Source organism: Njordella calcicola (genome assembly GCF_056494125.1).
The window spans coordinates 6,459,207-6,574,549 of record NZ_CM151396.1; the positions used below are offsets into that span (position 1 = coordinate 6,459,207).

The 115,343-nt window shown below is 52.7% G+C and carries 84 protein-coding genes (3 of these 84 running past the window's edge); 53 read left to right on the top strand and 31 right to left on the bottom strand.

Annotated features, from left to right (window positions below; all coding sequences use genetic code 11):
- The 4 genes from SH302x_RS24940 to pheS all read left to right on the top strand — a co-directional run.
- Positions 1-1,623, top strand: the 3' portion of a protein-coding gene (locus SH302x_RS24940; protein WP_479365661.1) for a leucine-rich repeat domain-containing protein. It extends 615 nt beyond the left edge of the window; 1,623 of the gene's 2,238 nt are visible here — the last part of the coding sequence; its start codon lies off the left edge, out of view; its stop codon occupies positions 1,621-1,623.
- A gap of 578 nt (positions 1,624-2,201) precedes the next feature.
- Entirely contained in the window at positions 2,202-2,405 is a 204-nt protein-coding gene (gene rpmI, locus SH302x_RS24945; protein WP_479365663.1) for a 50S ribosomal protein L35, read from the top strand.
- Positions 2,406-2,538: 133 nt separating this feature from the next.
- On the top strand, positions 2,539-2,898 hold the full coding sequence (rplT, locus tag SH302x_RS24950; protein ID WP_479365664.1) for a 50S ribosomal protein L20: 360 nt from the start codon (positions 2,539-2,541) through the stop codon (positions 2,896-2,898).
- A 49-nt stretch (positions 2,899-2,947) separates the two neighbouring features.
- Positions 2,948-3,994: a phenylalanine--tRNA ligase subunit alpha gene (pheS, locus tag SH302x_RS24955; protein WP_479365666.1), complete on the top strand. Its 1,047-nt coding sequence runs from the start codon at positions 2,948-2,950 to the stop codon at positions 3,992-3,994.
- 27 nt (positions 3,995-4,021) lie between these two features.
- Here pheS and SH302x_RS24960 read toward each other — a convergent pair whose 3' ends face one another.
- The 3 genes from SH302x_RS24960 to SH302x_RS24970 form a co-directional block, all read right to left on the bottom strand.
- The gene (locus SH302x_RS24960) at positions 4,022-7,603 is read right to left on the bottom strand and encodes a hypothetical protein (protein ID WP_479365667.1); all 3,582 of its coding nucleotides are present in this window, start codon (positions 7,601-7,603) and stop codon (positions 4,022-4,024) included.
- Between the two features lie 263 nt (positions 7,604-7,866).
- Positions 7,867-8,490 (bottom strand): superoxide dismutase, encoded by a 624-nt coding sequence (locus SH302x_RS24965; protein WP_479365669.1) that lies wholly within the window; start codon positions 8,488-8,490, stop codon positions 7,867-7,869.
- A 213-nt stretch (positions 8,491-8,703) separates the two neighbouring features.
- Positions 8,704-9,474, bottom strand: coding sequence for a metallophosphoesterase family protein (locus SH302x_RS24970; RefSeq protein ID WP_479365671.1), 771 nt, complete (start codon positions 9,472-9,474; stop codon positions 8,704-8,706).
- Between the two features lie 240 nt (positions 9,475-9,714).
- On the opposite strand from SH302x_RS24970, the gene SH302x_RS24975 reads away from it, so the two are divergent.
- The 3 genes from SH302x_RS24975 to SH302x_RS24985 all read left to right on the top strand — a co-directional run bounded on the left by SH302x_RS24975 (position 9,715) and on the right by SH302x_RS24985 (position 12,685).
- Positions 9,715-10,656: a 4-hydroxybenzoate octaprenyltransferase gene (locus SH302x_RS24975; RefSeq protein WP_479365672.1), complete on the top strand. Its 942-nt coding sequence runs from the start codon at positions 9,715-9,717 to the stop codon at positions 10,654-10,656.
- 105 nt (positions 10,657-10,761) lie between these two features.
- Positions 10,762-11,922, top strand: coding sequence for an aminofutalosine synthase MqnE (mqnE, locus tag SH302x_RS24980; protein ID WP_479365673.1), 1,161 nt, complete (start codon positions 10,762-10,764; stop codon positions 11,920-11,922).
- 214 nt (positions 11,923-12,136) lie between these two features.
- On the top strand, positions 12,137-12,685 hold the full coding sequence (locus SH302x_RS24985; RefSeq protein WP_479365675.1) for a DUF3299 domain-containing protein: 549 nt from the start codon (positions 12,137-12,139) through the stop codon (positions 12,683-12,685).
- 26 nt (positions 12,686-12,711) lie between these two features.
- Here SH302x_RS24985 and nagA read toward each other — a convergent pair whose 3' ends face one another.
- Positions 12,712-13,929 carry an N-acetylglucosamine-6-phosphate deacetylase gene (nagA, locus tag SH302x_RS24990; RefSeq protein WP_479365676.1) on the bottom strand — a complete coding sequence of 406 codons (1,218 nt, stop codon included), beginning with the start codon at positions 13,927-13,929 and terminating at the stop codon, positions 12,712-12,714.
- A gap of 45 nt (positions 13,930-13,974) precedes the next feature.
- Between nagA and SH302x_RS24995 the strand changes: the two genes are divergently transcribed.
- Positions 13,975-15,171 carry a Wadjet anti-phage system protein JetD domain-containing protein gene (locus tag SH302x_RS24995; protein WP_479365678.1) on the top strand — a complete coding sequence of 399 codons (1,197 nt, stop codon included), beginning with the start codon at positions 13,975-13,977 and terminating at the stop codon, positions 15,169-15,171.
- The gene (gene trmB / locus SH302x_RS25000; protein WP_479365680.1) at positions 15,134-15,856 is read left to right on the top strand and encodes a tRNA (guanine(46)-N(7))-methyltransferase TrmB; all 723 of its coding nucleotides are present in this window, start codon (positions 15,134-15,136) and stop codon (positions 15,854-15,856) included. The genes SH302x_RS24995 and trmB overlap by 38 nt, the downstream gene beginning before the upstream one ends.
- 7 nt (positions 15,857-15,863) lie before the next feature.
- Here the strand turns inward: trmB and SH302x_RS25005 are convergent, their stop codons facing one another.
- Positions 15,864-16,688, bottom strand: a complete 825-nt coding sequence (locus SH302x_RS25005) for a peptidoglycan-binding domain-containing protein (RefSeq protein WP_479365682.1) — start codon at positions 16,686-16,688, stop codon at positions 15,864-15,866.
- Between the two features lie 190 nt (positions 16,689-16,878).
- Positions 16,879-18,066, bottom strand: coding sequence for a phosphoglycerate kinase (locus SH302x_RS25010; RefSeq protein WP_479365684.1), 1,188 nt, complete (start codon positions 18,064-18,066; stop codon positions 16,879-16,881).
- 155 nt (positions 18,067-18,221) lie between these two features.
- On the opposite strand from SH302x_RS25010, the gene panC reads away from it, so the two are divergent.
- From panC to SH302x_RS25035, 5 genes are all read left to right on the top strand, one after another.
- Positions 18,222-19,121, top strand: a complete 900-nt coding sequence (panC, locus tag SH302x_RS25015; protein WP_479365686.1) for a pantoate--beta-alanine ligase — start codon at positions 18,222-18,224, stop codon at positions 19,119-19,121.
- Positions 19,122-19,343: 222 nt separating this feature from the next.
- Positions 19,344-20,936 carry a TolC family protein gene (locus tag SH302x_RS25020; protein ID WP_479365687.1) on the top strand — a complete coding sequence of 531 codons (1,593 nt, stop codon included), beginning with the start codon at positions 19,344-19,346 and terminating at the stop codon, positions 20,934-20,936.
- Positions 20,937-21,718: 782 nt separating this feature from the next.
- The gene (locus tag SH302x_RS25025; RefSeq protein ID WP_479365689.1) at positions 21,719-23,737 is read left to right on the top strand and encodes a SulP family inorganic anion transporter; all 2,019 of its coding nucleotides are present in this window, start codon (positions 21,719-21,721) and stop codon (positions 23,735-23,737) included.
- Positions 23,738-23,888: 151 nt separating this feature from the next.
- Positions 23,889-25,214: a voltage-gated chloride channel family protein gene (locus SH302x_RS25030; protein WP_479365691.1), complete on the top strand. Its 1,326-nt coding sequence runs from the start codon at positions 23,889-23,891 to the stop codon at positions 25,212-25,214.
- Positions 25,215-25,301: 87 nt separating this feature from the next.
- Positions 25,302-25,514, top strand: a complete 213-nt coding sequence (locus SH302x_RS25035; RefSeq protein ID WP_479365693.1) for a hypothetical protein — start codon at positions 25,302-25,304, stop codon at positions 25,512-25,514.
- Positions 25,515-25,540: 26 nt separating this feature from the next.
- On the opposite strand, the gene SH302x_RS25040 is transcribed toward SH302x_RS25035, so the two are convergent.
- On the bottom strand, positions 25,541-27,232 hold the full coding sequence (locus SH302x_RS25040) for a Na/Pi cotransporter family protein (RefSeq protein ID WP_479365695.1): 1,692 nt from the start codon (positions 27,230-27,232) through the stop codon (positions 25,541-25,543).
- A gap of 526 nt (positions 27,233-27,758) precedes the next feature.
- Here SH302x_RS25040 and SH302x_RS25045 point away from each other — a divergent pair.
- The gene (locus tag SH302x_RS25045) at positions 27,759-29,579 is read left to right on the top strand and encodes an ATP-binding cassette domain-containing protein (protein ID WP_479365696.1); all 1,821 of its coding nucleotides are present in this window, start codon (positions 27,759-27,761) and stop codon (positions 29,577-29,579) included.
- Here SH302x_RS25045 and SH302x_RS25050 read toward each other — a convergent pair.
- Entirely contained in the window at positions 29,571-31,151 is a 1,581-nt protein-coding gene (locus SH302x_RS25050) for a GntP family permease (protein WP_479365698.1), read from the bottom strand. The genes SH302x_RS25045 and SH302x_RS25050 overlap by 9 nt on opposite strands.
- Before the next feature lie 264 nt (positions 31,152-31,415).
- Here SH302x_RS25050 and SH302x_RS25055 point away from each other — a divergent pair, with 264 nt between their 5' ends.
- Both SH302x_RS25055 and SH302x_RS25060 read left to right on the top strand, forming a co-directional pair.
- Complete coding sequence (locus SH302x_RS25055) at positions 31,416-32,264, top strand: MIP/aquaporin family protein (protein WP_479365699.1); 849 nt, start codon at positions 31,416-31,418, stop codon at positions 32,262-32,264.
- A gap of 47 nt (positions 32,265-32,311) precedes the next feature.
- Positions 32,312-33,418: a GTP-binding protein gene (locus SH302x_RS25060; RefSeq protein WP_479365700.1), complete on the top strand. Its 1,107-nt coding sequence runs from the start codon at positions 32,312-32,314 to the stop codon at positions 33,416-33,418.
- Positions 33,419-33,522: 104 nt separating this feature from the next.
- Here the strand turns inward: SH302x_RS25060 and SH302x_RS25065 are convergent, their stop codons facing one another.
- Positions 33,523-35,193, bottom strand: a complete 1,671-nt coding sequence (locus tag SH302x_RS25065) for an alpha-keto acid decarboxylase family protein (RefSeq protein ID WP_479365701.1) — start codon at positions 35,191-35,193, stop codon at positions 33,523-33,525.
- A gap of 164 nt (positions 35,194-35,357) precedes the next feature.
- Here SH302x_RS25065 and SH302x_RS25070 point away from each other — a divergent pair, with 164 nt between their 5' ends.
- The 4 genes from SH302x_RS25070 (at position 35,358) to SH302x_RS25085 (ending at position 40,012) form a co-directional block, all read left to right on the top strand.
- Entirely contained in the window at positions 35,358-37,040 is a 1,683-nt protein-coding gene (locus SH302x_RS25070; protein ID WP_479365702.1) for an FAD-dependent oxidoreductase, read from the top strand.
- A 237-nt stretch (positions 37,041-37,277) separates the two neighbouring features.
- Entirely contained in the window at positions 37,278-37,445 is a 168-nt protein-coding gene (locus SH302x_RS25075) for a hypothetical protein (RefSeq protein ID WP_479365704.1), read from the top strand.
- A 58-nt stretch (positions 37,446-37,503) separates the two neighbouring features.
- Complete coding sequence (locus SH302x_RS25080; RefSeq protein ID WP_479365705.1) at positions 37,504-38,565, top strand: methyl-accepting chemotaxis protein; 1,062 nt, start codon at positions 37,504-37,506, stop codon at positions 38,563-38,565.
- A 178-nt stretch (positions 38,566-38,743) separates the two neighbouring features.
- A complete protein-coding gene (locus tag SH302x_RS25085) occupies positions 38,744-40,012 on the top strand; it encodes a PQQ-binding-like beta-propeller repeat protein (RefSeq protein ID WP_479365706.1) in 1,269 nt (422 codons plus the stop codon).
- A gap of 108 nt (positions 40,013-40,120) precedes the next feature.
- Here SH302x_RS25085 and cysN read toward each other — a convergent pair whose 3' ends face one another.
- The 8 genes from cysN to SH302x_RS25125 form a co-directional block, all read right to left on the bottom strand.
- On the bottom strand, positions 40,121-42,067 hold the full coding sequence (gene cysN, locus SH302x_RS25090; protein WP_479365707.1) for a sulfate adenylyltransferase subunit CysN: 1,947 nt from the start codon (positions 42,065-42,067) through the stop codon (positions 40,121-40,123).
- A gap of 88 nt (positions 42,068-42,155) precedes the next feature.
- Positions 42,156-43,067, bottom strand: a complete 912-nt coding sequence (gene cysD / locus SH302x_RS25095) for a sulfate adenylyltransferase subunit CysD (RefSeq protein ID WP_479365708.1) — start codon at positions 43,065-43,067, stop codon at positions 42,156-42,158.
- A gap of 234 nt (positions 43,068-43,301) precedes the next feature.
- Positions 43,302-44,864: an HD-GYP domain-containing protein gene (locus tag SH302x_RS25100; protein WP_479365709.1), complete on the bottom strand. Its 1,563-nt coding sequence runs from the start codon at positions 44,862-44,864 to the stop codon at positions 43,302-43,304.
- Between the two features lie 104 nt (positions 44,865-44,968).
- Positions 44,969-49,009: a HEAT repeat domain-containing protein gene (locus SH302x_RS25105; RefSeq protein ID WP_479365710.1), complete on the bottom strand. Its 4,041-nt coding sequence runs from the start codon at positions 49,007-49,009 to the stop codon at positions 44,969-44,971.
- 113 nt (positions 49,010-49,122) lie between these two features.
- Complete coding sequence (locus SH302x_RS25110; protein WP_479365711.1) at positions 49,123-50,322, bottom strand: putative sulfate/molybdate transporter; 1,200 nt, start codon at positions 50,320-50,322, stop codon at positions 49,123-49,125.
- The gene (locus tag SH302x_RS25115) at positions 50,316-51,578 is read right to left on the bottom strand and encodes a putative sugar nucleotidyl transferase (RefSeq protein WP_479365712.1); all 1,263 of its coding nucleotides are present in this window, start codon (positions 51,576-51,578) and stop codon (positions 50,316-50,318) included. Before SH302x_RS25115 ends, SH302x_RS25110 begins: the two co-directional genes overlap by 7 nt.
- Before the next feature lie 15 nt (positions 51,579-51,593).
- On the bottom strand, positions 51,594-54,029 hold the full coding sequence (locus tag SH302x_RS25120) for a hypothetical protein (RefSeq protein ID WP_479365713.1): 2,436 nt from the start codon (positions 54,027-54,029) through the stop codon (positions 51,594-51,596).
- Between the two features lie 16 nt (positions 54,030-54,045).
- On the bottom strand, positions 54,046-56,103 hold the full coding sequence (locus SH302x_RS25125) for a multiheme c-type cytochrome (protein WP_479365714.1): 2,058 nt from the start codon (positions 56,101-56,103) through the stop codon (positions 54,046-54,048).
- Between the two features lie 282 nt (positions 56,104-56,385).
- On the opposite strand from SH302x_RS25125, the gene SH302x_RS25130 reads away from it, so the two are divergent.
- The 6 genes from SH302x_RS25130 to SH302x_RS25155 all read left to right on the top strand — a co-directional run bounded on the left by SH302x_RS25130 (position 56,386) and on the right by SH302x_RS25155 (position 63,045).
- Positions 56,386-56,901: a hypothetical protein gene (locus tag SH302x_RS25130; RefSeq protein WP_479365715.1), complete on the top strand. Its 516-nt coding sequence runs from the start codon at positions 56,386-56,388 to the stop codon at positions 56,899-56,901.
- A gap of 174 nt (positions 56,902-57,075) precedes the next feature.
- Positions 57,076-57,660 (top strand): response regulator transcription factor, encoded by a 585-nt coding sequence (locus tag SH302x_RS25135; RefSeq protein ID WP_479365716.1) that lies wholly within the window; start codon positions 57,076-57,078, stop codon positions 57,658-57,660.
- 434 nt (positions 57,661-58,094) lie between these two features.
- The gene (locus SH302x_RS25140; protein ID WP_479365717.1) at positions 58,095-60,641 is read left to right on the top strand and encodes an ATP-dependent Clp protease ATP-binding subunit; all 2,547 of its coding nucleotides are present in this window, start codon (positions 58,095-58,097) and stop codon (positions 60,639-60,641) included.
- 107 nt (positions 60,642-60,748) lie between these two features.
- A complete protein-coding gene (locus SH302x_RS25145; protein WP_479365718.1) occupies positions 60,749-61,060 on the top strand; it encodes a gamma-butyrobetaine hydroxylase-like domain-containing protein in 312 nt (103 codons plus the stop codon).
- A 115-nt stretch (positions 61,061-61,175) separates the two neighbouring features.
- On the top strand, positions 61,176-61,673 hold the full coding sequence (locus SH302x_RS25150) for an ATP-dependent zinc protease family protein (protein ID WP_479365719.1): 498 nt from the start codon (positions 61,176-61,178) through the stop codon (positions 61,671-61,673).
- 421 nt (positions 61,674-62,094) lie between these two features.
- Positions 62,095-63,045 carry a carbon-nitrogen hydrolase family protein gene (locus SH302x_RS25155; RefSeq protein ID WP_479365720.1) on the top strand — a complete coding sequence of 317 codons (951 nt, stop codon included), beginning with the start codon at positions 62,095-62,097 and terminating at the stop codon, positions 63,043-63,045.
- A 13-nt stretch (positions 63,046-63,058) separates the two neighbouring features.
- Here SH302x_RS25155 and SH302x_RS25160 read toward each other — a convergent pair whose 3' ends face one another.
- Positions 63,059-63,298 carry a hypothetical protein gene (locus SH302x_RS25160; RefSeq protein WP_479365721.1) on the bottom strand — a complete coding sequence of 80 codons (240 nt, stop codon included), beginning with the start codon at positions 63,296-63,298 and terminating at the stop codon, positions 63,059-63,061.
- A 388-nt stretch (positions 63,299-63,686) separates the two neighbouring features.
- On the opposite strand from SH302x_RS25160, the gene motA reads away from it, so the two are divergent.
- The 5 genes from motA to SH302x_RS25185 all read left to right on the top strand — a co-directional run bounded on the left by motA (position 63,687) and on the right by SH302x_RS25185 (position 70,535).
- A complete protein-coding gene (gene motA / locus SH302x_RS25165; RefSeq protein WP_479365722.1) occupies positions 63,687-64,553 on the top strand; it encodes a flagellar motor stator protein MotA in 867 nt (288 codons plus the stop codon).
- Between the two features lie 39 nt (positions 64,554-64,592).
- The gene (locus SH302x_RS25170) at positions 64,593-65,351 is read left to right on the top strand and encodes an OmpA/MotB family protein (protein WP_479365723.1); all 759 of its coding nucleotides are present in this window, start codon (positions 64,593-64,595) and stop codon (positions 65,349-65,351) included.
- A gap of 82 nt (positions 65,352-65,433) precedes the next feature.
- Positions 65,434-66,873 (top strand): hypothetical protein, encoded by a 1,440-nt coding sequence (locus SH302x_RS25175; protein WP_479365724.1) that lies wholly within the window; start codon positions 65,434-65,436, stop codon positions 66,871-66,873.
- Positions 66,834-70,226, top strand: coding sequence for a hypothetical protein (locus tag SH302x_RS25180; RefSeq protein ID WP_479365725.1), 3,393 nt, complete (start codon positions 66,834-66,836; stop codon positions 70,224-70,226). The genes SH302x_RS25175 and SH302x_RS25180 overlap by 40 nt, the downstream gene beginning before the upstream one ends.
- Positions 70,227-70,238: 12 nt before the next feature.
- Complete coding sequence (locus SH302x_RS25185; RefSeq protein ID WP_479365726.1) at positions 70,239-70,535, top strand: hypothetical protein; 297 nt, start codon at positions 70,239-70,241, stop codon at positions 70,533-70,535.
- Between the two features lie 60 nt (positions 70,536-70,595).
- Here the strand turns inward: SH302x_RS25185 and SH302x_RS25190 are convergent, their stop codons facing one another.
- Positions 70,596-71,642 carry a hypothetical protein gene (locus SH302x_RS25190; RefSeq protein WP_479365727.1) on the bottom strand — a complete coding sequence of 349 codons (1,047 nt, stop codon included), beginning with the start codon at positions 71,640-71,642 and terminating at the stop codon, positions 70,596-70,598.
- Positions 71,643-71,768: 126 nt separating this feature from the next.
- Between SH302x_RS25190 and SH302x_RS25195 the strand changes: the two genes are divergently transcribed.
- Positions 71,769-72,095: a DUF6793 family protein gene (locus SH302x_RS25195; RefSeq protein ID WP_479365728.1), complete on the top strand. Its 327-nt coding sequence runs from the start codon at positions 71,769-71,771 to the stop codon at positions 72,093-72,095.
- A gap of 17 nt (positions 72,096-72,112) precedes the next feature.
- Here the strand turns inward: SH302x_RS25195 and SH302x_RS25200 are convergent, their stop codons facing one another.
- On the bottom strand, positions 72,113-73,048 hold the full coding sequence (locus tag SH302x_RS25200; protein ID WP_479365729.1) for a WecB/TagA/CpsF family glycosyltransferase: 936 nt from the start codon (positions 73,046-73,048) through the stop codon (positions 72,113-72,115).
- A gap of 165 nt (positions 73,049-73,213) precedes the next feature.
- Between SH302x_RS25200 and SH302x_RS25205 the strand changes: the two genes are divergently transcribed.
- Positions 73,214-74,614: a sulfatase-like hydrolase/transferase gene (locus tag SH302x_RS25205; RefSeq protein WP_479365730.1), complete on the top strand. Its 1,401-nt coding sequence runs from the start codon at positions 73,214-73,216 to the stop codon at positions 74,612-74,614.
- A 13-nt stretch (positions 74,615-74,627) separates the two neighbouring features.
- Here SH302x_RS25205 and SH302x_RS25210 read toward each other — a convergent pair whose 3' ends face one another.
- The gene (locus SH302x_RS25210; protein ID WP_479365731.1) at positions 74,628-76,466 is read right to left on the bottom strand and encodes an adenylate/guanylate cyclase domain-containing protein; all 1,839 of its coding nucleotides are present in this window, start codon (positions 76,464-76,466) and stop codon (positions 74,628-74,630) included.
- Positions 76,467-76,563: 97 nt separating this feature from the next.
- Between SH302x_RS25210 and SH302x_RS25215 the strand changes: the two genes are divergently transcribed.
- From SH302x_RS25215 to SH302x_RS25250, 8 genes are all read left to right on the top strand, one after another.
- Positions 76,564-76,869: an ArsR/SmtB family transcription factor gene (locus SH302x_RS25215; protein WP_479365732.1), complete on the top strand. Its 306-nt coding sequence runs from the start codon at positions 76,564-76,566 to the stop codon at positions 76,867-76,869.
- Positions 76,870-77,000: 131 nt separating this feature from the next.
- Positions 77,001-77,957, top strand: coding sequence for a sugar phosphate isomerase/epimerase family protein (locus SH302x_RS25220; protein ID WP_479365733.1), 957 nt, complete (start codon positions 77,001-77,003; stop codon positions 77,955-77,957).
- A gap of 149 nt (positions 77,958-78,106) precedes the next feature.
- Positions 78,107-80,152 carry a HEAT repeat domain-containing protein gene (locus SH302x_RS25225; protein ID WP_479365734.1) on the top strand — a complete coding sequence of 682 codons (2,046 nt, stop codon included), beginning with the start codon at positions 78,107-78,109 and terminating at the stop codon, positions 80,150-80,152.
- A gap of 61 nt (positions 80,153-80,213) precedes the next feature.
- The gene (locus SH302x_RS25230; protein ID WP_479365736.1) at positions 80,214-81,260 is read left to right on the top strand and encodes an AAA family ATPase; all 1,047 of its coding nucleotides are present in this window, start codon (positions 80,214-80,216) and stop codon (positions 81,258-81,260) included.
- Positions 81,229-82,131 carry a DUF58 domain-containing protein gene (locus SH302x_RS25235; protein ID WP_479365737.1) on the top strand — a complete coding sequence of 301 codons (903 nt, stop codon included), beginning with the start codon at positions 81,229-81,231 and terminating at the stop codon, positions 82,129-82,131. Before SH302x_RS25230 ends, SH302x_RS25235 begins: the two co-directional genes overlap by 32 nt.
- Before the next feature lie 13 nt (positions 82,132-82,144).
- Positions 82,145-84,574 carry a BatA domain-containing protein gene (locus tag SH302x_RS25240; RefSeq protein ID WP_479365738.1) on the top strand — a complete coding sequence of 810 codons (2,430 nt, stop codon included), beginning with the start codon at positions 82,145-82,147 and terminating at the stop codon, positions 84,572-84,574.
- Positions 84,571-87,507: a hypothetical protein gene (locus tag SH302x_RS25245; protein WP_479365739.1), complete on the top strand. Its 2,937-nt coding sequence runs from the start codon at positions 84,571-84,573 to the stop codon at positions 87,505-87,507. The genes SH302x_RS25240 and SH302x_RS25245 overlap by 4 nt, the downstream gene beginning before the upstream one ends.
- 83 nt (positions 87,508-87,590) lie before the next feature.
- Positions 87,591-89,933, top strand: a complete 2,343-nt coding sequence (locus SH302x_RS25250; protein ID WP_479365740.1) for a hypothetical protein — start codon at positions 87,591-87,593, stop codon at positions 89,931-89,933.
- 51 nt (positions 89,934-89,984) lie between these two features.
- Here the strand turns inward: SH302x_RS25250 and SH302x_RS25255 are convergent, their stop codons facing one another.
- Positions 89,985-91,325, bottom strand: a complete 1,341-nt coding sequence (locus SH302x_RS25255) for a Trx7/PDZ domain-containing (seleno)protein (protein ID WP_479365741.1) — start codon at positions 91,323-91,325, stop codon at positions 89,985-89,987.
- A 342-nt stretch (positions 91,326-91,667) separates the two neighbouring features.
- On the opposite strand from SH302x_RS25255, the gene SH302x_RS25260 reads away from it, so the two are divergent.
- Positions 91,668-93,458, top strand: a complete 1,791-nt coding sequence (locus tag SH302x_RS25260; RefSeq protein ID WP_479365743.1) for a Hint domain-containing protein — start codon at positions 91,668-91,670, stop codon at positions 93,456-93,458.
- Positions 93,459-93,598: 140 nt separating this feature from the next.
- Complete coding sequence (locus tag SH302x_RS25265) at positions 93,599-94,222, top strand: formaldehyde-activating enzyme (RefSeq protein ID WP_479365745.1); 624 nt, start codon at positions 93,599-93,601, stop codon at positions 94,220-94,222.
- 270 nt (positions 94,223-94,492) lie between these two features.
- On the opposite strand, the gene wecB is transcribed toward SH302x_RS25265, so the two are convergent.
- Both wecB and SH302x_RS25275 read right to left on the bottom strand, forming a co-directional pair.
- Complete coding sequence (wecB, locus tag SH302x_RS25270) at positions 94,493-95,653, bottom strand: non-hydrolyzing UDP-N-acetylglucosamine 2-epimerase (protein WP_479365747.1); 1,161 nt, start codon at positions 95,651-95,653, stop codon at positions 94,493-94,495.
- A 152-nt stretch (positions 95,654-95,805) separates the two neighbouring features.
- A complete protein-coding gene (locus SH302x_RS25275; RefSeq protein ID WP_479365749.1) occupies positions 95,806-96,987 on the bottom strand; it encodes a ribonuclease D in 1,182 nt (393 codons plus the stop codon).
- 178 nt (positions 96,988-97,165) lie between these two features.
- Between SH302x_RS25275 and SH302x_RS25280 the strand changes: the two genes are divergently transcribed.
- The 8 genes from SH302x_RS25280 to SH302x_RS25315 all read left to right on the top strand — a co-directional run bounded on the left by SH302x_RS25280 (position 97,166) and on the right by SH302x_RS25315 (position 107,518).
- Positions 97,166-97,987 (top strand): (5-formylfuran-3-yl)methyl phosphate synthase, encoded by an 822-nt coding sequence (locus tag SH302x_RS25280; protein ID WP_479365750.1) that lies wholly within the window; start codon positions 97,166-97,168, stop codon positions 97,985-97,987.
- Positions 97,988-98,011: 24 nt separating this feature from the next.
- On the top strand, positions 98,012-98,275 hold the full coding sequence (locus tag SH302x_RS25285; protein ID WP_479365752.1) for a hypothetical protein: 264 nt from the start codon (positions 98,012-98,014) through the stop codon (positions 98,273-98,275).
- Positions 98,276-98,281: 6 nt separating this feature from the next.
- A complete protein-coding gene (locus SH302x_RS25290; RefSeq protein ID WP_479365754.1) occupies positions 98,282-98,824 on the top strand; it encodes an acyl-CoA thioesterase in 543 nt (180 codons plus the stop codon).
- Positions 98,825-99,026: 202 nt separating this feature from the next.
- The gene (locus tag SH302x_RS25295; protein WP_479365756.1) at positions 99,027-101,009 is read left to right on the top strand and encodes a tetratricopeptide repeat protein; all 1,983 of its coding nucleotides are present in this window, start codon (positions 99,027-99,029) and stop codon (positions 101,007-101,009) included.
- A gap of 54 nt (positions 101,010-101,063) precedes the next feature.
- Entirely contained in the window at positions 101,064-102,428 is a 1,365-nt protein-coding gene (locus SH302x_RS25300) for a polysaccharide biosynthesis/export family protein (RefSeq protein ID WP_479365758.1), read from the top strand.
- Positions 102,429-102,712: 284 nt separating this feature from the next.
- Positions 102,713-103,786 (top strand): NAD(P)/FAD-dependent oxidoreductase, encoded by a 1,074-nt coding sequence (locus SH302x_RS25305; RefSeq protein ID WP_479365759.1) that lies wholly within the window; start codon positions 102,713-102,715, stop codon positions 103,784-103,786.
- A gap of 169 nt (positions 103,787-103,955) precedes the next feature.
- Positions 103,956-106,769, top strand: a complete 2,814-nt coding sequence (gene leuS, locus SH302x_RS25310) for a leucine--tRNA ligase (protein ID WP_479365761.1) — start codon at positions 103,956-103,958, stop codon at positions 106,767-106,769.
- Positions 106,770-106,783: 14 nt separating this feature from the next.
- Positions 106,784-107,518 carry a polyprenol monophosphomannose synthase gene (locus SH302x_RS25315; RefSeq protein WP_479365763.1) on the top strand — a complete coding sequence of 245 codons (735 nt, stop codon included), beginning with the start codon at positions 106,784-106,786 and terminating at the stop codon, positions 107,516-107,518.
- Between the two features lie 111 nt (positions 107,519-107,629).
- On the opposite strand, the gene SH302x_RS25320 is transcribed toward SH302x_RS25315, so the two are convergent.
- The 4 genes from SH302x_RS25320 to SH302x_RS25335 form a co-directional block, all read right to left on the bottom strand.
- Positions 107,630-109,162 carry a glycosyltransferase gene (locus SH302x_RS25320; RefSeq protein ID WP_479365764.1) on the bottom strand — a complete coding sequence of 511 codons (1,533 nt, stop codon included), beginning with the start codon at positions 109,160-109,162 and terminating at the stop codon, positions 107,630-107,632.
- 59 nt (positions 109,163-109,221) lie between these two features.
- Positions 109,222-110,025 carry a class I SAM-dependent methyltransferase gene (locus tag SH302x_RS25325; protein ID WP_479365765.1) on the bottom strand — a complete coding sequence of 268 codons (804 nt, stop codon included), beginning with the start codon at positions 110,023-110,025 and terminating at the stop codon, positions 109,222-109,224.
- Between the two features lie 135 nt (positions 110,026-110,160).
- Positions 110,161-111,048 carry a sulfotransferase family protein gene (locus SH302x_RS25330; RefSeq protein ID WP_479365767.1) on the bottom strand — a complete coding sequence of 296 codons (888 nt, stop codon included), beginning with the start codon at positions 111,046-111,048 and terminating at the stop codon, positions 110,161-110,163.
- A gap of 104 nt (positions 111,049-111,152) precedes the next feature.
- Positions 111,153-111,959 carry a class I SAM-dependent methyltransferase gene (locus SH302x_RS25335; protein WP_479365768.1) on the bottom strand — a complete coding sequence of 269 codons (807 nt, stop codon included), beginning with the start codon at positions 111,957-111,959 and terminating at the stop codon, positions 111,153-111,155.
- 319 nt (positions 111,960-112,278) lie between these two features.
- Between SH302x_RS25335 and SH302x_RS25340 the strand changes: the two genes are divergently transcribed.
- On the top strand, positions 112,279-113,817 hold the full coding sequence (locus SH302x_RS25340; protein ID WP_479365769.1) for a hypothetical protein: 1,539 nt from the start codon (positions 112,279-112,281) through the stop codon (positions 113,815-113,817).
- Here SH302x_RS25340 and SH302x_RS25345 read toward each other — a convergent pair.
- Positions 113,814-114,779, bottom strand: a complete 966-nt coding sequence (locus SH302x_RS25345; protein ID WP_479365770.1) for a 2-hydroxyacid dehydrogenase — start codon at positions 114,777-114,779, stop codon at positions 113,814-113,816. The two genes, SH302x_RS25340 and SH302x_RS25345, sit on opposite strands and share 4 nt — an antisense overlap.
- Positions 114,780-114,790: 11 nt before the next feature.
- On the bottom strand, positions 114,791-115,343 hold the 3' portion of the coding sequence (locus SH302x_RS25350) for an RrF2 family transcriptional regulator (RefSeq protein WP_479365771.1). It continues 50 nt past the right edge of the window; the window shows 553 of its 603 coding nt (coding positions 51-603); its start codon lies off the right edge, out of view; its stop codon occupies positions 114,791-114,793.
- Positions 115,329-115,343 carry the 3' portion of a phosphoadenylyl-sulfate reductase gene (locus SH302x_RS25355; protein ID WP_479365772.1) on the bottom strand. 795 nt of this gene lie beyond the right edge of the window, so 15 of the gene's 810 nt are visible here — the last part of the coding sequence; its start codon lies beyond the right edge, outside the window; it ends in the stop codon at positions 115,329-115,331. The genes SH302x_RS25350 and SH302x_RS25355 overlap by 65 nt, the downstream gene beginning before the upstream one ends.

Below are 115,343 nucleotides of genomic sequence, written 5' to 3' on the forward strand. Positions count from 1 at the left end.
ATGGATATACCGACGTCTCGTGTACTGGTGCCACTCGTTACTGGCAGTCTGTTTGCCGCCGTTTTCGTATTGCTGTTTCTGGTTCCAACTATCTTGATCGTATTTCGTCTGGAACCACGCTGGAAACGCTGGTTCGCATTCATGCTTCAGGCTTCCGCAACGGCTGTCGTCACGTTTGCCTTCATGCACTACACGAAAATCAGTTCCGAACCGCTCGTCGATACCGCACTAATGGTCGGAGGGATCTTGGGGATGGTCTTCGTGGCTCTGCTCTGGTTGCGCTGGCTGGGCTTTCAACTTGCAAGCTATAGCCCTCGCTCAACGCCACACCCTGCCGCTGAAAGGTTGATTCGGCAGGATCGGACGAAGCGGCGGTGGGCGGTGGTGGCTTTCACTTGCTTCGCTATGACAGGAGCTGTTGCTTCCACGCTCATCGCCCGGCAGAGGAATTCGATCGAAGCAGAGTTGGCTGCGTTGGGTCGAGCACTTGAGCTAGAAGGGGGCGAGTTGGTCGTACAGGCCCGACAGCCACAAAAACTCACCTTGGGGCCGCAGCATAACAACGCGGACTTGCAGCGATATACGCACCTGCAATCGCTGACAAGTATTTGCCTTGCAAACACAGATGTCGATGACGAGGTGATCGAGCTTCTCAAGCAGTTTCCAAAACTAAGATCGCTGGATATCAGCGACACCAAACTTTCAGGTGCCTTTCTTTACCGGCTAAAGGAGCTTTTCAATCTACAAGAATTGCGTCTGGCTGGCACTAGTTTCGGTCTTTTTGATTTGCAATCAGCCCTGAGCGACATGCGGCTTGAATTGATTGACATCAGCCGCATGCATGTCACCGACGATGATATCCGTCAATATAGCGATCTCTTCCTCTATCGAAATCTTATCCTTCGCGATAACCAGCTCACCGATGCTGGCGCCAGTGAAATAGGAATTTCAAATGGCCGACTTACCCTGTTGGACCTCAGCGGCAATCCAATCACAGGTCAAAGCCTAAACCTACAACCGTCGGTGGAAGAGCTGATCTTAGAGAATGTCCCGATCGTCAACCAAGCGATGGGGCCATTGCTGGCCAACGGTCGCATTCGCGGACTGAAGTTGGCCAACACCAATCTGACGGATGCCGTGTTGCCTATGTTGCTGACCCAAGTGTCGCTGCAATCTCTAACGCTGGGCGACGGTAACTTCACCGACCAAGGCATCGCAAAAGCGAGCCCTGTCACATCCATTTACAAGCTTACTTTTTCTGGCAAACAATTTGATGGCAGTTTTTTGAAGACATGGCAGCCATCCACTAGCGTCTTGTCTTTCTCGGGTTCTTCGGTCCGCGGAGCCCACTTGGCCAATTACCGCAAAAGTACAAACATCTTGTTTGAATTGGATCTTAGTAACTGCACAGAATTCGGCGACGACGATCTCGCGGAACTCAGTGGCATATCGATTTACCGGTTCAACATTACCAACACCAGGATTACTTGTGAGGCACTTATGCGTTGGGCCTCAAGCGTCGAATCTCCGCAAATCTATGTTGGACTAAACCAATTCACGCCCGCAGAGGTAAGTCAGATCAGCCAAAAATATTCGCTAACTATCGGCAGACCGAAGGATTAGCGTCGAACGCAAAAATTGCAGCAAGAAACGGAAGGCTCTCCCGGACAAGCCGGGAGCATTTGAAGGACAAAAGACCAACGCACATCGTTCTGAGATCGCGAGTTCTGGGCGACCGTTGGGCTTGCCCCAACGCGTCGCAATAGGATTGGTGTGCTAAGCTTTGCGATGGGCAAGAGAATGGGGGCAGGGGAATGGTCATGGAATCTATTCTACTGCCCTGATTCTCCTGCCATAAGAAATTCGGTCGCCCTTAGCGCACCAATCTAATGGCAAAGACGGGGCACAAGGCCCAGCTTCGCGTCGATGCTGGCAGTTGACTCCTGAGCCCTTAACCCAAATCCAATTCCAAAGATTGTTGGAGGCTTGACTTGCGATTGGACGATAGCTGGTGGCGGAAAGCTCGCAGATTCAGCGGTTGAAATAATTCTCGTCCAGTCAAATTTCCTCTTGGAGAGCGGGCTGTAGTTCGCTACACTTTGCCCCTTTGATGCGGGAATCTACGCGATTTGTATTGAGATTTTCGCGGATTTATTTAAAAAACTGTGAAATCCACCGCATCACGTGGGAGTTGAAGAGCAATGTCCAAGCAAAAAACGCATAAATCGACGAAGAAACGCTTTCGCTTGACCGCTACCGGCAAGGCAAAGCATCGAAAAGCAGGCACCAGTCACTTGGCGATCAGCAAGTCGGGCAACAAAATCCGACAATTGCGTGGCACAAAAGTACTGGAAGTCCAGTTTGAGCGAGCGATTCAAGACGCTTTACGCGGATACAGCTACTAAGCTACCCACGATTGGCTGACCGAGTTGAACTTAATCGGTCGCTATTTCTAACCACGAGTCTGGGCATGAACAGTCGCTTCGGTGACGGCCTGAGGTTCCCATTCGCAGCGAGAAGGGCTGCTTAAGTTTAATAATGCGTACACAAAAAGGTGCCGCCAGGCGGCAAGCGAAGCGTAAGCTATTTCAGCGCGCTGAGGGTTACGTCGGCGGTCGTCGTCGTTTATACCGAACAGCAAAAGAAAACTTGGTCCGAGCAGGCCGGTTTGCCTATCGTCATCGTCGTCTCAAGCGACGTGATTTCCGCCGTCTGTGGATCGTTCGTATCAATGCAGCGGTTCGAATGCACGGGCTTCGTTACAGCCAATTCATCGATGGTTTGGTGAAAGCGAATATCGAACTGGATCGAAAGACTTTGTCTGAGATGGCAATCCACGATCCAACTGCTTTCGAAGCCGTGGTGCAACAAGCGAAGTCGGCTCTGGCGATTTCCTAACTTCCCGATCTAGGTTCACTTTTGGAGCAGACCCCAGCGGGTTAGTTCAATGTCACTGCAGAACTTGCTTACCGCGTTAGACGATCTTGCGGCGGATGCAAGTTCTGCTCTATCTGCGGTTACTTCCGCCGAACAGCTTGAAGAGCAGCGAATCAGGCTGCTGGGTGCCAAAAATGGCCTGATGAAGTCCGTCGAAAAATTGATGGGCGTGCTCTCGCGAGAGGACCGCCCGGCTGGCGGCAAAAAGCTCAATGAAGTGCGGCAGCAAGTCAACTCTTTGTTCGAAATGGCGGCCGAAAGATTGGGTGGTGGTGCGGCGGTCAAACGATCGACCAAGCCCGGATTTGACCCTACTCTGCCGGGAATGCGGCCGCTGATTGGCCATCTGCATCCCATTACGCAGACCATTGAACACTTGAAAGAGATCATGGGTCGCTTGGGGTTTTCGGTCGTGGAAGGCCCCGAGGTGGAAGACACCTGGCACAACTTCATCGCTTTAAATATTCCAGAAGATCATCCCGCTCGCGATCCGCTGGATAATTTCTATTTACAAACGGCTAAATCGAATGCCGCGAGCGTCCTGGACGCTTCCGCTGCGGATGCTCGCCTGCTGCGCAGCCAAACTTCGACCGTCCAAATCCGTGTGATGGAGCAGCAGGAACCGCCGCTGCGAATCATTTCGATCGGTCGTGTCTATCGTCCCGACGAAGCCGACGCGACCCACTTCCCGATGTTCCATCAAATGGAAGGGCTCTGGATCGATCGCAATGTCAACATGGGACATCTCAAGACCGTGCTGCGAATGTTTGCTTCCAGTTATCTGGGGGATGACGTTCAAGTTCGTTTCCGTCCGTCCTTCTTTCCGTTCACGGAGCCCAGCGTGGAAGTGGACTATCTTTGGAAGGACCAATGGATCGAGTTTGGAGGGGCCGGAATCGTCGATCCCAACGTGCTGCAGCATGTCGGCTACGATCCTGAAGAGTGGTCAGGGTTCGCCTTTGGGCTAGGTGTCGAACGCCTGTGCATGCGACGCTATCAGATCACCGACATTCGCGATCTATTCCGCGGCGATGTGCGTTTCTTGTCGCAGTTCTAATCTAAACGCAAGCGTGGTTGGTTGGCCCTAGAGCCCCTTGAGGTACTCATGCAAGTCGGCCAATTGGCTCGCGTTCCAACCTTGCAATAGATTCTCCGGCATGATGGAAGTCGTCGACTCCGCCCGCTGGTCTATGTCGTCGGTCGCCACTTCCTTAGTCGTGCCATCGGCCAATGTCAGGATCACTTTGTCTTCACCGTCAAAGGAGACCATACCGATCAGGACTTGGCCGTCGTTGGTTAGGATTTTGGTTGCGCGGAAGCGATCGGAAACATCGCGGCTGGGTTCGTAGATGGCGCGGAAGAGGTCTTCATGCGAGAACCGACGCGTGACGCCATTCAAGCTAGGTCCAATGGAGTTCGCGCTATTATGGCATTGGTTGCATTGTCCCCGTTTGAACAGCGTACTGCCTCGTTTTGAATCTCCTTGGATCCCTTGGGAAGCTTTAGCGAGTTCCAGCCAAGGGGCCGGTGGCTTTTGCAATTCCATCCATTGCGTTTTGGCATCGCTGTTTTCTAGCAACGGCTCAAAGAACTTTTGCCAAACGGCCCAATCGGCCTGAGGGGTGGGTACGTTGTTAATTCGCATTCGCGAGGCGATGTTCTTGATGCGGCCAGCAACTTGGTTAAGGTCTACGCCGTCAATCGCCCAGACATGGTTGGCCGCGGTCAGCAAAGCGATGGCCTGCAGTTCTCGATTGGCATCTTGAATCGGGAGCTTACGCAGCCCTGCCCAGCCGTGTTTGGCGAGTAAACGATCTGGGGCCGCGGTCGCCAGTATGAACGCTTCATAGTCTGCCGTGGTCGGTGTTTTGGCAAGGAACTCTATCAACAACGATGCGTTAGCTTGATCGGTGTTCACCGTCGCTTCTGATTTGCTACGCAGTGGGCTGTCGATGGATCCGGCTGCGACTAAGCGAATCTTGTTGGCAAGTTCTGGCGGCAAGACGAAACGCCCAGCGACCTGCAGTTGGCTGGATGTCCACGAGTTGGGTGGGCTAGCGACCAGTTGCCTAGCTACCGTCGACGCTGCTTCGCGTTGCTGCGGCAACGGCAGCCAGTTGATCCATTCCAGCGATTGTGAACGCGATTTAGGAAGAGAGCTAATCAAGTTCCTGACAAAGTTGGAGTCGATTTTGGATAACGCTTCCAGCAATTGTTGTTGTCGCACGGACCAGCGGTTGTCGGTCGGCAATTGTCGTTGATAAATCTTCTCCGATACTCCCGCGTAACTCATTGCAAGTCGTCCGCCTTGCGCGGCATCGGGACGAAAAGCGCTAGCTGCGATTACGCACAACACATTGATATCGGAGGTTGGATGGGATTGGGCGGTGATTCGAGCGAGCAGTCGGTCCAGGACGTCACCGGCTTCCGGTCGAAGAAACGCTACGGTCCGTACGGCCTCTTCCGCGATGTCCGGCAACCCAATGGACAGGGCTTGGTCTGCGACGTTCAAGCAGTATTTCGCCCAACCGGCGCGCATGGGAGCGGTGATTGCTTCTGAACGCTGACTGCGGTAACCGTCCAGAATCGAAGCCGACTCGGGGTTTCGACTGCCATCAATGATCGCTCGCGGGTCTCCCAATGCTCCTTGTACGAAACCCAAAGCCGTCAGCATTTCGGCTGGATCAGTTTTATAATTGCCAGCTCGAATGGCATTGGCCAGACGATCAAATGCATCTGCATGAACACGGTTGGTTGGCAATTCGTTGGCAAGGTACATCGCTCGCGCAACATCCATGTTGAGACTGCCTTGCGCGGCAGGAGATTGTTGTCGCGAGTAGGCCCAGGCTTTGATTTGTTGCAGCGAACGAGCAGACTGATGATCGATATCTGCGGGAGCTGCCGCTTCGACACAGATCCACCGTCGCAGCCCGATCGCTTCCCAGCGTCCGCGTGTCGCGTACCCGCCCAGCAGGTTGGCCCAATTACTGCTTGCTGGTGCAGCATCCGTTAGCGACTGATTGTAGGTCGCTTGCACATCTTCTTGCTTGGCGTTGACGCGGCCTCGTCCCAGTACGTACCAAGCGGCAGCACGCACGGTGTCATCCTCTGATGCAGCCGCTCGACTCAGGACTTCCCCTGGCACCAGGGCTTGGATGTGGACCAAGATTTGCGCGGCACGTAAGCGTAAGTCGCTTGCCGAGTAAGATTTGCTGCCAGTGCCATCAATGACAAGTTCGCCCGAGAGCACCTCTAAGAGATCTTCGGTGACCACTTCGTCAATCATCGGTTGCCATTTCGCTTTGGACCAAGACTCCCAAGGGCAGCAGGCCGTCAAGATCGCTTGCAATTTCTCGGTGCGTACGCCATCTAGGGAATCGGCTTTGTTTTCCAAACGTGTGAGGCGAAACTTCGGAGCTGGCTTCGGTGCAGTTGTTTGTTCTGCTGTAACAGCCGCCGTCGTTGGCTGGCTGGTCAGTCGATACAGCGTTCCCACGGTGCCCCTTCCACCGGTTACGACTAATAGATCTCCGCTGGGAGCAATGCAGATATCGGTTGGCGCGAAGCCGGTTGTGCCATTGCCCGGCTCCATGATCACTTCCCAGCGACAGCAGCCTTGATTCTTAAGTGAGTCGAGGTCTGTTCCGGTGCTTTGGCTGCGTTCTGGATACACCGCGATAATTCGACCGAACGTCCAGTCCAAAACGAAGATCGCATCGCGATAGCGTTCGCCCAAAGCATCATGCTGGTAAACGCAGACTCCGGTGGGTGATCCACGGCCAAGACTGGCCAAATTCAGTGGCATCGTTAATCGAACATCGTCGTCGATCCAAGCGTTAGAAACCCAGCCACCGTCGCTGCCAGGGCTAACAGCGTAAACACGCGTGGGGCGATAAGCTGGCAATGACATTTCGCGTTCTTCGTCGCTGTCGTAGGTGACCAATTCTCCGTTGGGCAGAAAGTCGAAATCATAGGTGTTGCGTAGCCCGTGTGCCCAAACAGAGCGAGTCTTGAAGTCGGGGCTAATACGCCACATCGCCCCCATCTTGGGATCAGCGATAGGAGAATCCTTGTCGTTCAACAAGCTGCGCATGCCGGCTGTCGAGAAGTTTCCGTTGGTTAGATACCAATAACCGTCAGGCCCTCTGCGTATGGCGTGGGCATCATGTTCACCTCCGGTAGGCAAGCTCAATACAAGTTCAGGTCGCCCATCGCCGCGAAAGTCGCCGTTGGCATCGGTCGATCGCCAAAGTCCTTTGTCAGCGACGTAATACAGTTGGTTGCCCTCGCGCCATAAGCCTTGAGCCCCCTGATCTGTTCGCAGCCATTCGACGGCGCGATCGTAGACTCCATCCGCGTTGTCGTCAAACAAAGTGCGAATGTATCCGGGGCCCGATACCACAGGTCGGCCAGCTTCGTCCAACGTCATGCAAAAGGCATCATGAACCAATTTGTCGTCGGCGGCGACTGAGCATACCAAATCAGCGGCCGTCGCCATCCCAGCGTTGTCGGCCGCCAGCGTCAAACGGTCTGCAATCCCCAGCAGAAACAATGGCGCAACGATTAGCCCCCAGCAGTACTGTTGAATCCCCGAAGCTAGTAAGAGTCGAACTATGGCAGTCCGCGTTGGACTCGACGCCTGCCATGCCTTCGTTGAGCGATGCATTTGAGAATTTACCTACCGGATTCCATTCCGCTTTTCAGAAAGTGTTCACGCAATATCCTGTACAAAAGTGGTTTACATCATTTTCCGTAATTTCGCTAGCTCGTCTGCGCAGATTACTAACCGAAAAACAGCGACAAAAGTTATCAGCGCGAGCCGTGACCGATTGTCATAAAAAAATCCGGCCGCGATATTCGTGCCGGATTGAGATGCATACTGCTTGATGCGATCATTGCCAAACAATTCGCAAACAAGTGCTATCGGGACTATTTGGCGGCTGCGTATAGCTTGGCAACTTCGTCCCAGTTGACAACATTCCAGAAGGCTGTGACGTAGTCAGGTCGGCGGTTCTGATAGTTCAAATAGTAGGCATGCTCCCAGACATCCAAGCCCAAAATGGGCTTGCCAGCGATGCCCGCAATCTTTTCACCCATCAATGGATTGTCTTGGTTAGCGGTCGAACCGACGGCTAGTTTGCCATCTTTGACATATAACCATGCCCAGCCACTGCCAAAGCGAGTAGCGGCGGCGTTGGCGAACAGAGTCTTGAATTCGTCGAAGCTGCCGAAAGCGGAATCGATTGCCGCTGCAAGTTCTCCAGTTGGCTTGCCACCAGCGTTGGGGGCCATCGTTGTCCAAAACATGGAGTGGTTTGCGTGCCCGCCACCATTGTTGCGAATTGGCCCTAGCTTATCAGCGGGAGCTGTTTCCAACTTCGCCATGACTTCTTCGATCGACATCGATTCCCAAGGAGTACCTGCGACCGCCTCATTTAGCTTGGTTACATATGTCTGGTGATGCTTGCCATGATGGATCTCCATGGTCTTGGCATCAATGTGGGGCTGCAAAGCGTCAAAAGCGTAAGGAAGCTGTGGAAGTGTAAATGCCATTTGGATTCTCCTGATCAAATTTCGAATGCGGATGCTCGTGATTCAAGCAAAGTCGGTACTTTGATTGTAGAGTAGCAATCAAGATGCCGCTGGGACCTAACAGGATGGCAGTTTTCGTCGGAATCGCCAAGCCCCCTTGAGCTTTAGGCCCCTTATCGACCGGGTTCCAAGCGTCACGGTCGCTGGCCAGCACAACCAACCGCCAAGCGTTCGCTAAGAGGGCACTGCCAGTCGGTCTGCAGGTTGCTCGCCGCACAGATCGGCTGATTTTGGAGGCAAGCTGAACCAGGAACGCATTTTTCCAAACCAGTTTTTGCGGCCGACATCATCCCACTTTCGAATCAATCGGCCATGCAAGTCCACCTGCAACGCCGCCCTGGCATGGACATCATAAGCCGTTAATGTGCCGCCGCCAAAGCAATAGGTGTCGATGCAGACCAAGTGTCCGAAATCGGCGACGACTCCCAGTGTTTGCGGCGTGTGACCTACCACCACCGTCTTGCCGCTCATATGCGGACGCGGAAGAGGCCAGCTCAAATGGCACCACAGCAAACATTCGAGGTTTGTCTCGGATAGCACCTTGTTAGGCTGATAGCAACCGTGGACGAAAATGTGTGTTTCAGTTTCGTGGTAGTTGACGCAGGCTTTCAGAAAGTCCAAATGAGTTGCCGGGAGCAGTGCAGGATCATGAATTCCGTAGCTCTTGAGCGTGGCGGCTCCGCCAATCGTCTCCCAAAGTTCCTGCTCGATCAGCCCTTCGCAACATTGTTGCATCACCAGATCGTGATTGCCTCGCAGAAAAACGGTCGTGCAATCTTTGGAGACACGCAACAATTGGTTGATTACCCCGCAACTGTCCGGGCCGCGATCCACGTAATCGCCCATGAAAATCAGCGTGTCGTCACGCTGTGGGTTGATAGCGTCCAGAAGTCCCGACAGCGCGTCGTTGCAACCGTGTATGTCACCTATCGCAATGATTCGCACGTTAAATTTCCTTCATCCACATTGGACTGGCAGCCTACGGCGCGAGCCTGTTACCTAGAACGATTCGCCAAACGATTTTATAAATAGGAGCCCGTGTTTGCCAAGCTTACAAAGAACGGGTATAGCACCGCAACCGAAGTAAATGGCCACAAGCTAACAGTGGCAAGCGTGTAACCTAAGCATTTTTCGACTTGATTGCTACACTCTGGGAAACTGAATGAACATGGGTATCGTTAAAAAATGACCGACAATCTGGTTTTGCCTGCTCGACCTTCCTGGCGGTTGTACTTGGAGATGGTGCGTTTCAGCCATACCATCTTTGCGATGCCGTTCGCTGTGCTTGCACTCCTATGGTGTTTGGCTTTAGGGTTCCGCGAAGCGGGTTTTGCGTCGCCCGTTTTCTCTTGGCTGCGCTGGTTGGGTGTGCTCGGATGCATGGTGACCGCACGGAACTTTGCGATGACGATCAACCGTATTGCCGACAGCCGAATCGATGCTGAGAATCCGCGGACGGCCAGCCGACACTTGCCCGCTGGCTTGATCACTCGCTGGCAGGCGGTTTTATTCGCTTGGGCCAACGCGCTGGCTTTTGTGGTGTTTTGCTTGTGTTTTTTGCCTAATTGGCTGCCGTTGGCGCTATCGATTCCAGTTCTGCTGTTTTTGGCTGGCTACAGTTTCGCCAAGCGTTGGACCTCGGCGGTTCACTTTTATTTGGGCGTATCTTTGATGCTGGCGCCGATTTGCACTTGGATTGCGCTTCGCGGCGAAATTCTCCTCGGCACCCCCGGCGATTTGTTGCCTGCCTGCTTGGTGGGCGCGATGGTATTGCTGTGGGTTAGCGGGTTTGACCTGATCTACGCTTGCCAAGATGAGGCTTTTGACCGCCAGGCGGGGTTGCATTCGATCCCGGCGAGGTTGGGAGCGAGAAACGCCCTACGTTTGGCTGCGTTTCTGCATGGTGCCATGTTGCTGCCGGCCCTGGCCATTCCCTATGCTTGCCCACAATTGGGGTTGGGCTGGATTTATTGGGTTGGATTGGGGGTCATTGCGGCAATGTTGGTCTACGAACATTCGATCGTACGACCTGACGATCTCAGCAACGTAAATGCAGCGTTTTTCCAAGCGAACGCAATAATTGGTTGTTTGTTCTTGATTGCTGGCGGGTTAGACGCTTGGATATGATCCCGGGGAAGGTACACTGCAGCAATTGCCGACCGGCCGCGTAGAGAACCGCTTTTTCCGAAACCAAATGACTCCACGGTGTGTGACAACCCAGAGCGAATCAACATGAGTGATCAAGAAATTCGAGCCCGCTTCCGCGATATTCGCAGCAAGGTCGAAAGCCAGACCAGGCTGACTTTAGACGACGGCATTTTTCTCTACGACCCGCGTGTCTCGCTGCACGAAGTCGGTCAATTGGCAGATTCCGTACGCCGCCGCATGCACGGCGATGTGGCTTATTACAACATCAACACGCACTTGAATCCGACGAATGTATGCATCTACCGCTGCAGGTTTTGTGCTTTCCGGTCGGACTTGCGTGACCCCAAAGGCTACGTGTTTAGTGACGAGCAGATCTTGGCGCGAGGCCGTGAAGCAATCGAGAATGGCTGCACTGAGATGCATATCGTAGGCGGTTTGCACCACCAGCTTGGCTACGACTGGTACCGTGGGATGCTTGCGAATCTTCATGCAGCATATCCCAAGTTGCATTTGAAGGCATGGACTGCGGTGGAAATGAGTTGGTTTGAGTTTTTGACCAAACGACCGCTGCGGGACATTCTGATTGATCTTCGGGAAGCAGGACTTGGTTCGCTGCCCGGGGGCGGGGCTGAGATCTTTCACCCCGAGGTTCGAGACCAGATCTGTGAGCACAAGGCGAACTCGCACAAGTGGATCGAGGTCCATCGAACCGCCCACGAGGTGGGGCTTAAGAGCAATTGCACTATGCTATATGGGCATTTAGAAAAGCCGTATCATCGCATCGATCACTTGATTCGTTTACGCGACCTGCAGGATGAGACCGGAGGTTTTCAAACCTTTATTCCGCTCGCGTTTCATCCTGACAATACGAAACTAGACCACATCCGCAAGCCGTCATCGATGTTGGACCTGCGCACGATGGCCATCAGCCGGCTGATGTTGGACAATGTCCCTCACGTCAAGGCATACTGGATCATGCTGGGGATCGGAACCGCACAGACAGCATTGGCTTACGGCGCTGACGATATTGATGGCACCGTGCGGCATGAACTGATCTATCACAATGCGGGTGCGACCACGCCAGAATTGCTAACTGTCGAACAAATCCAAAACTTAATTCGTGAAGCGGGCTTCGAACCGGTGGAGCGCGATACGGTTTACAACAAGGTAATTCGCAATCCCGAGAACTTCCGCGATTGGAAAACGGGCGAGGCGATCGCCACCGGTTGCTTGGTAGAAGCTTAACAAATCCGGAAATCGCTGCTAAACGCGGCTGGCCTAACTGCGTTTGCTATGATTTTCGACCCGATCTCGCTAGTAGATTTCGAAGCGAACGAGATCTTCCACGCTTGTTTTCTATCGCTTTGTAACCAGCGAACCGCTAAACTTACATCGATCACTTGCGAAAGTCATCGAATGTTCCAGGTGCCCGATCCACCTCAGCGGAGTTACATAAGTTATGCGAATTGCGAACTATCTCGTGTTCGGCGTTGCCTGGATGGTCGCGTCGGTTTCACAACCCGCACGCTCTCAATCCGAAGACCTCAAGCCGACCGCTGCAGTTGCAACCGTCCCAGCGGATGCACAAGATGCTAGTCAAGTCCGCGCCAAAAATACGGTTCGAGCGAAAGGTGAAATCACGTTCGATGACATCAAGTTAGATCTTGAAAAAGATCAGCCCTATGACGAAGGCAAGATGACCGAGGCGGTCAAGAAACTGCATAATCAGAAGGTTAAGCTGCGAGGTTACATTTTGCCCACTTCGGTATTCCAGCAAAAAGGTATCAAGCAATTCGTTTTGGTCCGTGACAACAAAGAATGCTGTTTTGGCCCCGGCGCTGCCTTATACGATTGCGTGATCGTCGATATGGAAGCCGACAAAGCCGCTGACTTTACAACGCGTGTGGTAACGGTTTCGGGCAAGTTCATGATCGATACCGAAACCTATCGATATCCGGACGGCACGTACTACGCGATCTATCGTATATTGGCCACCGAAGTCAAGTAACCGCCCTCAAGGTCAGCGATTCCATTCTACCGGCAGCGACTGCCGTTGATGAACACCGCGCGGACACTCAGGTTGCGCTGCAGGATTACCAAGTCGGCTGCCTTCCCCACTTCGATACTGCCAGTGCGATGGTCAATACCCGTGCGCTGTGCGGGAGTCAGACTGGCCATGCGAATGATGTCGTGCAAGGGAGCCCGCGTGCTTTTCTTCATCTGTCGCACCATATGATCCATGCCGCGAACGGAACTCGCCAGCGATCCGTTGGAAGCCCAGCCGACTTGGCCATCGCTGTGAAACAGAGGGCCGTCGTGCTGCGAGCCGAAACGATATTCACCAGGCGGCATGTCCAGCGCGCGACTGCAGTCGGTGACTAGGCATAAACGTGAAGGGCCCTTGAGTTGATACGCGAACTGCAGTAGCTCGGGTGCTAGGTGGCAGCCATCGGCAATGACTTCGGTACTCATCTCTGCGTTGGCTAGAACGAATTCGAGCATACTGCCTTGCATGGGAACTCCCAAGCGAGCACGCACGGTATTGACCATGCTCATCGCGCACCAAAAATGATCTACATGGCGCGTGCCACAGCGGAATGCGGCTTCCATCTCTGACCAACTGGCATTGGAATGCCCGCAGGTGACTAGGCACTTGCGACGTTTCGCCGCGCGATAGAACTTGTCAGCGCCTGGCAGTTCCGCTGCGCATGTTGCAATGGCAATCTGCCCCGTTGCGAAATACGTTTGAAACTCTGCGTCAATCGGACTGCGGCATTGGTCGGTGTCGTGGCACCCACTTTTGTCTTTTGCAAAGTAGGGTCCGTACAGATGCACGCCGGCAATCTTGGCACCTTGCGATGGCTGATAATTGTTTTGATAGTCACGGCAAGCTTCGATGGTTGCTAGAATGCGTTCTTGAGGGCCCGTAGTCGTGGTCGGAAACAGGGTGGTGGTGCCATGGTTGGCATGAGCCAAGCACGCAGTGCTTACCGCTTCCAAGTTGCCATCCATAAAGTCACTGCCGGCTCCACCATGAACATGAATATCGACAAAGCCAGGGCTGATATAGCCGCCGCGAGCATCGATGACTTCATCGTCGGAAGTTGTCTTTGGAAGCTTACCCACGGAGATAATTTTTCCGCCTTGGCAAACAACGGACGTGTCTGGTAACACGCTTTGTGGCAAAATTACATTGCCGTTGGTGAGGATTAATCGTGGAGCGGTTGAGGCTGCGGCGCTGGATGATTTCATAAACGTATCAATCTAATTTCAATACACCGATAGAACAGTATTGCCATGGAAAAGCGATCGATGTCCCCCATCGCAACTCCTGAAGATATCCGCAAAGCTGCTCTTCGGCGATGGCGAGAGGTGGTGCACGCATTCATTCGCGGATTGGCTGCGGATATGTTCCCAATGGCCTTACGAGTCAAACTTAAGGTCACCAACAAGAGTCAAGTTACTCATGCTCAAATGGCAAGTGCCGTGCAGCAACTCCGCGAACAAAGCAAACCATCCAGCGGCCTGGGTTATACCGTACAATACGAACGCCAACGCACGCAAGCATGGGGTAATCAAGAATTGCCCGTGGCTGTTTCTATCGACACGCTAGATGACTACGTGGCGCTGCTGGGAAAGCGGAAAGAATTAAATCATATCCAAGCGGTCTGCGAGCAAGTTCGATCTGCCTTTGACGATAAGCTTGACTGGTGGTTGCAGGAGAACTCGGCCAAGCTGCCAGGCTTTGAGCCCTCGATTCGGTCCTTGATTGCGGTGACCATCGCAATGCAGCATCGCAAGCAGCGGCGATGTTATCTGCGAGAGCTGGACCTGCCGGTGGATACTAAATTTATCGAAAGGAATCGCACTACGCTGCGGCGTTGGTGGAATCATCTGTTACCATCATCGCACATACAAAGTCACGAGAAGAGCTTTGCATATCGATTTGGTTTGAAGGATCGCATATCGCATCATCTATGTCGCGTTTTGGACTGTGCGTTGTTGGCTGAGTTGGGATTGCCCTTTGATGAATTTTCCGCCCCCCTGGACGCGCTCGAGCAGTTGCAGGTGCAGGATTGTCGCGTGATGGTGGTGGAGAATCGAGTCAATCTGTTGACGTTGCCATCGCTGCCGCGAACCATAGCTGTCGGAGGGGTGGGGAATGCCGTTGCACGATTGTTGGATGTTTCGTGGATCGCTCGCAGCGAACTATATTATTGGGGCGATTTGGACGTCGAAGGGTTCGAGATTCTCGACCGTTTAAGAAAGTGGAACCCTCGTACGCGGTCGGTGATGATGGATTCAGCAACCCTGACAATGCATCAAGCGTTATGGGTGCCAGGCAATGGCCAAGCGGCTAAAGCATGTACTTATTTGACGGAAAGCGAGCGGCATGCCTTCGAGCAATGCGCGCAGAACAATCTACGACTTGAGCAAGAACGTATTGCTCTACCCTATGTCCAGCAGTACCTTGTCGAATATGAATTCCAATAAACCATCGCGAACTTCCAAGCCAACTGAACTCAAACCGGGTGACATCGAGTATGAAATGGGCGTCCCGATTCCAGGAGTGATTGTAGAGCCGGAGTTGTGGACCAAGACTGCGCTTCGCAAATTGCCCGAGAGCGGTTGCTTGCCACTGACCGAACTGTTCGGCAGGACTGCGCCGATCGCGATCGACATTGGCTGTGGCAATGGCCGCTTCGCGCTATCGTCGGCGATTCGTCGACCTGATTGGGATCATCTGGCGATCGATATTTTGCCTGCCGTTTTGCGGTATGCTACTCGCCGAGCCAACCAACGAGGTTTGGCCAACATCCGTTTTGCCGCCTGCGATGGCAACCGATTGGTTGGAGATTATTTGGCCGCGGAAACCATCAGCGAATTTCACATTTATCACCCTCAGCCATTTGCCAATCCACGTGATCGGCATCGTCGTTTACTGAATCAAGAGTTTCTAGAATTGCTGAAAGATCGCTTGGTCATCGGCGGCCAGGTGTTTTTTCAAACCGACAATGACGACTATTGGAATTCCGTGAAAAAGATTTTCCCGACTCTGTTTCAATGGCAAGAGTTGCGAGAACCTTGGCTGCACGACCAGCACGGTCGCTCGCGCCGCGAGATGCTATCCAAGGACCGAGGGCTGCGCATCTATCGCGGCCTTGCAACCAAGCAGTAGCTTATTGTCACGCCGGCGGGCATACGTGGAAGGTGAACTCCACGTGGTCGACGGGTTCGCCCATTTCGCCTTTGCGGATGATGCGTCGAACGCCTGAGCCACTGACGGGAACCAGTTTGGCAACGGCATCGGCAAATCGCTCACGGTTTTGAATGGGTACAACATCCATAGCTTGGTTGGACAGATGGAGGCTGGAGACTTTGCCGCGCCGCCGGTCGTGCGCTTCCCACCAATCAGCGAAAGCTTGGATGTCTCGGGTGCCCACAAATCTTTGGCAAGCTTGCAGGACGTCGTTGCCGTACCATTGCGCCACTTTGTTCGGACTAGCGACGTAGGTTTGGGTCATCGTGATTCGAGCTTGATCATGATAAGTGCGTAACGTACTAGTGAGATTTGCTGACGTAATATTCACGCTGGCCAATATGCTTTTGAGAAGGAATTCCGCATTGGGAACCAGTCGGACAGCGTTTGGTCCATAGGTCAGCGTCACGGTGTTGGCGCTGGGGTGGGAGAAGTACGTATAGCCACTGGGTGTGGGAACAATTGGGGCAGGCATCGGCGCTGGAGCGACGCCTCCACTTGGGCTGGTGAGCTTTTTCCAGGTTTGGCCATTTACGTCCACCCGCCCGTCGGGATACGGGAAGCCTGCCACTTGCTTTTGGAACAGCTTGATGGCCGACACCGTTTTGGGGCCCGCCATATTGTCGACTCGTAAGGTTTGAAAGCCCGGCAGTCGAGCCGCCTTCTGGTTGAGCAGGCTTTGCACCACGCCAACGTCTTGAGGAAGGTTTCGTCCCCCTTGTCCCACACTCGCTGAGATCACAGCAGCCATCTGAATTTGCCTCCACCAATTTAACCAAGAATGTAACGACGTCCGCGGCGTCGTTTTGGGTCATCTGGTATTGTCGCAGTCAGTCGTGGACAGTTGCGTGAAAATTTTTCAAAAACGGCCAGCCCAGAAAAAACCCCAAGCTGCCCGTTGTTGATCTCAAGGACCCCGACTCGATGGGCCGGCAACTTCCTTATGCTTCGTCCAACAAATCGACGGCTTCAAAACGTTGGCCTTCGAGCATGGCCAGCGAAGCACCGCCACCAGTAGAAACGTGGGTTACCTTGTCTGCAAACCCCAACTGCTCGACGGCCGCAGCACTGTCTCCACCGCCGATGATACTTGTGCATTCCGCCTGAGCGATCGCTTCGGCAACTGTACGCGTTCCGGCATCAAATGGTGGCATCTCGAAGACGCCCATCGGGCCGTTCCATACCACGGTCTTGGCACTTTTGATCAGTTCCGCGTATTTCTTGGCTGTCTTCGGGCCGATGTCCAAACCTTCGAAGCCATCAGGGATTTCGCCAGCCGGTACGATCTGTTTGTTGCAGTCGCTGGAAAAGCCATCGCCGCAGTGTGTGTCGACTGGCAACACCAATTTGGAGCCGCCTTTGGCTAACAAGTTTTTCGCAAGATCAACTTTGTCGCGCTCGACCCTCGAGCCACCGACTTTGCCGTCCATTGCCAGAGAGAAAGTGTACGCCATCGCGCCGCCAATCAAGACCGAATCGCAGATGTCCAGCAAGTTATCGATCACATTGATTTTGTCGCTGACTTTGGCACCACCCAAAATGGCCACAAATGGACGTTGCGGCGTGGCGAGCGTGTCGCTGAGGTACTGGATTTCTTTGGCGACTAAATGGCCAACCACTTTGGGTTTGCCCGCCATGGCACGCGGCAAAGCGACCATGGAGGCATCGGTTCGGTGGCATGTGCCAAACGCGTCATTGCAATAAACATCGGACCAGCCCGCGAGCGTACCGGCGAATTCTGCACAGCCGTCTTTCTCACCCGCATTGAATCGCAAGTTTTCTAGGACCAATACGTCCCCGTCCTGCATCGCTTGGATTTTGGCCTGAGCGTCTGGTCCAACCGTGTCGGCAGCGAAAGCGACTGGTTTGCCCAACAATTCGCCCAAGCGGTCCGCGGTCGGCTTTAAAGTGTATGCGGGCTCAACGCCCTTGCCTTTCGGGCGGCCCAGGTGGCTGATCAAGACGCAGCGACCACCTTTTTCCAGGATGGTTTGGATCGTCGGCAATGCCATCCGAATTCTGCGGTCATCGGTAATGGCTCCGCTGTCATCTTGGGGGACATTGAAATCGACTCGCGTCATGACTACCTTGCCGCTGCAGTCAACTTCATTGATACTCTTCTTGGCCATGATCTTTCCGATATGCTTTAGGGGACAGTTGAACAACCGGATATCGTGATCGATCTCGGATTTTCTTCAACCGCAAACTAAAGCCTGCGGCTTAAAAAGGTGAACGATGCCTGGATTGCTCTGCAAGGGGCTTGAGCGTCGAATTTGCTTGGAAAATGACGAGATTTCCCTCGTCGAAGTACTTATTTTTGATGGTAAAACAATTGAAGCAACCTATCTCTGTCCTCCGCACGATCGAAGAAGCGCGTCGGTACGCGCAGAAGGTGAGCCTTTCTCAACGTTTGGGGGTGGTCCCGACCATGGGGGCTCTGCATGAAGGGCACTTGTCCTTGGTCGACCAAGCGGCTGCCGACTGCGAGTGTGTCGTAGCGACCATCTATGTCAATCCAACACAGTTCGCGCCCCAAGAAGACTTTGCAAAATATCCGCGGACGCTCGAGAGCGATTTAGCGCATTTGGAAAGCCGTGGTTGCCATGCCGTCTTCGTTCCCGAAAACGAGACGATGTACCCTGCCGGTTTTTCCACCAACATTCATCCACCAGCCGTAGCTTTGGAATTGGAAGGGAAATTCCGTCCCACCCATTTTGCGGGAGTTTGTACGGTGGTCCTGAAACTGTTCAACATCGTCGGAGCGACGGACGCTTACTTTGGTCTAAAGGACTACCAGCAGTTCGCTGTACTTCGGCAAATGTGCTTGGAATTAAACCATCCCATTCAAATGCACGGTTGCCCCACGATTCGCGAGGCCGATGGATTGGCGATGAGCAGTCGCAATCGCTATCTGACAGCGGCGCAACGCCAGATTGCCTTGGGGATCTCGCAAACCTTACGCAACAATCAAGCCCGAGTGGCAGATGGATTGACTGATACGCGGCAATTGGAATCGATGATGATGAAGGATTTGGTTCAATCGGGTATCTCCGACGTGCAATATGCAACGATCCGGCATACATGGACATTAGCGCCGGTTGCATCAGCAGAAGAATCAACGATCGCCTTAATCGCTGCTCGCGTCGGCTCGACTCGCTTGATCGATAATATGCCTTGCCACTAATCGCACCTATTTCACGCAGCCACTCGATCGGTTTGTTGGAAGAAAGGCGAGGTGCGCATTTGCCTTGCAAGCCATCGGCAAAGGGTTCTAACATTATCAAACATATGCCAGCAAAGTTGGAGTTATTCATCTAGCTTTTGCTTATGGGTGGGCCATGAATTCGGGTTGCCTTGTCAACTAGGATTGTCTAACGTTCGGCGGATTCTATCTCCGTTCAATCCCATGGATCATTTCGCGACGACGTTTGTGCGACAGCCTATGTTTTTGTGTTTCTTTTCCCAGCACATACTTAAGGCGAGCTGTCGATGGTTGCTGGTTAGTCACTTTTTGCTGCTGACCTTACTGGGTTGTCACCCGACGCGCAACGCTTCCGTAAAGGACAAGACGGGATTTGTGGATCTCGCCATTAGCCCAGCAGTTGACAGCGCCAATCATTTACTGGGGATTTCCAACGATGCACTTTCACCAGACTGCGATGAGCTTGGCTTTGAATGGGTACTCGACGAAGACCCGCTGCAATCGCTGCCGCATCTGACATTGGAAGAATACGAAGCCATTGTTTTAAGCCGCCATCCGACGATCGAGTCTGTCGAGTCGGGACTGCGATTTGCGCAGGAATACCTTCCGCAAGCGACGGCTTGGTCCGATACACAAGTTAGATTTCTTAATGGTCCAACTTTGTTCGGCTCAAATAACGGCTCGCATCTATGGCGTCTCCAAGCCCAGCAACCTGTGTCGGGTTTGGGCAAAGTACCCGCACGCGCGGACATCGCAGTCCAAAAAGAAGCGCAAGCCGTACTTGATCTTGAGTTGGCACAGTTGAATCTCAAGCAAGTTACGCGTAAGGTTTTTCACGATGTTGCTTTATATGAGGCCATGACCCCGCTGGCTGAACAGGACTTCGAATTGGCTCTTGAGGATTGGCGGGATGCTCAGAGTCCATTTCAATTGACGAGCAATCACGAGTCCGCCACAGATGTCCTCCTTCATATCGAAAGACTTGAGCTCGAGAAGGACCTGGAATCGCTAAGCTGGGATAAAAAATTTGCGCTCCAGCGTCTGAACGGACTGCTTGGCCGAAAACTTGACAAGCCTTGTCCCCCGGTTTTTATTGACACGGAACCTAACCACAACTTCCAAGAGCGTTCACATGTGGTAGACCGTGTGCTGTCGAGGCATCCTGCCATTCTCAATGCGAAAGCGCGATGTCGTGAAGCGGAGGCAAATGTAAGGCTGACGCAGTCGGGCTACTATCCTGATTTGGTTTTTGTGGCTCGTTTCGACACCAATGCGGATTCATTTTGGTTACCGCAAAATGCATTTATCCGTCCGCAAGTTGGTGTCAATGCGTTTGTTCCAAATGGTACTCGCGTGTCTTCGGCGATTCGCCAAGCTCAAGCCAATTTGAGGAGATGCCGAGCTAACCAAAAAGTGATCGAACAGCAGTTGCACGAAGAACTAAGTAGATCGTTGACCGAGTTGGAGAGACTAGAGTCAACGAGAAATCTGACAACGGTGCACGCAACACAGTTGCACCAATTGGCCAGCCAAAAGCAAAGCGAGTACCATCGCTTTCTCGTTGGAAGCGAGCAGTCAAAACAACAACTCAAGGACACCCGTGCCGCTTGGCGCCAATGGATCAACTACGAAAAGAAGAGGCTTAAATCCGAATTTGAATGGCGCTCTAAATTAGCTCAACTTGCGTGTTGTATGGATTTGCCAAGTGCGTTGGATGGTGATAGCGAAGTTGCCGATTCATCCTCCGAAGTCCTGAGAATCCCACAAGCCGATCTTGATATAGATGATGCAACGTAAGTAGGTTTCAAGAGCCGGGTTCATTTATTTTTCTAGCAGTGTCTGCCGCCAAATCGAATACCGAACGCCATCGCTATTGTCGCCCTAAATAGTGAATCGCAATTCGTGAATTAAAAATGCGATAAATATTCCAGGAGGGATTGCGAAAGTAAACCGACCGTGACTATATTCAGAACGCATGGGAGTTCCATCTTCATTTATTCTGCTTTTAATTTTCTTCAGCAGCGTTTCGTGCTTGGCGAGTCGTAATGGCAGCTTGTTGGGGCCGCCGACTAGCGATCTCACTCTCGAACTACGTGATTCTTGTGATGCGCCCAGTGGAGAAGAGCAATCAGGAGCGAGCGATTGCGACGCTGATTTGATTCAACGCGCTGGCTATGCGTGGGCCCCTTCTGCCGGACAGTCCGAAGCGAAGGAGTCCAACCGAGCATTCAATCAAGGTGAAAGTTTACCGTGTCGCGGGCCGCCCACTCTCCGTTTTGCGTAGGCAACGCAGTGACTGACGTCGCTGTGCCTGCGTTTATTCTGCGGCCCTTCAAATGGGTTCATCGAGTCGTGTAGCAAGGGCTTCATCCCTACCCACTACGCGATCGAGTTGATGCATGACTCAAGTCATTGAGTCAGCGCGTCTTCATTTTGAGATTTGTCAAAGGTTCGTCGCCAGCAGTCTGCTTATCAGCCTGACAGCGTCGCTGTATCGTTGCGCAGTAGTCTTTGCCAAGTGAGCTCAAGTAGTCATTCAAATCAACCAAAAAATCAAAGCCAGCATCTCACCTGTTACTATGAACCATCACCCAACTCAAGCGCAGGAAATTCACGACCGTCAGCTCGATCCTAAAGGGGACTTCGAAGGCTTCCAGCGTTACATCAAACAAGATTTGCTGTCTGGATTTCTCGTGTTTCTTATCGCCCTGCCGTTGTGTTTAGGCATCTCATTGGCCAGCGGCTTTCCTCCCTTGGCAGGCGTTTTTACCGCCATCATCGGTTCGTTGGTCGCAACGCTTTTTAGCAATTCAGAGTTGACGATCAAAGGACCGGCGGCTGGCTTGATCGTAATCGTGTTAGGCTGTGTCACCGACTTCGGCGGCGATGGGATGGCTGGTGGTTGGGGGCAAGCCGACGTGAACGCTTACCGCGCCGCTTTGGCAGTTGGCTTAGTCGCTGCTATCCTGCAAGTAGCGTTAGGTGTCTTCCGAGTCGGAGTGATTGGCGACTTCTTCCCGACAGCCGCTGTTCATGGCATGTTAGCGGCCATCGGAGTGATTATTATTCTGAAGCAGTTTCCAGTGGCCTTGGGTGTGGCGGCCAAAGGTAGTCCTTTAGAACTGCTGCAGGGCATTCCGCAATTCATCAGTAAAGCGAATCCCGCCATCGCGTCGATCGGTATCGTCAGCTTGGCTATCATGTTTGTCTGGCCGCGGATGGGAAAGCGATTCTCATTGCTCAAACGCATACCTTCTGCCTTAATCGTATTGCTCGTAGCGATTCCTATGGGGATGGCAGCGAACTTGTTGCATCAGCATTCCTATTTGTTCGCAGGCCATGAGTATCAGATCGGTGAACAGTATCTGGTGCAAATGCCGACGAAAGTTTTGGGAATGTTCGCGGAGGTGACAACACCTGATTTCGCAGCATTGAAACAACCAAAGGCCTGGTGGTGGGTGTTTTTGTTCTTTGCAATCGGCAGCTTGGAATCGATCCTGAGTGCGAAGGCTGTTGATCGCTTAGACCCGTACAAGCGCAAAACCGATTTGGATAAAGACTTGGTGGCCGTTGGGGCTGCAAATTTTGTAGCTTCACTCGTCGGCGGATTACCTATGATCTCGGAGATCGTCCGCAGTCGATCGAATATCGACAATGGTGCCAAGACGAGGTTTGCGAACTTGTGGCACGGCGTCTTCCTGTTGCTTTGCGTCGGATTGATTCCCGCATTTCTACATCTGATTCCCTTAGCTGCTCTGGCATCGATGTTGGTCTTCACCGGCTTTCGATTAGCTCACCCGCGCGAGTTTGTGAACGTATATAAAATCGGTCGCGAGCAGTTCTTTGTCTTTATTGCAACGCTGATCGCAGTACTGGCAACCGACCTACTCATTGGTGTCATGATTGGAATCGGTGTCAAGATTGTGCTGTATATCATCGACGGAGTTCCCTTGCGCTCGCTGTTTAAACCATACTTAGAAGTCGAGCCCGGTGAAAATGATACTTGTGTGATCCGAGCGCGGCAGTCTGCGGTGTTCTCTAATTGGCTACCATTTCGGCGAGAGTTGGAAAGCGTGGGGCTAGTGAATCGGCAAAATATAACGCTTGACTTATCGGGTACGACCATCGTCGATCACAGCGTAATGGAGAAGCTGCATGAGATGCAGGAACGTTTCACCGAAGAAGGTTTAGAACTGAAGTTGATTGGCCTGGAGTCGCACTCCCAGCAGACCAGCCATGAACTCGCAACACGACGCGGGGGACCAATTCGCACTCGGCGGTTAATCGTACTGATACGACCAGAGTACCAGTCGGAATTGAATGAAGTGCTCGCAATGCACGAACTCTATGTGATTGCGACGCAGCATATTCACGGGAGCTTGATCATTGGCCACAGTGACGGTTTCCGATTGGATGAGGTTGATCCGCTGGTACCTTCGGGAAGCTATCTGCGTGTCGAAGTGATTGGAAGCGTATCTGCCTGCGACTCGATTGAAGCGCAGATTCGACGAAGTATCGGCGACCCTGACGGCGTGGTTGTATACTCAGACGTCGTGCAACTGCCACGGTCCTTTATTTTGGAGCCAGTTCGGACGTAGCTTCCCTAACGAAGTCAGTTTGAATGTCTGAATCCAGCCAAGCTGGCGTTGTTATATTCCGTAGGTAGAACTAACCTAGGACGCAATCAAAACAGGCCTGTATTTCGCTCCCCCTGATTGTTCGCCGGTTGCCGCTAGGATCTTGCTTCAAATGACATATCGCTGGGACTACCGGGAGCATATGCAGTTGTTCGCCTTCGTTGGGAAATGGTTGGCGTTGTGTATACCTCTGGGGATCTGCGTGGGGTCCGCGGTGGCCTTTTTTCTTTGGTCGTTGGATGCCGTCACGATGTTGCATTGGCAATATCCGTGGCTGCTATGGTTGCTGCCGCTGGCAGGTATCGTGTCAGGCCTGATGTACTACTTCGTCGGGCAGTCTGTCGAAGCCGGTAACAATCTGGTCCTGGAACAGATCCATGAACCCGGTGGTGGTGTTCCATTGCGCATGGCACCCTTGGTGCTGATTGGAACTTTGATCACGCACTTGTTTGGCGGTTCGGCGGGCCGCGAAGGGACCGCAGTCCAGATCGGCGGCGGCTTGGCTGGTGCTCTGGTACGTTGGCTCAAGCTGAAGCCTGGGGATGCGAGGATCTTGTTGATGTCCGGTGTGGCCGCAGGGTTTGGAGCGGTCTTTGGGACGCCACTGACCGGCGCGATTTTTGCATTGGAGGTGCTGGCGATCGGCCGCATGAGCTATCAGTCATTGATCCCCTGTCTCATCGCAGCGGTGGTGGGCGATCAAGTCAACGCTGCTTGGGGCATTGGACATACCCATTACGAAGTTGCCTTTGCCAACGGAGTGGTGCCCGACATCTCCAATTCGCAGACACTCGACTGGCTGTTGACTATCAAGGTCGCCATTGCCGCAATCCTTTTTGGGCTCGCCAGCGTCGTGTTTGCGCAACTGACTCATGGTGTTCAAGCGTTGTTCAAACGCTTTATCGCCATTAGTTGGTTGCGGCCCGCGGTTGGTGGATGCATCGTGATCCTGCTGGTGTGGATCGTGGGCAGCCGAGATTATTTGGGGTTGGGTGTATCGGCCAATCCCAGCACTCCGGATGCGGTCAGTATTCAATCCAGTTTTCATCCGGGGGGGGCGGGATGGTTCAGTTGGTGGTGGAAGATATTGTTCACGGCGGTGACGGTGGGCAGTGGTTTCAAAGGTGGTGAAGTCACGCCTCTCTTTTTCGTGGGTGCCGCCTTAGGAAACACGCTGGGAGTGGTCATGGGAGCGCCGGTCGATCTGATGGCCGCGCTGGGGTTCGTAGCGGTATTTGCGGGAGCAACGAAAACTCCGCTGGCCTGTACGATTATGGCAATCGAACTGTTTGTGCCTCACAGTTCGGGCTTGATGGGATCAGGTTTTGTTGTCTACGCCGCAGTTGCCTGTTTCCTGTCCTTCTTTCTCAGTGGTCGCATAAGCATCTATCGGGCGCAGCGGATCGATTCACCTAAGGAAAACTTAGTCCAAAATTAGAGTTGTTTGGCAAGAATTATGCGTAAGCAACGAATTGGGTAATGTTGATTCGCAATAATGGCAGAGTATCTGGAAAGGTGTACGCATATGAACCCGATGGTTGAAGTTCGACGTGGAAGCACGGGCAACGTAATTGCTGGCCTAGCGAGCTTTTTCTTTCCCGGGCTGGGGCAGTTGGTCCAAGGCAGACTTTTATCAGCTTTGTTTTTCTTCCTCTTAGGCTGTATCTTGTGGGTCGTTTGGTTGGGCTGGATCGTCCACATCTGGTCAGCAATCAGTGCTGCCCTTTATGAAGGCTAGGTAGCTGAGCATTCAAGATCTGTTGCTCAAGAGTGCTTTCGCTCCTCTGCGATCGTTTCAGCGATGTTCGTGGCATGATCGCGGACGCGCGTGTATGCGTTCAACGCTGCCAGGAATGCAACGCTGACCACTGGCGGCGTTGTGCCGGCCGAGAGTTCCTCTAGATGCTTCTTACGGAGCGATTTGATTTCGCTGCGGATACGTTTGCTCGCGGCATCGGTCTGATTGAGGACATTGCGATTTTGTTCCTTCATGGCGGTGTTAACCTGCAAGAGGTAATCCGTCAGGTGGCGGTTCAACTGCGTGAGGTCCGTTCGATGCGATTCTGAGAATCGGAAGCCATCGCGACGTAGTTTGCGATCGAAGTTATCTAGGTCGACAATGTAGTCACTGATCGATTCATATTCGTCGGCAAAATGGAATTGCTGCCTGGCTTCTTCTGCGGTTGCATGCGAGACATTCGCGGAAAGCAGTTTGGTAACGAACTCGGCAATTTCGTCATGCACGGAATCAAGCACCTTTTCGCGGTGGCGTAGGCGGTCGGCAAGCGTTTTGTCGGGTTCGTCTTGCTGGAGCAGTTCGGCAAGCCACTCAAGCATTTTGCTGCAGCCATCGCCCATCTTGAGGATCTCTTTGTGGGATTGCTCAATAGCCAGCAGCGGCGTGTCTAAGATTCGGATGTCCAAATCCGTTAGCTTCGGCTTCTCCTTGTATCCCTTGGAGGGCACCAGCCATGTAAGTAGCTTCACCAGCGAAGGAACCAGGAGGATAAACAGCATTGTGTTGGCAATGTTGAAGACGCTGTGCGTGGCGGCGATGGCGGCCACCGTACGTGGGTACGTTTGGTTGCCATCGACCATCACTACTTCTTGTACGTTGCCACCAACGATGAATTGAATCAATTGGATGTACCAAGGAAACACCAAGGTGATCCAAAACACACCGAGCAAATTGAAGATGACGTGGAAGTAGGCGGCACGGCGCGCATTGGTCGTCGTTCCCAGCGAAGCCAAGAACGCCGTTACCGTCGTGCCGATGTTTTCGCCCAGTACTAGGGCAGCGGCTGTCTGGTAGCTGATGATCCCTTGGGATGCCAATGAGATCGTGATGCCAAGCGTCGCGGATGAAGATTGGACCATGATGGTCAGCACACAGCCCACCAATGCGCATTTCAACACGCCGAAATAATTGTTCGCTTGAAAGGTCTTGAACCAAGCTTCGAAATCAGGCATATCCTTAATGACCGAGCATGCATCCTTCATGACTTCCAGGCCGAAGAACACCATGCCGATCCCCATCAATGACATCGCCCAATAACGCCAGCGATCGCCTTTGGAAAACAGATAGGCGAATGTTGCCGCTCCAAACAACGGCAGACCATACTTGCCCACTTTTAAAACCAAGATCCAACCTGTGATAGTCGTACCAACATTGGCCCCCATGATCACACCGACGGCTTGGCTCAATTCCATCACACCGCTATTCACAAATCCGACAACCATGACCGTCGTAATCGAACTGGACTGTACGACGCAGGTGACGATGACCCCCACAACGGTGGCGAAAAAGCGGTTGTTCGTAACGGCACCTATCAGGCGACGCAAGCTGGAGCCAGCGACTGCTTGCATGCCGTCGGACATATACTTCATCCCCAGCAAGAAGATGCCAAGGCCGCCGATCAGTTCGAAAATCAACTTGGATAAAGTCTCAAGATCCATAAGGCTGTCTGATTGTTAAGTTTTGGGGTATTTGTAGGATTGCAGTTTAATTTGGCACGCGATTTTTACCAGGAGCAAGAGGCATGGGCATCCGAAAGCCACGCGTAGGAGAAAAAGTGGTCTTTGCGAAAGAGAAGGCAAGCAGTTCGCCGGGGCCCCGCGCGCAGGAAATTTCAGCGGCCTCCAAGGGCGACACTTACAGTTATATCGTTGAAAAGTATTGGATTATTAGGCAAGTTAACGAGGATGGCTCGCTGGTTTTAATGACGCGACGGGGGAAGGATCGCACGGTTTCTGCGGGCGACATGAGGCTGCGGAGACCGAACTGGTATGAACGCATTTTCTTGCGGAATCGGTTCCCTTCTTTAGCTCAAAAACCGTCCCAACCGTCGGATATAGAGTGAATTGCGGCGGGCTCGCGATACGGATTCTCCGGAAAAATTGCGGTGCGGGTACCGCGTTTGCCCTTTATGCATTAGCTTTTGGGCGTGCTGAACCTGGATTTATTCTTTAATTGCCTCACGCTATGCCGCTTGTCACCATTTCTGATCTGTCGATTCGTTACCGCGGCCCTGCTTTGCTGGACGGAGTTCAATGCTTGATTGAGCCGGGGGAACGCATCGGTCTGCTGGGACGAAACGGCGCTGGCAAAACTACGCTCCTCAAAATGTTAGCTGGAACAGTGCAGCCCGATAGCGGCCGGATTGCCCTTACCGCTGGCGCGAACATCGCGCTGCTGCAGCAAGACGTCCCCCAGGACATTACCGGTTCGGTCCACGAAGTAGTCCTGGCTGGCGTGCCTGCCGCCAGTGCCTTGGACGATGAGGCCATGCAGGAGTGGCAACGCGAACATGCCGTGGATCAGATTTTGTCTCGCATGGACCTCGATCCAGAAGCTCGTTTTGAAAAGTTTTCGTCGGGCATGAAGCGACGCGTGTTGCTGGCCAAGGCGCTGGTCAATAATCCGGATCTGCTGTTGCTGGACGAACCGACGAACCACTTGGACATTCCGGCAATTGAATGGCTGGAAGGTTTTTTAGCTCGCTGGTCCAAGGCCTTCATCTTTATCACCCACGATCGTCAGTTTTTGCGTAAACTTGCCACGCGTATTTTAGAGATCGAAGGCGGCAAGTTATTCGATTGGACATGCGACTACGATACGTTCCTCAGTCGCAAAGAAGCGGCGCTCGCAGCCGAAGAAAAGCAGAATGCCCTCTTCGATAAAAAGTTAGCTCAAGAAGAAGTTTGGATTCGCCAGGGAATTAAGGCCAGGCGAACGCGTAATGAAGGTCGTGTGCGAGCCTTGAAAGCTCTGCGACTGCAACGCAGCGAGCGTCGTTCGGCTGTCGGTACCGCCAACATTCAAATCCAAGAAGGTATGCGCAGCGGGAATTTGGTACTGCACGCCGAGAAGCTCAGTTTTCGGTATGACGACCAAGTCATCCTGGATGACTTTTCTACCACGATCATGCGCAGCGATAAAGTTGGAATCATCGGGCGAAACGGCGCTGGCAAGACCACGCTGTTGCGCATCTTGCTTGGAAAGCTCGCTCCTCAATCCGGCTCCATTCGAGTGGGGACCAATGTTCAAGTCTTATACTTTGATCAATTGCGAGACCAACTGAACGAAGAGAAAACCGTACAAGAGGAAGTCGGCGATGGCTATGAGACTGTCAAGATCAACGGTCGTTCGCAGCACATCATCGGTTACTTGCAAGACTTTTTGTTTTCACCAGAACGAGCGCGTACACAGATCAAAATGCTGAGCGGCGGGGAACGCAATCGTGTTCTCTTGGCAAAACTGTTTACCAAGCCCGCGAACTTGATTGTCTTAGATGAACCAACCAACGACCTCGATGCGGAAACACTGGACTTGTTAGAAGAACGATTGGTGCAGTTCGAAGGAACTCTGCTGGTAGTGAGTCACGATCGCGAGTTCTTGAATAACGTCGTAACCAGTTCGATTGTCTTTGAGGAAGGCGGCGTACGCGAGTATGTTGGTGGCTACGATGACTGGCTGCGGCAATCCAAGCAGCGTGCGGAAGCGGAAACAACGCAAGCGGCTTTAGCGGCGAAAACGGCTAAGGATGCGAAAGAATCCGCATCCTCATCGTCAGGGCCTGTGGTGACCAAACCAAAGATGTCGTTCAAGCAGCAGAAAGAACTGGATGGGTTGCCAGCGAAAATCGAGCAAGCTGAAAAAGCAATCGCTGCGATCCATGCCACAATGGCGAATCCAGATTTCTATAAGCAAGCCGCTGACAAGATTGTCCAGCAGCAAAGCGAACTGCAAAAGTTAGAGAGTCAACTGGAATCTTTGTATGCACGTTGGGAAGAGCTAAGCTAGCGGCAGCAGCCAAGCTCCCAGCAGCGTCGCGAGAAATCCAACAATCCCCATGATGGTCAACGCAGCGGAAAACGTTTTCAGAGTCTGCGATACACTCATGCCCGTCATCGCGGAGACTTGCCAGAAACCGCTGTCGTTTAGCCACGGGAACGGCTTCGAACCACAACCGATCGCCAACGCTAGATAAACTGGATGGTAAGGCAACTCCATGGCGGACATGACCGGCGCGACGATCCCAGCGGTGGTAATCATGGCCACCGTAGCGCTGCCTTGAGCGGCGCGGATGATGGCGGTCAACGACCAGGCCCCTACTAAAAGCCCCCACGGTGTTTTGAATTGCTGGAAGTTCGCGGCAATCGCATCGGCCAATTGCAACTGTTGCAACGACGCCCCAAACGCGCCACCAGCACAGGTCAGCAGCACAATGACGCCCGCATCGGCTAGGCCTTTGGCGATCGCAGGACTCACGCGTTGCCGCTGCGCGTAGTAGCGAAGCAGCAAGATGGAGAAAACGGCAGTTCCTAAAAAGACGAGTCCTGGATTCGCTTCAGCAAACTTGGACAAACTAAAGGCGGCCACGGGGATCGCGATTGGAAGGATAGCCAATAAGAACGGAATCTTGCGCTGGCTAGCGTCATCGCTGGCGACCGTGAGCTTGGACTGCGGTGCATCGATTTGTTCTGGAGCGAGGTGCACCCATCGTCGGCACATGAGCCCATACGCAAATCCGCAACTGGAAGCAATCCCACCGACCACTACTCCTCCTAGCATCATGGCTTTGATGGAAACGCCTAATTCTCGGCATACCAGCAGCGGACCAGGCGTCGGAGGAACGAGTGAATGGGCCATCGTCGCTCCTACAATGATAGCCATCACCGCCGTGAGAAAAAACTCTGGCCGTTGTCTCCCAATCGCTTTGGCCAGCGGCAAAAGCAGGTAAAAAACGTTCTCGAAGAAAACTGGGACTCCCAACAGAAAACCGCTGACGGTGAGCGCCGGAGCGGTACCGCGTGGGCCAAAGACGCTGGCGATAACCATCACCAATTTGGTTGCCGCACCGCTTTCAATCAAGCAAACTCCGATGATCGCAGCCATGGTGACGGGGATGCCCAGTTTGCGAAAGGTCTCGGTGAAGCCATTGGTCAAATCCGTACCGACAGTCTCATACAAAGAAGCCTTCAAGCTTGCGACTTGATCGACCGCAATCACGTGATCATTTGGAGCAGGCATCGTGTTGGGCTGGGAATCAACTGTGTACCAAAGAAGATTGTCGGTGGATTTCGCGATGGGCTGCAACTGGATGACCTGATCCATTCGCAACTTTTGGTTGGAGCCCAACAGATAGTAAGCGCCCGGCGTGAGCGGCCGTTGCGAAGCGATCTGCTGGCCCTCGACTTGCTGAATAGACACCTGAAACTTGCGGCTGGCATTGTCCAGTTTGATCGGTGCAGGCGTTAACACCAAGATCAATAGAGTGCCCAGCAGCAAAGCGATCAGTGCATGCATGCGCAATATTAAGATGGACACTAAAACGACTGCGACACCGATCAGTGCGACGATCAATACATTCATGCGCAGGGCCAGGAGGGGAGGGAGAGGTTGGAGCAAGAGTCATTCTGCCCTATGACAGTGTACTTGAAGTGAGCGACGAAGAAACCCGTCTACCGGCGTCGTCACCTAGGCGTCGCTGGGCCAGCGTTGGCCAGCCACCGGTATTTCTCGTTGGTGACTCCCAATCGCCCTCCAGTCGAGTATGCTTACGTGGGAAATGCAAATCGTCGCACTTAGTGGCGTGACGTTCTAACAAAATGCAAACGTTTATACTTGGATTAGGCGATGTCGAAAATTCCATTACATGCTGCTTGTTTGGCTGAATTTATCGGTACATTTCTGTTGATCTTTTTTGGTTTGGGTTGCGTGCATGTCGCTGTCTTGCTGGATGGACTGACTGGCGGTTGGCAGGTCGGTATCGTCTGGGGGCTATCGATCATGTTCGCGATTTACGTCGTGGGCCCTATCAGCGGCGCGCATATCAACCCAGCCATCACCGTCGGGTTTGCCTTCTGGAAGTTATTTCCATGGACGCGTGTTGTCCCATACGTGTTGTCGCAGCTTGCTGGTGCGATGGTCGCCGCTGCGGTCTTGTTTTTTCTTTTTCAACCGTTCCTGGCAGCTAAGGAGCAAGCCAAAGGGGTCATTCGGGGCGGCGAAGGCAGTGAAATCACGGCGATGTGCTATGGCGAATACTTTCCCAATCCCGGTGGTATGGCCCAAGGGGAAGACGCCTACGATGTGGCTCAACATAGGGAGCTCAATGCCTTGGTCAGCGAGCCCGCTGCCTGTATTGCTGAAGTGATCGGCACCGCCATCCTCGCCTTGGTGGTGATTTCGTTGACGGATGCGAGAAATGTGAAAGGCCCTAAGGACTTGGCGCCAGTTTTCATCGGGTTAACCGTCACTGCGTTGATTTGCGTCATCGCGCCGTTGACGCAAGCGTGTTTCAATCCCGCTCGCGACTTTGGCCCCCGTTTGTTCGCTTACTTCGCCGGTTGGGGAAGTATTGCACTGCCTGGACCACGGCCGACTGGCTTTCTGAGCGTTTACATTATTTCACCCATAGTTGGCGCGATTCTTGGAATGGGTTTATTCCAAGTGGTCCTGGGACGCTATTATGAGAACGACTGAGATTTTTGTTCAACCAATCCTACCTCAATAGCTACAAGAGTGATTTCATGAGTGATTCCATTCGTTTCGTGATGGTTGGTGGCTTCTTAGGCGCGGGCAAGACCACGACGATTGCTCGGTTGGCCAAGGCCTATCAAGATCGCGGGTTGAAAGTTGGGATTGTTACCAACGATCAAGCGACCGATCTAGTCGATACCCACACTTTGCGCAGCCAAGGCTTTGACGTCGGCGAAGTTGCTGGGGCTTGCTTCTGCTGTAACTTTAATGAGCTCACCAAAACCACAAGCGAACTGGAACGAACTTCCAAACCTGATGTGATCATTGCCGAACCGGTGGGTAGCTGCACCGATCTGGTGGCTACGGTCATCCAGCCCATTTTGCGGCTGTACAACGAGCAGTTTACCGTAGCGCCTTACGGCGTCATTCTCAAGCCATCGCATGGTAAGCGGATCTTGAGCGGCGATGAGAACGGCGGCTTTTCGCCGAAAGCCGCTTACATATTCAAAAAGCAATTGGAGGAAGCTGATTTTGTCATCATCAATCGAGTGGACGAGTTAGCCGTCGAAGAAGTCGATCACTTGCAAGCTCTACTGCAACGCGAGATACCCGGTATTCCGATTATCCGTGCTTCCGCAAAATCGGGGCAAGGCTTTGATGTGATCCTCGAGACGTTAGACCAACAGGGGATCTTTGGTAAACGCATCTTGGATTTGGACTACGACATTTATGCCGAGGGAGAAGCCGAGTTGGGTTGGCTGAACAGCAGCATGCAAGTGACGGCTCCAGCGTCTTTCCAACTGGATCATATTTTGATGGGTGTCGTTCAGCGTTTGCAAACAGCCTTGGCCGCACAAAAAGTCGAAACGGCGCATCTGAAAGCGATCGGTTTATGGGAAGGCTTTCATGGCGTTGCGAATCTGATCAGCAGCGATACGCCACCGCAGTTATCATTGCCATCGGATTGCCAAACCAAAGTCGCGGATATTGTGGTCAATGCCAGGGTAGCCATCGATCCAGTCGAACTGCAAAAACTGGTTGAACAAGCAGTGCAAGCGACGTGTGCATCATTGGGGGCAACGGCGGAGTTTCGTCAAACGCAAAGCTTCCGACCAGGTCGCCCAGTTCCAACGCACCGCTATGCCGACGCGCTTTAAATGATCGCGAAAAACGACAGCGTCCTATAGCCCTCTGAAGCGAATGCTCCCCGCTTGTCCGGGAGATGTTTCCGTTTCTAGCAGGGGTGGGCGGTTACAAAAGGCTAGACGGTTTTGCTCATCCGCTCTGCCAGCCGCAGCAGCGTCTGGCTAGCATCCCCTTCGGCGAGCTTCGCTTGAATTATTTGCACGCAACTGCGATCGCTCCAGGCAGTCTCTAGCGCCACCCGAAAGGACGCTTCGTCGCTGACTAAGTACCCTCTACCGTTTCCGTAAATCTCTGGCAGGCGGTGATACAGCCATGGGTGAATCTCATTGAACTTCCAGTCGCCCGCATGCAAAAAGCGTTCGGTGCCGTAGCCGTGATTGTCCAAAATGATCAATATCGGCGCAAAGCCGTGACGAATAATCGTCGACAACTCCGTTCCAGTCATCTGAAATGCCCCATCGCCGCAGATGGTCACCACCCGCTCGTCGGGCCTAGCAACACACGCTCCCAATGTCGCTGGTACCGAGAACCCCATCGAGGTGTAGTAAGCAGGGCTAATAAAGTCGGTTCGCTCGTGGACCACGAGTTCCAGGGACGCAAACAAGCTGTCGCCAATATCGGCGATCACGATATTCTCCAAGCTCAGCTTCTCATTCAAAATCTTGATGATGCGACTGACTCGCAGGGAACTATCTTGCGAGTCGCCCAACTCCGATCCTATAGCAACGCCGCTGGAAAGCGGCTTGGCCGGCAAAGCTCGGCGACACTGCGGCAGTTCTTGCTTGAGCAATTCCTGGAGGAAACCTTGCAAGGGCACGCCTTGATAGTAGTGGTTCGATATCCGGAACTGCTCGCTGGTAGCATAAACGCAGTGGTTGGGATTTAAGTTCGCGGTATTGATCCCAAGATTGATGTCGGTCATGAAAGTGCCCAGCATCAATACACAGTCGCTCTCTTCGACAAACGAAGTCACCTCGCTGCGACCAATGGCTCCTTCATACAGCCCAACATACAGCGGATGTGTTTCGCGCAGCACGCTTTTGCCCAAGATGGTGGCCGCGATGGGTATCTGCGTACGCTCCGCCAACTCAAGCACCAAGTCTTGCAAACCAAACCGATGCAGTTCGACGCCGGCAAGAATCAGCGGTCGCTGCGCAGACTTCAAGCGCGAAAGCGTTTCATGAATCGCTTCACTCAATGCGGCCGCATCCACCTGGTCCTCAGCGCTGACGTACGGTTGCGATAGCGGCGGTATCACATGCACCATATCGCGGGGCAGTTCAATATACACAGGCCGCTTGTAACGATGCGCCGCATCCAGCACACGGTCAATCTCGGCAAACGCGGTAATAGGATCTTTCAACTCACAGGCTGCGATGCACAGTTTTTCGAAGACTTCATATTGAGTCCGAAACTCGCGAACCTTGTGATGCAATAAAGGATTATTCACACGTTCATTCAGCCCCGGTGCTCCACTGATCAAAACTACCGGAGATTTTTCAGCAAACGCTCCCGCAATGCTGTTGCAGACGCTGAGCCCTCCGACGCAGTAGGTCACACATAATGCGCCCATGCCGTTAAGTCTGGCATAAGCATCGGCGGCAAACCCTGCGTTATCTTCGCGAGTACAACCAATCACTTGAATGGAGCTCTGCTCCAACATGCCGTAGAACGACAGGACATAGTCGCCTGGGATACCAAACAGATCTTTGATTCCATAGTCTTGCAAGCGATTTATCAAGTACTGTCCAATAGAAACCCGAGACGTGTTTCGATCTTGATGCATACACTTGCTCCCATCCTGTGAGTTTCAACTATAATGTTGTGCCTCAAGCACTTTGCGGCAACCTGCTTCATTGTATGCGACAATGTCGGTACGCTGGTTCATCTGTGCTACAAATCTTTCCGATTGCTTCCCCAAGTCATTCCTCCCACCTAAGCCAACTTGCCATGAAACGCTTCCGCTCGCTTCTGATCACGCTGACTCTTATACCGCTGGTGCTTGTGCAAAATCGCGCTGAAGCTGGTCAGCATCAGTTCGACGTTGTGATCTATGGTGGCACGAGCGCCGCTGTCGCTGCTGCCGTGCAACTTCATCGCATGGACAAGTCGGTTGCCATCGTTTGCCCCGACCAACATCTTGGCGGCTTAAGCAGCGGCGGGCTAGGATTTTCCGACACAGGCAACAAAGCTGTCATCGGTGGCATCGCTCGCGAATTCTACCATCGCATTTGGCAACACTACCAAAAACCTGAAGCCTGGCGCTGGCAAAAAGCAGCCGAATATGGCAATGTGGGGCAAGGTACTCCCGCCATCGATGGCGAGCAACGAACCATGTGGATCTTTGAACCGCATGTGGCCGAAGGCGTGTTTGAGGATCTGATCAACGAACATTCTATCCCTGTCTTCCGAAATCAATGGCTGGATCGCGAAAGCGGTGTGACGCTGCGCGATGGCCAAATCGAATCGATCAAGACCTTATCCTCCGACGTGTTCAGTGCCAAAGCATTCATTGATGCCACCTACGAAGGCGACTTAATGGCGGCCAGCAAAGTGCCTTACCATGTTGGACGCGAGGCACAAAGCACTTATGGAGAGAAATGGGCTGGAGTCCAGACCGGTGTCCTGCATCATGGGCACCACTTCGGCAAGCTTCCTCCTATCAGCCCTTATCACGTCCCGGGCGACCCCAACAGTGGTGTGTTGCCTCTGATCAGTGCTGACCCGCCAGGCGAATTCGGATCGGCCGACCATCGCATTCAAGCTTACTGCTTTCGCATGTGTTTGACGAATCATCCGGCCAATCGCGTTCCATTTCCAAAGCCTGATAACTATGTCCCGCAACAATTCGAACTGCTTCGCCGCGTCTTTGAAGCTGGCTGGCGCGAAACGTTTCAGAAATTCGATCCGATACCCAATCTAAAAACAGACACCAACAATCATGGTCCCGTTAGTACCGATTACATTGGTGCCAATTATGATTATCCGGAAGCAACCTACCAGCGGCGTGCTGAGATCCTAGCCGCTCACCGCAACTACCAACTGGGCTGGCTGTACTACATCGCGAATGATCCCAACATCCCAAAGGATGTCCAGCAAGCGATGCAGCAGTGGGGGCTGGCCAAAGACGAGTTTGTCGACAATCAACATTGGCCGCATCAGATCTATGTCCGCGAAGCTCGCCGCATGCTCGGCAGCTTTGTCATGACCGAACACGAATTGCTGGGCACAAAGCCAACTCCGCAGTCGGTCGGCATGGGCTCTTACACCATCGATTCACACAACGTCCAGCGATACATCACGCCGGAGGGAATCGTACAAAACGAAGGTGACATTGGCGTCCACACGCCAGCGCCCTATGAAATCGCATTGGGAGCTCTGCTGCCCAAGAAGGAGGACTGCCGTAATCTTGTGGTACCTGTTTGCGTCAGTAGCTCGCATGTCGCGTTTGGCTCGATACGCATGGAACCAGTCTTTATGATTCTGGGCCAGAGCGCCGCGACCGTCGCCGCTATGTCACTCGACCGCCAAAGTGCCATGCAAGATGTGCCCTACGATGCTATCCAATCAAGGCTCATCAGCGATGGACAGATTCTCACTTTGGAGCAAACGAGAATTACAAGCCAATACTAATATCAAGGTAGATTGCAGTAATGTGCAGTTTCCCGAATGCTCTCCCGCAGTTTATTCCGCATAAACGTCATAATGGGTTGCCGAATCTTGCTATTTCGGGAACCCGCACCTTCTATTTCGTTCACTACCCAAATGGGGTGTAGAGTTGGGCAGCCGTTTTTAGCGGCAAAGAGGCGGAATGATTATTTAGTTGAAATCGCGTCACCAAGTCATGGGCTGGCTCGGGAAAGGTTTGAGATGATCAACCTGAAAAAAACGCAACGCTCCATCGTAAAGCTCGCTTTCGATGGACGGTTTTGTTTGATTGATTTTGAGTTTGCGAAAATCCTGACCGAAGATCCATTGCTCGATCGCATTGAAGACACGCTTCAATCGCTTGAGGACTTGGCATCGCAATTCAATTAATTATTTAGATGCGACGAACTCTACATCCTCACAGCATTTTTTAAACATACGCCGACTCATGATTGCCACAGCCAATACAATAGACAAGAGTAGCGAAAAGCACTCATCTGCCGAAACCTACGTTCAAGAATTAGCTCATACCGTCGAGCAAGCCGTCAGTGAGATTCGGCGCGTGAATGAGAACACTCGGATGCTGGCTCTGAACGCTCGCATCGAAGCGGCTCGCGCCGGTTCGCATGGCGCTGCCTTCGGGGTCGTTGCCAGCGAAATGCAAGATCTTTCGCTGCGCACGACTCATGTCGCTAACGATTTGGCGACCACGACCAAGGTCAAGATCGAAGACTTACTCGATTTGATCGGCAGCCAGATTCGAGGGACTCGTCTAAGCGATCTTGCACGCACGAACATCGACTTGATCGATCGCTGCTTGTATGAGCGAACTTGCGACGTACGCTGGTGGGCAACCGACAGTAGCTTGACCGACGCACTACGCGACGACCAACCCAGTGGTTACGATTACGCATCCCAACGATTGGGCGTCATTTTGGATGCCTATACCGTTTACCACGACCTTGTCCTGTGCAATACCGAGGGCTTTATTGTGGCCAACGGCCGTCCAAACCAGTTTCACTCCGCTGGCCGTTCAGTACAAAATGCAGGCTGGTTTCAACAAGCGATGCGAACCAGCAGCGGCAACGATTATGGATTCCAGACCGCACTCCACTGCGACTTGATCAACGGCCAGCCATCGCTGGTTTACTCTTGTACGGTTCGCAAGGACGGCCTAGCCAATGGGAAGGTCCTGGGCGTACTGGGAGTGCTCTTTAACTGGCAATCTCTGGCTGTTCCTATCCTGCAAAACGTTCCTATCGCTGACGACGAGCGAGACATTACCGACTGCTTGATCGTTGATCAGAGTGGTCAAATCTTAGCCAGTCAGCATGGTTGCGAAGACCACAACGGCTTGCGGATGCCATCATTTGACCGCGTCCTCGGCTCTGAGAAGGGCTTTTTTATGGGTGATTACCACGGTGAAAAGTGCTGCATCGCTCACGCCAAAGCTCCCGGCTTTGAAACCTACAGCACCGGCTGGTATTCGTTGATGATTCAGCGAGTGTAGGTGCTTGCGCTGGAATTTCTAAGGCAGGGTGTCTCCTTTCCAAGCAGTATTCGGTACAATTTGTTGGACAACTCTACCGAATGCATGGCGAAATGACCGCTCTGGGCGCGTCGCGATCGACAGCCTAGAGATCTTTTTTTGGTCTTCGTCAAGCTTTAACTTACCAGGAGATACCTTAATGCGTCGTCGTTTTGTTGTAGGCGCAGCAGCGTTTTTAAGCTGTTGCAGTTTGAGTTACCTTGCGCAAGCAGATTGGCCAACCTTCCGCGGCGCAGACCGCACTGCCATTGCCCCAGATACCAACTTGCTTGACAAGTGGCCGGCAGAAGGGCCTAAGCTGGTCTACGATGCCGTTGGTGCTGGTCGCGGCTATGCCAGCCCAGCGATTGCAGACGGGCGAATGTACACCTTGGGCGATGCACTTTCGACAGCCAATGACAAATCGGAATACCTATCGTGCTTCGATGTCGCGACTGGCAAACAACTTTGGAAGCTGAAGACCGGTCAGCCTTGGAACGATGGGCAGGAAAGCTGGCAGAGCTCGCGCAGCACGCCCACTGTCGATGGCGATCGCGTCTACGTCATTACCCCATTTGGCTCGCTGATTGCCGCTAGTACCGATGGCAACAAGCTTTGGGAAAAGAACCTGCGGTCAGAATTTGGTGGCGATAAGGCCGATATTTGGGGCTACAGCGAATCGGTCCTCATCGACGGAGACAAACTGATTTGCACTCCAGGCAAAGAAAAAGCCACCGTAGTCGCCTTGAACAAAATCAACGGCGAACTGATCTGGACTTGCGCTCGACCAGGCGACATCGGGGCTGGCCACGGCAGCGTAGTCATCTCTCAAGTCGGTGACACCAAAGTCTACGTCCAGACAACAGGCAAAGGTGCCATGGGCGTACGTGCCACCAATGGCGAACTGCTGTGGACCTACGACATTGACAAAACAACCGCCGTTATTCCAACCTCAATCGTCCGTGATGATTTGGTCTTCATGGTGGCTGGCTACAATCGTGGTGGAGCTTTGCTGCGTCAGAAAGCAGACGGCCAATCCATCAAGATCGAAGAGATCTATCCGCTCAATACGAAACTGAGCAACAAACATGGCGGCGTCGTACTCGTTGGCGATTACCTGTATGGCGATTCGGATGACAAGGGCATGCCTTTTTGTGCCGAACTGATGACAGGCGAAATCAAATGGCAAGAACAAGTTGTCCGCCGCAACTCGGCCAGCGTGGCCGCTGCAGATGGACATATCTATATCCGCTATGCCGATGGCACAATGACCCTGGTTGAAGCGAACCCTGAGAAGTTCAATCAGGTCGGCAAGTTTTCGATTCCACACAGCGGTGACCGCCCCAGTTGGGCTCACCCAGTCATCAGCGAAGGCAAACTGTACCTCCGCGAAGGTGACCACATCTTGTGCTACGACATCAGCAAGTAAGCCAGCGCCAGAAACGTGACTTGCTTTCAATTAAGGTCGTGAAATACAAAAGCCAGCGATGAAACAAATTCATCGCTGGCTTTTTTGCTGAACAGAACAACGAACTGCTTACTTGATGAAGCCGCGTTCACGCAGAGCGTCGTAAATCTTATCGACGCATTCGTCGACCGACAGCTTGCCAGTATCGAGTGCCAAATCGGGGTTTTCTGGGACTTCGTAGGTAGCCGTTACGCCAGGGAAGTTGGGCAGCTTGCCTGCATCGGCAGCCGCGTATTGCCCTTGCGGGTCACGCTGCCGACGAATCTGCTCGTCTGCTTTCAAGTAAACCGTCAAGATGCGATTGCTGCCGATCGTTTCCACCACTCGTTGACGAACCGCGAGGCTAGGGGCGACAAACGAAGCAATACAGAAGATCCCGTTGTCGTTGATCAAGCGAGCGGTAAATGCAGAGCGCCGCAAATTCTCACTGCGATCCTCCACCGAATAACCTAGATCGCGGTTCATACCTTGCCGCATACGCTCGCCATCGATTACCACCGATGCTCGTCCAGCATCAAACAGCTTACGTTCCAGCGCCAAAGCCACCTTCAGCTTGCCCGTACCTGTGAGTCCGGTTATCAAAACGGTAGCAGGCTTCTGTCCAAATCGAGCGGATCGCTCTTGGGCCGTCACCAAATTGACCTCACCTGCTTTGGCTAAATTGGGATCGGTATCGATCGCTTCCCAAGCCGCCAATTTGCGATCACGATTCACACCGCGATCCGAGATCATGCCAGCTCCTACCGTAATGTTGCTGATACGGTCGATGATAATGAACGAGCCCGTGGTTCGGTTCCGTCGATACGGATCAAAGAACAAAGGCTGATTCACGGAGATACCGCAACGGCCAATTTCATTCAGCCCCAACTCTGGAGCTGGCGTACGATGCAACGTGTTGACATCGACGCGATACTTCAGCGAGTCGATTTGCCCCAATGTCGACTGCGTCGTGTGCTTGAACAAATAACTCTTGCCCGGCAACATCGGTTCGCTGGACATCCACACGATCGTGGCATCAAACTGATTATCCACCTGTGGTATGTTGCCAGGGCGAACCAACATATCGCCGCGTGAGCAGTCGACTTCACTATCCAACACCAAGGTAATCGCTTGCGGCGTGTAGGCCTCGTCGATATCTCCATCGAACGTGACAATACGCTTGACCCTCGACTTCTGTCGCGAAGGCAGAACCATCACCTCGTCGCCCTTGCGAATGATGCCGGACGCAAGTGTTCCAGCAAAGCCACGGAAGTCCAAGTTTGGGCGACTGACAATTTGGACCGGCATACGGAAGTCTTCCATGTTACGATCCGAACCGATATAGACCGTCTCCAGGAAGTTCATCAGCGAACTGCCCTTGTACCAAGGCATGTGCGCGCTGGGCTCGACCACATTATCGCCATTGAGCGCTGAGATGGGAATAAAGTGCAAGTCGGGCAAATCAAGCCGCGAAGCAAAAGAACGATAGTCATCGCAAATCGATTCGAATTTCGCTTGATCAAAACCGATCAAATCCATTTTATTGATCGTGACCACGATGTGGCGAATGCCCAGCAGCGAAACAATAAAGCTGTGTCGCTTGGTTTGGACCTGAACACCATGCCGCGCATCAATCAAGATGATCGCCAAGTCCGCCGTGGATGCGCCAGTGGCCATGTTCCGCGTATACTGCTCGTGGCCAGGCGTATCGGCGATGATGAACTTTCGCTTGGCCGTCGAAAAGTAACGATAGGCCACGTCAATCGTGATCCCTTGTTCGCGTTCAGCCTTCAAGCCATCGGTGACCAAGGCCGGATCAAACTTGCCACCCACGGTGCCATGGATCTTGCTTTCGTTCTCCAACTGAGCCAGTTGGTCTTCATAAAGCATTTTGGAGTCGAACAGCAAGCGACCAATCAAGGTGCTCTTGCCATCATCGACGCTGCCGCAAGTGATGAATCGCAGCAATTCCTTACGCTCGTGTTGAGCCAAATAAGCCAGAATGTCGGTTGCAATCAGATCGCTTTGATGGGACATAGTCTAAGGAAGTCAAATCAGAAAAAGTATATTGGTAAGAATCAAATCGTGGTCGTGAGTATGGGGCGAGCCCAAGGAGAAGAAAGGACTAGAAGTAGCCTTGCTTCTTCTTCTCTTCCATACCCGCGCCACCAGCGTCTTTGTCGATCACGCGGCCTTGTCGCTCGGAAGTCTTCGTGAGCAACATCTCTTGAATGATTTCAGGCAAGGTCGTTGCCGTAGATTCAACGGCCCCCGTCAGCGGATAACATCCCAACGTTCGGAAACGCACCATCTTTTCTACGACCACCTCTCCAGGCTCGATCTTCAATCGCTCGTCATTGACGTGGATCAAGGTACCATTGCGTTCCACGACCGGACGCTTCTTGGCCAAATACAGATCCGGCAACGGAATGTTTTCTAAGTAGATGTATTGCCACACGTCCAACTCAGTCCAGTTGGATAACGGAAAGACGCGGATACTCTCACCCGGATTAACTTTGGCATTGTACAGGCTCCATAACTCCGGTCGCTGGTTTTTCGGATCCCAGCGATGAGACTTGTCGCGGAACGAGAAAACCCGCTCCTTCGCCCGCGATTTTTCTTCATCTCGACGAGCGCCACCAAACGCCGCATCGAATTTGTACTTATTCAGAGCCGCTTTCAGCGATTCTGTCTTCATCACCTCCGTATGCTTCTCGCTATTAGTCGCCGGGTCAAAGCCCAACTTTAACCCTTCATGGTTAATGTGTACCAGCAGTTCGATCCCCAAATCGTTCTTCACATAGCTATCGCGAAACGCGATCATCTCCTTGAACTTCCACGTGGTATCGACATGCAGAAACGGAAAAGGTGGCTTGGCCGGGTAAAATGCCTTCAACGCCAAATGGGTCATCACCGCGGAATCCTTGCCGACGGAATACAACATGACCGGCTTTTTGAACTCCGCCGCAACCTCTCGAATAACGTGGATGCTCTCGGCTTCTAGCTGTTTAAGATGAGTAAGCGTGTAGGATTCCATAACTCTCGTTCAATTAAATTGTCGGGAAACGATCTACAGAACACAAAGTGTCAATAGTTCGAGGCTGTTGAGTTTATTCGGTCAGTGCGTTTCGTCGATACCGCCGGTCTGGCAAAAATCGATATTCAAGGCCCGTGCTGCTCTAGGTCCGCCCGCGGCAAAGTCCCATTATCGACAAAATCGGGATGGTTTGTCTACTGCAATTTACGATCTACTATTCGTGAATCGAAATTCCTAAACAAACTGAGCGACGCGGGAATCGTGGAATTCCATTTCTTCGCCCAGCAGACCGGTCGGGTCTTCGTCGCTGCCGCCAATTGCGCGTTCTAAAATCCAGTCCGCAAAGGCTTTATAGACGTTGGCGTCCCACTGCTGGCCGGCGCCTTCGGACAAGATCGCACGTGCCTTTTCAACCAGCATGGCCGATCGGTAAGGACGCGAGCTGGTCATCGCGTCAAACGAGTCCGCCACCGCCAAGATGCGTGCCATCAACGGCGTGTCCTCGCCAACCAACTGATGCGGGTAACCTTTCCCGTCCCATCTTTCGTGATGATAAAGTACGCCAGGAAGAGCGAATTCCAGACGCTTCATGTCGCTTAAAATATGGTGTCCAATCTCTGGATGCTTTTGGATGATCGCAATTTCCTCGTCATCCAAGCGACCTGGTTTCAGCAGCACTTGGTCGGGGATACCGATTTTCCCAATGTCATGCAGCACTCCCGAAACATAGATTTCGCGGCACTTGTCGTGCGCAAGCTCCATCCGCTTGGCCAGCATATATCCCAGTCTCGCCACGCGTTCGCTGTGCCCTCGCGTGTACGGGTCTCGCGCTTCGATGGCACTGCTCATCGAGCGTAAAGTACCAATGATCAGCTTCTCCGATTCGCCCATGATCTGCCGCTGGACAGCTTCCGACTCCAGGAACGACGCCGCCTCGTTCAACATCGAAGCATCTGCCGAACTGAAGTTGATGTCCGAGACTCGGCGCAGCGGAGTTTTGCGATCCATGCGACGGTTGATTGCCGCCAAGTAGCCCAACGGAACCACGGATCCAATTTGCACGACAACGCATGAACTGCACAAACCGTTGGGCAACTGATATTGCCGTTCATTCTGAACAATGAAATCGCCGCTGCGAATTTCGCCAACGATGCGGAGCAGGGCACTGAAATCTTCTTGTTTCCAAATGGGAGACCCAAATACCGCTGGCCGCAGTGCGATCTCGCGCCGACTATCTTGATTCCCGGGCACCACGGCAATTGCATCGGCATGAATCATTTGCAGAAGCTGAGCTAGAATTCGATTGGTCATCGCGCTGGAGGAAGTCCGGCTGCGTTCATGCGAGTAAGAAGACAATTCTCGAATCCAGTTCCGCTCCTGAATAGATTGTCGAATATTCCGCTCGGCCATTTCCAGCGAAGATTGCTGTTGTTCATTTTGATAGCGACGTTTCGACGCCTCTACAGCGACGTTCACCAGCCTACGGAACGACTCACTGTCCTTCGCCCACGAGCGGCCAATCGCGAACCACTTTCGTGAACCGTTATGCTGCAGCGGCAAAGCGAACGCAATTCGATCGCCTTGCAACGGATTCAGATGGACGCTTTTTTTTTCTGCTGCTTCGACCATCGCAGCCAGCGTCGCATCAGCATCTTCTTGAAAAGCGGCTTGGTAGATAGCGGCCATCTGCTTGTTGATGGCGTCATCCACCGTATCCCACACGCATGGCAAGCACGTCTCTCCTAAGAGCGCAGTCAAGTCTTCGCATTGGCGGTTGATGTGGGCAGGAATCGACATGGATGTAAGGGCTTCATTTCTACCGTGAAATTAGCCTTCGGCAGGAGCTTTCATAGGACGTAGATCAGTACTTTCTCGTAACAGTTTTCAGTTTCAGCCCATCATTATCGCTCTATCGACTGGTCGGTCTGGCGAGCCACCTGTCCCGCGCTTTCGCCTTGCTCGGGCAGCAGTTTCATATACGCCAATAGATCACGAATCTGAGGTTGTGTCAGTTGGTCCAGCAACCCTGATGGCATCAACGAAGTCTTGGCAATCAGCGTTTCTTCAACCAAGTCTGCCTGAATTGTTTTTTCCTCGCCCGCCGCCGTAACCAGACGAATGTTTCCATCTTCATCTTCACTGGCAAGTCCCGTGTGAACAGCCCCATCCCGAGTCAACACTTTCGTGGCTGCGTACTGGTCGCTGATGATGTGCGATGGGTACAGGATCGACTCCAAAGTTTCTCGACGCGTGAACCGTGCAGCGACCGTGGTGAGGTCAGGCCCAAGCTGCGTTCCCGATCCATCGAAACGATGGCACGCAGCACACTGTGCCTTGACGTACACATCCTTACCAGCCACTGCGGAACCAGCGTTTCCTTGATCACTTGCAAAATACATTTCCAAGTCGTCGATGGACCATTTGGATTCATCAGCCTTTGGCAATATTGGATCCGGTTTGTCGGGATACTTGATCTGAAACCAGTTTTGCCAAGCAGACAGTTGCTCTTGTGGAGTCGATTCACCGGCAGCCATATCCTCGCCAACCCAATAGGTCAAAAGATCGAGTGCTGGCTTAGCCGACTGCCGCTCCATCTGCAATTTCAAGCCATGCAAAATGGTTTGCCGCAGAGCTTCTGGATCATCGGTTGCAAACGGTACCGTCGCCAGTTTACTTAGCACTTCTGCGGTCGCATACGATTCAAGCACACCTAGCGAGCGGACCACATAGTCCCAGTTCTCGCCTTCGGGATTCTGTGCCAAAGCTAACGCCACGGTGGCACGTCGGTCAGGGCTACGTCGCCAGACCTGTCGCAAATACCGCATCGATCGCTCGTCACCGCTTCGAGCCAATATGGCTGTGATACCTGTTTTCAGTCGCTTAAATATATCATCTTCAAAGCCGCCTTTATCGATGCGAATATCCAGTCGCACTAGATCTTCGAATAGCTCTACAGTCAACTGTTCTGGCAACATAGGCAATCCGGCCAATGCAGCATTCGGATAAGTCTCACCCTTCTTCAGAAAAGCGACCGCTTCCTCCTGGCTCATGTGTTGACCAAGCTCTTGGCAGGTTTGCATGATATACAGTTCGTAACTACTACCACCTTTGGCCTTAGTCGCATCTTCAAAAAACTCTAGTAACTTGGTTCGCTGAGCATCATTCCACGTTTTGTTGTACGAGCAAACGTACATCGCTACATGGACACGTTCTGGCAGCGGGGCTTTGCTGGTCACAAAGTCGATGGACCGATCAATGATACTGGCGGTCTTGGAAAAGGCCGCTAATCGCACCAACTCTCGATTCAACACCGGCTCGCCAGCGGGAAACTCACGATCGACTAAATCAGCCACGCGCTGAACCTGCTCGGCTGAAGCGGGCGCCAAATGTAAGACTACTTGATAGACTCGCAATAAATTCACAAACGCCTCGTCGCTGAGATACTGATCCAGCAGGCCATGCAATCGATTGAGAATCTTGTCCGCGTTCTCTGGACTAGGCTCGCTGATGATAGAAGCCATCGCTCCGTTAATCAGCACTTGCGGGTTTTCGTCGTTAATCAAACGTTCGGACCATTGCTCTTTGGGTAATCGCAGCAGCAAGCGCCGTGCAACGTACTGGAGTTCGCGGTCCGTGCTCTTGAGCAGCGGCAATAAATCATCCACCCCACAACTGGAGTCCGTTCGAATCAAAGCTTCCGCCGCACGCTTTTGAACCACCTTGCTGCTATCACGCAGCAATGCCTTCAACCGTTCGACAGCTCGACTCTCTTCCGCATGAAACGCTAATTGCTCCGCAACTTTCGCGCGCAATCCCTCATTGGGCGTTCGTGAAAGATCGATCAACAAATCAACACTCGGGACGGGGCCAACCAGTTGCATCAAATCAAGTGCTCGCAAGCGATAACGAGCCGGGTTGTCAGGCGAAAATGCCACTCCCGCGATAAGGTCATTCCATTGCTCACCCAACTCTCGCTTCTGCATCGCGACCGCTTGACGTCCCCACGCTGAATTGAGTTGCGGCTGACGAATGGCCTTGGATATACCTTGCCCCAACTGCGACTCGGACAACATCGGCTCACCAGTCCAGCGCACACGATAGATGCCGCCGCCAGTTCCACGTCCACCGGTGGAGAAGTACAAGGAACCATCAGGGCCAACATCGAGGTCAGTCACATTCATCGGTGTGCCCGACACAAACTCTTTGGCAGGCTTGAGCGATCCGTCCGCATTGGGCGTGACGTTGATCTGAACAATCCTGCCTTGAGCCCAATCGCCGACGAAAAGTTGCTCATGAAATTCGGCTGGATACTGGTAGTGATCGTAGAAGACCGCGCCCGTCGGCGAACCACGTCCTGTTTCAGCCAACGCGGGCAAGCGATCGATGTAGTAGTCTGGCCACGCTGCCCATCCACTTCGCCAGCCATATTCGCCACCTTCGGTCACTCGGAAAAGGTTTGTCGTACGATGCCAAGTCGTACCAATGTCCGCTTCCATGTCACTGTCTTGAACATACAACCCTTGCGTTGGATGGAATGCCAGATCGTAAGCATTGCGTAACCCACCAGCGACGAGATCGATATCTTTGGTACGCAAATCTACGCGTACGACCGTTCCACCAGGAGCTTTCATGCCTGCGGCATGGCCACTGGGATCTTCGCGGCGGGGACGAACCAAGTCACCTTCATAAGTAAATCGATAAGGACTGGTCTTGCTGATCGGTGCATCGACTTGTACGTGATTTCCCATCACGACATACAGCATGCCATCAGGACCAAGGGCCAACTGATGCGCACCGTGTTCACCAGGTGTACCTTTGACCGAGAAAATCTTCTCTGCGCTTTCTAACAAGCCGTCGCGATCTGAATCGATCAATCGATACAGTCCGCTGCCCTCAGGGCCTTCGCCTGTCACGTAGACATCGCCATTGAGTGGCAGAATCCCTTGCACGTTTTTAACCAGGTCGCAGTAAGTGCGAATACGTTGCACTTTTTTGTCAGTGCCCGATTCATAGATCAACAGCAGCGGACCATTCTCCTTCGATGCAATGATGTGACCGAACTCGTTAAAGGAAATAGCGATCACGCTGCCACAATCGATTTCATCCACCACCCGTTCGACAACAAATCCCGGCCGTGTTTTAAATCGAGACGTAAGATCTACCCCCGATTTGGTCATCGTTGGAGCGTTTGCGGTCTTGGTCGATGCAAGCTGAGCGGGGACGGCGGGGCTACGGTTGCTCGATTGAGCGGCCGGGGAGGTTGTTCCACTGGAATCCACCTCTACGCGATTTTGTTCGGGTGTGGCGACCGCGACCTCTTTGGATGGCCCAGCAGCGCCGGTCGATTTTGTCGATCGCGCCGTCGGCCATTTGCTGTCGTCAAAATTGTTAAGCTGCCAACCGGCTTCCAATCGATTCGTACATTTCCACGTTTCGGAAGTCCCCATGCCACGCCATTGCCCATCGGCTAATTGAACAAAGAACCGAGCGTACAAGCCAGCCGTTGCACCGTAGCGATTCGATGCTCGTACGGCGATGATATTGTCGCCAGCAATGACCAGCGGAGCACATTCGTGAGTGGACATGGTCTGTGTCCCCGACCCGGTCCCGACTCGCCGTCCATTTAAAAAGACCTCATACGCGTCATCGCAAGCAATTTGAATCCTCGCAACCGGGACTTTGGGCAATTGAATTGACTTGCGAAAGTATACTTCGCCCTGCGGCACACGCCCTTGCTGGACGCCTGCAAACCAAATCCAGTCCGCGGGCGGTTGCCCACCACCGTTGTTATTCACTGGACTCTGAAAGGCCACCGTCGTGACTTTCGAATTGTCATATCGCTGACCATGCAACCATTGGCCTGGTGTTGCAAGCACGACAGTCAAAACGCACAGCCAAAGATAACGACAAGCAAAATTGGCGTACTGAATCCGTTGAATCATCACGAGCTACCACACAAATACGTTGGTAAATGAACTAAGAGCACCTTCTTGGGGTGTCATTAGCAAAACCAATCGACCAAGGTCAACCTCAGTCTGCCCCGCGCATGGCGGCGTTAAGGGGCTTTCGTGGCTGATTCTTCCACTTGAAAGATCCCCCACCTCAGACACCAAGCAATCACCAGTCCAACAACAAACCCCAACGCGATGTTGCTTAAACCCATGCACACGCCCGCGGTAATCAACATGACAAAAGCGTCGCTGCGACTGCTTTGATCGCGACACACCAGAGACAATTCCATGCCCGCAAAAGCAAGCAATACTCCCAGCACGCTTACTGGGAACGCAAGGCATAGTGCCATCAAAGAAGCGCCGAAAAAGACAGCTAAGAAGATCTTTGCGCAACCCAACATTAAGATCGAACCGTTAGTGCGAGCTCCGAAACGGTATTGGCCAGCTAAACCTCCGGCTCCATGGCACATTGGCATCCCACCGAACCAACAAGCGACTAAATTCATCATCCCCACCGACACAGCGACTTTCCGTGGTTCAGCTTTGCGGTCGGGAAACAAATCGGCCGATAACGCACACACGGCTATCACGGAGTTCAAGGTAGTCAGGGGAAGTTGTGGCAAAGTCGCTTTTGGAAAGGCCGTAACAAAATCGGTCCATGCGGGCGGCGTCCACTGCGGAAAGGTAAGTCCAATTCCCAATTCCCCCAGCACTTCGGGGCGAATCCAAAGCGCCAACGCTATGCCAACCACAAAGAGCACTAAAGCAGCCGGAATCTTTCGCGAGAAGAAGAGCGATAGCACGACCAGCGCCGCAAGCCCACCGGTCAAATAGCTATCGGCCCCGATCCATTGATTCGTGCCAGCGACCATTTGCAGCCCCTTCATCAACAGCGAAAGTCCAAGGGCCAATTGCAGTCCCCGGACCACGCTTTTGGGGACACAGCGATTCAACCAATCCACCCAACCTGTGAGGCCAAGTATCAAGATAAATAGACTTACGCTCGCTCCGGCGGCCAAGATCTGGGCTGTGGTGAGACCTTCCGTTAGGGCGACAGCGGCAATCGCCTTCATGGGCTGGACGGCCATCGGAATCGTGAAAGCTAATCCCGTGACTATGTTGAACAGGCCCGCAAAGAACAACGCGGATGCAAAATTCAACCCATTTTGAACGGACATGCCGACAAGCAAGGGTAGAAAAGTCCCCAAGTCTCCTAGCGAACCGGCAACTTCATTGCGATTCCACTTCGCCTGTCGCATCGCGTTCGACAGCGCGGCCCTTAAGTTGGAAAACGTGTTTAGCATTCCACAGGGCGCTCGGCTCGCGTTAAAGCGTACATATCATTGATCAACTGGATGTCTATCGCACGCTGGGGAACGTTGCGGCGCGCGAAGACGCGTTGCTGCGTTGCAATCATCACTTCCGGGGGGATTGATTCGACTTGCCCAAAGAGCCTAGCGTAATTCACAAAGCTAGGCACGTTACTGGTAACGAAGCCATACATCATGCTGCATACACCGATGACTTTGCCGGTAAAGATGCCTGTGTTGATTGCCGTCTTGGAATAATCTCCCATGATGCAGCCCAAGAACTGCATGCCCGTGGCTGCTTTGCCCACAGGATACTCCATATTGACCAAGCCATACGTGTTTTTCAAATCGCTGTTGCAAGTTCCTGCGCCTAAGTTTATCCAACTGCCTAAATAGCTATGCCCTAAAAATCCATGGTGCTGTTTGTTGGAAAAAGGTTCGACGACAGCCGCTTCCACTTCGCCGCCAATCTTGGTCGTGTGCCCCAGCGAAACGCAGTCTTTAATCGCAGAGTGTTCCAGGATTTTGGATTTTGCACCGATGTGCAACGGCCCTCGCAACAGCGTGTAAGCTCCAACAGAAACGCCCGCCTCCAAGACAATCGGACCAGCCGAACTGTCGAACGTGAGATAGCCGCCCAGTTTTACATCCGGAGCCACAAAGACTCCATCCTGCAACTGTTCGTACGACGAGTTGGAAATGCGATAAGCCAAATTATCGTTGATGATCTTCATGTTTTGAGCGACCACCTCGTGCGGTAACTCAAAGCCCACGAGCTTTTCTGCGGCAGGCGCAAAGGTCCGCGCCTCTCGCAACTTTTCGCCGAGATCTTCGTAGCCACCACGCAGCAGTTTATCTAGTGACCATGGTGGATTGACAATCGCCATAATCGTCTCGCGGTCCATCACGACTTGGGGTGACGCTTTGCCAGCCGGGCTCGTTGAAGCAGCCGCGCTAGTCGCGGATTTCAGCAAAGCTTCAATGGCTTTACGATTCGCTTGCGAAGGAACAATTCGACCGCTGAGCATCAAAGGAACGGTCGCATCGCTCGACGATTGCTTAAGCTGCGCAACATCCGCCGTCTGCAACTCTTTTAAGTAGGGACGACAGATACCATACAGCGGCTCGGAGAGTCCGTCGAGCAAATCAAGTAATCGCAATGACCCACAAGAGATTTGCGCGGTCAATCGACCAGTGCTAATCGGGGCGAGTGCTTCGCAGGTGCTGTCTTCAAATACTAAAATAGGCATGTATGTTGTTTCTCTTTAGAATTTCCAGCGCCATTCGGCCCGCGTTCCGTAGATGTCGGAATCATTATCGCGCCAACCAACCATTGCATCCAGCCGTATCAGCGTCCAATTGTTCAAAGCCTGCTGGTATCTGCCGCCCAAACCATATTGTGGTCCGGCAGCCGTGCTCAAGCGAGGGTCCCCATAAGTATCCAACGCTGCAAATTCAACCACAAACTGCTTGCGATAGTCCGAAGCAAACGTGTTTAGCCCAAGAGCCCCGCCGTAGCTGTTGTTGCCGGTTGCGTCCAACGTAGGATAACCGGTCAGGTTATCTGTTTCAAACAAGATGCCCGTATTACGCAAGATTCCACCAGCCGCCGCCGCTCGTGCCACCGATTGCGGGCGATGGAATCCGTAAAAGAAGTTGGCGTAAGGAACGACAGTGTTGGCATTGGCCGTCAACCAGTTATTCTCAATCAACAGCAACGTTCCATCGGCACTGCGATCCAGCGGAGAATCGCTTTGCCCAACATTGTTAATTACACGCACAGAATTGGACAATCGCTCGAAGTAGCGTCGCGTGTAAGCCAAAGCTGTATTGTGGTACGAGCGATTATTATCAAACGTATCAACTAGATAAGCGTAATCCGCTTCGATGTAACCGTCGTAAGCCTCAATGAACCACGCTGTCCCGAAGGCTTGCGCAGCCCCGTTATTATTATCAAATGCGGGAGAAGTGATCTGGTCGAAAAGCGCAAAGAACGTAGCGTCGTAATTCGCCCAGTTCAACGCTCGTGAATGCCGCCAAGGTAACGAGATAGCGACACCGGCCACGATATCTTCCATCCAGATACCATTTTGATACAGTAACGGCATCAAGCCTGCCGCGATCGGCAAATCAAATGGTGCATCTTGTCCTGTGAGGCCGCCAAAAATCGCTCCTAAGTCTCCTTCAAAGAAGGCCGTTTCAAACTGAGCATCCATTTCTCGCTCAAAGCGTACGTTGCGTGAGTCCGAAAAATCCAAACGGGTAAACTGTCCATTGTTGTCCAGCGGAGCCATAAAAGCATGAATGCGTTCGGTACCCGTTAATCGCAAGTCCATGTCCAATGCTAATCGGTTGGCTACCGACCTTACTGCTTGACCATTGTCGCGATGCACTCCTACCCCAGCACGATAGTCACCATATAACAGGAACTGAGGTGTCAGCGGATTGACATCGCTGAATACGGGGATCGCAGGCGAGAAGATGCCATCGCCATAGAAAGGTCGCCAAAGTTCGACCAGCGGTCGCTGTGTAGGCACGCATTTTTTTCCATAGTAAGTCTCCAAGTCTTGCGCCGGGTTGGCGGGCGCTTGCGGGACAAACACCGGTGCGAAATCCTCCGCGTAGTAAGGTTGACCGGTCGACGTATTGCATTGATCTGCTGGCATCGGAGCGACGAATGATTGGCCCAGGGGCGATGCGACTGGCGTTTGCGGAGGATGTAAACGCTCGTGAATTCTCATGCGTAACGTGCCATTGCCTGCACGAGGCACCTCAACTCCTTGCGGTGGGCAATAGGGTGCGGGCTGGATACCAGGTTGCGAAAGTAAACTTGGAAAAGTTCCGCTATGCGCAGGCGTCATGTAAGGACTGACATCCTCGCTAAAGAACCCTTGCTCGAGCGGTGCTCCATGTAGCGGAGCAGAAGTTGGCAAGGTATTCAAACGTTGTGATAAGTTAGGCAACAGTGTCTGAAAGCCATCCCAGTCTTGCGGACGAGGTGTCGTCAGCAGCATGCTATCCAAGCCAAGAGGGTCAGCGGCATAAGGCATAACCATTGCGGCGTCCGGATTTCGCTGCGGCGCAACAGATTGTTCGAGCAATTCGTTTGGATACGATGGATTGCCGGGCAGCACGGGCGAAGGAACAACGTCCGGTCGCAAGGGTTTCAGCTCTGATGGCAACGAGGGTGAACTGCCGCGGGGTTTGGCTGGCGTTGGTTCGGGCGGCTTCCGATCGTTTCGGTTCTCCAAAGGGTAGACATCGCGTTTGGGTGGTAACCTTTCGCCGCTGTCCTTGAGCCAGTTGGCATCAAAGCGATCATTGGGCTGAACGGGCACTGGTGTCACCGATTCTACATCGTCGAAAGTCAAGGGAGTACCGCTTGCGTCCGATTCAGGCAGTAGTAGATCATCGTCGTCAGCCAGAATCGAACTCGATAATCGCATGACGGGCTTTTCGCTGGGCAACGTCTTGGGTTTTACATGACCGCGATCTTCTGAGACAGCGACCTTGGGTAAGCTCAAAGTGTTGCGAGGAGGCTTCTGATGCTTTCCTATCGACTTCGATGACTCTTGAGCCGTAGCCAGCGTGGGGACACATACAAGAGCCAGCAACCATAAGCGCAGGGAGAACCAACCTCGCATGCGTTGTAACGCATTTTTGGGTATTGGAAGTCGCTGATGGATGACAGGAAAAAACACGTTGCTTGTTATCTAATTAACGAATGATGAATTCAAAGGACTGGCCATGAGCATCCAGCATGCGTTCGCTGAGCATGCGCAGTGAATCATCTGGCAAACCTACGAGGCGTGCGAAGTAGGGTGGCTCGACGCGGCTGCGTAACCGAGCGCTCAACCGATAGCGACCTGGCATTTGAAGCAGTTCACCTGGTACGCGATATTTTTCGCGACGTGAATCCAGTGGCGCGATACTGTGGGCTTCCATGCGTGCCAGTGGTGGGTGATTGAGTACGGTGTAGGGGACGATACCTGGCCGAAAAAAGGGCAGGGGATCAATGTCGACGGGAATCGGAAAAAAGAACTCGCGTTCGGTGCCTTTTACATTGGTCACCAGAAACTTGGTCTGGTAGTTTGCGAGCTGCAGGTCTGGCTTCACCAGCCGCTGCCGTACATCCAGCGATTGAACATCGCGCAAGTCTCCGTAGCTGTCCAAGTCCCCTGATTCAAAGATTCGTGAACCATCTGGGCCAACCAGAACCACGTTCAACCAAAGCTGAGGTTGAGCACCCAAGGACCCACTGGGCATGTTATGGCCTTCGCTGGTGTTGCTTACGATGTACTCAAACTTTAGATCCTGCCCCCGCTGTAAAGCCGATTTGAAAAATGGGCCCTGCAGACTGGAACTGAGTTCAAGCGTCGCCGTTGCATTGGCGCGTTTGGCGGCAATTAGTTGTAAGTTTTCATCGATGACTTTGCGTGCATCGCGTCGCTCTTGGCTGTTTTCCCAGACCTTTGGAAAGTGGCCTTGAATCTGATTCGCAGCGATCGCTTTTTCGTACTCATCGGTTCCCCAAGGACTGCGCCAATCGAAAGCGATTAAGTCAGACGGTTTCCAGCGAAGCGATTTTTCATTGTGTGGAAAAATGCCTGGGTGTGAGATGGGATAGGACGGGCCATGAAACAAATGGTTTGCATGCTTGCGGTCGGTCCGCAACACCTTGCCGCTCATTTCCGCTGCCGCGCCGTACTCATACCCTAATGGTTTGCCAGGGACGATCCCCATGTGGCAATCTTGGCATGAGATGCCTTTGGCGCAAGCAGGCCCAGCGCGGTATTGCTGATAGACAATCTCCAAGGCAATCCCTGGTTGGACGACCACTTGATGGCAACCCGCGCAGAACGAGCTATCGCTGAGCTGCTCGAATTGGATAGCACCACGGTGGATATCTTGTGCAGGACGCTTGTCGTTGGGATCCGTTCGAACTTTATACTTATCCGAGTTCGCAATTACTTCATTGACGCCGTCGCCACCCAAATTGCCAACGGTAGGGTCATAGGGCGAGCCGGGCTCGATGCGACGCTCCCCATTAACGCGGCCGTATCTTTCGACCACTCGATGGCAAGCGACACAGGTTACTCCTTCGCGAAGCACAATCGGCCCTTCCAACAACGATGCGTGGCGAGGGACTTTTAGCTGCGTGGCGACCGGTGCATGGCAGCGCAGACAAAACGTGCCCACAGTGCCACGCACAATATCATTGACGGCTTGCTCGAATCGATGAAACATGGGCGAGATACCAGCATAGGCATGTGCTGACCCTCGCCATTCGTCATAGATCTTCTTATGGCACTTCGCACAAGTAACCGCTGATGGGTACATAGTGTTCGCAAAGGCTTCGGCGTGTGGGTCGACGCCATTTTGATCGAGATACGATTTCTCTTCCGCTTGGCGTGCGGCGCGCTGAGCTTCCAACGCGCGATCAGGCCCCATACCGCTTAATGGATCGTCTAAGGCCACATTTGCGTTTCCGGTTGGCCCCAGCAAATCACCGCTCAGAAGGCTGTCCGAATCATTGCCCTGCATTTGAAAGCCAGCGGGCTGGCCGCGGACGACGTCGATGTAGGAGCGTGAGTTCTCCCACTGGACCGCTTGTGATATGCGCTCGATCACGCGGGGATCGGTGTCCACGCAGATTCCGGGTACTTGTGCTTGGAGAGACAGCGCGTGCAGCGACACCACCAGTACAAAAACTAGTACTCGAGTGATGATTCCGTGCCCACTCATTCGTCGTTCATCAGGAAGCAAAGTTGTCATTCCATTGACTACATTCCACAAGTTCGGCTGTGCATGCGGTTGAAAGGCATGCGAGCCCTCAAGCGTTACAGTTCAATTAATGGAATCGACCCACACAGGCTGTAAATGCAGACTTCTAAGAACAACTGATTCGAACCGCCCAGTCGAACCATCCGGAAAGACCGTCAACCGCAGCCCAGTCCGCAAACTCAACTAGGAGATCTTTGAATTCAGCGATTGAACAACCGTTATTCTCCACAATCGATAGAGTTTGACTAAAGAATTGAGTCGGAGAACACCACAATGACTCAAACAACCGATCGTGCACAGCCTTACGCCATTCGTTTGCCCGCTCGGCAAGCCGCCGGTGAGCTACATATCGGCTGGCGATCTTATCCGGTAAACATTGTCGACATTAGTTGGCAAGCGATCACTGTCTCGCTGCCCAGCAGTGCTATCGGCCGCGTGCGACTTAACACCAAGGCAATTGTTTGGCATCAAGGAAACAAGTGGCAAACAGTCGTGGATAAGCCTTGCCAAAAGGAAAATGGTCTTGCGACCCTGTGCCTGAGCCTATCGGAAGGCGACGATCCGAAGATGAAGAGAATACAGCGAGCTTCGCGAAGCAGTTCCTCCAAATGCGGCGAACAACGCATGAGCTATGACCCCGTGGTGGTTGCTGTGGCCTTGATCGGTATTGTCGTCGCCCTATTGGTGATGCCCGGTTGGGGCGAACGGATGGGTACAAGCGAGACGGTCACTGACACCATTGTCAGCTTGTTGTCGGGAATTGCAGAATTCTTTACTGGACTTTTTTAGCAATCCTCGAGCTCTATGGTTGCCTACGTATGTGACGCGGCGGGCAAGTGCGTCTACAATAGTTTGATTCGCGAGCAGACTTCGTGATAGCGTCGCCTGGCAGCGGCGTTTGGACATCGAACGTGGCGAGAACTGCAACAGCGATTTTCCTGGTACAATGGCGAAATTGACAAGATGCACACGCAAGAGTTTGTAATGGACAGGACCGGCAAGACGACTGAGGCGACTCCTACCAGCATAATGCTGGTAGATGATAGCTTTATCTTACGGGATCGACTGGCGGAAGCCTTCGAGGAACGTGGTTTTCACGTCAGTGTGGCCGGCACTTGTGACGAAGCCATCTCTGTTTATCGCAATCATCCGACGGATCTAGCAGTGGTTGATTTGCGAATGCCTGGAAGATCGGGCTTGACGTTGATTCCTCAATTGAAAGCTATTCGACCGGATGTCAAGATTTTGATCCTGTCGGGCTTTGGCTCAATCGCCACTGCCATAGACGCAGTGAAGCTCGGAGCACTTAATTTTTTGCCAAAGCCAGCAGATGCGGACGACATTTTGTTGGCATTTTCGCGGAGCGATGTGGACTGCAATTTTGTGGAAGAGGAAGAATCGATTCCTGTCCCCACATTGGCTCAAGCCGAATGGGAGCATATCCACCGCGTGCTGGCCGATTGCAACAACAACATCTCAGAAGCGGCCCGCAGACTGGGTATTCACCGCCGTTCTTTGCAGCGAAAACTTCGGAAACGCGCTCCTTAGGCGTTCTCAAACAGAGACGCTGGCCGCATCAGGTTGGACGGATCGCTAGCCAGCCTTGCACGATGGACGCTGGCTAGGAGACAAAGGAAAAAATCGGGTCTGCCGTTTTCGGCCCGGGTAGTGTCCTTTGAGCTACCATTTTTTTATAGAAACAAAGAAACCAGCAAATCCCCCAAGTTCCTCGGGTTGCCGAATTTGGTATTTCAAGCTACCAATGCTTATGGACCAATTTGATCTGCCGCAAAAGTTCACGAATCGTTAGGATTGAACTATTCGGCAAAATCCAAGTGACCGAATTTAGTATAGGAAAGGACTCCGGCACCTCTGCATCGTGACGTAACGTGTCAAGATGACAGTGTGAGGAACGGAACGGGGTTTGCGACGAAGCGCATTGGCCGTTTAAGAAAATCTGTGAAAAAGGACGGGTAAGACGAATGTACGAACGATTTACCGACCGTGCTCGAAAGGTCATGCAGCTAGCTAACCAAGAAGCACAGCGTTTTAACCACGAATATATTGGGACTGAGCACATTCTATTGGGCTTGGTCAAAGAGGGCAGTGGAGTTGCCGCCAATGTGCTTCGTAATTTAGATGTAGACCTGCGAAAGATCCGTTTGGAGGTAGAAAAGCTGGTGCAAAGTGGCCCTGAAATGGTCACTATCGGCAAGCTGCCACAAACGCCTCGTGCGAAGAAGGTCATCGAGTATTCCATGGAAGAAGCTCGTAATCTTAACCATAACTATGTTGGCACCGAGCACATTTTGTTGGGCTTGCTACGCGAACAAGAAGGCGTCGCGGCTCAAGTCTTGATGAACTTGGGCATGAAACTGGAAGATGTACGCGAAGAAGTACTCAACCTGCTCGGCCACGGCATGGAATCGGCCGATGTCGGCGGCGAACGAGGCCGCAGCGATGCCAACAGCGGCGGCGGCAGCGAATCGTCACCTACCAAAGGCGGCAAGAGCAAGACGCCAGCCCTCGACAGCTTTGGACGTGACTTAACGGAACTTGCCAAGCAAGGCAAACTAGATCCCGTGATCGGTCGCGAACGCGAAATCGAACGCGCGATCCAAATCCTTTGCCGTCGCTCCAAGAATAATCCTGTCTTGCTGGGTGAAGCCGGCGTGGGCAAAACAGCAATCGTCGAAGGTTTCGCTCAGCGCGTTATCAACGGCGAAGTCCCCGAAATTTTGGCTGACAAGCGAATCGTAGTACTCGATTTGGCAATGATGGTCGCTGGTACCAAGTACCGCGGACAGTTCGAAGAACGTATCAAAGCGGTCATGAACGAAGTTCGCCGGGCTCGCAACACAATTCTGTTCATCGACGAATTGCATACGCTGGTCGGGGCCGGTGGTGCTGAAGGCGCAATCGATGCCGCCAACGTTCTCAAGCCCGCTCTATCGCGTGGCGAGATCCAATGTATCGGTGCGACGACCTTGGACGAGTATCGCAAGTACATCGAAAAGGACAACGCGCTTGCTCGACGTTTCCAAGAGATTACCGTCGAGCCAACCAGCACTTCCGAAACGATCGAGATCCTCAAAGGTCTCCGCGAACGTTATGAAGAACATCACCGCGTCAAAATTACGGACGACGCTGTTGTTGCCGCAGTAGAAATGAGCGAACGCTACATTACCGCTCGCTGCTTGCCTGACAAAGCGATCGACGTCATTGATGAAGCCGGTGCTCGGATTCGTTTGCGTACGATGAGCAAGCCGCCAGATCTGAAGGACTTGGACGACGAAGTCGAACGCCTGAACAAGGAAAAAGAAGACGCAGTCGCTAACCAAGATTTCGAAAAGGCAGCCAATCTCCGCGATCAAGCTGACAAGCTCAAAAAGAAGAAAGAGCAACTCACGCGTGATTGGCGAGACAAGAGTCGCGAAACCGACGGGGTTGTCGATGAAGAAGTCATTTGCGAAGTTGTTTCCAAGATGACGGGCATTCCGCTGACGCGACTGTCAACCGAAGACAGCAAGCGTCTGATGAATATGGAAGAGGAACTGCACAAGCGAGTGGTCAGCCAAGAGCAAGCAGTAACGGCGGTTGCTAAAGCTGTCCGACGCAGCCGCAGTGGTCTGAAAGATCCAAAGCGTCCGACCGGTTGCTTTGTGTTTGCAGGCCCAACCGGGGTTGGTAAGACTTTGCTCGCCAAAGCGCTGGCCGAAATCCTGTTCGGTGACGCGGATGCTTTGATCCATATCGACATGTCCGAGTACATGGAGAAACACAACGTCAGTCGTTTGATCGGCGCGCCTCCAGGCTACGTTGGTTACGAAGAGGGCGGTCAGTTGACCGAGAAGATTCGACGTCGTCCTTATGCCGTGGTGCTGCTGGACGAAATCGAAAAAGCTCACCCTGACGTGTTCAACATGTTGCTTCAGGTCATGGAAGAAGGGCGTTTGACCGACAGTTTCGGTCGTAACGTAGACTTCCGAAACACGATTTTGATTCTGACCACCAACGCCGGTGCGGAAGCAATCAAGAACGAGTCGTCGTTCGGATTCCAACGCCCAGAAGATGACGCTTCGTACGAAGGTATGAAGACCCGCGTTATGGATCAAATCGAACGCGTATTCCGACCTGAGTTTTTGAATCGTTTGGATGATACGATCATCTTCCGTCACTTGACCAAGAACGATTTGAAGAAGGTTGTCGAATACGAAATGAGCAAGGTCTTCGAACGACTGCGAGAGCGCGGTTACGAACTTGTGTTGACCGATGAAGCCAAAGAGTTTGTCGTCAACAAAGGCTCGAACCTCGATTATGGTGCTCGTCCACTGCGTCGCGCCATCGAGCAACGGATTGAAGATCCACTCGCGGAAGAATTGCTGCGAGGAGCCTTCGACGGGCAAAACACGATCGTCGTCGACGTCGTCAAAGACGAGGACGGTAAGACATCGCGGTTAGAGTTCCGTGGCGAGGCCCGCGGTGAGAAAGCCGAAACGGTTTCCGTTGGCGGCGAGACGGAAAGCTAAACTTGCTAACGTTCTGAATGTTTGTTGTATGGAATCGCGAGAGCACTTCTTCCGCTAGGTCGAAGTGCTCTTTGCATTGTCACTTGAGAGATTGAAGTTTCTGTTTCATGACTAGACGACCGACAGCCCTGCGACGCGACGAACAAGGGTCCCTTGTGATTGAGTGGGACGACAGCTCGACCAGCTCGTTCACACCCAACCAGCTACGCAAGGCTTGCCCGTGCGCGACTTGTCAAGAAAAAAAGAAGGCAGATGCTGAACGACCGGGTAATTTTTTGCCCATCCTAAAGAAAGAAGAGACGCTGCCGCTGAAGATTGTGGCCATGCGGCCGATAGGAAATTATGCCTATGGGATCAATTTTTCTGATGGTCATTCATCGGGTCTGTTTACAATAGAACTGTTGAGCCAGTTGGGCTGAATCCGCCAGCCGGGCAGAATCGGCCGCCGGTGCTAAAGCCTATTTGCTCGACGATCCATGAATCGGACTCCAGCCAGAGCGACCGAAAGTCCCGACCAATTTTGAAGCGTAGCTTGTGATATTTGACGATAAGAAGTTTCGAATTGACGGCCCCTGCGAAAGCTTATCGCCCCCGGTGCCTCACACCTTGCTAGGCTGGCAAGAACGCGTCTTACTGCCGAATTTCGGCAATGAATCGTTGGTTGCCAAGATCGACTCGGGCGCTCTTTCGTCCTGCTTGCATGCCATCGACATACGCACGCGTTGGACAGGCGAGGCCATGCGAGTGTCTTTTCGTACGGCCCATCCAGTGGGTTGGGGCTGTCGCCACCGTCGCTATTCCGCTCGGATTATTGACGAAGTCACCGTCCGCAGTTCGCACGGGACCCTTGAGCGACGTTACGTGATTGAGACGTTGCTGCAATTGGGAGAAGACCGCCGTTTGATTCGGTTGAGTCTAACGGATCGTTCCGCCATGCAGTTTGCTTTGTTGATCGGTCGCGACGCTTTACAAGACAACTATCTGATCGACTGCAGTCGCTGCTTTCTCGCGTCCAGTCCCACTACGGTGTGATCGTTTAAGTCGGCTGTCGGTGAAAGCGAATTCGCGGATAGGCCCCGCAGCCCGTTATGCGGTCGGCAACCATAGACTTTGCGGTCCACTTGCAGTTCTTGCGGACATATCCTGGTCGACAGCAGTCTCGGCATGTTTAACAATCACCTTAGACCGTCAACAAATCCCTACAACTTGATGTTAAACTGCAATTCGAACAAAGCTTACAACTTGAGCCGAGTTGATATGAAAGCCAAGCTTCAGAGACCGTAAACCAGGAGCATTCAACATGCATTTGAAATTCCAAACTTGCTGCTTCGCGATTATATCGGTTTTCGCTTTTCACACCCTATCGGTCTTCGGAGAAGATCCTCATGCGAGCAATGCGAGCGCAGCGACCCGCCACCAGAACCCGCCTCGAAAAGTTGTGATCGGCACCACGATGACTGGTTGGTACAGCGACTATCCTGGATTTGATCAGCGGCTTGAACAAATGAGAGAACTGGTCAACACCATGGCAAGCGACGCCAAAGAGAAACATGGACGTTCGCTAGACCTTGCTCTATTTTCTGAGTACGCGGTAACTGCCGGAAAGACTGGCTCGGCTCCAGAAGTAGCGATTTCGCTAACGCAAGATGTCTTAGAATCCGTCGCGTCCATCGCGAGACAGCATCACTGCTATTTGGTTTTCGGTGGTGTCTTCGATGATCATCCCACTGTCGGCGGTTGCACCAACGAAGCGGTGGTTATTGATCGCCAAGGTAACCTGGTCGGGCGTTATGTAAAAGTCCACCCGGTGTTGGACAGTCACCAACCCGATGATGAAATCGTTTTCGAAGGAGGCGTCCAACCTGGGACTGAATATGACGTGTTCGATTTGGATTTTGGTCGGATCGGCATCCAAATCTGTTATGATGTGGAGTTCCCGGAAGGCTGGAAAAGCTTGGCAGCGAAAGGCGCAGAGGTTGTCCTTTATCCTTCTCAATCGCCGCAGTTGACTCGCACAAGCATGTACGCGGCGATGCATGAATACTGGGTTGTCTCTTCTACATTCCGTCACAATGCCTCGTTCTTTGAGCCAGGTACAGGATTAGTTGCAGCTCAAATGAAAGAGCCACAGCAGGTCCTGGTACATGAATTCGATCTGAGCTATCTCATTTTGCCGTGGTCATCCAAACTGCGCAATGGTGAGGCATTTCGTGCTAAATTTGGAAGTCGCGTGGGATATCGATATTCAGAGTCCGAGGACCGTGGAATCTTCTGGTCGAATGATCCCGAAATAACCATTGGTCAAATGGCTGAATCGTTAGACTTGTTAGACACCGCTACGCAGCAGCAAAGCCGCGCGAGAAAGGCGGCCAATCAAGTTCGCGGTGGCGAAGTGGACTTCTAATTACTCAAAAAGATCAAGCCCAGTCCAGATGCGTCAGTCCGCGTAGACGAGCTTCAAAATCGCCAAGCAAACCGCCGATCAACTTCCATTCCTGCTTGGCACGTAACTCAATCTCGCCGTGCTTGTTAATCCGCAGAATCGAATCGCCGACAACGCCCATGCGATGCAGCTCGCCAATGTCGATCTCTCCGTCATTAACCAAGTCAAGCAGCGTCTTGCCGGTGATCTCTATGTACGCAGGACGCATGATCATGTGCCTTCTTCGAAAACTTTCTTCTCATCTTCATTCGAAACGCTTTAACCAGCAGTAACTCTAAACCACCAGAGCACTACCGGAATAACACTTGTGCGACCGTTACCCGTAGCGGCTTCTGAATAACAACGAGCTTGGCTACAGTTGACGATTCAACAGCCGTTGCTGCCGCCGCGCAAATGCACTCCTTCCAGCATAATTCCGCTCTCGCATATCGTCACGTGAATTTTCCCGACAAGCCCAACAATCCGCCCAACCCCTACGATGAGAATCTTTTCCAGTAAAACAAAAGTCTACCTAGTCTGATTCTTTGCTCTGGTTCTACCGCAAAGCTATATGCCCTAGGCAGGTTTTTTCATGCTTGATTTTAGAGGCTTTAGGCTGGCTCATGATTGTTATCGTTGGTTGTCTTGTCGTCACCGGCTGCGTGCTGGGAGGTTTTATGTGGGCCGGTGGTCACATCGGCGCACTGATCCACCCGTCCGAAGTATTGACGATCGGCGGTGCGTCTCTGGGTGCGCTGATCATGATGAGTCCACTTCCAACGATCATTAATCTGGTCAAAGGGGTGATTCAAGCAATCAAGGGTTCGCCTTACAACAAAGCCGCCTATGAACAAACATTCCAATTGCTCTATGAGCTGTTCCGACTGGCTCGCAAGGAAGGCATGCTGGCGTTGGAAGCTCATATCGGCAACCCTCACGATAGTGAAATCTTTAAAAAGTATCCGAAGATCTATGCTGATCATCATGCTACGGAATTCATCCAAGGCGCTTTTGGTCCACTGATCGACGGTTCGGTTAAACCAGAAGAGCTCGGGACACTCCTAGACCTGGAACTCAAAGCGATGCACGATGAACATCATGCGCCGGTTGTTGCTTTGACCAAAACCGCAGACGGTCTGCCAGGGTTCGGGATCGTGGCGGCAGTTTTGGGGATTGTGATCACGATGGAACACATCGATGGTCCGGTTACCGAAATCGGTCACAAAGTAGGTGCCGCTCTGGTAGGTACGTTCTTGGGGATTCTCGCGTCTTACGGCTTCTTCGCGCCACTAGCTACAAAAATGGAAACAATTGGTGACGCCGAAGGCTGCTACTTCCAAACCCTGGCGTCGATTATGCAAGGGTACTTCGGGGGAATGCAACCCAAGATGGCTGTCGAAACCGGTCGTCGAGGCTTATCCCGCGATTTACGACCAACCAATGAAGAGATGGAAGAGTTGTTCAAGAAGGTCGATTCATCCAGCGTCTAATCAACGAGCTTGATTGATCTAGGTTAAAGGAACGAAATTATGGCTGGTGGTGGTGGCGGCGCCTGGAAAGTTGCTTATGCGGACTTCGTGACCGCGATGATGGCATTCTTTATGGTGATGTGGCTGGTAAACCAGAAGCCCGATGTCAAACAGGCAATCGCAGAGCACTTTCGTAATCCTTCAGGCAAACGGTTAACGGGCAACCCCAATAGTTCGCTGTTGCCATCCAAGAGCAACGGTGCAGGCGGGAAGAAAAATCGCTTGCGAACCAAGGACGACGAAACGACGCAAACCAAGATGACCGACGAAGGCAACCGCAGCAGTGTGGGTGCACTGATTCAATTTAACGCCAACAGTACTGCGTTGGATGAATCGGGCATGAAAGCCATCGATGCAATACTCCCCGAAATGATCGGCAAGCCGCACCGGATCGAAGTGCGGGGGCATGCGATGGACGATGCCATGGGTGGTTCTCAAGCATACTTCGATGCAATTCAAATTTCCTATCAACGATCGATGGCAACTTGGAAGTACTTGATCGATAAAGGCATCGAACCTGCGCGGATTCGGCTGTCCCAAGCAGGCGCTTCAGAGCCCTATTTCTCGGGTACCAAGGAAGACCAATCCCGCGCTGCCCGGGTCGAAGTATACCTACTGAATGAAGTGTACGAAGAATCCCACTTGAAGACCGAACGCTTGATTTCGATCCAGAACGCGGCCAAACAGGCTGAACCGCCTCCGCCGACGCCTGAAGAACTGGCGAATCAGCATGGAGCGAAAGGACATGGCGGGCACTAACGCAATTTTCTGAGGTGGTTATGATCAATGCCTTGGGAAATCATGATGCCGGCTGAATCCCCAAGCCTCCCTCTTGCCATTGATGCTTAATTTCATCCTAGAAATCGCTCGTCGACCCTCCAAGCGCCGTCTTGCGCTGGGACTTATTTTGACACTGGCATTTGCGCTGCGTCTGATCGCGGCGTGGCAGTGGCAGGCGATGGCAGACCAAGAAGGCTCTCTGTTTCGATTCGGCGACAGCGATTCGTATTGGGTGCTGGCGCAAACCATCGCCAACGACCAACCATATCAATACTACAGCGATCAATCGAAGGTTTTCCGTGCTCCGGTCTATCCTATCTTTTTAAGCAGCATCGCCCATATCCAGCCGCCGCGAGCCGCCGTCATGGCAGCTCGACTGCTGGGTTGCGTGGTCGGAACACTTGCCGTCGGCTTAATCTACTGGGCGACTGTCATGGTTGTTCAACAAGGTGCAAAAGGCCGTTGGCTTGCAGTTCATGACGAGACATCGGATGGAGCTTATCTCGCTGGCTTGGCGGCTGCAACCTTCGCCGCATTGTACCTGGGCGCTATTGGCATGAGCATCTTTGTGCTGAGCGAAGCCATCTTCTGCCCGTTGATGCTTCTTTCAATTTGGCTGCTATGGCAGGCTTGGAATGAAGCCTTGCAGCAGCCTTCGCACAAACGCTACCTCTGGTGGCTGCTGCTGAGCGGCTTGTTCAGCGGATTAGCGATCCTAGCGCGACCAAGTTGGCTGTTGTGGCCAGGCATTGTTGTCGTGCTCTCGTTTTTCCTTACCAACCGATGCACCCAGCCGAACCGAACCCTCAGCAACCGTATACAACTAGCCGGCCTTACCACTGCTTGCTTTGGATTTGGACTGCTGTTGGCCCTGGCGCCGTGGTGGATTCGCAACTATCAAGTTACCGGTACATTCGTGCCCACGACGCTGCAGGTGGGAGCATCGCTGTATGATTCGTTTCACCCCGGGGCAACCGGCGGCAGTGATGAGGGAATGACATTTTCCGGCGACTTTGCCCGTGAGCTAGCAAACCAGAGAGAAGCTAGGCAAACTAGGGGGGAGGCAGCCACAGCCGAGGACCAATTGCCGTTCGAGGTGGCCCTGGATCTTCGGCTGAAAAACGCGGCAATCGCTTGGGTAAGGTCGAATCCATCTGCCGCTCTGCGCCTCGCTTTGCTAAAGTTCTGGCGGACTTGGGTACCGTTGCCGCAAGCCGCACAAGTGGGTGGAAACGCGATTCGCATCGCCGAAGCTGCCGGGTATATCGCAATCCTGTCGACCGCACTGGTTGGACTTTGCTGCGCGATACCATGGCGTAGTCCGGCAGTGATTTTCGCGTTGCCGTGTGTATACTTCGCAATGATCCACAGTGTGTTTGTCGGTTCGGTACGTTATCGGCAACCCGCCATCCTGGCGTTGTGTGTGATCGCAGGCATTGGGACCGCATGGATTGTGGTCAAATGGAAACAAAGAACTCCTCAAAAACAAACTCCCACGTAGAAGGCAAATCGCCAACTGCGGCGCGAAGCGCTGCGGCCACGTGGGAAGTTCGCTTTTTGTGGATTCTGGTCTTGGTGCTCTTGGGCTATTGGGCGTATGGTCAAGTCCGCAACCGCATTGACCCGGAGGTGCATCGCCGCATTCTGCTACTCCTGCGAGAACGATATCCCGATCATGTCGTCACGTTGCAAGCGGCTCATGTCATTGAAGGCAAAGCGATTGTACTGGACGGCTTGCGAATCAGCTTGCGCGAGGAAAGCGGGCTCGTTGACCTACTGCGTCTTGGCCGTGTCACTGCCCTCGGAAATATCTGCGTACTCGATTTGATGAGCGGCAAGCTCAAGATCGAAGAAGTCAAACTGGACGACCTAACGGTTTCTGTATGGCCGATGCAGAATGGGACTTGGTCGATTGAGACCATGTTTGATTCTGGACCTTTGCCCGACTCACTGCCGCCGCTGACCGTCAATTCTGGCATCATTCGCTTGCTGAGCGATAGTGCGGGTAAACAAGAGGTGATTTGCCACGACCTGAAAGCTCGCTGCCGCTTGAATAAATCAGACCCATCGCTAAATGCGACTCCTTATGAGATCCAGGCAAAAGTGCGTAGCGCCGCATTTGACTTGGTTTCAATCTATTTGAATGTCAGCCAAGACAAGGCGCAATGGAACGTCAATGGGAATGTAGTGAAGTGTCGCTTTACTCAAGACCTCGTAACGCAGTTGCCTGACAAAGTCAAAAGCTCCTTTGTACATCTGGCTGGATTTGATGGCGTGCTGAGCAGCAACTTTCAAGTTAACCAACCAAGGGACGGCAAACTGTCCTTTGAAGTTAACGGCGACATTCATAACGGCTCGCTGGTCCACCCTCGATTGCCATATCCGCTGGAACGATTGGCTGGTCGAATCTATTGCCGCAATGACATCCTGCAATTGCGAGACGCGAAAGCCGCCAGTGGTACGGCAACCTTCAAAATGGATGCCGACGTTTACGGCGAGAATGCAGAGTTGCCAATTGTGCTGGAACTTCAAGTGCAAAACTTGCCGATCGACCAGCGACTGTACAAAGTGCTCACTCCCAAATTGAAAGAAGTTTGGGAAGATCTGGAGCCGTCTGGTTTCGCAGATGGTACCGTACGTTTGCATTTTGATGGAACCGATTGGAAACCGGAAATCGAAGCGAAAGTACGTGACGTTCGTGTTCGATTTGTGGAATTCCCTTATCCCGTCACGCAAATCTCCGGGAACGTTTCGTGCACCGACCAATTTGTACGAACGTCGAACTTTCGTGGAAAGGTTGGCAATGCGGAAGCTTCGTTAGTTCTGTTGATGCAAAAGAAAGTCGATTTTTGGGCATTCGACGCGACCATCGCAACGAAACAAGCCGTCAAAATCGAAGAAGAACTTTTGTCAGCGCTCACAGAGCGTGGGCAAGCCAAAAGCGACCGAGAGAAATTTATGCGTTCGCTGCACCCGACAGGGTTTGTCCACGTCAAGCACGCGAAATTCGTCAAGACGCAAAAACATGAGCCGCCATTCCATAGTCTGAAGCTTGAGGTCCGCGATGGTGCAATTGCCTATGAACATTTCCGCTACCCCGTCTTCGGTATTCATGGCGAGGTATCGATCGTCAATCACAAGCTCACCATCGATTCGCTGCGCGGTCACAATGACAGTGCAAATATCCATTGCTTTGGGCAGACTTTATGCGGTCCTGATGATCTCAGCGGCTTGCAGTTGACCTTCTCTGCTTCATCAGTTCCGCTTGAAGAAGAACTGCGACTTGCGTTGCCTATTGGCACGCGGCAACTTTGGGATGCAGTACAACCCAGTGGCGTCATCGATCAAGTTACCATTCATCTCGATCAACCCACTGGTGATGCACCTTTGGATCTGTCGGTAACGATCGAAGAGCAACCCAATGTCGCGGCCATCGCGCGTTCGGTTACCGTCCGCCCTCGCGAGATTCCTTATCCTTTGACCGATATTCGTTGCCGCATTGAATATCGTAACGGGATCGCAACCATCGACCATATGTCCGGTGTGCATGATGTGAGTAAACTAAGCGCAACAGGTAGCTTTGCGATCGAAGAAGATGGGACGTGGAACGGTACTGTCCGCTGGCTGCCCGAATCGCGATTGATAGTAGATCAAAGCTTACTGTCTTGCCTGCCGGGCTACCTTCAGCAACCGATCCTTAATACCGCGTTTCGCGGGCCCATTAGCGTGATGGGTGAATCAAGGTTTGCTTCCTCGACCGACGGAATGTCGCTGGTGATGCGAGATTGGAATCTGGAGCTAGCCATAGAAGAAGGGCGTTTAGGCTGGGGGGAAATTGCATCGGGGATTCGAGGGTCCGTCCAAGTTGTGGGTGCTTATGATGATGTCCAAATCCAAGCGATGGGACAATTGCAGTTAGACTCGTTGTCGATCTACACTGTCCCCGTGCTTGACCTCAAGGGACCGTTTGCAATCCAAGATGGCAACATCTATTTTGGTCGCGATAGCAAGCCCGCGATCGCTAGGTTGTTAGCAACCGACAACGGCAGTTCGCCGTTCCGATTAGCTTCCCAACAGGCGCCGGTGATCGAGGATATCGCCATGCCAAATAAGCGATCGACCAGTAGCCTCAGTCCCGGCTATCCATCTCCTGTTCGCAAAGATCCAAACTTTCTTCGGCCCGCGGACGACCCAAAGCTAGTCACGGACGAATCGGACATCTTTGCGTCCTGCTTTGGAGGCACGCTGGCATTGCATGGCGTACATGAAATCGTAAGCACTCGTTCCAAGCTTGGAATCCAACTCCAGGAGGCCGACTTGCAAGAGACCATGATGGATCTTTCGCGAGGGGCGGCAGGAGTCAACGGCAAGTACTGGGCAGAATGCAGCGTACAAGGGTCGCTCTACAATCAACAAACGCTAGTGGGAGCGGGCCAAGCGTGGCTGCGTCGTGCGGATCTGGTTCAAATGCCTGTCATGTCGAGATTGTTTCGTGCTTTGAGTATTCGCGACCCAAAAAGCGGCGCCTTTGAAAGCGGTGAGCTACAGTTTCGTATCGATGGTGATCGCATACCGCTGGACCGCATCAGCTTGGACGGCGACATCATTTCGCTGCGTGGTAATGGCTGGGTCAACATGCGTCATGAAGTTGACCTAGACTTGTTTGCCTACGTCGGAAAACGAAGCGTTGTCGCTGCGGTACTAGGTCCTATCGTTTCCCACAACGACAACGCGTCGTTGATGGCAGTTAAGGTAGACGGCACCCTGGAGGCAATGGATATTCGTCGAAGTTTCAACTTAATTAACCCCAACGCAGCAGAGTTATTCCCAGAAAGACTATTTGATGCACCGTAGGAGATCTCGATCATGCAAATGCCCATCACGTCAAGCGTCGCAGGTGTTATTGGTCTAGCCAACACTCGCGAGGCAAGGCTTAATGCCACTGGCCAAACCGCCACGGCGAACGTCGCCAATCAGTTGGTCAAGCCTTTAGAAGAAAATACGCAAGTCGGAGACCGCGACGCCCAAGGACAATATCTCGCGAATCAACAACAGTCCGACCGCAACCAAGCCAACCATCAAAATTCTCAAGAGCACAATTCTTCGATGCTCGACTTACCGGCTGAAGATCCCGACGGCTCCACATTAGATCTCACGGGCTAGCTTTGCGCTCGGAGTCCACAAGCTTCCGAATGGTGCTCCGCCAGCATGTACGCCTACCGCTCACTCCAGATCCAGTGGGTCATTGAATCCACAGCGCTGGATTGTTTCCCATTCCCAGTCAGCTATTTCCGTAAAGCCTAGGCTGCGAATGATTTCTGCCCGATGGTATCGATACGTACAAAACTCGCGTAGCAGCTCTCGCACCGCGACAGCAAGCTCGGGATTCTCTTCCTTCGGCGGTTCGCTATCTTGCAGCCGAGTGCGAATCAAATCCAAACGCTCCAATTCCGATTCCTGAGCCACTTCCGGCTCGCTGATCAATTGCAGTTGGCTCAGCAGTTGATCGGGCGGTATATCGCCCAGTGGATCAGACTCTTGCAGCCTCTTCAAATAAGCAATGACTTGGTCTCCGACCTTGTCAAAAGGTAATTTGTTTTTTGTGATCAGCGTGATCTTTTCGCTGAAACTGCTTTGAATGGCTGTCTGCATCCAACGCAATGCTTCGTCGTATTGCTGCTGCTGAAAGAGCACCCATGCTTTGGTGTCTTGGTATGCGGAAACGTTTTCATGCTTGAGGGCTTCGTTGATCGCGATCAAGGCGTCGTCCAAATCCATTTGCGCTAGCGATGCGGCATAGGCCCATGTGTTGTTGATTTGGTGAGTCCGTTGTTCGATTTTCGGCATGGCGATTTTGATCAGTTTTACGACTCCCGCGTAGTCTTTCTGCAAGAAAAGTTGCCCACTGAATTTTTCGACCAGCACTTCTCGTTCGTCAAAATCTTGCTTTGCGATAAGCTCTGCAATGTTCTCCAAGCGGTCATCGTACAGCAGCGAGTAGACTTTGATGTAATCATTCGATCTGGTAATCGCTGGATTAAGTTGTTCGGCTTGCTTCAGCAATTCTTCTGCACGCTTCAGCCGGTCGTCAGAAGAATCCTTGGATCGCTCGAGCGAATTTTTGGCATCGGCCAGCAGCCATTTCGATTTTTCGACCGGTAGATACGCGACCAGAGTAGGAATCGCGACGATTCCCAAACAAGTCAAAACGATAAGAACTACAGCTATTTTGTTGACGGGCGCTGCGATGGTTGGCGGCTGGTCGTCCATGGATGGATTGATGCTTTGGCGTAGAAAAAGTTAGCAGTTGCGGGCAATTCGAACTAATCTTACGATGAATCGAGTAAAGGTCCAAGTTGAGCGAAATCGGAATCTGCAATAACTGCGAGAATCGATATGCCATTATTTGAAGTTGAAACAGACGCTCACATCCTGCTGATTTTGGCAGATGATGAACCGTTGGCGAGAGAAAAGACCACTGAGTATTTCCCGCTAGATCGCGTTCGACGTGTGACAAAACGTCCACGCGACTGCTGGGTGATCTCGAAAGCCGCTTTGGGTTTGACCGACCTCGACAATCAGGTCTGCAGCGTGGCACGCGATTGCCTGTCCGCCTCGGCGGGAGATAAAGTGCAAGCCATCCGATTGTACATGAATCGCACAGGAACCGATTTGGAGAAGGCTCGTCGTGTGATTGAATCCAATATGGTGATGGGCTGGTAAGCGACTGCGGTCGAGCGTCAGGCTAACTTCTGCAGTAGCTCGCGGCGGATCGCCTTGAACAAAAACACCGCATTGGAGAAATAGCGTGGTGCCAATCGTCGTGGGTCATGAACGGTACGGTACAGCCACTCGGCTCCGATTTTCTGCAATAGTTTTGGAGCTCGTTTTGCGTTGCCCGCAACAAAGTCGAAAGATGCTCCGACCTGGATACTGAGGGGCACTTGGAGATCTCGGTAATTCTCTTCGATCCAAAACTCGCCCTTGGGTTGACCAAATGCGACCAACAGAATCTCGGGCGCCGCGTTGACGATACGTTGCTTCATTTCATCGCGCTGGGCCGCACTCCATTTCCCAAAGGGGGGGCAATGGACTCCGCTGATGCGTAAGCCTGGATATAGCTGGGTTAACTTCTCGGCTGCATGCGCCGCCACACCGGGCGCTCCACCCAACATGTAAACGCCATAGCCCCGCTTGGCCGCGAGATCCGCCAAATGATAAATTAAATCCGCACCCGTCACTCGTTCCGGGATCGGATTACGTCCTAGCAAACTGCGCCACTGGATCGGTTTTCCATCACACAGCACCAAAGGGCAGCGGCTGGTGAACGCTTTCAACCTTGGGAACTGATCGCACAGCATCAAGTAGTTGAGATTTGCAGTAATAGCGTACGTGGTTGCTCGATTCTGAATTACCAGATCGATCCAACCCAAGGCCTCAGCGGTCGTAATGCAGTCGAAATCTACGCCCCACACATGACTTCGGCGAATAGCCACATTAGAACCAAACGGAACCTCGTTGCCGTAGAGCTCGTTCTCTTGTTGCAGCAGAGATTCTAACGACTCGAGATTTTCTTGCGGTTGCGTCGCAGGCGGTACAACAGCCGGTCCGATGGTTGGGAAAAAGCTTGAGGCCGCAATGGGAGTTGGAAAGCTCGGGTCCGTCGAATTGGTCATGGTAGTAAGCTTCTAAGAATATCGCACGAAATCTTCTGCTTAAAACATGCACAACAAGTTAGTAAACGCTTGAATAGAAACTCTACCACTTGCGCAAAATGTCCGGACGCAATACAGTAGTAGCACTTATCCCGAATGTTCCTATTGTGCGAATTGTTCCGCTTCATGATTCCCCCGTGCATCCTTGTCACCGTCGAAGGCTTAGGAACCAACTTACTTGGTTGCTACGGCGGCTCGTTGACCAAGACGCCCAACATTGATCAGTTCGCATCCAGAGCAGTGGTCTTTGATCAATGCTGGCTGCAATCGCTGGATGTGGAAGACTCCCTACAAGCAATCTTCACGGGCAAAACGTATCGACTGCCTCGTGGACACGCGATGAGCCAACCGATTGATTCGTCACCGACTGCAAGCCCTACGTCACACGATAACTTGTTTCGATTTTTGCAAGACCAAGACATTGCGACTTGCTTTGTCACTGACGCAATTGAATTGAATGAAAGCGAGTTCCTGGACCTTTTTGACGATGTCGCACTGATTGATTTTGAAGATGATGAGATTGTCAGCGAGCGTCCAGACCAAACACGCATGGCGAGGCTGATGCAGATTGCGATCACTCGGCTGTACGAAGCAGCAGAAGACGAAACTGCTGGCCAAGACTTTGGATTATTGTGGATTCATTCCAAGGGCCTAAAAACTTATTGGGATGCCCCTTATGATTTGCGCAGCATTCCTTGCGATGAAGATGACCCGCCACCTTCGTCGGACCCACACCCACCCAGACGGCTGCTGGACGAAGATTCGAACCCAGATGTGTTGTTCGATGCCATCTGCGGCGCGTCGGCTCAAGCTGCTATCTTCGATTTTGCTTGGTCCTACATTAATGAGTTGATCGAGGAACGCTCGGCGGCGTTTCACGAACAATCGGTTGTCGAAGTCGAACCGGTTGTCGTGCTGATGGGGCTTAACGGCTATCCGCTTGGCGAACACGATGCCATCGGCGATATTGACCAGCAATTGTTTGCAGAACGTTTGCATATCCCTCTGATTATTCGCCCACGAACGCTACCGCTAGGGCTGCGATTGCCACAGATTTTGCAACCGTGGCAAGTCAGCCGACTGCTGGTGGAAGCCTTGCAACTGCCAGGGGAGCAACGTTCTGACGATGATGCCTTTTGGTCCCAACCGCCATTTTTATCGACAGATTGGGAGGCTGGTCATCGGTTGGCTTGGGCCGCCAGTGACCACGAATATGCGTTGATTACACCCGCCTGGACATCGCGAGTGGCTGTCGCTCCGTATGTCAAGGAAAACCCGAATCGGGCGGACCTTTCGATCGACGCCATCACTCCCATGGCATTGTGGCAAGTGTTCGTGAATCCTGATGACCGGTTTCAGCAAAATGATATTGCAGACCGAGTCGAACACATCGTCAAACGGCTCAGCGAGATCGCGACCCGGCTTCGCGATGCCATCTATGGCACCGAAGGCCAAATAGATGTCGGCGATCTTCAAGTATCATTGGAGTCCTTGATCACCGACGAATTAATTCGCTTAGTACACTAGCTCCAGTCTTAGGTCATTTCGACTGCAATCGAATGACGCCGTCCCATCCCAAAGGCGGCTGTCGATTGTTCTGAGCAATATAGACCGTTAAAAAATCTTTCACTCGATCGATCGCAGGTACTTGATGCAAAAGGTCGAACGACTGCGACCAATTCCCTGATAGAAACGCATCGAGTGCTGTTTCGTAAGCCGCCAGGTCGCTATCGCGCAGCGGATGACTCCCAGCCGCTGGCAGCAGTTCGCTAACAATGACCGGCTTCATCATTCCGCTGGGCAGCACCTTGGCAACCCGCCGAACGCGAGCGCCCGACGGGTCGCGACGCGAGCGAACAAAGTCAGCCGTCGCTTCATCCACCAGGATTGGTGCGTAAAGCTGCTTGGTCATGCCTTCCAATCTGGCGGCCAAGTTAACGACGGGACCGAAGACCGTGATCTTAACTTGATCGACGGTTCCAATTTGTCCGGCCACAGCGCGACCACTAGCAATGCCTAAGCCCGCGTGAAAGCCTGCCAATGCATGACCAACTCGACCTGAGGAATCCTCGAACTCGCGGTGAATTGCCAGCGCCGCCTGGACCGCTTGCAGAATGTAGTCGTTTGTTTCGATAGGCCAGCCCCAAAAACCCATCGCGGCATCGCCGTGAAAGTCGCCGACCACGCCGTCACGCTGCATAATTTGACGAGTCGTAACGCCCAACGCATCGCTGACACGCTGCAATAATTCCAGCAAGTTATCCTCCAACTCCTCGCTGCGTTGTGAGAAACCTCGCAAGTCGCAGAACAAGACCGACACATCGGCTTCGCGAGGTTGCAGATCGCGATCATCGCCACGACGCATGATGGCTTTGCGAACGACAGGCGCAAAGAACGGCCGCAGCATGTCTTGGCGCTGCTGCAGATAGCGAGCTTGTCGAACCGCGCTAATGGTGGTTGCCGTTAACTCGGTAAATTTCAGTTCCTCTTGCACGAGCAGCGACGGATTCACCGGTCCCGAGCCCAAGAGGTCGTTGCTGTCGGATAACTGCTCTTGCGAGCCAGCAACATAAATCCCCCACCCCTCGCTGCTTTCTCCAAGAATTGGGACACAGAACGACCAATCTACATTCGCCATCGCCGTATGGGCAACGCTGCGTGAGGTGCCGGTTTCGTCATTTGATTCAAAGCTATTCCAGGTATGCAACACACTTTGGCCGGTTGAAATCGCTCGGTGGATCAATGTTCGACTAGGCGAAAATCCACTGCGGTGCAAATCGCGACTATCCCAGTGCAAGATTTCTACATCGTCGTCTTTCAACAACGGTTGATTCTCCTGAGCTCGTACGATTGCGACAAATGTAGCATGACGAATGCCATTCATCAAAACATTGACAACGCGAACGACAAGCTCTTCGTCGTTGTTGCTACTGCTGATCACGCTAGGCAATCGAGCCAGAGCGTCGACACGACGCTGCGCATCGCGATAGTGAATGCCCTCCAACTCTTTGGCCGTAAAACTTTGTTCCACCAGCGGGCGGTTGCGATTGGTCTCGGCCGAAACAGCAATCAACTGGTTCGCTAATGTAAACGTCGTTCCACCGATGACAAAGTGTTCGCCGATCTGCAAATGAAACTGATCATCCTGCCGACCGCGAAAGAATATCGGGTTGCGTGAATCGATATGCCTGGAGACGTGCAGCAGGCGGCCATCCCAAATCAGCATCGCATGCATCCGAGAAATGCGGCTGTCCCACGGAACATCGAAAGGTTCCGCCGTACGTCCCAGTGCCACTGGGGGATCGGTTGGGACTTGAGCTGGCAAGCTTTTTCGCCAACGATCGGTCGGTTCAGGTCCTTGAGCGATCAGATCGGGCATTGACGAAGCCTTTTGATGTATAGATATTCAAACATGAGAGCTGGCGAACGCTGTTGTTCACAGTTCGGCTACTTACCTTCCCACTAGGTATGATTGTATGAAGAGCAAAAGATCCGCCAAGTCAATGACGTTGGAACAATGGCAAGAAGCGGCCGAATGCCTACGAACCATTGGGCATCCGCATCGGCTGCGTATGTTGCAAATGATCAACATTGGTCAGCATGCGGTCGGCGAGCTAGCTGCCGCCTGCGAAATCGCCAGCCCGGTCGCGTCCAATCATCTGCGATTGATGGAACGGTGCGGTTTATTGACTAGCCGTCGCGAGGGAAAGCATATTTACTACCAGATAGCTGATTCGCATTTATCTCCGATCCTCGCATGTCTAGAGAGCCGTTTTGGTTAGAATAGTCGCTTGGCGATCCTATCGCTAATCACTTTTCGCGGCGCAAACCGCGACCAGCGAACGGGCCGAAAAACGAAATTTGTTTCCCCTGCATTGCTTACCGCTTCCCACCTTTGTCTAAACCTACCAACATGATTTTTAAAAACAGTAAGACGAACTCAACAAGTATTAGCCGACGTCACGCGTTGATAACGGGCAGTCAAGCGGCACTGGCCGTCGCTTCGATCGCCACGGCCTGTCGTACCACCTTGAATCCATTGCATGCGATGGAACCATTGGTAAGGCCGCAACCCAGCCGTATGCGCGTGAGTCTGGCGGCTTATTCATTTCGCAAGTACTTGACCGACAAATCTTCCAATGGAATGGACTTGTTTGGCTTTGTCGACTGGTGCCATCAACATGGCGTGAGTGGTGCTGAGCTTACGAGCTACTATTTCCCAGATGATGTCGACGAAGAGTACCTGTTGAAGCTTAAACGGCATTGCCATCTACGAGGTGTCTCGATCTCCGGCGGTGCGATTCGCAACGATTTTTGTAGCCCCGATGATGAGGCCGTACGACGCGACATCGAGCACACGAAGAAATGGATTGACCATTACGCCGTGCTGGGAGCTCCGGTCATCCGCATCTTTGCGGGCAAGCAGCCTAAGGATTGGACCAAAGAGCAGACCTACCAACGTTGTGTTCGTGCATGCAATGCCGCTTGCCAGTATGCCGCTCAAAAGGGTGTTATTTTGGGCTTGGAGAATCATGGCGGGATCACCGACTATGCGGATGATTTGCTGGCAATCGTGCAGAAGGTGCAGTCTGACGCGTTTGGCATCAACTTTGATTCAGGCAATTTCCGATTGATGGACGACCCATACGCGGAACTGGAAAAGATTGCGCCATACGCCGTAAACGCTCAAATCAAGGTCGACATGTATCGCAGCGGCCAGCGGGAAGACGCAGATTTCACGCGAATTGTCGAAATCCTTAAAAACCAAGCTTACAGTGGCTGGATCGCATTGGAATACGAGGCCAATGAAGAACCCCTTGAGGCCGTTCCGCGTTGGCTGGAACAACTTTCCAAGGCGGTAGCCAGTTAAGAACCCGTTCTGCCCTCGCGGCCGAGATTCTGCGGATAGTTCGTTGCGTAGTGATTCGTCCATCGCGTACAATTTGGGTATATTGAAAGTGCATCGAGTACGCTGGGTGCATTGACTGGCGGATCGATCGCGCAATAAAGTAGGAACTTATGAATTGGACGCTAATGCCAGATTGGCTCAACCGCATAGCCATCGTGTTGTGTTTTGTTGGCGGAGCGATCTGCGGATCCCATGGCAGCTTGGCCGCTGAAACCCAAGTCGAGCAGTCCGATCGCGAAGAAATCGCCAAGCTGATTGAGCAATTGGGCTCCTCGAATTACGCGACGCGAGTCGAAGCAGAAAACTCGCTGCGTCAATTAGGTGTCCGTGCTCTGGACCAATTGCGAGCGGCCCGCAATCATCCTAACCAGCAGGTCACTCGCTTTGCCGAGTATCTTCTGCACAGCAACGATGTGGTTTGGTTTTTCGAAGGTGATTCACCTCGAGTGCGGAAACTACTGCGTTCCTATGGCACGGATTCCCCTATGGAGCGGGAAAGTACCTTGCAACGGCTATCGATGCTGGAAGCCGACGAGGGCGTGGCGGCCTTGGCAAGAATCGCTAGATATGAGTCCAACGGCGATCTGGCCAAACGTGCCGCGCTGGCATTGATGAAGATGAGTGACGCCTACATTAGCCCTGAACAGCTTTTGACTCGCTGGTCCACGATTTTTGAAGTCGTCGAAACGGGAGGCAATCCTGCCTGCGATTGGTTGCTTCATTATGCCAATGCTTACAAGCGTTCGGTGCAAAGCCGCCCTCAGGACTTCCGCTATGACATATCGCAGTTCACCGAGGACTTGCTGCTCCTAAAACCACTGCCTAATTCTGACTATCAGATGCCACCTTATGGATTGATGAAGTTTCAATCGTACTCAGTGGCTATCTCCGGTGAATCGAACGAATTGGATTGGTGGCTACAACAAGTGGCTAGGGAGCTGGCGTTGCTAAAGACACCCTCCCGCGATACGTCGATCTATGTAGTGGATCAACTATGTAGGACTGGCAGCGAATTTTTATTGCGCAACACCCGCAAGCAAGATGCGGTCGTTTTGGCTCAGCAAATGTTGCTGCTACCAAACGTCATTAGCGATCTTTCGAGTGTCTTGGATCGCGCCACGTGGGCGATGGATTATGGCATGCCGCAGTTCGCTCTGGAGTTACTGACGACAGAGCCTCCGAGCGAAGCGAACGCAAAGCAGGTCCAGGGCCAAGTTTACGATATCCAACGCGCCTTTCGTGAATCCAGTTACTGGAAATATCACATTGCGGAAGCGTATCGCTGGCAAGGCAAACTAGCCGAAGCCGAGCAGATACTGTCCACCACAGAAAATGCGTCCGGGGCTGATCGTCGAAGCACACTGCAGATGTTGATGAATCGCTCTTTGTTCGAGTGGGCAGACAAAGAATATCAGCTCGGGATCTCCAAAGAGTCGAACATGTTGTACAAGTTCCTGCTGACCCTAAATTATGCTAAGATGCTGCAGGAAGGCCGCGATTTCCAGCGAGCCTACGAGGTCCTTCGAGAGTACATGGACCTATACGACAATGACGCGAATTTTCGTCAGGAAATCGATAACGGACGATTCACTGTCGATATGGAGCACTTCCGTTCCAACTATCTCTATATCAAGGGGATGACGGAGGTTGAGCAGCAGCAGTTTGAGTTGGCCAAAGACAGCTTCCGTGAAGCGATCGCCCTGAGTTCCGACAATGTCGATGTCATCATTGAAATGCACCGCTTGGACGGCGACCAAGCTTACCGAGAGGAAGTCCAAGCCCTCATTGAAGATTCGCTCTCGACCTTGACCAATGAAGCTCGAGCCTACGAAGCGGATCTGCGTTCCGCAGGCGCCGATGTATTTGCCAGGTCGAAATACTTTTTTGCCAATTCACTCAATACGTACGCTTGGCTACTGTGCAACGTCGATCGCGATATCGAATTTGCGCTCAAGACCAGCATTCTTTCCAACAAGTTGGAACCGCAGAAGCCGGAGTATGCGGACACTTTGGCAAGGTGCTACTTTGTTGCCGGTGACATCAAAAAAGCAATTTTTTGGCAGGAACGAGCGATCAGCTTTAGTCCTAACCAGCGGCAATTGCTGATAACTTTGCTAGATTATTACCGAGAAGCCTCGGCGCAAAGCTCGAATTAGATCATCCTGTAACTAACGATCGCCCTCTACTTTAACGTCTCTGAACTAGAAACTACGCTCCATGATCAAACCTTCCGATGGCACCGTCCAACTGGAAAGCATACAGAACGCTAGCAGTCGCATTCGAGATCAGCTCAGCAAAGTCATCGTAGGCCAGTTGGAAGTGGTCGACCAACTTCTGATTGCAATTTTTTCGCGAGGACACTGTTTGCTTGAGGGCGTTCCTGGTTTGGCCAAAACGCTGATGATCAGTTCGTTGGCCAAAACGATGGACCTGTCCTTCAGCCGCATTCAATTCACGCCCGATTTGATGCCCGCGGACATTACGGGAACAGAGATTATCGAAGAGAATCGATCGTCAGGCCAACGCGAACGCCGCTTTCTCGAAGGGCCGCTGTTTGCCAATGTCGTGCTCGCTGACGAAATCAATCGTACCCCCCCCAAGACGCAAGCCGCTCTGCTGGAAGCCATGCAAGAACGTACCGTCACCGTGGGTCGCAAACGGCATGAACTGACTGACCCGTTTTTCGTGTTGGCCACCCAAAACCCGATTGAACAAGAGGGCACTTATCCGCTGCCCGAAGCGCAACAAGATCGTTTCATGATGAAAGTCTTGGTACGCTACCCATCGTTTGCGGAAGAATTTGAAGTGGCTCGACGCACGACGGGTACAAGCACCGGTGTGATCGAACCGGTACTGACAGGCGAAGAGATTCTTAACCTTCAAAACTTTGTTCGCAGCATCGAGGTCAGCGAGAACGCTATTCGATACGCATTGGCGCTAGTTCGTCAAACTCGAATCGATCAGGAAGGTATCCCCGATTACGTTCGCGAGCAGATTGGCTGGGGAGCAGGCCCTCGTGCTGTCCAGTTCTTGATCCTTGGTGCTAAAACTCGAGCCGCGATGCAAGGTCGCGCCCATGTCGCGGCCGAAGATATCAAGTTTCTTGCCAAGCCCGTTCTGCGTCATCGTATTGTGGTTACCTTCGCCGCTGAGAGCGAAGGGGTCACTAGCGACAGCGTGATCGATCAATTATTGGCTGACACCCCCACCGAACAAGACGAATTGCTCCGCGATGCCCGCTTCCAAAAGATATTTGCTTCCTGAAGCAATCGCTGCGATTGGATCGATGGAGATGCGAGCCCAGCGAATTGTCAACGGCTTCCTCTCCGGCATGCATCGCAGCCCTTACTTCGGCCAATCTATAGAGTTCGTACAGCATCGGGAGTATGTGCCCGGTGATGATCTTCGACATATTGACTGGAAAGTTTGGGGACGCCAAGACCGCTTGTATATCAAACAGTATGAAGAGGACACCAACCTCCGTTGCTCCATCGTGCTGGATGCGTCAACGAGCATGGAGTACGGTCGAGGTTCTTTGAATAAGTTCGATTATGCGGCCACCATCGCTGCTTGTCTGGCCTACCTATGCTTGCGGCAACAGGACGCGGTTGGATTGTCGGTCTTCGACGACCGTGTCCGATTGCGATTGCCGTGGCGCAGCGGCCGCAAGCAAGCTCAGTCGATCTACGAATCGCTGACCACGACGCATATGTCAGAGCGAACCAACCTTAAATCCGTATTTCGTGACATCCAACAAAGCTTTCCTAAACGTGGCTTGATTGTTCTGCTCACCGATTTTCTGGGCTCTGACAAAGAGGCCCTGCGCGGCTTGGCTTCGCTTCGCAAGGCTGGCCACGATTGTTTGGTATTCCACGTGATGGACGACGACGAGCTAGACTTTCCCTTCAGCGACCCAACGCGATTTGAAGGGCTTGAAGCCACCGGCGCATTGGCGTGCAACCCACGCGCTCTGCGGGAGGGATACATGGCGTCCCTACAGACATTCCTAGAAAATACTCGCCGCACGTGCGCGGCATATGAAGCGGACTACCATTTGGTCCGCACGTCCCATCCAGTCGATGCCACCTTGACGGCATTCCTGGCTGCACGCATGGCACATTTACGAAAACGATAAAGAAGATTCGCGTATGCAATTTGTTTTTCAGAGTCTGGCTTGGGGATTCCTGCTGCTAGCAGTCCCCGTGCTGATTCATTTAATCAACCTTTTGCGTTATCAACGCTTGCAGTGGGCTGCGATGCAGTTCCTGTTGGAAAGCTATCGTCGCAATCGACGTTGGGTGTGGCTGAAACAAGCCTTGTTGCTGCTGACCAGAATGGCCGTCTTGGGTGTGCTCGTGGCCATGCTGGCGCAGTGGGTCAGCGGTGCGAAACTTCTGTCGCTACTTGGACGAACGATTACGCATCACTATGTTCTGATCGACGACAGCATGTCGATGGGGCAAACGACTCGCGATGGTTTGATCTACGAAAAAGGATTGCGAGGCATCGGCAACTTGCTGGACCGAGCCACGCAGGATGGCGGCAGTCATCAGTTAACCTTAGTTCGCTTCAGTCGAGCCGGCGTGCTTGAACAAGACTCCGACAAAGATGCACCCGCGAACCTTGACGCAGTGTCGGACATCATGGCTCGTACACTGGTGGGGAAATCTGACGAACTGCTAGGTGGAATCGCAAATCAAGGCGTTGTAGACGTCGATGTAGATGGGCAAGCAGCTTTGCAACTCACAAACGCGTTGCTCAGCAGCGCACCGGCAAACGAAAATGCGGTGGTCTATTATGTCAGCGACTTTCGTGAAAAGGACTGGAATCAACCCGGCGCTATCAAAGCCGCTTTAACCAATATCGAAAAGCAAGGGGCACGCATCGAACTGCTCGATTGCGCGGATACCAGTGCCGAGAATATCTCCTTGGTCTCATTGAGTCCCGACGAAGAAGTGCTCGCCGCTGGCGTCCCGGTGCTCTTGCGCTTGGTGGTCAAGAATCATGGCGTAAACGAAGTTCGCAATTTGAATGTCCGCGTAACAGCCTATGATTTCCAAAGCCAGCAACTCAATATCGCCTTTGATCAAGTAAGTTCAGGTCGCAGTTCGGAACTACCTGTCCTTCTAATAGACCGACTGGGGCCTGGCGAATCAACAACGCGTTCGATTCAAGTGGTCTTTCCCGAAAGCGGTTCGCACGTGGTCACGGCAGCAATTGGCGATGATGCTCTGGCTGCTGATAATCGGACGTCTTGTGTGCTGAACATTGTCAACAACCAAAAGCTACTGATCGTGGATGATTCCGCCGATCGTCGCGCGGCGACCTATCTGCGATCCGCATTAGCTCCCGGCGACATCACACGCACTGGCTGGCAAGTCGATACGCAAGCGTCGTCCTTCTTGCGCGACAATCAATTAGCGACTCTCCAAGAGTTTGCGGTCATTTTATTGGCGGATGTGAACAATCTTGACGATCGAGCTGTCCGCTCCCTGCAAGCCTATGTGGAAGCCGGTGGAGGCCTTGGCGTTTTCCCCGGTCGCAATTGGTCCGCCGCCGATGCCGTCCGTTTGTCGCAACAATTAGTCCGACGCGAAAACGGTCGCAATGGCGAGCAATCGCCCACGGGCTTAATTCCAACGACGTTCGGTTCGATTCGTGAGTTTACGCAAGCTGAAATCGATGACGATGGCTTCCAAACTTTGACTGTGGAAAAGCATCCGATCTTTGAGCCTTTGCTGAACCTATCTGCTTCGCCGTTTCAATTCGTAAGATTCTTCAAAATTGTCGAGCTTTCGGCCCCGCCCACAGGCACTGCGACGGGCTCAAGCTCAACCAATACGATGGCTGGTGGAAGGATCATTGCCAGCCTAGGTAAGAACCAACCGCTTATTATTGACCATGCAGTCGGGCAAGGACATGTTGTTGTCTTTACTACTACGATCGATCCTGCGTGGAACACTTGGGCGCAAGACCCAAGCGTGGTGGTCGTTATGCTGAAACTTTCTGGCTACCTTGCATCCTTCCGTCGTGAACCGACCAGCCAAGCAGTTACGTCGATGGTGACACACACTTTCTCACCACGTGACTATTTACCAGAAGTGGAGTTGGTCGTGCCTGGGCGAGGCAATAACACACGGCAAAGTATCCAACTGAAAGGCACCGCAATCGACGAAAGATCGATGCTCGTTCGATGGGACCCCAAGGCCATCGAGCAAGACGCCCAACAAGGACGTAACTTGAAAGCTGGCTTGCGAGAACTGTGGCTGACGTCCATCGCAAAAGGTCGAGAGGTCGTGAACTTTGCCGCAAATCCACCTGCCCGCGAAGGCGAACTGCAACATACCTCTCGAGCAGATCTTGAGGAGCGTCTACAGCCTCTGGATTTCCGCTACCAAACGCTCAACAATGCTTTGGAAGCGAATCCGTTCACCTCGGGCGCAACGCAACAAAACTGGCTCTTGGGTTTGTTGATTCTTCTGCTAATCCTTGAGCAAGCCTTTGCATATTGGGCAAGCTATCATATGCCGCAGCGAAGCAGTCCAACCAGCACTCCGACAACAGGAGTTGCTGCATGACCCCACAAACTCGCGTGTACTACGAACTCTCACGCTTAAATGCTTTAGAACATTGGTGGCACTACGCACTTCTGATCTCTATTATCGGTAGCCTAGTCGCTTATGTTTACTGGATGTATCGCCGCGATTGGGTTGAATTGCCCAGACCATTAGGCTGGTCATTGTTGTTGCTGCGCATTTTGGCGTTCACCGGACTGCTAATGTTTTTCCTAGACTTGCAAAAGCGTTCGGAACAACCTGTGGTCAAAGCGTCGCGTGTCGCTGTTTTGGTCGACAGTTCGCTGAGTATGACTTTGCCAGCAGGTGATGCCGCCAACGAGGCCAGTGAAGTCAATTCACCGCTGACTGCGCTGGACCCAAACTTCCCTCAAGAGACTCGGTTGCAGCAAGTCCAACGCAACTTCGCAAACTCCGATCTACTTGCCAGACTATCAGACCAGCATGATGTGACGGTCTACCAGTTGGGACAAGAACAACGACTTGCGCCGCTGGGAACTTTTCCCAAGCAAGGCCCAATCGATACAGGCAGTGGCTTGCCTGGCAATACCAGCGTCGACTGGACATGGCGTCGAATCGCTTGGATCGTGTGGATCGGCACTGGGCTCTTGGTTTTCGGACTGATCTCGATTGCCGGATCGATCCTACGACGCCTGCGACAACCGATAGTCCGCGGCCGTCGCCCCGACAGCTCTCGTCAATCCGCTTTATTCTCAGAGCATAATCCAGATGCATTAGCCTATCTGGCTTTAGCCGGCGTGGTGGCGGCGATGATTGGTTTGGTTTTTGTGGCGACGGCAGCCGTACGCTCTCCGGATTATCGGCTAGCGGACTTGTGGAACTGGGAGCAACCACCAGCAAAACAAGCGAGCAACACCAGCCAAGCGGCGGAGGGTCCTGCGACGAACGAATCGGAAATTGCGAATGTAGATTGGCAAACCAAACTAACCGCGCAGATCACGGACACGAGAATTGGCGACGCGATTTCCGCGATCTTGGTCCGCGAACAAAATTCGCCGCTGGCGGGAATCATTGTCTTGAGCGATGGCCAGAATAATGCTGGGTTGTCGATCGAATCCGCCAGTGGCCAAGCGTCTGCGGCGGGAGTACCGATCTTTGCTATCGGCCTAGGTTCCGCACTTGATCCGATCAACGCGAGAATCGTAGACTTGAACGCCCCCAAGCGAGTCTTTCCGGGCGATCCGTTTCGTATTGCGGCTACGGTTCAAGCATCGGGCATGGATGGAAAGTCACTTTCCGTTCAACTTCGTCGACGCGGTGGCCAACAAGAGGCCAACAGCTCGTCAAACTTTACGATCGAGCAAGAACAACTTATCCAACTGCCCGACGATGGACAGATGACAGCAGTCACTTTCGATGTAACTCCGCCAGCCATCGGAGCATACACGTACGACGTACGACTGCTCTCGCCTGCACAGGACACCAACAAAGACGACGATGCGGCAGCCTCCGATATCGAAGTCATTGAACCGAAAGCCACTGTGCTAGTGTTTGCTGGCGGCCCCACGCGAGAATACCAGTTTGTGCGCAACTTGCTCTTTCGCGATGAAACCATTCGATCGCATGTCTATTTGCAAACGGGCGGTCCCGGGATTTCACAGGAAGCGGACGAGTTGTTAACGGAGTTTCCCAGCACGGCGCAAGAGATGGCCAAATATGACTGTGTGCTGAGCTTTGACGCCAACTTCATGGACCTGGAGAAATCATCCGTTGAAGCTCTTGAGCAATGGGTCGCAAGCGGTGCAGGGGGGTTGGTGATTGTCGCAGGACCGGTCGCTACGCCAGAATGGGCGGGATCCGCTGGCAATACCGATCCGCGTGCGGCGATGATGCGAGATATGTCGCCTGTCATTCTCAACGCCCGAGGGTCACGCTTGGTATCGATGGGCCGCTTTGAATCTGAGACTGTTTGGCCGTTGAAGTTAACTAGCGAATCATCGGGAGTTGACTTCCTGGATATTGCAAATTCTCCCACATCTTCTGTAAGTGCGTGGACTGACTTTGCTGGCGTCTTCAGCTTTTATGCGACGTATGATCCGAAACCGGGAGCGACGCCTTTAATCCTGTTCTCGGACCCAACGACGACTGTAGAAGGCAAATTGCCTATTTACCTTGCGTCGCAGTTCTACGGGGGGGGGCGTGTTGTCTTTCAAGGCAGCGGCGAGATGTGGCGAATCCGCGAAGTCAACGAGAATTACTTTAATACGTACTGGACAAAATTAGTGCGATGGTCGGCCCAAGGCAGGCTGCTGCGAGACTCCGATTACGGCATGCTGCTGGTTGACAAAGAGGAAGCAATTCTGGGCGAACAGATTTCCGTCCGAGCTGTTTTGAAGGATGCGCAATTTCGCCCCATGACTTTACCAAGCGTCTCGGCGAATCTAGTGGACCCAAGCGGGCGATTGACCTCGTTGACTTTAGATCAGTTGCCTGGCACCGGACAAGCGGGCGTTTATGTGGGACAGTTCTTGCTGCGGCAGCCAGGCAAGTATCAAATCAAACTGGACTCGCGCACTGTTCCTGATGCGGCACTATCCAGGCAGGTGAATTCGCGTGTTCCAACTTTGGAGATCGAACGTCCTAAACGTAACGACCAAGCGTTATCCATGTTGAGCCAACGTACTGGTGGGTATTACTACGCTGGCGTCGCCAATGCGATAGCAGGCAATGTTTTCCCAATCGAGCCAGAACGGCGTGAGCCAGAAAATTTGTCGACAACTGGTAGCGTCATCGAAGCCACCGACCAAATTGACAAATCCCTTGTGAGTTGCATTTTAACTCGCGATCAAGTCACCTTTCTGCCAGGAGCCCCCGACCGAGTTTTCCAAGAGCGCTGGATGTTAGTCCTGATGATTAGCATAGCGAGCGTTTTGTCGTTAGAGTGGTTGCTGCGCCGACTGAGCCGACTGGCATAAGAGTACAGCTTACAACCTCCCCCAATCGCGAACCTGTTTCGTCAATATACTTTCACCATTATCCAAGTTTACCAACCGTATCCATGAGTCCAATTATTCCTCCAGCGTCCCAGCCCAAGGTTGATGAATCGCTGTCGCAACTACGACAGTTGATTCGTCGCTACTTGTCGCTGCGCGGTGTGACGTTGGTGGGCATATTCGCAATCTTGTTTTTTTGGTTCACAGGCCTCTTGGATTACGCTCCCGTTTGGTTTGGTGCCCAAGATTCGCCGAAGCTGATACGAGCTGGTTTCCTGGTTTTGGGTGCCGCTGGGCTTGGCAACCTGTTGTGGAAGTTTATTGTCCAACCTCTGGCGGCTTACTGGACCGATCGAGCCTTGGCGTTAGTGATCGAACGCAGGTACCCTCAGATCAATAGCTCACTGATAACTTACGTTGAAAACAGAGACCTCCAATCGCAGCGAACTAAGGCCGCCCTAACAAAGAATTGGGACTTGGAGACTAATCCCGAATTACAAGCTCAAGTCGCAAGCACTGCGGAATCCGCAGTTACATCGATTGATGTTTACGACATTCTGGAATGGAATCCGTTGCGTTTACAATTCGGCGCGTTGGGTGCCTTGCTCGCGATCAGCTTGCTCGGTTTCATTGCGATGCCAGACTGGACGACATTGTGGGGCAAAAGACTGTTCCTACTTTCCGATGAAGCTTGGCCTCGCCAATCATTGATCAGTGCCGACCATATCGAGATCGCCATTCCAAACTTTACCGGTGATTCGGAACGTAAGTTTTACAAGATCAATTTTGAAGAGAAAGCGGCCACTATTCCAATCGGCCAAAGTGCTCGGCTATACGCTTCAGCAAGCTTAGATGCGAAAGTGGTGCCCAGCTATTTCACGTTGAACTATCGTACGGAAGATGGCCAGTCGGGTCGCGCAAATTTAAGACGCTTGGCAGAGAACCGACGATCGCGTCGCCTGCCGTTCACTTTGGATGGAGCACCGTTTGAAAAGGTCAAGCAGTCATTGACCTTGTCACTGCGTGGCGGAGATGCCCGCGTCAGCGACCTGCAGCTCCAAACCGTACCGGCAATCACATTTGCCGACGTTCAGTTAAGCACCCAGTACCCAGACTATTTGCGACGGCGTGAGACTTCGACGTACTTGGATGGAACCCAGCCTTACCGCAACGGACTTCGATTGCCAGAAGGCACGCAGGTCACCATGCAGCTAACTGCTAACGTGGACTTAAGTCGTTGCGAATATCGGGTGATCACCCAATCGGCCAGCGGCCAAGTTCCACTGCAAGGTGACGTTGCGATCGATGGGAAAAGTTTTCAATTGCCACTCGGTGTACTAAGGCAGAACCTTTTACTCGAACTGCGAGCTTGGGATGCATTTGGCCATAGTGCCACTGAAATCAGCCAATATGTTCTTTCAATTATGGAAGACCAAGCACCAACTTCGGAACTCACGCTCGACGGCATTGGCTCATCGGTCACGCCACTTGCGAGTCTACCGATGCAAATCACCGCCCGTGACGATCATGATGTCCAAGAAGTAAAATCACGGTTAGTATTGGGCGATCGTGAACCGATATTGCAAACGGTTCGATACGATGCCAGCGGGCAGATGACCCATGAAGTTGACCTGCGCGACTTACGCGATCGCTCCAAGATCGAAGCGAACCCCGGTGAAATCATCGTGCTGTCTACGCAGGTCAATGATTTCTTTGACTTAGAAGAAACACCCCATGTCGCGACCTCCAATGCTATCCCATTGACCGTTGTGACACCCGATCAACTTTTGATTATTCTGGATCGTCGCGAGCTTGATCTGCGTAACCGGTTGGAACAAATCATCATTGAACTGAATCAATTGGAGACGATGATCGCCAAGAATTTGGAAGGCGCAGCGGGCACTGGCGACGCTGATTCGACAGTTGACGAAGACGAACCCACAGCAGGTACCGATCGTATGCGATTAGTCCGTACGCAGGAGGCAAAGATACAAGTTGAAAAGAGTAACGGTGAACTGTTAGGTATTGCAACACAGATTGCATCGCTTATCGCGGAACTACAAAACAATCGGATCGATAGTCGCGATCGCCAAGTCCGACTGGAGGAAAAGATCCGCCAGCCAATCCAAGCCGTATTAGACGCCGAACTCAAGCAATTGCTCGAGGAACTGCAGGCGACCGAAATTGACTTGAGAGATAACTCATTTCAGCCAGCCAAGGTAACTCGTTCACTTGAATTGAATGCTCAAGTGCTCGCGAACCTGAACGAAGTCCTAAAGAACATGCTAGACATCCAAGACTTTAACGAGGTGCTCGAAATGTTGCGAGAATTTATTCAAAGGCAAGAAGAGATAACCGAGAAGACCAAGCAAGAGCAGAAAAAGCGCGCTCTGGATCTGTTCAAGTAGACGCTTGCTGATATCAAGCAAGCATCTACGTATGCGTCGTAGCTTGATTGTCTACTGCATTTGCAGCGGGAGTGCAAGTTCTTTGCCGTTACGAAGGACCTTCGTAATGATCATGTCGCCTGGTTTAGTTCGCTGTGCCAAGTAGGCTAGTAGATCTCCTTCGCTCATGGCATGATTGGCTCCTGCCGCTTCGACCAGAATGTCATCAACTTGAAAACCAGCCTTTTTGGCAACTGCGTGCTCACCATATTGCCCCACATGCTTAACGCGCAAAGCCAGTTGGTTTTCTGCAATGTTTTGCTCCCGTGCAGATTGTTCCGTTAGGGACTCGAGCTTCAAGCCGCCGGTAACCATCCGCCTTAGTTCCCACGATGTAACACGCCAAGCGATATCGTCCTGCTGACGCCAGCCATCCGGCAAGTTAAGCTGGGTTTCGAATGGCGCCTGCCCATCTCTTTCGATACGAATGGCCATTGAATTCTTTTGCGTGTGATGCAGCACCCATTGAATATCCGCTGTCGACAAAATTGGTTGTCCATCGAGCATCGCAACTCGATCTCCGCGTTTGAGACCCATTTGCTCAGCGACCGAATCGTCTAAGACGCGGCGAATGCTGGAAGCTTTTCGAGGATCCATGACCATACCAAGCACTTTAGGATTTGGATAAGGGTAAAGAAGTTGTTCGGGGATAGGCTTTCCCGTGTTGCGGTAAGTCAATCGCGCCGCGTCGCTGATCTGATGACAATGAATGCAACTTTGTACTACCTTACCTTGGTAATCAAGTTTATCCGTATACTTGCCACTGAGGCTTGGAAACAATTCCGGCTGAGCAACGATTGAAGCTGGCCCCGTTTTAGCTCGAAACAGATCTAAATCATTTTGATACTCTTGGTGCCATTTCAGAGCGTGGCGTAAGGAGTCGGCAAATCCCTCGATGGAGATATCGTCTTCTGAGCGAGTTTCATGAGATCGAGTTCCATAGCGCCCGTAGATTGTCTTGTCGGCGTTCATCATGATGGCCGCCCACGACTGGTCATAGTCAAATTGGAGAAGGTTCAGATCCATCCCATTCGTAGCGATGATTCGAACGCACACAAACTGATCCAATAACGTCCCCAATACTTTGTCACGCTTAGCCACTTGCTCGTCAAGCTGCGCGCAAGCTTCGCAAGGGATGCAGCGCATAACCACCAGCAATGGTTTTCCAGATACTTTGGCAGATCGAAGTGCGGATTCGAGATCGTTATAGATCCAATTGCCGGCCTCCTCAATTTTGGATTGATCCGAGCGAACTTTGGACTCGCGATCCTGAGCCTCGCTGAAGTTCGTTATGGCGAAGAGAACCAATGCCGCTCCGAGTAAAAATGGCTTTTTCGAGATGATTCCCACCATGGGCAGACTCCGCTACAAGTACAAAGTAAATTGACAGACCATTATCACAGAACATTATCATAGCAGCCACCGTTTTCACGGGGGATGGTTGGCTGCTTTGAACTGACCAACCAATGCGTCACATTTGCGGCTTGTGAAAACCCGCTTGACATAATGCTGCTAATTGGCACACAGGAAAATCACAAAAAATAGAGGCCATTCGCTTGATTGTTCGCTTCTTAACGCATCCAATATGGATTACGTGGGATCAGGGTTATGCATTGATCTGCAAACTTCTGAAGCACGCTCGCTTCTCCGATTCAATCTCAACATCGCACACTCGCGTAATCCATGGAGCTTTCTATGCTTGGCAAATATCGAATATTTACTGCAATCACTTTATCGCTGGCCGCATGGTGCCAACCTTGCGTCTTTGCTCATGAACCGACCAAACGGCAACGGGCAGCGGAAGCCGAAAGCTTGGTTGCTGAAGCTTTGCAAGCCGAAGCCAACGGAGACTTGAACCTACGACGTACCCTACTAGTCAAAGCCGATTCGCTAGCGGGCCTCCATGCCGCAAAATGGAATATGGGCATGATCCAAGATGAAAAGGGACGGTGGAAAACATTGGAGCAAAGTGCGGATAGCGAGCCATCGAAATGGTCTACCTATGAAAATTTGCGAGCTAGCTCCGTTCGATCCATCCAATCGCAATGGAACTTGGCTGTGTGGTGTATGCGTGAGGGCATGATCCCGCAAGCTCGTGCTCACTTGCATCAAATCCTGTTGATGGATCACGATCATCGTCAAGCTCGTCTCGCTTTGGGCTATCAATGGATCAACGAGCAGTGGATTTCGCCGACGGAGATGCAACGCTTTAACGACACTCAGGTGGCTGCAAAGAATTCGCTGTCGAAGTATGGCAAACAAGTACGAACCATCGCTCGACAACTGCAAGCTTCCAATTCTCGGTTACGCAAGTTGGCTGAGGATAGCATGGTCAGCTTAACAGCCCCCGAAGCGGTGCCAGCTATCGAAGCGGTGTTTGTTAGCCACTTGGGGCTTGGCCCACACGCAGTGAATTGGCTGGCGACGATCGATACTGTAGAGGCCTCGCAGGTGATTGCAAAATATGCGGTCCTTCATCCCCAACGAGACGTCCGTGAATTAGCCTCGCAAAAGTTGAAGCAACGTCCGCTGCATGATTTTGTTCCAGACCTGTTGGCCTTGATGGCAGCTCCGATCTCATCCTCATTGACGCCGACGTTTGACGACCAAGGCATGCTGACTGGTTATACGCAATCATTGACGCAAGAGAAATTCGACCGAACCGAGCTGGTGTCTTACAATACACAGTTTCAAACCAGCGGCAGGAACTCACGCGGGCAGCGCTTTTTGGAGAGTCAAATGGAGCTCGCGTTGGATTCTAGTGCCTCGGAGCCAGCAGAGTTGCAGCAACGCGTATCGGAAGACGAAATCCGGCAGCAGAATGAATTGCTCAAAGAACGCAACACTCGCATCGGAATGGTGGTGGCGCAGGTTGCTGGTGTGTCGTACAACGGTGACGTAAAAAACTTGTGGACTTGGTGGGATCAGTATAACGAGACCGCGTATCAAGATTACAAGCCCGAGCGGTCGCAAAACTACAACCGAGAGCTATCCTTTTACGATAGCTTCGACGATGGCAACGTTGGCGAGTGTTTTGTCAAAGGCACGCCGGTGATGACCAAACAAGGGCTCAAAGCGATTGACGAAGTGTTGGCTGGCGATTTGGTTTTAAGCCGTCACATTGCGACTGGTGAACTTTCCTGGAAACCTGTGTTACGTGCGACGCGCAGGCCGCCAGAAGCAACTCGCACTCTGTCGCTGCGGGGGGAGAAACTGCAATGCACCACCGGCCACTTGTTATGGGTATCGGGACACGGATGGAAGAAGGCCAGTGAAATTCAAGCGGGCGATGTATTGCACGGTGCTCAAGAGCCAGCGGTGGTTGACGAAGTGAGCGAGGCCGAATCAGCGGAAACCTTTAACTTGGATGTCGCGGATTTTGGTACTTATTTCGTTGGCAGCAGTTTGGTACTTTCGCACGACGTGAAGCCAAGAACTGCGGTGCGAGCAACGGTTCCGGGCCTTCGATTAACCTCTGTCAAGTAAAATCCGCGCACCGAGATTGACTGAGCATTGCATCCCTCCGCCGCTTGACATTCCGTTTCGAATCACGAAAGTTAGTAGACCGCTGACGCGATTTACTAGATTTGACTGTGACTAAAACGACTGCTGGCACGAGGGACATCTTGGCTAAAAAGAAACCAAATACGACCAAAACTAAATCGGACAAAACAACCAAAGCGATCAAAGCCAAACCACCTGCGATCCGTGGCCCGATTATTCTTAAATCTGGTGAAGCGTTGGTTGAGGCAGAAGGTGCTTGGTCCGCAGCCGAACCGGAAGTGGTTATCGGCCAGTTAGATGGTCCGGTGGGATATGCGATCGCTCAGATGATTGGCAATCAAGTCAAAGGTCATTCGAAGGTCTTTGCAATATTGAATTGTGACGTCCAAATCCGACCGGTGACGGTGATGGTCAGCAAGGTCACCGTCAACAACGAGAAGTACACCAACATCTTGATGGGCACCGTACAAGCCGCGATCGCACATGGTGTTCTGGACGCGGTTCGCGAAGGGCATATTCCGAAATCGATGGCCAATGAGTTGGGAATCATTGTGTCTGTTTGGCTAGATCCTAGCGTGGTGAAGGAAGAGTACGATCCTAATGTCTTGTTCACCACACATCGCGCGGCCACTACCAAAGCGATTGCCAAAGCAATGAGTGACGAACCTAACATCGACTGGCTGCTGGAGAACCAAGACAAGATCCCTCACTTCTTTCATCAGATGGCCGTCAATGGTGAGTTATGAGGACGCTTTTGCTGCGAAGCATAGATCGATAATTTTCGTTTAACCGTCAGTCGCAGGCGTACGCAGATATTTTCGTTTAACCGTCAGCCATAGGCGTACGTAGTTAATTTCGTTTAACCGTCAGCCGTAGGCGTACGTAGTTAAGGATAAGCTTTGGAGTAGCCAAGCGACCTTGGGCAGAGGAGAAGAGCTTGTAGTACGGCCTTTGGGCGGAAGTGATGGCAGCGGTAATTCCGGCTAAAGCCGGGACTACGAACGGCAGCGACCGGCTTAGTTCAGATCTTTCTCCAAGATCTCGCGAATGCGGTCCGACGCTTGGCCGTCACCGTATGGATTGCTCAACTGTGAACGACGATCATATTCGGCTTGATCAGTCAGCAGTACGGCAGACTCCGTCAAGATTTTGTCGATGTCAGTGCCGACCAGCTTGCACGTCCCAGCTTGGATGGCCTCCGGTCGCTCCGTCGATTCTCGCATGACTAGCACTGGCTTGCCCAGCGATGGAGCTTCTTCCTGAACACCACCCGAATCGGTTAGCAGGAATGTGCAGCGATTCATCAGATATACAAAGGGCTCGTAAGACGCAGGCTCAATCAATTCGATGCGTGGGTGGTTTGACAGTAACCGTTGTACTGGCTCGCGAACATTAGGATTCAAGTGGACTGGATACAGCACGCCTAGGTCGCTGTACTGATCAACCAATGCGCGGATCGACTTACAAATGTTTTCAAAGCCATCGCCGAAGGATTCACGTCGATGGCCGGTGACCAAGATCCACTTTGACGTTGGGTTGTCGACAAAGTCAGCTCGAAACCTAGCCGAGATCGCCAGACCATCTAGTACATCGATACCTGCTTGCGATTGCTCCTCCAGTTTTTCACGCATCCACAGCAATGCATCGACGACCGTATTGCCTGTAACATGCACGTTAGCTGCAGTAATGTTTTCACGCAGCAAGTTCGCTTTCGAAACGTCGGTGGGGCAGAAGTGCCAACGAGCCAGCGGGCTAGTCAAGCGGCGGTTCATCTCTTCCGGAAACGGCGATTCAATCGTCCCAGTTCGCAGGCCGGCTTCGACATGCCCTATTGGAATACGTTGATAGAAAGCGGCGATTGAAGTACCTAAGACAGTTGTCGTGTCGCCTTGGGCGAGAATGGCATCGACGGGATTCTCCTTTAGCCAATTGGACACGGCCACAATCACGCGGGCTGTCAGGTCCGGCAGCGTTTGCCCAGGCTGCATGAGGTCGAGATCTGCATCGGGCCTGATTCCAAAGACACCGAGTGTTTGGTCCAGCATTTGTCGATGCTGAGCGGTAGCTAATAAGATCGGCTCGATTGAAGCCGACTGCTTTAAGGCAAAATAAACTGGAGCGATCTTGATGGCTTCCGGTCGCGTTCCGACGACCAGAGCAACTTTCTTTTTGGGCATGAGTGAGCTGAGGAGGTTTGTGAGTCTTCGTTTAACCGTTAGCGTAAAGTATTGAGCGAGTGCGAAGTATTCGTTGAACCGTCAGCCGCAGGCGTACGCGAAAGAGACCGCGCGTAAGCCTACGCCTGACGGTTAAACGACAATGGCGTTTACTACGATTCCAAGATTCGCAGCGGCATGTCACTGCCGGGATTCTGGATCTGTAAGCTCGCTTTCCCGCTCAGCAGATCGTCTAAAACCCGTCCAACGATCTTGGCCCGCCAACCTTGCAACAAGGTCGGCACGCTACCATTCTGATTACGATGTGTCGTAAGTCGATAGCTAACAAATTCTTTTAGGTCATCTGAAGTGCCAACGATCGACGGTGCGATGCTTTTTCGACGACAAACGCAGGATAAAGCGGACGCCAAGTACTGGATCAGCATCGGCGAGGGCTGGACACGATACGTCTTTTGTTTGGCGGGCCATTCGGGCAGTTCGTGGGACTTCGCCTCTTCGATGACCTCCGAGAGAACGTCCAACTGATGCTTCAGGTTCCGTTGCTCCATCCCCCGCAGGCTGGCCATTCGCCGGACGTCGGAAGATTTACGTTTGGCCAGTTCCACGACCAGATCGTCTCGCAGCACGCGTCGGGCGGGTTGATTTCGCCGTTGGCTTTCCGCCTCACGCCATCGCCAAAGAGCCACGGCAATGGCCAGCGACTGGCCGCTCAGCGACTGGATACCTGACATTCGATGCCACTGTTCGTCGGCCTCGAACATCACCAAGTTCTTCTGGCGTGTCAACGATTCTTCGTCCAGCCAATCTAAACGCGATTCGGCATCCAAGCGATCGAAGAGTGCGTCATAAATTTCTGGTAGGTCTCGGACATCTTGGATCGCATACTTCAATTGTTGGCCGCTCAATGGCCGCCGTCGCCAATCGCTGCGAGTTTCTTCTTTGTCCAGTAGTGTTCCCAACATACGATTGACGAGATTTGCATACGAAATAGGGAACTCGTAGCCGAGGAATCCGGCGGCCAGTTGCACATCGAACAGGCCTGGGATCACTTGCCCGGTCGCTCGAATGCAAAACAGGCACTCTTCGCGACCAGCGTGAACCACAATGGTTTTATCGGGATCAATGATTTGATTCCAGAATGTGTCCAAGGGGCCGCTGGTGTAGGGGTCGATGATGGCCAGTTCGTCCCGCGTCGCTACTTGGATAAGGCACAATTCGGGCTTGTACGAATCCTCGGCGACAAATTCGGTGTCGAAGGCAATCAACTGCGTTTGTTCCAGATGTTCGCAGAATTCTTGAAGCTGCCCTGGCGATTCGATGTAATGGGGATTCACTCGGAGTTATTGGATCAAGGTAGGTATAAGCGGGTTTGACGGGATCTTGTCCGCGGGAGGAACGTATTTCAGAACAAGAGTACTTCGAAATGATACGGAATCATTTAGATTATTCCAATCGCTCTGCGATGCAAAGCCGCGTTTTGCTCTCACTTGCCGTTAATTGGTGCTTAAATCGATGCAAAATCAAGTCTCCGCCGCTGAAAAACCGGTTGCTGGTTGTGATCATGTGGCACTAGAGAACTGCGAGATTTTCCCCGCCCACATCCCTCGACATGCGGTGCTGGTCAGCGTGCGGAGCGCGGAAGAATTCGAGCTGGCACAAAACGCGGGCGTGGCATGGATCGATGTGAAGGAGCCCGCACACGGTTCGCTGGGCTGTCCGTCCGCCCGTCAAGTGGAACTGGTACTGGCAAGCTATGTCGAATTGCAGCACCGGACGTCGGCCGCTCTGGCAAGCGGTCAACTGCCTCAGTTGAGTCTCGCTCTGGGCGATTTGGAAGACCACGCCGATCTGCCGCTGGATCCAAAGCTTTTGAAAGATTTTTCGCTGGTCAAAGTCGGCATTCGCGACATTCGCGCGACGGAGTTTGTCTGCCAGCGTCTGGCTCGATGGCAATCCCAGTCAGCATGTGCAGATCGCTTTGTCCTGGTCCATTACCCGGACGCTCGTCAAGACGCGATGGCTGATTGGAATTCGGCTTTGCAAGTCGCTGGTGTCTGCGGGATCTCCGCCATCTTGATCGACACTTTGCACAAAAACGGTCGCTCGACTTTCGCGTACTATAGTCCGGCGACATTGGCTGCGATGATCGCCGCAGCCCAGCAGCAAGGTCGCGCAGTCTTCCTCGCTGGCTCGTTGCGGCTGGCCGATATCGCTACAGCTTGGCGGACAGGAGCAAAAATAATCGGAATTCGCTCTGCAGTTTGTGCCGGAAACTCTCGCGTCCAAGCTATCGATGCTGGTAGACTACAGGCATTGGCTTCCATCTGGTCTTGAGATCATTGGTTAAAGGAAATAACTGTGTCATCCGGCAGCGAACGAGAACGACCCACTGGCATCATTGTCCAAGGGACACGCGTGGTCGGATCTGTCTACATTCCCGATGCCAACGATGAATTCATCAAGCAGTTCAATTACTGCTACGGTCCCATGCGCATGGAATGCTCGCGTTTGGAAACGGACGCGGATGTGGATCGCAAGAAGAAAGAAGAGCGATTTCGCCTGCCGACTTGGTCGCGCCAATTGTGGGACCCTCAACCAACGACCTACCATCAACAGCCATAATCGAAGTTGTCGCAGTTATTCTCGTACCAGCGTCGAGTAGAGTTCGCGGATACCGACGCTGCTGGCATTGCCCATTTCTCCTCGCTTATCCAATATATGGAATCGGCCGAACACGCGTTGCTGCGCACGTTAGGATTGTCGGTCATGAGCCATGCCACGCGGGCGGCTCACCTGCCTACCGAGTCTGTTGCCTCACAAAGCGACGGAGAACTGGAAGATCTTTCGTGGCCGAGGGTGAAAGTAGAAGTTGACTTCAGCGGAGCCGCTTATTTTGAAGATCTCTTGCAGATCGACGTTTCCATTATCAAGCTCGGCCGCTCTAGCTTGCAATACGAGTTCCGCGTCCATCGAGCGCGCGAGCAAGAAGCCAATCAAGTCATTGCGACTGGTCGATTTACGACCGTCTGCTGCAAGGTCGTACGCGGCCAACCGCTCAAGTCGGTCGAGATTCCGCTGGCCTTACGTACAAAGTTCCAGCCTTTTGTACTGATTCAAGCCTCACCTAACGCTGACGATCTACGCAACGTGCAGGCCTCTCCCAATCGTTAAATTTCAGCGAAGCAAGCATCCCGTTTCAAACTTTGACGGTTCTTCCGATTGCTCTGCTGCTGACGATTGGTATGCCTGAAAATTGCATCCAACCTCTATTTTGAACCGTCGTCTTGTTCCGATTGTCATAGTTGTGGCGATCGTGTGCTCTGAAAGCACGCCTCGTCCTTTACGCTTCGTATCAAGGATACTGCGAATCTCGATGAGCAAGTTTCGAAACAGGCGAGTTCTCCGATGGCTGATCTGTGGCAGTTGTTTGGCTGCCCCACAGGTTGTCGCTTATTCGCAACAGCCATCCGAGGACGTTGCTCATGCAATCGGTTGGCGTACGGTCCACAATCCAATGACCGTTGCGCTCCCTGAAGTCCGCTTGGTAGCTGGCGAGCAGTCTACTCCACGCTCCGCCCCACAAGCTTCTCCACCAGCCCCACAGACTGCCTGGTCGTCACACTCCAACAGCGTGCAGTTAGGCTTCCCAATCGCCGCGACTGCAGAAACATGGCAGCGGGATCCTATCCCAAGTTCGCCTTGGCAAGAAGACCGCGCGCCTCAGCCGAACGCCCAGCGGAGCGTCAATCCGCAAGTGCAAGTGCAAATGCAATCGCAATCGCAAATGCAAATGCAATCGCAGATACAACCATCCCGTCCAGCGTCTCACGCGCAGCCACAGTTCCATTCGCCAGCCACCGCTGCAAGCACTCCGCGGTTCATCGAACAGCCAACTCAGCCCAGCGCAAGCGGTAGCGTTCGTGAATCGCACCCAGCGGCTCCTTATAACGTGACACCCAGCCCGCAGTCCATTCAGCCCGGCAGTGCAACGTCGACATTCGAACTAGAGATCAACGGCCCGCTGTCCCAGCAGTCGCCTGCTTCTCCCCAGTTTCGCACAGCGTCGCTTCAACCCTGGGGCAGCGTCCCCAACTCGGGAGTTGTCGTGCAGGATTACACGCTGCCCACGATGCCGATTCACGCCAGCAACGGTACGCCAGCCCAGTTGGCTTCGCAGTCCAGCATGGTCCCAGTACAAAGTGTTGCACCGGAAGCAAACGCCCCTACCTTACCTGCTGCATCAGTTGCTTCGGTGCAACCGAGCGTAGACTTTCAGACTCAGCGCCAGCAAGCAGAACTTGAGCGTCGTGAGACGATTGCCAAGCAAGTCAGCCAACAATTGCTTAGCGCGCCAGAACGACGCACTGCACCGCCCAAGCCGATTGAGAATCCACGTGGTTGGGCGGCAGTTGAGGAAGACTTGCGGAAACATTTGCGATCCTGTGACGACTTGTTACGTCGCGGGGCGATCCAGAGCGCGCGGGAAGAAGTGCTAATGGGATTGCGTGCGCTCTACCGAGCGATCGATAGTCGAGATGGAAGCTGGTACAGCGAACCGGCGTTGACCAAAGCGATGACCGCTTTCGACGAAGAAAAAGACTTTCATCACAGCCGATCGGGATCCGTCGGCGACTCGTTGGTTGCTGGCCATCAAACGCCCGTGCTACGAAACACTTCGACCACGAACTTAGCCCCAACGGTCGCTGCTCAGCACTATCGAGCGTACGCCAAGCAGCAATTATTGATCGCTTCGCAAGGGCACCCTTGGGCGGCGGATTTATACTATGCCTTAGGGAAAACGTTCGAGTATGAGTCCGACGCCAATGTGGAACGTTCGGTTATGCTCCGCGAACAAGCCATTGCTTGTTATCAAGCGGCTTTGTCGGTGCAAAAGAATCATGGTGACGCCGCAAATCAACTTGGCTATTCCTTATTAAAAGTCGATCGAGCGCGCGAAGCAGAGATTGCGTTAACCACCGCTATCCATGTCTCACCGTCGCCGCAGGCATGGAAGAATCTGGCCGAAGTGTATCGTCGTGGAGGCGATCAGGGCCGCGCGGAGTATGCAGTGCAGCAAGCGGTTGCCTTGGAACAGAATGTTGCTCGCATGCCAAATGGCCAGCCCATTCCGGATGTGGTCGAACTGTCGCCAGAACAGTTCGCGCAACTGAGCCCCAATGTTATGCAAGGTTCCGCTCCGAATCCCAGTTGGGTTGGGCAGAACTACGCGACCGCGTCCGTCATCGGAACGCAGCCACCTGCTCACTCAAATGCAGCTTCGCCACCGAACAATGCAAGCACGAATGTTGCGGCGAAACCGAGCAAGATGGAAGCCTTCAAGAATCTGTTTCGATAGCCCCATGTGTTGATATTGGACGGACTTCAATTGACTGGAACAGCAAACCTTATCATGACACAACAGCCAGTTACCAACCGACATGTGCATTGCCCGGCCAATCGTGCTAGTTTGGTGCGACTCATAGCCAACGTGGTGTTGCAACTGGTCATAGCTAGCTGCTGGGCTTCGTGTGTTTTGGGTCAAGCGACCGTAGTTGAGAACCCTTATTTCTCTGCTCCGGTGCCCGCGGGCTATGCCCCCACCGCCCACCCTGGAGCGACCTGTGAGTCCTGCGCGGCCAGCAGCGCCGCTCCGTGCACTTCATGCAATCAATGTCCCGATCCGTATCAAGCAGCCATCTATGTTCCGCCTTATGAGCAGCCGATCCCGCTGAAGGGATGTTACTGCGACAGTTGCATTCGTGGTATCGACTGTGCTACCAGCGGTGGTCGCGAGCAACGTTGGAAGGACGCTGTGCCGATTAACTTTGAGCCGCTGCGGCATGGTGAATGGATTGGGCCCGTTCGATTGCCCGCAATGGCTCAATATCGCGTTCGCGTCGGCGATGAGTTGCAATTCGTGTTTGTCAAAACTCACTTGGATCGCAAAGAACCTTATCGGCTGATGGTGGGCGACGAGCTAGCTCTCAAATCGGTCACCGACGAAAACGTTCGGCTTGGCGACACCGTGAAAGGCACCGAAATTCAGCCTGATGGGAAACTGTACTCATACTTGATTCCACCGGTTCAGGCCGCTGGTCTGACCGTGGAAGAGTTGCGCAAAGTGCTCGAACGCGAGTATTCCAAGTACTTGAACAATCCCGCGATTGACGTGATCCCCGTTCGCACCAACACCAAGCTTGAAGATTTAAACCTAGCGGTTAGTAGCTTCCAAGCCAACGGTGGCCAGAACATCAACGCTGTGGTCAATCCGGACGGGCGCATCCAGTTGCCTTTGATCGGAAGCGTCCGTGTCATTGGCATGACGATGGAAGAGATCAAGCGTGAAGTCAACCTGCATTATTTAAATCGCGATTACTGGGGAATTGAAATTGAGCCTCGGTTGTTGCAGCAAGCTCCACACTTCGTATTCGTTACCGGAGAAGTTGGTCGGCCAGGCCGCATCGAGCTGAATGGTCCCACGACGGTCTCGCAAGCCTTAGCGATGGCTGAAGGAATTCGAGTTGGCGGCAATATGCGTCAAGTCGTTATCTTCCGCCGAGCCGAAGACTGGCGTTTGATGGCCACGATGTTGGACTTGCGAGCCGAAATGTTGGGCAAACGGCCAAATCCGGCTGACGAGATTTGGGTCCGCGACAGCGACCTGATCATCGTTCCGCCGCAGCCGATCAAGGTCTTCAACAATTGGGTAAAACTGGTCTTTACCGACGGCATCTATGGTGTCGCGCCAGCCGTCTTGTTCAGCGAAAATCGCTGAGCAAAGAGACGAAATCGCTTCTTGGGCGACAGCGATACGGGTCGACGAATCTCAAAAAGTCGGCAAAATAGGCAACCACCGGTCGTCGCGTCGAGTTCCGCTTGGCAACGGCCAGCGTTCGGTCGAATCGTATCATAAGTCAAATCGATTTGTCGGGATTCGCTGAGAAGTGTCCAAAGCACGCCGAACATCGATGTGAATCCTAGCCGGGGTTCCGCAGTCGAGTGGAGGATGGCATTTGGCCCGTCCCCTTTCCTATTGAGTGAATATCAAAGAAGTAAAGCATGAGTGGTACAGAAAAGTGCGTTATTATCGGCAGTGGACCGGCCGGTTGGTCGGCCGCTATCTACGCGGCGCGAGCGAATCTCGCTCCCGTATTGTATGAAGGCACCCACAAGCCTGAGATGATTCCGCTGGGTCAGTTGGCTTTTACAACCGAAGTGGAAAACTATGCGGGCTTCCCTGCTGGCAATATTCGCGCGTTTGTAGAAACAGCGGTCGATTCCAGCCGACATTACAACTTGCCGCCCGCCCCCAAAGGGCATGAGAAAGATGGACAACCTCACTACGCCGTGCAAGGTGTAGAACTGATGGAGCTGATGAAGCAACAAGCGTTGAACTTCGGCACGCAAGTGATTAGCGACGATATCGAAAGCGTTCAGTTTGATAGCGGCAAGGTCCACACGTTAAAGCCAGCGTCGGGAGATCCAGTAAAAGCTCATACGGTGATTATTGCGACCGGGGCTCGTGCGAATTATCTCGGCTTACCGTCGGAAGAGAAGTACAAGAACAAAGGCGTTAGTGCGTGTGCGGTTTGCGATGGCGCGCTTCCCATTTATCGCAGCAAGCCTCTGGCGGTTGTCGGCGCGGGAGATTCTGCCGTTGAAGAAGCAACTTATTTAGCGAACTTAAAAGGTGCCGCCACCATCTACATGATCGTACGACGCGATGTCATGCGAGCTTCCAAGGTGATGCAAGACCGAGCATTAAACCATCCGAACATTAAGGTCATTTGGAACACGGTTGTCGATGAAGTTTTGGGGAACGAGCAGCAAGTGACGGGCCTGCGGCTCAAGAGCACAAAGGATGAAGCGACCACCGAGTTGCAAGTGGGCGGGATGTTTGTGGCGATTGGACATACGCCGAACACTTCGTTCCTCAACGGGGCTTTGACAACCAACGAAGCGGGTTATATCCAGTGGACCAAGGCCTTCCGCACCGAGACCAGTGTTGAGGGTGTGTTTGCTGCAGGCGATGTCGCGGACGATTATTACCGACAAGCGATCACGTCGGCTGGCACGGGCTGCATGGCGGCCCTCGACGCCGAACGCTACTTAGCCGCTCGCGAAGTTCACTAAGGTAGTAGGCACACCCCGTGTGCCATAAGGAAAGTAGTAGGCACACTCCGTGTGCCGTAGCAGAATAAATACATTTGCGGACGGCACACGGAGTGTGCCTGCTACCATCGGTACACGGAGTGTGCCTACCATTTACATCTCGGATCCATCTTCCTCTCGTTAGACCAACATGCCTCGATATAACCCAGCAGAACTAGAGCCCAAATGGCAAGCTTACTGGGAACAACACCATACGTTTCGCTGCCCTGATATGCCCGAGGGCGAAAAGCTCTACGTGCTAGACATGTTCCCATACCCCAGTGGAGCTGGACTGCACGTCGGACATCCGGAAGGTTACACGGCAACAGATATCGTCTGCCGAGCTGCTCGTATGCAAGGCAAGACCGTCTTGCATCCTATGGGCTACGACGCGTTTGGTCTGCCAGCCGAAGAACATGCGATCAAAACCAATACGCCGCCACGTGTAAGCACCGAAGCGAACATCGCGAACTTTACGCGCCAATTGAAAATGCTTGGCTTCAGTTACGACTGGTCTCGCGTTTTGGCGACCACCGATCGCGAATATTTCCGATGGACACAATGGATCTTTCTGTTGATCTACGATACGTGGTTCGATCCCGACGCAAAGAAAGGCCGCCCCATTGCCGAACTCCCGATTCCGTCGGAGATTGCCGCGCAAGGTGCTGCGAGTATTCGACGCTACCAAGATAAACATCGGCTCGCTTATCAAGAAGATGCGTTAGTGAATTGGTGTCCGAAGTTGGGGACCGTACTCGCGAACGAAGAAGTGAAAGACGGTCGCAGCGAAGTGGGCAATCATCCGGTCCAACGCATCCCGCTGCGGCAATGGATGCTACGAATAACGGCTTATGCCGACCGATTGTTGGATGACTTGGACGCTTTGGATTGGCCAGAAGGTATCAAGAAACTACAGCAAGACTGGATCGGACGTAGCCGTGGCGCTGAAGTCGACTTTTATTGCGGTGATGCAGCCAATTTTGAAAACTGGAAGGCACAGCGGACTGATTTGGGCTTCCCCGAAGATGCCACCGATGATGTGCTACGCGTCTATACCACTCGTCCCGATACGCTCTTTGGTGCCACCTACATGGTTATCTCGCCAGAGCATCGTATGGTGGGCCAACTGACGACCGAACAACAATCCGCGGCCGTGCAGGCGTATGTCCAAGCGGCGTCGTTCAAGAGCGACCGAGATCGCACGGAAGGTAATCGAAAGAAGACCGGTGTCTTCACAGGCTCGTACGCGATCAACCCTGTCAACGGCAGCAAGGTACCGATCTGGATCGCCGATTACGTGCTGGCAGGGTATGGCACCGGCGCTATCATGGCCGTTCCGGCGCATGACGAGCGTGACTACGAGTTCGCGGTGACTTTTGATTTGCCGATCATTGAGGTCGTCAAACCGGCGGCGACTGAGACCTTTGAAGGCCAATGTTTCAGCGGCGAAGGGATCGCGATTGCCAGCGGCCGATTTGATGGACTAACAACGACTGAAGTCAAAAATCAAATCACACAGGATTTGCAATCGCAAGGTACCGGCAAATCTGCATCCAATACAAAACTTCGTGATTGGTTGTTCTCACGCCAGCGATTCTGGGGCGAACCGTTCCCAATTTTGCATGAGTTAGATGCTGATGGAAAACCCAATGGGCTTCGCCGTGCGGTCGATGTGAAAGATCTGCCCGTCGATCTGCCTGAGTTGGAAGACTTCAAGCCGCATGGTCGTCCCGAGCCACCATTGGCCAAGGCTACGGAGTGGCTAAATGTCGAGATCGATGGAGTTCGCTATCAACGCGAAACCAATACGATGCCGCAATGGGCCGGTTCGTGTTGGTATTACTTGCGGTACATCGATCCGAAGAACGATCAAGCGATGATCGATCCCGCCAAGGAAGCCGCTTGGATGCCGATCGACTTGTATGTGGGTGGAGCCGAACACGCTGTGCTGCACCTGCTGTATTCGCGATTCTGGCATAAAGTTCTCTACGATCGCGGAGTTGTCGGTTGCAGCGAACCGTTTCGCAAGCTGATCAACCAAGGCATGATCCTCGGCGAAGTCGAATACACGGTTTACCAAGATGCGACGGGCAAGTACTACTCGCCCAGCGAAGTCGACAAGTTAGATGACGGCACGAACATCCATGTCAAATCGAAAACGCAGGTGACGGCGGTCTCGCTTAGCGACACTCAAGTAACTAAAAAAGGCGAAGGCTTTGTCATGACTGACCACCCTGAAATCAAGGTCGACGCTCGGTCATTCAAAATGAGCAAGAGTCGCGGGAATGTGGTCAACCCAGATGAAGTCGTCAAGCAGTATGGCGCTGATTCACTGCGGTTGTATGAGATGTTCATGGGGCCTTTGGAAGCGACCAAGCCATGGAATATGAACGGCGTCAGTGGTGTCCGAGGATTCTTGGAGCGACTGTGGCGCCTGGTTGTCGACGAGCGATCGGAGGCGATGCAATTGAACCCCGCAGTGGTTGATCGTGAATGCTCGCGCGACGAGAATCGAGCCATCCACGCGGCCATTCAAGCAATCACCAACGATATCGCTGTATTGGGTTTCAATACCGCAATTGCCCGAATGATGGAGACCGTGAACTTCTTTACCAAGTGTGAAACACGTCCGCAGTCGGCGATGGAAAAGCTTGTGTTGTTGCTTTCGCCGTTTGCCCCGCACGCGGCAGAAGAGTTATGGCAAGTACTCGGTCACGACAAGACGCTTGCTTATGAACCTTGGCCTGTCTGCGATCCATCCGCACTGGTAGTCGACACGATCGAAATCCCGGTACAAGTCAACGGGAAAGTTCGCTCCAAGATCATGGTAGCTCCCGACGCGGACGCAGCGACCATGGAGGCGGCGGCCTTTGCCGATCCGAAGATCGTTGAATGCCTCGAAGGCAAATCCGTGGTGAAAAAAGTGGTCATTCCCGGCCGCATGGTCAACATCGTCATCAAATAACGAAAGCTGAATCATTGTCTTCGTCGGATAACAACCGCCACAACGATCGATTGCTGATTTTAGTGTGTTCGTACAACGAAGGCGATAACTTGCCAAACTTGTTTGAGCAGTTAAACCGTGTGGCACCCGATGCAGATCTGCTGTTGGTAGATGATGGTTCTCAAGACGACACCCATCCGTGGTTGGCTGCCAACCAACATCGATACCCAAATTTGAAAGTGATCAATCGTGGTGGCAAGCAAGGTTTGGGAACTGCAATTCGAGATGGTTTGAGCTACGCGGTTCAGCATGAGTACGCCTTGTGTTTGAATCTAGATGCTGATTTAAGCCATGACCCAAAGGCAATCCCTTCGTTGCTGCAAGCGATGACACACGACACGTCGCTTGTCATCGGTTCACGATACGTCTCTGGAGGCGGTTTGCAGAACTGCTCGTGGCGGCGTAAGTTTGTTTCAAAAGCCGTTAATTTCCTAGCCCGAAGCATCATCGGCTGGAAGATTCGCGATTGCTCGTCGGCTTATCGCTGCTATCGCGTTGGCAAATTGCGGGAGTTGGATGTGGCCACGATTGAAAACGCCAGCTATGGTTTTCTGGAAGAAATCCTGTGGCTGATTTGGCGTTCAGGCGGAAGGGTCGTTGAGGTGCCCATCGTTTATACTGAACGTGAAAAAGGCGTTTCGAAGATCAGTTTGCATGAAGCACAAAAGACATTTGGCACCTTGCTTCGATTAAATCGTTGGCGTCGCTAGGATTCGAAGCGAGCCAAAGGTTGTTTTACCACGTGAGCAGATGATGAACGCGGGGCGATGCCCGCGCGGTTAAACGAAGACGCGTACACGTGCGGCTGTCGCGTCGCAGGTTCAAGCAGCGTATCGGCGCTGACCGCTTTGCTGGGTGGAAGCAGCGGCCGGGAATTGGAAGATCTTCGGTGCGGTTTCTGTCGACTTGGAGTAAACGCCGGCTCGCAAGTTATCCAAGGCTTGGTGCATGCGAGTTCCGACGGCTTCAAAGCTAGCCCAAGTTTGCATGTGATTGCGACAGCGCTCCGATAGGACTTGATAGTGCTCAGCTTGGTTGACCGCAAAGTCATAGCTGTCGCGAATGCTATCGCGGCAAGAAGGCCACACGAGTCGGCCCCAAGAGGTGGTGTAACGGAAACGTGAATCGTGCGGCCACCACGTTGGTTCCGGGTTCGAATCGATCACCCAGCCGTACGTGTTGCTGAAATAATCGCTCATGGCCGAGTGGTTGGGTGAAACGCCCGGGCGACCTGCAGCCAAGTAGTTCATCAGCGGCAGACAATTGCCTTCGGCCCTTGTCGTTTGAAAGTAGTAGGTCGATGCCGACGCGAGTTGATGCAGGGTCGCATCTGGCAAGTAATCGACCACGAAAGCTACTTTGCAACGATGTGGAATGTCTCGCTCTTGGTAATAGCGTATAACTTGCTCGGCACCTTCACGTCGTCGAGTAATCAGCTTCAATACCAGTGTCGCATCTTCGCGATCACCGATGGCAAGCAAGAAGGAGTTGAGCAGATCGATCCAATTCTTTCGACCGTCATCTGGATTGAAGATACTGGTGTAGACCACGCCACTCAAATTTAGTTCCGGCGTGCTTGGATAGCTCAAAGTTAGCACATCCGGTGTAGTCTGGCTCACGGCGCGTTTGCGGCGTCGTTCGGTGCGGCGTTGCTTCATACGATCAGACAAGACTTGATAAGCTTCAGGGCCTAACAACGACTTGTACATCGAACGCAAACCTTGCGTGAACGCTCGTTTCGCGTTCTTAAAGCAACTCTTGCGTGTCTCTACCTCTACATTGGCATCAGCGGAAACTTGTTTTGGCCAGTAAGCGCGGCATTTGATGGTATGCTGTTGACGATAGTTCCACGCTGGCAAATCGAAATAAGCATCCGGAGTAGGGACTTGGACAATTTCGATCGGCGCGGTTACTCCGCCGCGACGAAGCGATTCCACGGTGAACTGCCCACCCACCAAGACTAAGTCCGTCTTGTTAGCCATTGCAACCCAGTTGTTGCGTGGCTCATTGTCAAACTCATGATCGGGTACGTCAGGGAACTCCCACGCTGGCACTACCACATTGGGGGCCGAATTGCATAAGTGCACGTCCTGAAATGGCAGGATGCTGACGTGGATCGGGTCTAAGCCTCGAGCCCTTGCGTCAGCGGCAGCTTTTTCCAGGTTGAACTTAGGATTGGGAACCGGAATCACTTCACCCCGCTGGCTTAGAATACTCTCGTATAGCTTCGCGACGAAATCGTACGAGTAACCGGGTGTCCCCAGATTTTTCCCACTGGTCGATCCTGTCATATAACAGGTCAACAAAATGGCTTCTCTCTTCTGACCGGCTAACGTTGAGGTCGCTTGTATCATAGGATTCCGTTAGTTATTCAATAAGTGATTCGAGAGGGGATGGGATGTTGTGCTCTATATCAAGCAGCGGGTTTACGGGCGATGATGTATTGGCTTTTGGGCAACATGCGGTCCAATGTGGATTTGACGTGCAGGCCATTGGGACAGTCGAGCAGTGCATTCCAAGTTTCACGCCAGTTGACCAAAACGGGACTTTCCGGAGCGCCTAAATCGTGATCGGCGACCCAAAACAAAGACCAATAGATACTTGCGAAGAAACTTCGAAAGCAGTGACATTCAATCTGCAGGCCAGCGTCGGTGACTGCCTTTGCAAACTCGTCGCGCTCAAAGATTCGTAAATGATTGGGGCGTTGCCAATAGATATCAGGTGCCAAGTCTTGTTGAATCGCTTCGCTGGCTGGGTCTGGCACGGTTAGTAGCAATAAGGCATTCGGGCTGGCGATTCGCGCAAGCTCTGCAAGAAACTGGCCGGGTTGTTCGACATGCTCCATAACCTCCATACAGACGACGCGAGTACACTGCCCATCGGCGATCGGCAATGGATTGGAGTCGCTCACGTGGCCTTGCACCGCACGCGCTGAAGTCCGTTGAACACGCCGGACGGTATTGTTGACGCTGTCGGAATTGATATCCGTGACGATGACTTTGGCGCCCATCTTGCCAGCGAACCGAGCCGTTGATCCTTCGCCGCAGCCGATATCGGCATAGGAGTCAGATGCGGAGATAGCAAACCCAGGCGCAAGCTCGCCGGTCTGTGAATTGAACCAACCAGAGAGCTGATCATCGCGCAGCTCAAGCTGGCCAGGAGCCGTGGGCTTCTTGCGTCTTAGCTTTCGGAGAATTGTCGTTGATAAGATGCTCATAAGTGTCCTGGTTCGGCGATCTTGCTGAACGACTTCTTCCAACGCAGCTTAGAACTGCTTACCTGGCGAGGATGCTAGGCCACGAGGAAGGATGGTGTCAATAAGAGTCGTTGATGTTTGTGTTTCTCACTTCCATTAGGCGGCCAACCGCTTTGGCTTTTGCTGCATTGGTTCAGCGTGCCCCCAGAAGTCTGGGGCCTTTCCACAATGCTTCAGGAACTGCAGCGAGTCGGGCAGCACGACTTGATTGAAAATCTCCGTCGCTCGTTCATCCCAAACAACGGGCAGTGTAAATGGCTTGCGCAATCGCAAAGCACTGATGATTCTTTCTTGTCGTCGCTCGCTCAACTGTAGCCAAAATCGTCTAGTCCATGCGTTGGTGTGTAACCAACGCAGTGTATTGGAGTCTTGCGTTTTCAGCTCCTGAGAATTTAACTTGATGGCAGCAATCTCCGATGCAGGCGCAGTGGACACTTCTAAGAACTCAAAGCATCTCACCAGTTCTGCACGTGGGTCGCGCTGCAAATCCTCCAGAAACACAAAGTGCAAACGCGAGTCGTCCACATGCTGCCGGTACACTTGCAAGATCTTCCAATAGCAAGAGTCATCCACAACACAGGGCAACTGCTCGAGCGCCTTGCCAAATTGTTTTGCCGCTATAACGCCAAACTTCAATCCATTGGCATGCAACTCTCGAAACACCGAACGCAAGCGTTCCGCGGGATCGCGTGCCAAGAAGATAAATTTCGCTGTCGGACAATGATGCAAAATCCGCAGACAAGATTGCTCGGCAAATTCCGCTGACGAGTAAGTCGTGCTGGCATCGGCCAGATATCGTTGGCCTTGCGCATCAGGAAAACGATCGCAGTACCATGTGAGCCCACGATCATAATACTGAGCAAAGTAGCCAGGCTCTTTGTCCGGTGTAAAGTAAATATCAGGATGCTGGTCCAGCATGGCGTACATGGAAGTTGTACCGCACTTGCTGAAACCAGGTATAAAGAGATTTACTTGCAGGGACACGCTGTCGTTCCAACGATGATTGTTCCAATGAAGAGTTAGAGCCTATCTCAAAACTTTTACGGTGTGCGGACGTCTCGTCCGCACACTGGTTTTGGGATAGGTTCTTACGGTTTGCGAGCGAGAACCACTTGGCTCTTAGGCATCATACGATCTAAAGTTTCTGCAACTTTGTCACCGTTGGGGCAATCCAAAAGCGCATCCCAAGTCTTCTTCCAGTTCCAAATCACTGGCACATCCACCGGCGCGCCGAAGTCTTGACCAGCTACCCAAAACATAGCCCAATACATGGTCCAGAAGAAACTGCGAGTCGACTGTCGTTCGACAACCAATCCACTGCCTCGAACCAAATCGGCAAACGCCTCAGTTTCAAAAACTCGCAGATGGTTTGGCTTCTTCCAATAGAAATCAGGAGCTAGCGACTTCTGAACTGTCTCGCTGGCTGGATGAGGGACCGTCAATAGCAAGTAAGCTCCAGGCTGAGCAATACGAGCGAGTTCGGACATGAATTGTTGTGGGTCATCAACATGCTCCAAGACTTCCATGCACAGGACGCGTGTGGCGGTGCAGTCCTTGACTGGAATGGGATTGGAGTCACTGCAATGCATCTCTACGCTTTTTGCTTTCGAGCGAGCGAGGGCCGCACGTGTTTGTTCGACGCAAGCGGGATCGATATCTGTCGCGATGATCGATGCGCCGAATGACGCAGCAAAGCCGCTCATGCTGCCGGTCCCGCAACCGACATCGACAAAGACATCGTCCGCACCGATGGCGAAGCCAGGAGCTAATTCACCGGTCTCTCGGTTGAACCAACCTGCACGTCGATCATCTCGAAGCGCTACATTTTGAACATTCTTCTCGGCATCGTTACGTCCCGTAACTCTTCTCAACATCGGCGATCGAAGTAAGCTCATCGGTATTCCTTTACGCTGCTAAATACTTCCTGCAATTGGTTCAGACCCACGTCTTGCGAACAACTGAAGATCGACCATAGAGGAATCTTGTTCGCAAAGTCAATAAAGATTGGGCCTCCTAAGGGATAAAAAGCGATGTCGTCTTCCGTTGGCTTGCGGCTGATTTTGAATGTCCGGCCAACAGCCCGTTATAGCCAATGAACTAATCTTGACTTTAGATCGCCCTAGGGACTAATTTCAGCCCCAACTGCGGCCACCGTTTTTGCTGCCGCATAGGGCACTCGCAGTAGTATCACGTTCTGGCGCAAAAGTATTGGCAATGCAAACTCACAGCACACCCCCAAAGAATCGGATTGAGAAGGCAAGCAACCCGCGCAAGAAGGCGTTCTTGGTAACCTCATTCATGACCGGGTCGACCAACGGCAAGAACCTGGGCACGCCAGGATACTCGTACGATTTTCTGGCAAGACTCTTTCGACCGATGATCGAGCGGCAAGGCGAATTCGTCTCCGTGCCGGCCGCCAGCGATCAACTGGAAGCGGCCGCGCAGCAAGCCCGCGATCGTGGCCTGGATCCCATACACCTCAGCTTTCTTCCGTTCCAGCATGTCCAATTCTGCAAATCAACTCCGAACCTGGTAATGCCCGCGTGGGAATTTCCCGACGTACCCGATCACGCTTTTGATGATTTGCCACAGAACAATTGGGTAAACGTCGCCCGCCATTGCGACATGATTTTGGTTGCAGCCGATTTTACTCGCGATGCCTTGCAGCGAAGCAACATCGAAGTCCCCATCTGCAACGTGCATACCCCTGCGGCTCCCGAATATTTTGAACTGCAGCCTTGGCATCCTGATCAGGAAACCGTAATCCCCTGCCGCGCCTATTGGCCTGCGAACCACGATTCGAAACGCTTTGTAGGCTATGAATCGCGACGTTCTTGCCTGCACGATGCCAAGAATTATTTCGTTGACGCTGTCAAGTACCTTGGAATGTTCGCTTTCGGACCCAATGAATTTCGACGCTGGTTCGACAAGATGAAAGATCGAATGGCGCATCAACGCAAGAAGTCGTCGCTGCGAAAGAAATCGAACAGCATGAAGCTGAATTTCCCTTCTACACCAGAACTGAGACTATCGGGTATTGTTTACACTAGCATCTTTAATCCCGAAGATGGACGAAAAAACTGGGAAGATCTTTTAAGCGGTTTTCTGCATGCCGTCGGCCATCGAGAAGATGCGACGTTGGTAGTGAAGCTAGTCACTCGCAACAAAGATGCAGCAGTGAAGTTAATCCGCTTTTATCAAGAACGCGAGTTTCCGCATCAATGCAAGATCGCCTTCATCGTGGATTATCTCTCCGATGAATCGATGCTGAAACTCTGCCAAGCTACGACCTATTACCTGCAGACAACCAAAGCCGAAGGGATCTGTCTGCCGTTGGTCAATCATTTGGCGGCTAGCCGACCTGCGATCTCACCATGCCATTCGGCCATGACCGACTATTTTGACGACAAGGTTGGCTGGGTAGTCGATTCTTCACCGGAACCAGCCGCTTGGCCTCAAGATTCGCGTTGGCGGATGCGGACGTCTTGGGCTCGCATCCACTGGCCATCCTGTTTCGACGGCTTGCAAGAAAGCTATGACATGGTCCGCCATCGCTATGACGAGTACTTGCAACTTGCGCAACGTTGTCGCAATCGTATGTGGAACTGGGGAGGGCAAGAAGCCGTCCAGCAAGCCTTTGCCAATGCGATTGCTCAACTGGATGGTGAAGTCCAGGTCCATGACGATGCGGAGCCCGTGATCTACAAGCTACAAGACCACATCACCTACCGTTCACATCGCAAAGCCGGCTAAAGCTTGACCGGAAACGGCATTGGTCGGCCATCAAGGGCGGCTAGCAAGTTATCCGCCGCACGGACTGCCATCGCATCTCGAGTGACCGTGGTCGCCGATCCTATGTGGGGCAAAATGTAGCAATTCGAAAGCTCGCGCAGCCGACTATCCGAGGGCAGCGGTTCTGGTTCGGTCACATCCAATCCTGCCGCAAAGATCTGCTTGGCCAACAACGCTTCGTACAACGCCTCTTGATCAATCACCGCACCGCGTGCCGTGTTAATCAAGATCGCCGTGCTCTTCATTTTCCCGAGCGTTTCTGCATTGATTAAATTCTTAGTGTCCGCGTTCAAGTCGACATGCAAACTGATGACATCGCTTTGCGAAAGCAGTTCTTCGAAACTGACGCGTTGTGCACTCAAACGCTGATCAACCTCCGGCTTGGGGCTGCGCGACGTATAAATGACCTTCATATCCCAACCAAAGTGGCAACGCTTCGCAACCGCTTCGCCGATGCGTCCCATGCCTACAATCCCCAGCGTGCGACCAACAAAATCCATCCCCAGCAGTCCGACCGGGTCCCATGTTCGCCAGCCCAACTCACGCACCATGCGCGTCGCTTCCCCGAAATGACGTCCCGCGGCCAGCATCAACCCCAATGCAATATCCGCAGTGGCGTCGGTCAACACATCAGGTGTATTGCCAACGGCAATGGAGCGTGTTTTGGCAGCAGCCAAGTCGATGTTGTTGTAGCCGACCGCATAGTTTGCGATGGCTTTAAGCTGAGGCCCCGCAGCATCCATGTATTGAGCATCGACTCGGTCGCCTAACATCGAAAGAACTCCGTCAGCGCCTTCGACGAATCGCAACAAATCTGAACGATCTAAGGGTTCTGAGCTGTCGTGAACTCGTACGGAATGGGCGGCTTGCAGTTTTTGGATCCCCACTGCCGGGATTCGTCGGGTGACTACGATGTTGGCCATATGAAATTATTCTAGATGTGAAACATATTTGCTTCGGACAGTTGTTCAATTAAATCTTCCAAGCGTACGCCTTCGAGATAACGCTGGGTACATTGTTGCGCATCGCTCCAAAGGCCCCAACTGATGCGAGCAACCTCGGATTGCGAACTGGCAGGTAAGGCCTCACTACCACTTGCCCAAACTGCCGCAATGTCAGCCATGGTAATCTGGTCTGGCGAGCGACTCAAACGATATCCCCCAGTCGCTCCGCGCGTACTTTGAACCAACCCGTGAGAACGTAGCTGATGTAGTATCTGCGTTAGGAAAGGGAGCGGGATACCGTGACGATCGGCAATGTCACGCACGCAAGTCAACTCACCGCGACGATACTGCGACGCCAACTCGACCATGGCGATCGTCGCGTAGTGCAATCGTGCTGATAAAGGTCCGTTACAATTCATACTGCAGTGGCTGTTATTAGATGCGTCAAAGTCTTCGTTGCCCGGGGCAAGTTGTGGAGCGAGTTGGTAGCAATATCGCTGGCGAACGCACAGCGTTGCAAGTTTCGGTTTAATCTTTGCTGTG

Bases quoted from the DNA above. Each gene is read 5' to 3' on its own strand.
- SH302x_RS25080 (WP_479365705.1), top strand. From the start codon at position 37,504: ATGATTGCCACAGCCAATACAATAGACAAGAGTAGCGAAAAGCACTCA.
- SH302x_RS25115 (WP_479365712.1), bottom strand. From the start codon at position 51,578: ATGCCTATTTTAGTATTTGAAGACAGCACCTGCGAAGCACTCGCCCCG.
- leuS (WP_479365761.1), top strand. From the start codon at position 103,956: ATGCCTCGATATAACCCAGCAGAACTAGAGCCCAAATGGCAAGCTTAC.
- SH302x_RS25220 (WP_479365733.1), top strand. From the start codon at position 77,001: ATGATTTTTAAAAACAGTAAGACGAACTCAACAAGTATTAGCCGACGT.
- wecB (WP_479365747.1), bottom strand. From the start codon at position 95,653: ATGCCCAAAAAGAAAGTTGCTCTGGTCGTCGGAACGCGACCGGAAGCC.
- SH302x_RS25055 (WP_479365699.1), top strand. From the start codon at position 31,416: ATGTCGAAAATTCCATTACATGCTGCTTGTTTGGCTGAATTTATCGGT.
- SH302x_RS25160 (WP_479365721.1), bottom strand. From the start codon at position 63,298: ATGATCATGCGTCCTGCGTACATAGAGATCACCGGCAAGACGCTGCTT.
- SH302x_RS24995 (WP_479365678.1), top strand. From the start codon at position 13,975: ATGGAAAAGCGATCGATGTCCCCCATCGCAACTCCTGAAGATATCCGC.
- SH302x_RS25325 (WP_479365765.1), bottom strand. From the start codon at position 110,025: ATGAGCATCTTATCAACGACAATTCTCCGAAAGCTAAGACGCAAGAAG.
- SH302x_RS25230 (WP_479365736.1), top strand. From the start codon at position 80,214: ATGATCAAACCTTCCGATGGCACCGTCCAACTGGAAAGCATACAGAAC.
- SH302x_RS25300 (WP_479365758.1), top strand. From the start codon at position 101,064: ATGACACAACAGCCAGTTACCAACCGACATGTGCATTGCCCGGCCAAT.
- SH302x_RS25145 (WP_479365718.1), top strand. From the start codon at position 60,749: ATGACTAGACGACCGACAGCCCTGCGACGCGACGAACAAGGGTCCCTT.
- SH302x_RS24985 (WP_479365675.1), top strand. From the start codon at position 12,137: ATGCGAATTGCGAACTATCTCGTGTTCGGCGTTGCCTGGATGGTCGCG.
- SH302x_RS25280 (WP_479365750.1), top strand. From the start codon at position 97,166: ATGCAAAATCAAGTCTCCGCCGCTGAAAAACCGGTTGCTGGTTGTGAT.
- SH302x_RS25240 (WP_479365738.1), top strand. From the start codon at position 82,145: ATGCAATTTGTTTTTCAGAGTCTGGCTTGGGGATTCCTGCTGCTAGCA.
- SH302x_RS24960 (WP_479365667.1), bottom strand. From the start codon at position 7,603: ATGCATCGCTCAACGAAGGCATGGCAGGCGTCGAGTCCAACGCGGACT.
- SH302x_RS25180 (WP_479365725.1), top strand. From the start codon at position 66,834: ATGGAAACAAAGAACTCCTCAAAAACAAACTCCCACGTAGAAGGCAAA.
- rpmI (WP_479365663.1), top strand. From the start codon at position 2,202: ATGTCCAAGCAAAAAACGCATAAATCGACGAAGAAACGCTTTCGCTTG.
- SH302x_RS25175 (WP_479365724.1), top strand. From the start codon at position 65,434: ATGCTTAATTTCATCCTAGAAATCGCTCGTCGACCCTCCAAGCGCCGT.
- SH302x_RS25025 (WP_479365689.1), top strand. From the start codon at position 21,719: ATGAACCATCACCCAACTCAAGCGCAGGAAATTCACGACCGTCAGCTC.
- SH302x_RS25340 (WP_479365769.1), top strand. From the start codon at position 112,279: ATGCAAACTCACAGCACACCCCCAAAGAATCGGATTGAGAAGGCAAGC.
- SH302x_RS25100 (WP_479365709.1), bottom strand. From the start codon at position 44,864: ATGTCGATTCCTGCCCACATCAACCGCCAATGCGAAGACTTGACTGCG.
- SH302x_RS25065 (WP_479365701.1), bottom strand. From the start codon at position 35,193: ATGCATCAAGATCGAAACACGTCTCGGGTTTCTATTGGACAGTACTTG.
- SH302x_RS25045 (WP_479365696.1), top strand. From the start codon at position 27,759: ATGCCGCTTGTCACCATTTCTGATCTGTCGATTCGTTACCGCGGCCCT.
- SH302x_RS25170 (WP_479365723.1), top strand. From the start codon at position 64,593: ATGGCTGGTGGTGGTGGCGGCGCCTGGAAAGTTGCTTATGCGGACTTC.
- pheS (WP_479365666.1), top strand. From the start codon at position 2,948: ATGTCACTGCAGAACTTGCTTACCGCGTTAGACGATCTTGCGGCGGAT.
- SH302x_RS25105 (WP_479365710.1), bottom strand. From the start codon at position 49,009: ATGATTCAACGGATTCAGTACGCCAATTTTGCTTGTCGTTATCTTTGG.
- SH302x_RS25225 (WP_479365734.1), top strand. From the start codon at position 78,107: ATGAATTGGACGCTAATGCCAGATTGGCTCAACCGCATAGCCATCGTG.
- SH302x_RS25210 (WP_479365731.1), bottom strand. From the start codon at position 76,466: ATGCCCGATCTGATCGCTCAAGGACCTGAACCGACCGATCGTTGGCGA.
- SH302x_RS25255 (WP_479365741.1), bottom strand. From the start codon at position 91,325: ATGGTGGGAATCATCTCGAAAAAGCCATTTTTACTCGGAGCGGCATTG.
- SH302x_RS25035 (WP_479365693.1), top strand. From the start codon at position 25,302: ATGAACCCGATGGTTGAAGTTCGACGTGGAAGCACGGGCAACGTAATT.
- SH302x_RS25155 (WP_479365720.1), top strand. From the start codon at position 62,095: ATGACTGGTTGGTACAGCGACTATCCTGGATTTGATCAGCGGCTTGAA.
- SH302x_RS25130 (WP_479365715.1), top strand. From the start codon at position 56,386: ATGACTCAAACAACCGATCGTGCACAGCCTTACGCCATTCGTTTGCCC.
- SH302x_RS25040 (WP_479365695.1), bottom strand. From the start codon at position 27,232: ATGGATCTTGAGACTTTATCCAAGTTGATTTTCGAACTGATCGGCGGC.
- SH302x_RS25295 (WP_479365756.1), top strand. From the start codon at position 99,027: ATGAGCAAGTTTCGAAACAGGCGAGTTCTCCGATGGCTGATCTGTGGC.
- SH302x_RS25320 (WP_479365764.1), bottom strand. From the start codon at position 109,162: ATGATACAAGCGACCTCAACGTTAGCCGGTCAGAAGAGAGAAGCCATT.
- SH302x_RS25185 (WP_479365726.1), top strand. From the start codon at position 70,239: ATGCAAATGCCCATCACGTCAAGCGTCGCAGGTGTTATTGGTCTAGCC.
- SH302x_RS25030 (WP_479365691.1), top strand. From the start codon at position 23,889: ATGACATATCGCTGGGACTACCGGGAGCATATGCAGTTGTTCGCCTTC.
- nagA (WP_479365676.1), bottom strand. From the start codon at position 13,929: ATGAAATCATCCAGCGCCGCAGCCTCAACCGCTCCACGATTAATCCTC.
- SH302x_RS25135 (WP_479365716.1), top strand. From the start codon at position 57,076: ATGCACACGCAAGAGTTTGTAATGGACAGGACCGGCAAGACGACTGAG.
- panC (WP_479365686.1), top strand. From the start codon at position 18,222: ATGACGAGATTTCCCTCGTCGAAGTACTTATTTTTGATGGTAAAACAA.
- SH302x_RS25215 (WP_479365732.1), top strand. From the start codon at position 76,564: ATGAAGAGCAAAAGATCCGCCAAGTCAATGACGTTGGAACAATGGCAA.
- SH302x_RS25010 (WP_479365684.1), bottom strand. From the start codon at position 18,066: ATGGCCAAGAAGAGTATCAATGAAGTTGACTGCAGCGGCAAGGTAGTC.
- SH302x_RS25200 (WP_479365729.1), bottom strand. From the start codon at position 73,048: ATGACCAATTCGACGGACCCGAGCTTTCCAACTCCCATTGCGGCCTCA.
- SH302x_RS25005 (WP_479365682.1), bottom strand. From the start codon at position 16,688: ATGGCTGCTGTGATCTCAGCGAGTGTGGGACAAGGGGGACGAAACCTT.
- SH302x_RS25070 (WP_479365702.1), top strand. From the start codon at position 35,358: ATGAAACGCTTCCGCTCGCTTCTGATCACGCTGACTCTTATACCGCTG.
- SH302x_RS25050 (WP_479365698.1), bottom strand. From the start codon at position 31,151: ATGAATGTATTGATCGTCGCACTGATCGGTGTCGCAGTCGTTTTAGTG.
- SH302x_RS25305 (WP_479365759.1), top strand. From the start codon at position 102,713: ATGAGTGGTACAGAAAAGTGCGTTATTATCGGCAGTGGACCGGCCGGT.
- SH302x_RS24965 (WP_479365669.1), bottom strand. From the start codon at position 8,490: ATGGCATTTACACTTCCACAGCTTCCTTACGCTTTTGACGCTTTGCAG.
- SH302x_RS25250 (WP_479365740.1), top strand. From the start codon at position 87,591: ATGAGTCCAATTATTCCTCCAGCGTCCCAGCCCAAGGTTGATGAATCG.
- SH302x_RS25020 (WP_479365687.1), top strand. From the start codon at position 19,344: ATGGATCATTTCGCGACGACGTTTGTGCGACAGCCTATGTTTTTGTGT.
- SH302x_RS25125 (WP_479365714.1), bottom strand. From the start codon at position 56,103: ATGACAACTTTGCTTCCTGATGAACGACGAATGAGTGGGCACGGAATC.
- rplT (WP_479365664.1), top strand. From the start codon at position 2,539: ATGCGTACACAAAAAGGTGCCGCCAGGCGGCAAGCGAAGCGTAAGCTA.
- SH302x_RS25110 (WP_479365711.1), bottom strand. From the start codon at position 50,322: ATGCTAAACACGTTTTCCAACTTAAGGGCCGCGCTGTCGAACGCGATG.
- motA (WP_479365722.1), top strand. From the start codon at position 63,687: ATGATTGTTATCGTTGGTTGTCTTGTCGTCACCGGCTGCGTGCTGGGA.
- SH302x_RS25235 (WP_479365737.1), top strand. From the start codon at position 81,229: ATGCCCGCTTCCAAAAGATATTTGCTTCCTGAAGCAATCGCTGCGATT.
- SH302x_RS25060 (WP_479365700.1), top strand. From the start codon at position 32,312: ATGAGTGATTCCATTCGTTTCGTGATGGTTGGTGGCTTCTTAGGCGCG.
- SH302x_RS25245 (WP_479365739.1), top strand. From the start codon at position 84,571: ATGACCCCACAAACTCGCGTGTACTACGAACTCTCACGCTTAAATGCT.
- trmB (WP_479365680.1), top strand. From the start codon at position 15,134: ATGTCCAGCAGTACCTTGTCGAATATGAATTCCAATAAACCATCGCGA.
- SH302x_RS24975 (WP_479365672.1), top strand. From the start codon at position 9,715: ATGACCGACAATCTGGTTTTGCCTGCTCGACCTTCCTGGCGGTTGTAC.
- SH302x_RS25195 (WP_479365728.1), top strand. From the start codon at position 71,769: ATGCCATTATTTGAAGTTGAAACAGACGCTCACATCCTGCTGATTTTG.
- SH302x_RS25335 (WP_479365768.1), bottom strand. From the start codon at position 111,959: ATGAGCTTACTTCGATCGCCGATGTTGAGAAGAGTTACGGGACGTAAC.
- cysD (WP_479365708.1), bottom strand. From the start codon at position 43,067: ATGGAATCCTACACGCTTACTCATCTTAAACAGCTAGAAGCCGAGAGC.
- cysN (WP_479365707.1), bottom strand. From the start codon at position 42,067: ATGTCCCATCAAAGCGATCTGATTGCAACCGACATTCTGGCTTATTTG.
- mqnE (WP_479365673.1), top strand. From the start codon at position 10,762: ATGAGTGATCAAGAAATTCGAGCCCGCTTCCGCGATATTCGCAGCAAG.
- SH302x_RS25085 (WP_479365706.1), top strand. From the start codon at position 38,744: ATGCGTCGTCGTTTTGTTGTAGGCGCAGCAGCGTTTTTAAGCTGTTGC.
- SH302x_RS25345 (WP_479365770.1), bottom strand. From the start codon at position 114,779: ATGGCCAACATCGTAGTCACCCGACGAATCCCGGCAGTGGGGATCCAA.
- SH302x_RS25075 (WP_479365704.1), top strand. From the start codon at position 37,278: ATGATCAACCTGAAAAAAACGCAACGCTCCATCGTAAAGCTCGCTTTC.
- SH302x_RS25140 (WP_479365717.1), top strand. From the start codon at position 58,095: ATGTACGAACGATTTACCGACCGTGCTCGAAAGGTCATGCAGCTAGCT.
- SH302x_RS25190 (WP_479365727.1), bottom strand. From the start codon at position 71,642: ATGGACGACCAGCCGCCAACCATCGCAGCGCCCGTCAACAAAATAGCT.
- SH302x_RS25205 (WP_479365730.1), top strand. From the start codon at position 73,214: ATGATTCCCCCGTGCATCCTTGTCACCGTCGAAGGCTTAGGAACCAAC.
- SH302x_RS25260 (WP_479365743.1), top strand. From the start codon at position 91,668: ATGCTTGGCAAATATCGAATATTTACTGCAATCACTTTATCGCTGGCC.